Raw genomic sequence first — 112,290 nt, 5'->3', positions numbered from 1 at the left:
GCGCAATGTTCTCCGCCACCCGCTCCAGCAGCGGCCCCGCCTCCGCCATGCAGCGGGCCGGGTCCGGTTCCAGTGCCGTGAGGGCGTAAGCACGGCGAATGCCCGCGCTGCCCAGCGCCTCCGGTGGCAGGGCCAGGCGGCCGCAGACCGCCACGACCTCGATACCCCGCGCGGCGGCCGCCGCCGCGACGCCCGCCGGGGCCTTGCCGTGGAGCGTCTGCTCGTCGAGGGAGCCCTCGCCCGTGATGACCAGGGTCGCCCGCTCGAGCGCCGGCGCGAAGCCGAGCACGTCGAGCATGACCTCGATGCCCGGCCGGAAGCTCGCGCCGAGGGCGACCAGCGCGCCGTAGCCGATACCGCCCGCCGCACCCGCGCCGGGCAGTTCGGCCTGCTCCGGGCCGAGGACGGACGCGTAGTGCGCCAGCGCCGCGTCCAGCGTGGCGACGTCCCCAGGCGTCGCGCCCTTCTGCGGGCCGTACACCGCCGACGCCCCCTTCGGGCCGGTCAGGGGGTTGTCGACGTCGCTCGCCAGGACCAGCTCCACGTCCTTGAAGCGGGGGTCCAGGCCGGACAGGTCGGCGGACGCAAGGTCGCGCAGACCGCCGCCGCCGGGTCCCACCGACGCGCCGTCCGCGTCCAGGAAGCGCCCGCCGAGCGCCGCGAGCATGCCCGCGCCGCCGTCCGTGGTCGCGCTGCCGCCGACGCCGAAGACGATCGTCCGCGCTCCCGCGTCGAGCGCCGCGCGCAGCAGTTCGCCGGAGCCGTATGTCGTCGAGGTGAGTGGCGCGAACACGCCATCCGGGAGGCGCTGGAGGCCCGAGGCCTCCGCCATCTCCACCACCGCGGTGCCATCCCGCAGGGCATACGCCGCTGTCAGGGACTCACCGAGCGGCCCGGTCACCCGGACCTCTCGGCGCTCGAACCCCGCTGCCACCGCGGCGGCGACCGTGCCGTCACCGCCGTCCGCGACGGGCAGGGTCTCGACCGCCAGACCGGGCACCACCCGCTGGAGGCCCGCCGTCACCCGCTCAGCGACCTGTGCGGCCGTGAGAGAGCCCTTGAACTTGTCAGCCGCGACGAGCACACGCGCGGGCTGAATAACTGCTCCGTCCGTCACCTTGCTATCCCTTGCTTTCGAACAGGCAGTCGCGCCTCCCCGACCCTATCCGCCAGGTCAGAGGGCAGGCCACCCCACCATGGCGCGACATTCCGCAACATAGTGGGGTGCTGCCCGGTGGCCGGCGTCCGCGAGCCTGGCAACGGGCGCACCGCCCGGCCGCCGTCGCCGACCGGCAGCCGAGACCTTCATGCCCCCACCACCGCGCGGTTCGGGCTCCGATTCGGTAAACCGGACGTATGGGCCTTCAGCGCGCCGACCTCGCCGACCGGATCCTCGGCGGCTGGCTGGGCAGAGTCGCCGGCAACATGCTCGGCAAACCCGTCGAGCGCGGCGACCACTGGACCCGCGACCGCATCGACCGCTATCTGCGCCGCACCGACGCCCTTCCGCTCACCGACTACCTCCCCGAGCCGCCGCCCGACGCGGACGCCGGCGAGTTCGAGCTACGTCCCGAGTGGCGCCAGTGCGTACGGGGCCGGATCCACGGCAGTTGCAGGGACGACGACGTGGACTACACGATCCTCGGCCTGCATCTCCTTCAGTCCCACGGCTTCGGCTTCACGACCGAGCAGGTGGGCGAGGCATGGCTGCTGCATCTCCCGTTCCTGCAGACGTTCACCGCCGAGCGGGCCGCCTACCGCAATCTCGCGAACGGCCTCAAACCCCCGCTCACCGCCACTCACGACAATCCCTACCAGGACTGGATCGGCGCCCTCATCCGCGCCGACATCTTCGGCTGGACCTCCCCCGGCGATCCGCGCCGCGCCGCCTCGCTCGCCCGCCGCGACGCGGTCCTCTCCCACACCGGCAACGGCGTGTACGGCGCGATGTGGGCGGCCGCCCTGATCGCCGCCGCGTTCACCGCGAACACCCCGCGCGAGGCGATCGAAGCGGCGCTGGAACACATCCCCGCGAGCTGCCGCCTCGCCCGCGCGGTACGCCATACCGCAGCCCTGCACACCACCGGGACGTCCTGGTCCGACACGCTCACCGAGCTGGCCGCGGAGACGGGCGGCCTCGGCTGGATCCACACCGTTCCGAACGCCGCAGTCATCACGGCCGGACTGCTGTACGGCGCAGGGGACTTCACCGCGACCATCGGCCTCACGGTCCGCGGAGGTCTGGACACCGACTCCAACGGGGCGACGGCCGGCTCGGTGGCGGGTGTGCTGTGCGGAGCGTCCGCCATCCCGCCGCAGTGGACGGACCCGCTGGAGGACCGGGTGCGCAGCGCGGTTTTCGGGTTCGACGGGGTACGGATCAGCGAACTGGCGGAGCGCACGGTGCGGTTGGCGGCGGACTCCGCCGGGCCGGAGCGTTCGTCGCCGACCGCACCGACATCCTGGTGACCCGCAAACGCCCTCCGGGCGTCAGGGGCCGCCCTTCTGCATCGCGTTACGCTTCCCCGAGTGACTACTCCTGACTACGGCACGTACATCGCCTCCTTGCCCCGCATCCTCGCCGGCGCCGCCGCTCTCATCCGTGACGGCCAGGGGCGTGTGCTGATCGTCGAGCCCAACTACCGTGCCGGCTGGGCGCTGCCGGGCGGAACCATCGAGTCGGACCGGGGCGAGACCCCGCGACGGGCGGCGCGGCGGGAGACGCTCGAGGAGATCGGGCTCGATGTGGAGCCGGGCGCACTGCTGGCGGTCGACTGGGTGCCCGGCGAGGCGAGGCCGCCCATCGCCGCGTATGTGTACGACGGCGGGGTGCTGACCGAGGCGCAGTTCACGGCGATCCGGCTGCAGGAGGAGGAGCTGATTTCCTGGCGGCTGGTGCCCCGTGACGAGATCCGCGAGTACCTTCTGGGGTCGCTGGGCCACCGGGTGCTGGCCGCTCTCGACGCTCTGGAGACGGGCAGCGGGACGGTGGAGCTGGAGAACGGGCAGCCGCCCGCCTGACCGCGCGGACCGTCGGGCTGCTCCAGGGCGGGCAAAATCGGCTCGCCGCCGCGAGGGACCGCTGCGTAGGCTCGCCACATGACTCTCGTCGCGATCCTCAGCGGCGCCGGCATCTCCACGGAGTCCGGCATCCCCGACTACCGCGGGCCGGGCGGCCTGTGGCGGCGCGATCCGGAGGCCGAGAAGCTCGTCACGTACGAGTACTACATGGCCGATCCGGAGATCCGCCGCCGCTCCTGGGTGATGCGGCGCGAAAGCACGACCTGGCGCGCCGAGCCGAACCCCGCACACCGTGCTGTCGCCGAGCTGGACCGGCAGTCCGGGTTCGCCGTCCGGGTGATCACCCAGAACGTCGACGGACTGCACCAGCTGGCGGGCATGCCCGCCCGCAAGGTGCTCGAACTGCACGGCACGGCGCGGACGGTGGTCTGCACGCGCTGCCAGGTCCGCTCCTCGATGAAGGAGGCGCTGGCACGGGTCGAGGCGGGCGAGGAGGACCCGCCGTGCCTGGCGTGCGGTGGGATCCTGAAGTCCGCGACGGTGATGTTCGGGCAGCGGCTCGACCCGGAGGTGCTGGCCGAGGCGATGGGGATCGCGAAGGCGTGCGAGGTCTTCATCGCGGTCGGTACGAGCCTGCAGGTCCAGCCGGCCGCCTCGCTGGCGGGCATCGCGGCGGAGCACGGGGCGCGGCTCGCCATCGTGAACGCGGAGCCGACGCCGTACGACGAACTGGCGGACGAGCTCGTGCGCGAGCCGATCGGCACGAGCCTGCCGGCGCTGCTGAATCGGCTTGCGTAGTCCGGCCCGTCCGGATTCTCGTTGATCAGCGGGCCCGCCCGGCAGCCGGTCGTCCTCAATCGCCGGACGCGCTTGGACATCAGAACAGCACGTCGTCCGGCGTGCCGGACTCGAGCGCCAGCAGCCGCTGCTTGCGGTCGAGTCCGCCGCCGTAGCCGACCAGGCTGCCCGTCGAACCGATGACCCGGTGGCACGGCACGATGATCCCGATCGGGTTCTTGCCATTGGCCAGTCCCACCGCACGGGAGGCGCCGGGGCTGCCGAGCGCCTCCGCCAGCTCGCCGTACGTCCGTGTCTCGCCGTACGGGATCTGCCGCAACTGCTCCCAGACCGCTCGCTGGAAGGGCGTACCGGCCAGCCGCATCGGCAGGTCGAACTCCGTCAGCTCGCGGGCGAAGTACGCATCGAGCTGCGAGATCGTCCCGGTGAACGGCGCGGGATCGGGTTCGCCGAAGGTCTCCTCGTCCGGGCGGTGGCGCTGCTGGACCATATAGAGGCCGCTCAGCACCCCGTCGGTGGCCACGAGGGTCAGCGGACCGTAAGGGCTGTCGACGACCGTGTGCTGCTTGGTCATGGGTGAACTTCCTTACGCGGGGAGGTGGTTGATGGCATGGCCGTCGGTGGCCCAGAGGTACTGGACGGCGTACGCCCGCCAGGGCCGCCAGGCCGCGGCGCGCTCGGTGAGCGCGGCCGGGGTCGAGGGAAGACCGAGTTCGGCCGCCGCGCGCCGCATCCCGAGGTCACCGGGCAGGAAGGCGTCGGGGTCGCCGAGGGCGCGCATCGCGATCACCTCGACCGTCCAGGGGCCGAATCCGGGCAGCTCGGTCAGCTGGGCGCGCGCCTGCTCCCAGTCGCTGTCCGGGCCGAGCCGCAGCGAGCCGCCGGCGAGCGCCCCGACCAGGGTCGTCAGCGTGGTGCGGCGGCTGCGCGGCAGCGCCAGGGTTTCCGGGTCCAGCGCAGCCAGTGCCTCGGAGGACGGGAAGAGATGGGTGAGGCCGCCCTCGGGGTCGTCGACCGCCCGGCCGTGCGCGGTGACCAGCCGGCCGGCGTGTGTGCGGGCGGCGGCCGTCGAGACCTGCTGGCCGAGCACCGCCCGTACCGCGAACTCCGCGGCGTCCACGGTCCGCGGCACCCGCCGGCCGGGCGCCTTGTCGACCAGCGGGGCGAGCAGCCCGTCCGTACGAAGCTGCTCGTCGACGGCGACCGGGTCGGCATCGAGGTCGAGCATCCAGCGGCAGCGGCTGATCGCGATGGTGAGGTCGCGCAGATCGGTGAGGGAGAGCCGGCAGGCGATGTGGTCGGGCTGCGGGGTGAGGGCGACGATGCCGTGGCCGTACGGGAGGGTCAGGGTGCGGCGGTACGCACCGTCGCGCCACTCCTCGACGCCGGGGACACCGGTCGCGGCGAGATGCCCGAAGAGGTTGCTCGGGTTGAGCGGCGCGCGGTACGGCAGGCGCAGTGCGATCACGCCGGGAGTCCGCGGTGGAGCGGACCTGCTGCGCGCGGCGCGGGTACGCAGTTCGCTCGGGGCCAGCGCGAACACCTCGCGAACGGTGTCGTTGAAAGTGCGGATGGAGGAGAAACCGGCCGCGAAGGCGACCTGGGCCATGGGGAGGCCGGTGGTCTCGATGAGGAGGCGGGCGGTCTGGGCGCGCTGTGCGCGGGCCAGGGCGAGCGGGCCCGCGCCCAGCTCGGCGAGGAGCTGGCGCTCGATCTGCCGGGTGGAGTAGCCGAGGCGGGCGGCGAGGCCAGGTACGCCTTCGCGGTCGACGACGCCGTCACCGATGAGCCGCATGGCGCGGGCGACGGCGTCGGCGCGGGCGTTCCACTCCGGCGAGCCCGGGCTGGTGTCCGGGCGGCAGCGCTTGCAGGCCCGGAATCCGGCCTGCTGGCAGGCGGCGGCGCTCGGGTAGAAGGTCATGTTCTCGACCTTCGGCGGCACCACCGGGCAGCTGGGGCGGCAGTAGATCCGGGTCGTCAGTACGGCCGTGAAGAACCAGCCGTCGAATCGGGCGTCCTTCGACTGGACGGCGCGTACGCAGCGCTCGGTGTCGGTGTGCATGGGTCAAGCATCGGGGATGCCGAACGGCTGGAGCTAGCGAGAAAACGACATCATCCTTGCGCTGTCAGGGCCGTCGCGAACTCCTTGTACGCATGTTCGTCGAAGAGCACGAACCGCACCTCGGTGATCGTCGTCGGGGCCGCCGCGCGGACAGTGCGGATGGCGATTCGCGCCCCGTCGTCCATCGGCCAGCCGTAGATGCCGGTCGAGATGGCGGGGAAGGCGACGGTCTCGGCTCCCAACTCGGCCGCCACGCGCAACGATTCGCGGTAGCAGGAGGTGAGGAGGGCGGACCGGTCCTCCTCGCGGGACCAGACGGGGCCCACCGTATGGATCACATGGCCGGCGTCGAGGTTGCCCGCGGTGGTGGCGACGGCCTGGCCGGTGGGCAGCCCCTTGCCGTAAAGCGAGGCGCGCAGGGCGCGGCACTCGGCCAGGATCTCCGGGCCGCCGCGCCGGTGGATCGCCCCGTCGACGCCACCGCCGCCGAGCAGCGAGGAATTGGCGGCGTTGACGATGGCGTCGACCCGCTGCTGGGTGATGTCGCCGCGTACAAGGGTGATGGCCGGGTGGTGCTGTGTCATACGGCCATGATGCGCCGGTTCAGCGGGCTGCGCGGAGGCGGCGCCACACCGCCTTCGCCGCGTGGTGGCCGGACATGCCGTGCACACCTGGCCCCGGCGGGGTCGCGGAGGAGCAGAGGAATACGGCGGGGTGAGTGGTGGCGTACGGGACACGGGCGAGCTTGGGCCGGATCAGCGTCTGGAGTCCGGCATAGGCACCGCAGGCGATGTCGCCGCCGACGTAATTGGCGTTGCGCCGGGCGATCCGGGGCGGGCCGGCGATGGCGCGGGCCAGCACGAGATCGCGGAAACCGGGCGCGAAGCGCTCCAGCTGCCGCTCGATGACCTCGGTGGCGTCGCCTTCCCACCCGGCCGGCACATGGCCGTACGCCCACAGGACATGCTTGCCGGCCGGGGCCCTGGACGGGTCGATCATGCTCGGCTGGGCGGTGATCAGGAAGGGGACCTCGGGGTCGCGGCCGCCGACGGCGGCGGCCAGGGCCGCCTCGATCTCACCGGCCGTGGGGCCGAGGTGGACGGTGCCCGCCGCGCGGGCCTCCTCTGCGGTCCAGGGCACCGGCCCCGACAGCGCATAGTCGATCTTGAAAGCCGAGGGGCCGTACCGGTAGTGGTTGTACGCCTGGCCGAGGTCGGCGATCCGGGCGAGCGCGGTCGGCGAGGTGTCGAAGACGTACGCGCGGGCCGGAGGCAGCTCGTCCAGCCGCTTCACCTCCGTGCCGGTGTGGATCACGCCGCCCTGTTCGCGCAGATACGAGGCGAGCGCGTCGGAGATCGCCTGCGAACCGCCACGCGGCACCGGCCACCCCACCTCATGGGCGGCGAGCGCGAACATCAGGGCGACGCCGCCGGTGGCGAGCCCGCTGGTCGGGGCGATGGCGTGGGCGGCGAGCCCGGCGAACAGGCCGCGAGCCCGCTCGCCCTCGAAGCGGCGCGACAGCCAACTGGCGGGCTGCAGCGCGGTCAGCCCGAAACGGGCGAAGCGGTACGGATCCCGGGGCAGCCCATCCCAGGGCGTGCGCAGCAGGTCGGCGGCGAGGGTTTCCCAGTGGCCGACGTAGGGGGCGACGAGGCGTCGGTACGCTCCGGCGTCGCCGGCACCGAAGGACATGGCGGTCTCCCCGACCGAGCGGCTCAGCACGGCGGCCGTGCCGTCGGGGAAGGGGTGGGCCAAAGGCAGTTCGGGATGCAACCACTCGAGGCCGTGCCGCGCCAGGGGCATGGCGGCGAAGGCGGGCGAGCCTGCGCCGAGCGGGTGGACGGCTGAGCACGGGTCGTGGCGGAAGCCGGGGAGAGTGAGCTCTTCGGTCCTCGCGCCCCCGCCGACCGTCTCCATGGTCTCGTACACCGCCACGGAGAAGCCCCGGCGGGCCAGTTCCACGGCGGCGGTCAGTCCGTTGGGTCCCGCCCCCACGACGACGGCATCGAGCATCGACGGCACCTTCGGACTCCTTTGTCAGCCGATGGCCAAGGTCCCCAGGATATTCCCGGGCACCGACAGTGGGGGCGGCGGTAGCCATACGGGCGTCGGCTCAAGGTCGACCGCCCCCTCACCCCAGCAGCAGGCTCCGTACCCGGCGTGCCGTGTCCGCGTCCCGCGCCGCCGTGAACGGGAGCGCATTGCCGCCCACGATGCGGAAGGGGTCGCCCGCCACCGTCGTCTGCGCTCCGCCCGCCTCCGTCACCAGAAGGAGCCCCGCCGCGTGGTCCCATGCGTTCTCCCAGGAGAAGGCCACAGCGTCCAGCTCGCCCCGGGCAACAGCCAGATACTCCAGGCCCGCCGAACCGCAGGGACGACCGTGCACTCCGGGCACGTCCAGGCCCAGAAGTGCGCTCTTCTGGTCCGGGCTCGTGTAGTCCGGGTGGGACATGGCCACCTCGATCACCGCTCCCGGGGCGGGCGAGCCCGAGCGTATGGGCGCGCCGTTGAGCCGGGCGCCGCCGCCCCGCAGGGCGATCGCCATCTCCTCCAGCACCGGGGCATATGTCCAGGAGGCGAGCACCTCGCCGTGCTGGGCGAGGGCGACCAGCGTGCAGAAACCCGCCTCGCCGCGGACGAACTGCCGGGTGCCGTCGACCGGGTCGACGATCCACACGGGCGCGTCACCGCGCAGCGCCTCGTACACGGAAGGATCCGCGTGCACCGCTTCCTCGCCGACCACCACGGAGCCGGGGAGCAGCGCGGTCAGTGACGCGGCGAGGTGCTCCTCGGCGAGCCGGTCTGCGGTCGTCACCAGGTCGTGCGGACCGCTCTTCTCGACGATCTCGTGCGCGGCAAGCTGCCGGAATCGCGGCGTGATCTCGGTGGCGGCCGCCTTGCGGACCGCCTCCTCGACGTCGGACAGATCACCGTTCAAAAAGTCATCGATCATGTTTCCAGCTAAGCACGGCCCGCTGACATCGCGCTGTCCGCTCAGCGCCCCACCGCGTAACCCTGCATTCCCCTCGGGTTCGCCGCGGCCGACAGCACGCCCGTACGCGGGTCCCGGGCGACCGCGCACAGCCTGCCCTCCGACCAGTCGTCACCGACCGTCACGTCGTGACCACGGAGCCGCAGCTCCGTGATCACATCCGGGTCCGTCCGGGATTCGACGGTCACGCTGCCCGGCCGCGTACCACGTGGGTAGAAGGAGCTGGGGAAACTGTCGTTGTGCCAGCCCGGCGCGTCGATCGCGCCCTGCAGGTCGAGCCCGCCGCGTACCGGCGGACGGAGCGCCACAGCCAGGAAGAAGTGCAGCTGCCACTGGTCCTGCTGGTCGCCGCCGGGCGTTCCGAAGGCCATCACCGGCACGCCGTCGCGCAGCGCGAGCGAGGGCGTGAGGGTGGTGCGGGGCCGGCGGCCCGGGGTGAGGGTGTTGGGCAGGCCGGGGTCGAGCCAGGCCATCTGGAGGCGCGTGCCGAGCGGGAAGCCCAGCTCGGGGACGACGGGGTTGGACTGCAGCCAGCCGCCGCTCGGTGTGGCGGCGATCATGTTGCCCCAGCGGTCGACGATGTCGAGGTGACAGGTGTCTCCGCGGGTCCCGCCGTCCTTGGCGACGGTGGGCTCACCGACTCCCATGGGGCTGAATCCGGGCTCGCCGCCGGCCGCGTCCCCGGCGTGCGCGCTCAGTACGGGTGTGCGGCCGCCGGGGCTGCCGGGCCGCAGTTCGTACGAGGCCTTGTAACCGATGAGCGCGCGGCGACCCGCGTTGTACGGCTCCGACAGGAGCGCCTCGAGGGGCACTTCGGCCGCGTCCCCGTACCAGGCCTCCCGGTCCGCCATGGCCAGCTTGCAGCCCTCGACGAGCAGATGGACGTAGGCGGCCGAGCCGTACTCCGGCAGTTCTTCCGGAAGCAGCGCCAACTGCTGCAGGAATGCGGGACCTTGGCTCCAGCCACCCGCCTTGCACAGGGTCCAGCCGTTCCAGTCGTACGTCGCCGGGGCTTCGTAGGATGCGGACCAGCCGGCCAGGTCGGCCGCCGTCAGCGTGCCCGCGTGGCGTTGGCCGCTGGTGTCCAGGGTGGGGCGGGCGGACTGGCGTACCAGCGCCTCGGCGATGAACCCCTCGCTCCACACCTTCCGCGCGGCCTCGATCCCGGCGACGCGCCCGCCGCCGGACGTCTCGGCGATCAGCCGCCGCCAGGTCGCGGCAAGCGCCGGATTGCGCAACAGCTCACCGGGGGCAGGGGCCCTGCCGCCCGGCAGGTACACCTCGGCGGACGAGGGCCACTCCGTCTCGAAGAGCTCGCGGACACTCTCCACGGTCTCGCCGACCCGCTCGACGGGCGCGTGCCCGTCCTCCGCGTATCCGATCGCGTAACGCAGCACGTCGGAGAGGGACTTGGTGCCGTGGTCGCGCAGCAGGACCATCCATGCGTCGAACGCCCCGGGCACGGCGGCGGCCAGCGGCCCTGTGCCGGGCACGAGTTCGAGGCCCAGGGAGCGGTAGTGGCCGACGGTCGCTCCGGCGGGTGCGGGCCCCTGCCCGCAGAGCACGCGCACCTCGCCGTCAGCCGGCGCGAGGATGATCGGCACCTCGCCGGCGGGGCCGCACAGATGCGGCTCGACGACATGCAGGACGAATCCCGCGGCGACGGCGGCGTCGTAGGCGTTGCCGCCGTCCTCGAGGACAGCCATGGCGCACTGCGAGGCGAGCCAGTGGGTGGAGGACACCATGCCGAAAGTGCCCTGGAGGGTGGGCCGGGTCGTGAACAACGCGCGTCACCTCGCCGCTTGGAGCTGTCAAGCGGCCCAGGTTATCGATCGCCCGAGGTAGGAGAAGAAGAGGTCCTCGGGGTCGTAGCGCGCCTTCAGCCGGCCCAGGCGGTCCCAGTCGGACGGGCTGAAGGAACGGCGGGCCCGGGAGGGGTCGGCCGTGAGGTCGGCTTCCGCGATGTAGTGGCCCGTACCGAGGGGTTCGACGGTTCGCATGGCATGGCGCAGCCACTCGATGTTGGCCTCGTCGTGCACCGGGGAGTCCCAGATCGCGTACGGAACGACATAGCTGTCGCCGAGCACCGAGAAGGCCATCTCCTGCTGAAGGGTCTTCTCCTGTGAGACCGGTGACACGGGGGCGAGTACCAGGGACTTCTCCGAAGGGGCCGTGGCGACCACAGGGGCGAGCCTGGACAGCAGGATCTCGTAGTCCGCGCCCGACCACAGGGTGTCGGCGCTGCAGCGGTGACCCGTCGGCCACAGAGACCCGGAGGTGTCGTAGAGGGCCTCGAAGGTGGTCGGTTCGTCGGCCTGGCTGAAGATGGCACGGTCGGCGAGCGGGCAGACCCGCAGCGGCCCGAGGGAGCGGGTCGCCTCGTCCTGGCTGTCCGCGAAGGAGGTGGCCGCGACGACGATCACCTTGGGCCTCGGTGTGGCCGCCGACATGGCCGGGTCGGCGGTGCCGAGCACGAAGGACAGCTCGACGGTCGGCGGAAGTTCGGTGGCGGCCGCGGTGACCCATCGGGTCACGGGTACGACGTCCGCCAGTGGAAAGGCGTACGTGGTCGTGACGATGGCCGCCGGGCGTGGGTACAGGGCGAGGCGGAAGCCGGTGACAATCGCGAACAGGCCGGGGCCGGCTCCGCGCGCCGCCCAGAACAGGTCGGAGTTCTCGTTCGCGTCGCAGGTGACGACCTCGCCGGCAGCGGTCACGGCCTCGATCTGCCGCACCCTCGCGCACGCCGGTCCCAGCGCGCCGGAATTCCAGCCGAGCCCGCCGCTGAGGAGATATCCACCGACGGCGACGGATCCGCAGTGCCCGGTGGGGAAGGCCAGGCCGTACCGGGAGAGTTCGGCTGCGAGTGTGCCGCCGGTGGCGGCGGGCTGGACGGTCGCTGTCGCGGAGTCCGGGTCGATATGGGTCCGGCCGAGCGCGGAGAGGTCGATGAGCATGCCGCCGTCGCGCAGTGGCGAGCCGCACCAGCTGTGCCCGCCCGACCGTACGGCGATGCGCAGACCCTCGGAGCGGGCCAGTGCGACGGCTTCCGGGACATCGCGTTCCGAGGCGACCCGGACGATCACATCCGGGAAGCGCGGGGGCTTGATCCCGTTCCACAGGATGCCCTGCCAGGCGCTCTCGTATCCGGGATCGCCCCGCCGGACGATGTCTCCCTCGATAGCCCGCGCCGGCGTCCGTCCGCCCATGATGACCCCATTGGTCGACTAGTCGTCAGTCCGTGGTCAGGCCGTGTCAGGCCGTGGTCAGGCCGAAAATCAAGAGGAAGACAGCCCAGCACAGCATCACGACCAGGGCGCCCGCCACATGCGTACGCGCGGAACGTGCCCGGTCGGGCAGCAGCCAGAACGCGAGGGCGCTGTTGACAAGCGGCATCAGCACCCAGGTCAGGATGGAGACGCTCAGCACATTGGAGATGAACAGGCTCAGATATCCGGGAATGCCCCAGTCGTCGAATACCTTTCCCACCGTCAGATTCAGGACCATCACGGTCGGATAGAGCGCCAGGACGACGGACATGGCCTGTTTCCAGTTGGACGGAATCCCTGCCTCGTCGCCCTCCCCGAAGCGGAACCAGCCGCTGAACGCCGACCCGATCTTGCGTACGTGGTACGCGGAGAAGTACTGGTTCCCCTCTTCCAGCAGCCTTTCGCGGTCGGCGGATGCGAGCCAGTCGTCGAGGTGGTCGCGGGTGTCGAAACGAAAAGCAACCACCCACTTGTCCTGGATACCCTCCACCGGCTCGAACAACTCGGTCCCCCTGAAACCGGGATGCTTTTCCTGCACCTTCAGGACTTTGTCCTGCCACCGCACGAAGTCGCGTTCTTTTCCCGGCAGCACGGAATGGGAGATGACCGCCGTGACAACTTCCTGCTCCTGAGGGGCGGGCGCTCCGCCGGCCAGTACTTCTTGCGTCGGGGCACCCTCGAACAGCAGGCGCGCCTCGTCCAGGAGGTCGCGGCGCGCACCGGAGTCCAGCCATGCGGTCAGCTGCTCGACATGGGCGAACCGGAAGACCACCACCCACTCGTTCTCCTCGGCGGAGTCCGGTGGATACAGTTCCGCGCCCTCAAAGCCGTCAAAGCCCTCGGCTACGTGGTTGGTCTTCTCCTGCCAGCGCTTATAGGCGTCAACCCGGCCCTCCCGGATTTTCTGGGAGGTCACCACGGTCGCCCCGTTGCCGCCCGGGACACGGCTTGCAGTAACACCCATACGGAGTAGCCTACTACGTAGGGGAGTTATCGGACAATTGGGGGATTCCACCTCAGTGAGCGATGAAGCGGAGGTTTGCCATGGGGCACAAGGAGTTTCTGACCGAGGCGGTACGACTGGCCACCGAATCCGTGGAAGAGGGATGGGGCGGCCCCTTTGGTGCGGTCATCACCCGTGACGGCGAGATCCTGGCCCGCGGGCAGAATCGCGTACTCCTCACCGGTGACCCCACCGCGCACGCCGAAGTGGAGACCATTCGCAAAGCGGTTCAGCGGCTCAACCCCGAGGCACCCTCCATAGCCCCGGAGCACCAGAACGAGAGCACGCTGGAATACGTGGACCGCCCGGAGGGATCCCCCGACCCGATACCGGAGCGGGCCCGGATGCTCAAAGGGTGCTCGATCTACATCAGCGGCGCCCCGTGCCCGATGTGCATGAGCGCCATCTACTGGTCGCGGATCGACAACGTCTATTTCAGCTGCGACTTGAAGGCCACGCGCGAGATCGGATTCGACGACGCCTTCCAGTACGAGGACTTCATGAAGCCCCTCGACGAGCGCAGGATCCAAATCGAGCAGATCCACCCCGAGTTGGGCGCGGCGGCGTACGAGGCGTGGAGCTCGAAGCCCGACCGGCACCCGTACTGAACCGCGGCACCGAACCTCAGCGGTAGCGGATCCCGGCGAACGGCCAGTCGGCGGTGAGCCAGGCGCTGACGCCTCGTGGAGCGGCTGGTCGAGACTCCCACGGTCGGCCCGTACCCACGAACGTACTGCTCGATACTCGACGTCCACGCGGCAAGGCCGGCCTCGTTGCGCTCGGGCCGCAGCGGTTCGAGACGGCACGGCCCGCAGTCGAGTTCGCGCGCCACCACGAATTCATCGGGCACGAGGCGAGTGTTCGGCATCTGTGCAGGCTGCCCGCCTACGCTCCCCGTCCATGAGCCGATCCCCCGCCTCGCCTGCCCCGCCTTCCGTTGTGCTCACGGCGTTCGGCGCAGCCGAAGCGCCTGCCCTTCTCCCCGGCGGCCAGGGTTCGGCCTGGCGCTCCGGCACGCTGGTGCTCAAGCCTGTTGCGACGGCGCCGGAGACCGCGTGGCGCGCGGGTGTGCTGCACCATCTGCCGGAGACCCCCGGCTTCCGGGTGGCCCGGCCGGTCCCGGCGGCCGACGGGTCCTGGGCGGCGCACGGCTGGGAGGCCTGGCGGCTGATCGGCGGATCCAGCGATCCACACCGCGCGGACGACGTCATCCGGACGGGCGAGGCATTCCACGCGGCACTGGCGGACCTGCCCCGGCCGCGGTTCCTCGGCGTACGCGACAACCCCTGGTCGCACGCCGACCGGCTGGCCTGGCAGGAGACCCGACAGGCCCCGGACTTCCCGCTGCTCGAACCACTGCTCGCCGCGCTGCGCCCCGTCTCGGCTCCTGCCCAGATCATCCACGGTGATCTGCTGGGCAATGTGGTCTTCGAGCCCGGCCTGCCGCCCGCGATCATCGACTGGCCGCCCTACTGGCGGCCCGCGGCCTGGGCTTCGGCGGTCGTCGCCGTCGACGCGCTGTGCTGGTACGAGGCCGGGCCCGGGCTGCTCGACCGGTGGGCGCATCTGCCCGACTGGCGTCAACTGCTCGTTCGCGCCCTGATCTTCCGTATCGCCGCCCACGCGACACTCGGCGGCGCGGAGGAGGACGCGTACCGCCCGGTCGTGGATCTCGTGCTCAACCGCGACTGACCGGTCGGGTCCGGGGACCGATCAACTTCCGGCGCGGTAGGGCCCGTTCGAACCCCCGGCGGCCGGGAGGTCCTGGTGATGCGGGCCACGGTCCATGTCCGGGGCAGCGGGCGATCGTCGCCGTCAGCCGTCGCGGCGACCGCAATGCCCCCGTGTGGGCCCGCTCGAGGAGTTCGCGCAGAGGCCGGCCGCAGGGTCGTGCCGCGCGCCGGGATGCGGCCGGTCACCGCCCGACGTCGTGGCTGACCGCGCCCCGCGCGAGCAGCAGCAGCGCGTCGACGAGGTCCTCGGCCGGCCCGCCCGTCGCCAGTCTGCGCAGTTGCAGGCCCATCACCAGCGCCACCGTGGTCGCGGCGAGACGCTCGGCGTCCGGGACCCCGAGGCCGGTGAGAATCTGCGCCGCCAGCCGGTCGTAGGCCGCGAACGCCTCGGCGGCCGCTTCCCGCAGCCGCTCGTCCCGGCCGGCCTCGACGTACAGCTCGAAGGGCGCGATGTGCTCGCTGTCGAAGGACGTGCCGCCCGCCACCTGCCCGGCCAGGGCGGCGGCACCCTCGATATCGACGCCGTCGCTCTGGCACTGGTCGGCGAGCTCGGTGAAGCGGCGGGTCTCCTCGCGCACGAAGTGCAGCAGGCTCTCGCGCAACAGCTCGTGCTGGGTCTCGAAGTGGTACGTGACCGAGCCGAGCGAGACGCCCGCCTCCTTGGCGATCCGCCGGTTGGTGACCGCCGCGACGCCGTCCTTGCCGATGATGTGCAGGACGGCGGTGATGATGCGCTGCCGGGTCGGGGCGGAGCGGGCGGGGTTGGACATGACGGTCATTGTTCCACCGGCACGCTCCCCCTGGTCACCGGGGCGGGCGGCCGCTTCTCGTGCCACCGCTGGTCCGCCTCGAGTTGGGCGGCGAGCGAGATCAGTCGCTCCTCGCTGTCGGCCGGCCCGAGCAACTGGGCGCCGACGGGCAGCCCGTCTGCGGTGAGGCCGGCCGGCACATTGACGCCGGGCCAGCCCAGTACGTTCCATGGCCAGGCGTACGGACACGCGGCCGCCATCGTCGAGTCGGTGCGCCAGGCGCCCATGTGGTCGAAGGTGCCGATGCGCGGCGGTGGCGCCGCGGTGGTCGGGGTGATCACGACGTCGTAGGTGTCGAAGATCGCGCCGATCCTCTGGTGCTGACGGGCCTCACGGGCGCGGGCGGCCCGCACCACACGGCCGCCGAGCCGCCGGCCGTTGCGCATGGCGCTGCGCGTGCGCGGGTCGAGGAGAGCGGGATCGGGGTGCAGGGCCGCGACTTCGGCGATCCCGGCGGTGGCGCGCGGCACGAAGGCGAGGCCGATCAGCCCGTAGCGCGGCCTGGCCTCCTCCACCTCGTGGCCGAGGCGGGCGAGGGCCTCGGCGAGTGCGGTGACGGCGCGGCGCACTTCGGGGTGGGGCATGGCGCGGGTGAGGGTCAGCGGTGGGCGCCAGGCGAGCGCGATGCGCAGCCGGCCCGGATCGCGGCGGGCGGCGGCGGAGGCGTCGATCGCGTCCGGCCGGTGGAGATCCTCGGGGTGCGGGCCCTGCACCACATCGAGGAGCAGGGCGGCGTCGGTGACGGTGCGGGCGAGCGGGCCGTTCACCGCGAGGCCCTGGAAGGCGTCGGCGTAGGGGTACAGGGAGACGCGACCGCGCTGTGGCTTGATGCCGACGAGATGGGACCAGGCCGCGGGGATGCGGACCGATCCGGCGCCGTCCGAGCCGAGCGCCGCGGGCACGAGCCCTGCGGCGACGGCGGCCGCGGAACCGCCGGAGGAGCCGCCCGGGGTGTGGTCGGTCGACCAGGGGTTCCGGGTCGCTCCGAAGGCGGGGCCCTCGGTGAACGGCCACTGGCCGAGTTCGCAGGAGTTGGTCTTGCCGACGATCACGGCGCCGGCCGCGCGGAGGCGCCGTACCGCTTCACCGTCCGTGGCGGCCGGGGCGAGTTCACCGTCGCAGCCGAAGAGCGTCGGCAATCCGGCCACGTCGGTGTCGTCCTTGACGGCGAGCGGCACGCCGAGGAGCGGCAGCCGCTCCCCCGCCGCCAGCCGCCGGTCGGCGTCACGGGCTTCGGCGAGCGCCTGTTCTCCGCGCACCCAGCGGAAGGCGTTGATGGTGCTCTGGCTGGCCTGGATGCGCTCGATCGCGCTGGTCACCAGCTCTTCGGACGTGGTCCGACCGTCCCTCAACATCCGTACGTGTTCTGCCAGTCCGGCGAATTCATCTGTGGACACGACCGCCCCGCCTCCCTATTGTTCGTTCGAACGAACAGAACTGGAGGGTAACCAGATGCGCATCACCGGAGCAACCGTTCTGCTGACCGGGGTCACCGGCGGTATCGGCGGCGCACTCGCCGCCGAACTCGCTGAAAAGGGTGCGAAGTTGGTGCTGACCGGGCGCCGGCCCGACGCGCTCGAACCGCTCGCTGACCGGTACGGGGCCCGCACGATCGTCGCCGACCTCGCGGACCCGGCGGATGTGGAACGGCTCGCCGCCGAGGCCGCCGGTACGGACATCCTGATCGCCAACGCCGCGCTCCCCTCCAGCGGCGACCTGCTGGACTACACACCCGAGCAGATCGACCGTGCCCTGGCGGTGAACCTCCGCGCCCCCGCGATGCTGGCCCGGCTGCTCGCCCCCGCCATGGTCGAGGCGCGACGGGGACATCTGGCGTTCGTCGGCTCGATGTCGGGCAAGACGGCGACGAAGTACTCCGCGCTGTACGACGCCACCAAGTTCGGCCTGCGCGGCTTCGCACTCTCGCTGCGCCAGGATCTGCACGACCATGGGGTCGGCGTATCGATCGTCCAGCCCGGGTTCGTGAGGGACGCGGGCATGTTCGCGGCGACCGGCGCGGAGGCCCCTGCGGGCCTGCGCACGGTCTCACCCCGGCAGGTCGTGGCGGGCGTCTTCCGCGCCATCGAACAGGACCGGGCCGAAGTGAACGTCGCCCCGGTCGAGATGAAGGTGCTCACCGCGATCGGCGGTCAGTTCCCTGGCTTCTCCGAGCGCGTCCAACGCCGCGCGAGCGGCGCGGACCGCACGGTCCGGGACATCGTTGCGGCGCAGCGCGGCAGCCGCTGAGGGGAAGCGAGAATCAGCCCCGCCGGCGATTGAGGCGCGGGGCTCGGGGCGGAGCCCCGACAAGGCCGCCCGGCCGCCGGGTTCGTCCTCAAACGCCAGACACGCCCGAATTCGCCGCGCGGCCCCGCTCCGGCAGCATCAGCGCCACATAGAGCACCAGCGACGCCGCCAGCCCCACCGCCCAGCCGTAGTTCGCGAGCGGCTTCAGGAAGGGGATCAGCCCGTCCTCGGGAAACGGCCCCTTGCCCTGCTCCGAGTGTGAACCGCCCACCGCCAGCAGCCCGCCGACCACGAACGCCGCGACTGCGCGCGGATTCCAGCCGGAGGTGTACCAGTAGCGGCTTCCCGGGGTGTAGAGGCCGGCAAGGTCGAGGACGGTGCGGCGGATCAGCCAGTAGTCGGCGATGAGGATGCCCGCGACCGTGCCGAGCAGTCCGCCCACCAGGCCGAGCCAGGTGAAGATATAGAGCTCGGGAGTCTCGGTCAGCTTCCATGGCATGATCAGTACGCCGACAACGCCCGTGATCAGCGCTCCCCTGCGGAAGTTGATCAGCTTCGGCGCCAGATTCGCCAGGTCGTAGGCGGGCGACACGACATTCGCCGCGATGTTCACCGAGATCGTCGCGATCAGCACCGTCACGAGCGCGAAGAGCAGTCCGAAGACATTGTCCGTCTTGGCTGCGAGTTCGACCGGATCCCAGATCGCCACCCCGTACACCGCCTGGGAGCCGGAGGTGACGAAGACCGACAGCAGGGCGAAGAGCGTCATCGTCGTCGGCAGACCCAGCGACTGCCCCCAGATCTGGGCGCGTTGGCCGGCTCCGAAGCGGGTGAAGTCGGGGATGTTCAGCGACAGCGTCGACCAGAAGGCGATCATCCCCATCAGCGACGGGAAGAAGACCGGCCAGAAGTCCGCGCCCCAGCCGAGCTTGGAGGGCTGGTCGAGCAGCGGCCCGAGGCCGCCCGCCTTCAGGGTGATCCACACCAGCAGCGCCAGCGCGCCGACGATGACGAAGGGCGCGGCCCAGTTCTCGAACCGTCGCAGCGTCTCCATCCCCCGGTAGATGATGGCGAGTTCGAGCACCCAGAAGAGCAGGAAGCAGACCCAGAGCGTCCACGGCTGCCCGCCGACTTCCGAGGCCTTGGCCCAGCCGCCGAAGATCTTGCCGAGCAGAATGAAGATGCCCTGCCCGCCGATCCAGGTCTGGATGCCGAACCAGGCGCAGGCCACCCCGGCCCGGATCAGCGCCGGCAGATTCGCGCCGCGCAGTCCGAAGGACGCCCGCGCGAGCACGGGAAAGGGAATGCCGTACTTGGGTCCCGCGTGCCCGGTGAGCAGCATCGGCCCCAGCACGATCAGATTGGCGAGGCTGATGGTGAACACCGCCTGCTTCCAGTCCATCCCCAGTGTGACCAGGCCCGAAGCAAGCAGCCAGGACGGGATGTTGTGGGCCATGCCGACCCACAGCGCGGCGAAGTTGTACGTCGTCCAGCGGCGCTTCGCGACCGGGACGGGCAGCAGATCGTCGTTGACGAAGCGATTGTCGGCGGGGACCTCGCCGGGCGCGAGTTCGACGCGTCCCGACATGTCCTGTATCGATTCCCCGGACGGGGAGGGCGGGACGGTCGCGGTCATGGCTGCTGGACCTTTCAGCGGTTGAGTGCCGGGATGATCTCGGAGCCGTACGCGTCGATGGTCGCTTCCTTCGCGTCGTGCATGTTGTAGACCGCGAACTGGTCGACGCCCAGCTCGCGCAGCGCCTTCAGCTTCTCGATATGCGCCTCTGCGGGTCCCAGCAGACAGAAGCGGTCGACGATCTCGTCCGGGACGAAGTCCGTGGACGGGTTCCCGGCGCGCCCGTGGTGGCTGTAGTCGTACCCCTCGCGTGCCTTGATGTACGCGGTGAGAGCCTCGGGCACCAGGTCGGAGTGCTCGCCGTAGCGGGAGACCAGGTCGGCGACGTGGTTGCCGACCATTCCGCCGAACCAGCGGCACTGTTCACGGGCGTGCGCGAGGTCGTCGCCGACGTACGCGGGCGCGGCGACGCAGATGGTGATGGAGTCGGGGTCACGTCCGGCGTCGGAGGCGGCGGTGCGTACGGCCGTGACCATCGACGCGGTCAGATACGGGTCGGCGAGCTGGAGGATGAACCCGTCGGCCTGCTGGCCCGCGAGGGCCAGCGCCTTGGGGCCGTACGCCGCCATCCACACCGGCAGCTTTCCGTCCCGCACCCATGGCAGCTGCAGTGGCTGGCCCTCGACGACGGCTTCCCGGCCCTCGGCCAGGTCGCGGATGACGCCGATCGCCTCGCCGAGCCTGGCCAGGGTGTTGGGTTTGCGTCCTGCGACACGCATCGCGGAGTCGCCGCGTCCGATACCGCACACGGTGCGGTTGCCGTACATGTCGTTCAGCGTCGCGAACGTGGAGGCGGTGACCTCCCAGGTCCTGGTGCCCGGATTGGTCACCATCGGTCCTACGGTGAGCGTCTCCGTGTGTTCGAGAATCTGGCTGTAGATGACGAAGGGCTCCTGCCAGAGCACCGCCGAGTCGAAGGTCCAGCCGTAGCGGAATCCGTTGCGTTCCGCGCGTCGCATCAGTCCGACGACGGCCGAGGCCGGCGGGTCGGTCTGCAGGACAAGTCCGAAGTCCATGGCCTGGCCGCTCCTAGATGAGTTCCTGGACAAGGTGCCTGGGTGCCTGGGTGAGTGAGGTGGCTACATGAGGTACTGGCAGGTGCCGCGCGGGGTGTACTGGCCGTGTCCCGCCCGTCCGGTGAACTCCCGCCCGTCGATGACCACTTCGCCGCGCGACAGCACGGTCTCCACCTGGCCGGTGATCCGCTTGCCCTCGTACGCGGAGTAGTCGACGTTCATGTGGTGGGTCTCGGCCGAGAGGGTCTGTTCGGCGTGCGGGTCGTAGATGACGACGTCGGCGTCGGCACCGGGGGCGATGGTGCCCTTCTTCGGATAGATGCCGAACATCCGGGCCGGCGTCGCGCAGGCGATCTCGATCCAGCGGCGACGGGTGAGGTGTCCGTCGACGACCGCCTGGTGGAGCAGATCCATCCGGTTCTCCACGCCGGGCAGCCCGTTGGGAATCTTGGAGAAATCGCCGCGGCCCAGTTCCTTCTGGCCCACGAAGCAGAAGGGGCAGTGGTCGGTGGAGACGACCTGGAGGTCATTGGTCCGCAGCCCGCGCCAGAGCGCGGCCTGGTGCTCGCGCGGCCGCAGCGGCGTGGAGCAGACGTACTTCGCGCCCTCGAAGTCGGGCTCGGCAAGGTTGTCCGTGGACAGGAAGAGGTACTGCGGACAGGTCTCGCCGAAGACGTTGAGTCCCTTGTCGCGGGCGGCCACCAGCTCGGCGACGGCTTCCTCGGCCGACACGTGGACGACGTACAGCGGAGCTCCGGCGACCCGCGCCAGCTGGATGGCGCGGTGCGTGGCCTCGGCCTCCAGCAGGGCCTTGCGCACCTCGCCGTGGTAGCGCGGATCGGTGCGGCCCTCGGCCAGCGCCTGCTCCACCAGGACGTCGATGGCGATGCCGTTCTCGGCGTGCATCATGATCAGCCCGCCGTTGGTGGCGGAGCGCTGCATGGCGCGCAGGATCTGGCCGTCGTCGCTGTAGAAGACGCCGGGGTAGGCCATGAAGAGCTTGAAGGAGGTGATGCCCTCCTCCACCAGCTTGTCCATCTCCTTCAGCGACGACTCATTGACGTCGGAGAGGATCATGTGGAAGCCGTAGTCGACGGCGCACTTGCCGTCGGCCTTGGCGTACCAGGCGTCCAGGCCTTCGCGGAGGGCGTGCCCGACCGACTGGACGGCGAAGTCGATGATGGTGGTGGTGCCACCCCAGGCGGCGGCCCGCGTCCCGGTCTCGAAGGAGTCGGAGGCGAAGGTCCCGCCGAAGGGCAGTTCCATATGGGTGTGGGCGTCGACGCCGCCCGGGATGACGTACTTGTTCGTCGCGTCGATGGTGCGATCGGCGGTCCATGCCTCGGACACCGCTGAGCCGTGGGCGGCAAGCGCCGCGATTCGGCCGTCGTCGATCAGTACGTCCGCATGGATCTCGTCCGCTGCGGTGATGACCAGACCGCCGCGGATCAGGGTGCGGGTGCTGCTCATGCTGGTGCGCTCCCTCTCGTACGCTGAACTGGAGGCTGAAGTGAAGGCCGAGGTGGGCAGAACTAGACGCTGTGCAGGGCCCGTTCAAGGATCGAGGCGCCCTCTTCCGCCTCCGCGACGGTCAGCGACAGCGGTGGGGCGATCCGCAGGACGCTGGTGTTGTGGCCGCCGCCCTTGCCGATCAGCAGCCCGCCCTCGCGGGCGGCCTCCAGGACGGCCGAAGCCGCCTCGGGGTTCGCCTCGTCCGTGCCGGGCTTGACCAGCTCGATGCCGATCATCAGGCCGCGGCCGCGCACTTCCCGTACGGCCGGAGCACTCGCTCCGATGGCCCGCAGCCGCTCGATCAGCAGACCGCCGACACGGCGGGCGTTGCCCTGGAGATCGTGCTCCAGCAGATACGAGAGGTTGGCGGCGCCCGCCGCCATGGTGATCGGGGAGCCGCCGAAGGTCGAAATCGAGTTGGCGTCCACGGAGTTCATGATCTCGGCGCGGGCTACGACACCGCCGATGGACATGCCGTTCCCGATGCCCTTGGCGAAAGTGAGCATGTCGGGCGGGCCGTTCTCGGCGTGCGCCTGCCAGCCCCAGAAGTGTTCGCCCGTGCGACCCCAGCCGGTCTGCACCTCGTCGGAGATCCACAGGATGCCGTGCCGGTCGAGGACCTCGCGGAAAGCCGCGTAGAGACCGTCGGGCGGCGAGGTGAAACCGCCGACGCCCTGGATGGGCTCGGCGATCAGCGCGGCGACATCGCGGGTTTGCCCGAGCAGATCCTCGAGGTCGGCGACGCATTCCTCGATGAACTGCGCGTCGGACAACCTGGCGTAGGGGCCGCGGGTGCGGACGCCGCCGTGCACGTACAGCGTCTGCAGCGGGGAGAGGCTGGTGGGCGACCAGCTGCGGTTGCCGGTGATGGAGACCGCGGAGAAGGACCGGCCGTGGTAGCTGTTGCGCATGGCCAGAATCTGGTTGGAGCGGCGGTATCCGGTCGCGAGCAACAGGGCTGTGTCATTGGCCTCGGTGCCCGAGGTGGTGAAGAAGACCCGCGCGTCGGGGATGCCGGAGAGGGTCGCGACCCGCTCGGCGAGCTCGACCATCGGACGGTTGAGGTAGAGCGTGGAGGAGTGGATGATCCGCCCGGCCTGCTCGCTCACCGCCTTGGTGACCTCGGGGAGAGCGTGCGCGGTCATGGTGGTGAGGATGCCGCCGAAGAAGTCGAGGTAGCGCTTGCCGTTCGCGTCCCAGACATGGCGGCCCTCGCCGTGCGAGATCTCGATCGGCTGCTGGTAGTAGAGAGCGACCCAGTCGGGGATGACGGCCTTGTGGCGGTCGTGCAGGCTGGTCACGGCTGCACCAGTCCTTCGTACGCGTCGGGGCGGCGGTCCCGGTAGAACGCCCACTGCTGTCGTACGACGTCGATCAGGTCGAAGTCGAGGTCCCGGACGAGCAGCTCCTCCTCCTTGTCGCTGGCGGCCTCACCGACGAACTGGCCGCGCGGGTCGACGAAGTAGCTGGTGCCGTAGAAGTCGTTGTCGCCGTACTCTTCCTGGCCGACGCGGTTGATGGCGGCGATGTAGTACTCGTTGGCGACGGCGGACGCGGGTTGCTCCAGCTGCCAGAGGTATGCGGAGAGCCCGCGTGAGGTGGCGGATGGGTTGTAGACCAACTGGGCGCCGTTCAGCCCCAGTTGACGCCAGCCCTCCGGGAAGTGCCGGTCGTAGCAGATGTACACCCCGACCCTGCCGACCGCCGTGTCGAAGACCGGCCAGCCCAGATTCCCCGGCTTGAAGTAGTACTTCTCCCAGAAGCCCTTGACCTGCGGAATGTGGTGCTTGCGGTACTTGCCGAGGTAGGAGCCGTCGGCGTCGATCACGGCGGCGGTGTTGTAGTAGAAGCCGGCGCCCTCGATCTCGAAGACCGGGACCACGATCACCATGCCGGTCTCGCGGGCGAGTTCCTGCATCCGGCGGACGGTCGGGCCGTCCGGGACGGGCTCGGCCCACCGGTAGTGCTCCGGCTCCTGGACCTGACAGAAGTACGGCGCGTTGAACACCTCTTGGAAACCGATGACCTTGGCGCCCCGGCGGGCCGCCTCGCGGGCGTGTTCCTCATGTTTCGCAATCATGGATTCGGTGTCGCCGGTCCAGGTCGCCTGGACCAGTGCGGCGCGTACGACATTGGCCATGAGTTGCTCCTTCGACGGCGCGTCAGAGAGCTTCTACGCACGTAGATGCGGTGCGTAGGAGGAGAACGTAAGCCCCGTCACACGGCGGGGCAAGACCATCGTCGTTAACCCGCAGAGTCGATCTTGTTTCACACCCGAGCGGTCCACACCGAACCGCTTCAGCCGCCGAGATGCCCCGCTACGCGCAGCGCGTGGACGAGATCGCGCTCGTGCGCCGCGGACTGGGCACGTGCGACGTCGAGCAGCCGCGGCACAAGACGGCGCGGATCCCGTTCGGCGATTCTGGCCGTGTCCTCGGCGGTGTGCACCTGTACGTAGGCGGTCAGTAAAGCCCTCGCCTCCGGATTCCGGCTCTCCTCCTCGAGGGCGAGTACGGCGGCTGCTATGTCGTCCGCGGGGCGGGCCACGCCCTGGCGCAGCAGTTGCCGGCTGTCCTCGGTCCGGCCGGCGGCGGCGAGCGCTCCGGCTGCGGAGGCGAGCCGCAGGGCGGGCTGCGAGGCGACCTCCCACAGCAGGGTGGCCCAGTCGGCGTCGAGGCCGGCGCGGTGCAGTTCGGCCGCGAGAGAGGGCAGCCAGGGGGCGGGCCGGGCGGCAGCCTCGCAGATCATGACGTGCGCCTCACCGCTGCGCCCCTCCGCCCGGAGCCGGCCGAGCGCGGCGACGGTCTCCCGCGCGGCCCTGCTCGCGCCCTCCGGGGCGGCGGGGGCGGCGGGCGTTTCCTGACCGGGTGCGGCGCCGCCGTATCTGGCACCGCGCGGGACGTCGCCGGTCGCGGGCAGCACGGGCACGGCGGCGATCTCCTCCCCGCTGCCTTCGACGCCGGCGAACCGGGCGCCGCCACGGGGCCGCCGCTTTTTGGCGGCACGGGCCTCGGAGCGGGCGGGTGGGGCGACCGGCGGGACGGGCTGTGCCACGGGGCGGGCGGGGCCGGTGCCGCCGGAGGCGGTGGGACCGGGCTCCGCCGGGTGTCCGGGCCCGGCCGCAGCGGGTTCCGGCCGGAACCAGTCCGCGGTGGGACCGGGCAGCGACGGTCTGCCCGGCGGGCGGCGAGTGGCGTCGCTGTCCGGACGGGGGTACGCGTCGTACGCCGGTTCCGCGCCCGGCCGTTCCCGGAGGGCGTCCCAGCCGTCGGCGACGGCTGCCTGCGCCTGGCCCGCAGTGGGCTCGTACCGCTGGGTGAAGCCGGACCAGTCGTCCGCCTCCCGGCCGTGCTCCGGTCTGTCGCCCTGACCGTACGGCCCGCTCGGTCCGTCCGCCGGGCGCGCGTGTCCACCGAACACCGAGGAGGATCCGGGACCCTCGGCGGCCTCGGAGCCCCACCGGGGCGGGCCGTCCGCGGATGCGGTGTGCGCGTACCCCTCCGGCGCGGGAGGTCCTGCCCCGTCCGCACCGGGCCCGTCGGGTACCACCGCGAGCCGGCCCCGCAGCTCGCTCAACCGGGCGGTCGCCCTCGCATGGTCGTCACGTGTCCAGGCCAGCTCGTTGGCGAGTTGCTCCGACGCCGGTGTGCCCTCCGGTTCCCCGGCCAGACGGCTCAGCAGCTCATCCGCCCGGCCGGTCGCGTACACCTGCTCGCGGCGCATCAGGTCCAGCCGTTCCTCCAACGCCTCGCGCCCGCCCGGCAGCCGGTCGTGCGCCGCCGCCGAGGCCGTATGGAGCCGTCTCGCACGTACGGATTCGGCCTCGGCGAACTGCGCCCCGCGTCCCGTCGCGAGGTCCTGGAGCAGCGACTCCACCACGTCCCAGGGCGGGATCTCGCTGCCGTCCAGGCAGGCTCGCATCCCATCCGGATCACGCTGGCAGAAAATCCCGTACCAGCCGTCACCCGGGTCGAGCAGCGCGGTCAGATCTCTCAAATACCGCGCGAACATCCCGGCCGCTACCGGAAGTTGATGCACCGTCATCGCCGCCCCTGCGCCACCGCCCGGAAACATCCGGTCCGGAGGCATTCGACCGCAGGCGTGTTACGGGGCTGCTACGGACAGTTTTCAGATAGTTACAGCGATGCCGGTGTGCGGCCGCTTCCCTCGTCGCACGATCGTCGCGGGCCAGTCGACCAGCCAGAACTGCCAGGTGTACTTGCGGGCGAGGAGTTTGCGGACTGCACCCATCCCGACCTCGTCCAACAGCCGCGCCGTGCCTTCCGCGCCGGGTGCGCCGTCCACGATCCGGCCGCGTACGTCGCAGACCGTGACGACGACGCGACTGTTGTTGCGCAGGCGCTTGACCTTCCAGGAGTCGGAGCGGGTCCAGAAAAAGATCTCACCGCCGTCCACCGCGAACCACACGGGCGTGGCGACGCCCGTCCCGTCCTTGCGGAACGTGGTCACACTGATGTACTTGGCGTCGGCGAAGTCCTCAGGAGTCACAGCGCGAGACTACGCCGTGCCGGGTCCGAGGCGTGGGTCGGAGTAGCCGGAGGCCTCGGGGAGATCACCGGTCCCGGCCGGACGAACAACGCCCGTCCGTCTCGTCCGCTCCGCCCATCGGGCCGTTCCCCCTCAGCGCCGCTCGGACACGTCCGTCCGTCTCGACCAGGGCAATTGTCCGGCGTGGGGTGGGCGACCCGGCGGCAGGCGCGAGCGGATGCGGGCCACTTTGCCGCCGACGGCCCGCAGGACCGGCTCGGGCGGCGACTTGAGCGGCATCGAGAGTTTCAGGCGGCGGGCGCCGGCGCGCAGCTCACGACCAGCTCGTCCATGGACAGGCCGAGAACCGCGGCGAGCGCGGCAACGGTGAAGAAGGCGGGGGTCGGGGCGCGGCCCGTCTCGATCTTGCGCAGAGTCTCGGCGGAGAGCCTGGCGGCCGCGGCCACTTCCACCATGCTGCGGTCACCGCGCGCCGTGCGCAGCAACCGGCCGAGGCGTTCGCCGCGTTCACGCTCTTCGGGAGTGAGAGGAGTGCGCACCATGCCGTTATTCTAATGCCGGTATTAAAATACCGGAAGGGCCGGTATAGTAATTGGTATGGTGGAGATCAAAACCGATACTTCGATCGAAGCGATGCGCGAGGCGGGCCGCATCGTGGCGCAGGCACTCACGGCGGTCCGGGAGGCGGCGGGGGTCGGCGTCAGCCTCCGCGACCTCGACCGGGCCGCCCGTGCGGTCCTCAGCGAGACCGGCGCAGGATCGCCCTTCCTCGACTACCGCCCGGAGTGGGCACCCACGCCCTTCCCCGCCGTCATCTGCGCCTCCGTCAACGACGCGATCGTGCACGGCATCCCCGACGACTACCGGCTGCGCGACGGCGACCTGGTGAGCATCGACTGCGGGGCGATCCGGGGCGGATGGGTGGGCGACGCGGCCGTCAGCTTCACCGTCGGCCGCGCCCGCGCCGAGGACACCAAACTGATCCGTACCGCCGAGAAGGCGCTGAAGGCGGGCATTGCGGCGGCCGTCGTAGGCAACCGCATCGGCGACATCGCCCATGCCGTCGGCCGGGTATGCCGGAAGGCGGGATACGGAATCCCGGACGGCTTCGGCGGCCACGGTGTGGGCCGCCATATGCACGAGGACCCTGGCGTCCCCAACGAGGGGCGCCCGGGCCGGGGAATGCCCCTGCGGCACGGCATGGTGCTGGCGATCGAACCGATGGTGATCGGCGGCGGCACCGACGACCACTACACGGCACACGACGGCTGGACGGTGCGTACCGCCGACGGCAGCCGCGCCTCCCACGCGGAGCACACGGTGGCGATCACGGACGACGGCCCGCGCATCCTGACCGCCCTCTAGCTGTATTGCCCATGACGTTGTCGGCAGCGGCCGGTCGAGTCACCTGGGCTACGGGTGCGTTCGGCTGGTCGTGTCGACAGTGTGTGCTGGCAGCGACCGTCAGCGTCGGGTGTGTTCGGTGTTTCCGTCGCTGCGGCGTGGTGTCGCTGCCCAGGATGGGAGCCAGGCTGTCTCGGGGAGCGGTGCCAGGCTTCCGAAGTGGTTGATGACTGCCCGGAGTCCTGGGTGTGGATTCGCTCGGGGGAAGATGAGCGAGAGCGGGTACGCGAGCGTCGGATTCACGATCGGGATGCGGCGTAGGTCGTGGTTCGTCGGCCAGATGTACCGGTCGCGCGAGCCTACGAGGGTTGCCACGTCTGCGGAGTCCGCGAGGATGTCGAGGAGTACCTCGTTGCCGAAGTTCGGGCCCGCGGCGTCAATGCGGAGGTCGAAGTCGGTGGCGAGCTGATCGTAGAACTCTGCCCATTCGCTTCGCGGCGCGATACCCGGCACCCAGATCCGGTGCCGGCGCAGCTGGGACGGTGTCAGTGTTCGTGCGGAGGCGAGCGGGTGCCTCGGGCCGACGAGGAGTTCCAGCGGGGAGTCGAACGCGTGGATCATCTGCACGTCGCGCGGCAGTGTGGCCGGGTCGGTGACCGAGCGGAACGAGGCGTCGATATCGCCTGCTTGGACGGCGGTGACCGCCACGCGCGGGTCGTTGACCCTGAGGGTCACCACGTCGAGGTCGGTTTCGGGATGCGACCGCCAGTAGTCGTGCAGGACGACGGCCTGCGCGGAGCGCAGGCCGAGAACGTCGATCCGAAGGGCCCGTGAGCCCGGTCTGATCGCGGTGATGGCGCGATCGACACCCGTGATGATGTTCCGGGCGTGCGGGAGGAAAGCCTGGCCGTCGAGTGTCAGCTCGACCCCTCGGGCGGTGCGGGTGAACAACCGGACGTCGAGTGCGCGCTCGAGGGTTGCGATCCGCTTCGACACGGCCTGTTGCGTTACGCCGAGCTCGTCGGCCGCGTGTTGCAGCTGTCCGAGCTCGGCCGCGCGAACGAACGATCGCACCGCCTCGGTATCCATTGATCCAGCTTACGTGTGCCCAACTGATGGTTGTGGCTCGCCCGGGAGTCGGTTGTTTGATCCCGCGACGGTGCGGCCGGTGTGATTCAGAGACCCGAACATCGGTTGTCGCGAGGGAGTCGCATGCGCGTGCAGTTGGGGCGCAGTTTCGGCTGGCTGTGGTCGGCCTGCGCCGTCAGTACATACGGTACGTGGATTGCCTTCGGCGCGTTCCCGCTGATCGCGGTTCGAGTGCTGCACTCGTCGGCATTCGCCGTGTCGCTCCTGGAGGCGGCCGGGCTTGCCGTCGCGGCGATTGTTGCCTTCTCGCTCGGGCCGTGGGTTGAGCACCGGGCCAAGCGTCCGGTGATGATCGCGATGGATCTGATCCGGTTCGTCGCGATGGCAAGTGTCCCGCTCGCGTACGTCCTCGGCTTGCTTTCATACGGCCAACTGCTGGTCGTCTCGGTCATCTCCGGGACCGCGAGCATCGCCTTCACTGCCGCATCCGGCGCGTATCTGAAGTATCTCGTCCGTAGCGATCACCTCCTTGTGGCGAACGGGAGATTCGAGGGCACGAGCTGGGTGGCGACCGCGGCGGGCCCGCCCCTCGGTGGTGCACTCATAGGGTTGCTCGGCCCGGTCATCACTGTCATGGCCGACGCCCTCAGCTACCTGCTGTCCGCGTTCGGGGTCCTCCGCATCCGCGGAGGCGACGTCGCGGCACCCCGCGACCGGGCCACCAGGTTGCGCGGAGCCGGCCTTCTCGGCGGTTGGCGGTTCATCCTCCGCGACCGCGCACTAAGGCGCCTGTTCCTCAACTCAATCCTGGTCGGCGGCCTCATCATGGCCACCGTCCCGCTCCTGTCCGTCCTCCTGCTGGGCCAGTACCACTTCCCGGCCTGGCAATACGGTCTTGCCTTCGGCATCCCGGCACTCGGCGGCTTCGTGGGCGCCCGCCTCTCCGCGCGCCTCGTGACCCGCTACGGCCGGCACCGCGTCATGATCGTCTCCGGCCGGCTGCGATCGCTCTTCCCAGTCGGTCTCACGTTCGTCCATCCTGGCATCCCCGGACTCCTCACCGTGATCATCGTCGAGGGCCTGCTGATCACCTGCATGGGCATCTTCAATCCGATCTGCGCAACAGAACGCCTGCAACGGACTCCCGCGGATCACACCGCCCAAATCCTCAGTACATGGAGTGCCATCAGCAAACTCCTACAAGCTGCCCTGATGGTGATCTGGGGCATTCTCGCCACACTCACCAGCCCGCTCGCCGCGATCACCATGTCCGGCGCTCTCCTGCTCGCCACCCCGCTCTTGCTGCCCAAACGGATACATCTGTCCGCCCCTGAGCCCGCCGCGCCGGCCGAAGACGTCCGGGTCGCATGACTCACCGCAACGCCCCGCTCACCCCCGAAGGTCGCCACCGGCTCATCGAGCGCTGTCGCACCGCCCGTCCGCGCGAGGATCACGCGGCGGACGGCCACCGGCTTCCACAAGGAGCGGTACGGGAAACGCAGCGCCTAGTTGTCCTGCAGGAACTTCTTGGCGAGCGAGTCACCGAGGCTCACCGCGGCACCGTGACTCTCGATCGGAGAGACCTTGGAGTTCTTGAACAGGATGTACGTGACACCGGACTCGGCGCCGCCCGTCTCCGGGTCCGGGTCGATGCCCAGCGCCTTCGCGGTGGCGTAGGAGGCCTCGCCGATTATCTTGTTGGGGCCGGTGTCCCCGACGACGGCGTACTCCACTTTGTTGCCGTAGATGACGGCGACGACGCCGCCGCCCTTGATCCCGGCGCTCGAGTAGTTCCAGATGCCGCTGCTGCTCGGCACGACGACATACGGCAGCTTCTCGGCGTTCAGCGGTTTGCCGTCGGACTGATGGAAGGCCGTGTCGTCCTGGAACCAGGGGTCGGTGTCGGCATTGCACTTGCTGGTGACCTGGCCGTCGCAGTCGACGTCCATGTCGGCCTTCCAGAAGACGGCTCCGTTCTTCCCGCAGACCGGAATGCTCGCCGAAGTCTCGCTGTCCGACCGGTACTTGCCGTTGGAGATCTGCGAACAGTCCTTCACCTTGGCCAGCAGGTCGGCCGCGCTGACCGAACCTTCCTTGACGCCGGCAGCCTTCGGAGCGGCGGCATGGTGCGCCGGGTCGGCCGTGGCAGGCAGCGTCGCGCTCGCGAGCAGGGCTACGCCGGAGACAGCGGCCAGCGCGAGAGTACGTGTGCGCATGGGGGGTGGCCTTTCTGTTAGGAAAGTTTCCTTACCTGTTCGCGACCAAATGTGATCCCTTTGCATGACCGCGTCAACCCCTGGGGCGCCTCGCCGAACAAACAGCACAACGCCCGCGACCCGACCGGCTGTTGAGTCCGGGGGTCGCGGGCGTTCGCCTTTCGGTCAGCCGTTCAGTCAGCCGCCGGACTGAGTACCGCTCGGGTGGACGACCATCGCGGAGCCACCGCCCCGCCGCACCTTCTCGGCAGCCGCGAGCCACCGCCCGTCGGGCAGCCGCTCGATGCCCGTCGCCGCGCCGATCTCCGGGTTCTGCCGGAAGGCATGGCCGATCGCCTCCAGCTCGGCGCGGAGCGGGCTGTTCCACAACGCCGGTTCGAGCTCCGTGGTCGCCTGGTTGCGCTGGCTGGCGCGTGGCGCCGCGATCGCGTCGACCAGCGGCAGCCCCCGGTCCAGACGGCCCGTGAGCGTCTGCAGCACCGTGGTGATGATCGTCGCGCCGCCCGGCGAGCCCACCGCAAGCACCGGACGGCCGTGGTCGAGCACGATCGTCGGGGAGATGGACGACCGCGGACGCTTGCCCGGGCCTGGCAGATTCGGGTCGTGGACGGCCGGATCGGCAGGAGCGAAGGAGAAGTCGGTGAGCTCGTTGTTGAGCAGGAAGCCGCGCCCGGGCACGGTGATTCCGCTGCCACCGGTCGACTCGATCGTCAGGGTGTACGCGACGACATTGCCCCACTTGTCGGCGGCGGTCAGATGGGTGGTGTTCTCGCCCTCGTACGTGGTGGGGGCTGCCGTCCCCGACGTCCCGCACGCCGCGGGCCTGCGGGGGTCACCGGGAGCCAGCGGACTGGTGAGCACCGCGTTGTCCTTGATCAGGCATCCGCGCGAGTCCGCGAAACGCTGCGACAGCAGCTCCTTCGTCGGCACGTCCTCGAAGGCCGGGTCGCCGACCCATCGCCCGCGATCCGCGAACGCGATCCGGCTCGCCTCGATGAAGCGGTGCAGATACTGCGCCTGCGTGGCCTTCGAAAGGTCGGTCCGCTCCAGGATGTTGAGCGCCTCGCCGACGCTCGTACCGCCCGACGAGGCCGGCGCCATGCCGTACACATCAAGACCCCGGTAGCCGACCTTGGTCGGGGTCCGCCGCTCCGTCTCGTACGACCGCAGGTCCTCCGTCGTCAGATCGCCGGACCGCACGACCCGCGCCGCGCCCGCGGCCACCGGAGGCTTGCGCACCGTACGGACGATGTCCTTGGCCAGCTCACCGCGGTAGAGCGTACTGACGCCCTTGCGCCCCAGCTCCTCGTACGTACGCGCAAGATCCGGGTTCTTGAAGACCGAGCCGACCACCGGCAGTTGCCCGCCCGGCAGGAAGAGCTTCGCCGTGTCCGGGAAGTCCGCGAAGCGCGCCTGGTTGGCCTCGGTCTGCGAGCGGAAGGTGGCGTCGACGGTGAAGCCGTCCTTCGCCAGCCGCTCGGCGGGCCGCAGCAGTTGCCGCAGCGGCCTGCTGCCCCAGGCGTCCAGCGCGGTGTCCCAGGTCGCCGGGGTGCCCGGCGTGCCGACGCCGCGACCGCTCGTCATGCCCTCCTCGAACGGGATCGGCTTGCCGTTCTCGAGGAAGAGAGAGGCATCCGCGGACCGGGGCGCGGTCTCGCGGCCGTCGACAGTGTGGACCGTACGGGTTTTGGCGTCGTAGTAGACGAAGAATCCGCCTCCCCCGATGCCCGCGGAGTACGGCTCCGTGACGCCGAGGGCGGCCGCGGTGGCCACTGCGGCGTCCACGGCGTTGCCGCCGCGCCGCAGCACCTCTATGCCGGCGGCCGAGGCGTCCGCGTCGACGCTCGCGACGGCCCCGCCGTAGCCGGCCGCCACGGGTGTCTTGACCGGTGGCGTGACCGGCGGGGAGTGGCTCGGCGGTGCCGCGGCACCGATCGAGACCACGGCCGCGGCAACGGCGAGAATCGACACATTCCGTGCGGCAGAGCGACGCATCCGTACCTCCAGTCAATGCAACTCCGCGCAGCGTAACTTCACCGTGACCGCCCCGTCAGGCCCGCCTCGAACATTGGTCCGCAAGACCGCTAACATGCCCGCCCATGAATGACGACGTACGCAACATCGTGCTGGGCGTGGTGGCCGCCGGGGTCAGCGCCACACTCGGCTGGCTCGCCCGCACGTACCTCTGGCGGCGAAGACTCCACCGCAAGCAGTCCTTCTTCGGGCTGCCGGGGAACTCCGAATCCCTTCTCGTCGTCAACCGCGAGGCCGGCCGCGACGGCTCCGTGCACCGCTTCGACGTCTTCGCGCTGCTCGAGCTCTCCGCGCTGATCAAGGACTGCGGTTCACACGCCCAGATCGTCTGGCACGACACAGCCCAGCAGGGCTTCGGCGAGCGTACGGAATTCTGTGTGGGCGGCCCGTTCTCCAATCGCCGGATGGCCGCGCATCTGCAGTCGCTGCTCCCCGGCGTGAAGATCAACACGGACCCTGAGCCGGGCCCCGACCAGGGCGCCTTCCAGATCGGTTCGGAGCGCTACCGCATGGAGCCGGGCGTCGCCGAGTACGTCATGCTGGCGCGCCTCACGGCGGGGCAGGACGCGCGGCCGGTCTTTCTCTTCTGCGGCCAGCGCGCCATCACCAACCAGGCGGCCACCCGCTATCTGGCCCGCAACCACGAGAAACTCGCCCGCAAGCACGGCGGCAACTCCTTCTGCCTCCTGCTCAAGGTCGTCAACTCGCAGGCGTACGGCCCCGATGTGGTGGAGCTGGTCGCCGATGTGACCCGGATGGCTCAGGCGCCCGCTCCGGCCACGCGCAGCTCCCACCGTGCCGCGAGCTAGGAGTAACACCCAGGCACTCCGTCGCCCTCGAGGCGGCAGTCCCCAAGGATCTTCCACCTCTTCAACCGGGCGACGGCGCCTGACCTGCCGGCCTCGAAGTCGCGCGCTCAGGCCTCGGTCAGCGGCAGCGACTTGATGCCATTGATGAAGTTGGACACCAGCCGGCGCGGCGGGCTCGCGGTCGTCAGCGGCGGCAGCACATCCAGTGCCTCCTCGTGCAGGACGCGCAGCTGGAGCCGGGCGAAGTGGGCGCCGAGACAGATGTGCGGGCCGTCGCCGAAAGACACGTGAGGATTAGGCGAGCGGGAGAGATCGAGGCCGTGCGGGGCCTCGAAGACACGCTCGTCGTAGTTGGCGGAGGCGTGGAAGACGACCACCTTGTCGCCCTTGCGAATCCGCTGCCCGGCGAGCCGGGTGTCCCGGTCGGCGGTGCGGCGGAAGCTGAGGACCGGCGGGTGGCGGCGCAGCAGTTCCTCAACGGCGCTGTCCGGAGCCACCTCTCCGGCCCGCAGCCTGCGCTGCTCGTCCGGGTGCTCGGCCAGCGTCAGGAAGCCACCGGGAGCGGCACTGCGAACGGTGTCGTTGCCCGCGATCGTGAGCAGGAAGAAGAACATCTCCAGCTCGGCGCCGGAGAGTTCCGACTGCGCGAGCGAGGTCATGACGTCGTCGGCGGGCCTGCGTCTTTTGTAGGCGGCGAGTTGCTGCGCGTAGGCGAACATCTCCTGGAGCATGGCGGGTGAGCGCGGATTGACGGGCCTGCCGTCGGGTCCGAGCACCGGCGGCTCGTCCGGGTCCTGGTAGGCGATGACGCGCTCGGTCCACTTCAGCAGCAGCCCCCGGTCGCTCTCCGGGACGCCCAGCAGATCGGAGAGGTTGAGCAGGGCGTAGTCGTCGGTGACGGCACTGACCAGGTCGAAGACCGGCCCCATGTCCCGTGCCGCGGCCAGCAGTTGGCGCGCGCGAGCCCTGGCCGCCGTGGTGAAGCGGTCGATGCGTCCCGGGGTGAAGGCGCGGCTCACCAGTCGCCGCAGCCTCCCGTGGTCCGACGGGGTCTCCCCCGCGAAGCGGGGCGAAGGGTCCTGGTTGAGCATCATGCGTCGGATGAACGGCAGATCGGCCGGGTCGGGGTCACGGATCTGGGTGGCGCCGAGGTGGGACGAGAAGGTCCCTGCGTCTTTGAGGACCCGCACGACGTCCGCGTGGCGGGTGACCGCCCAGAAGCCGGATCCCGCGGGCCAGCCGAGGACTTCGTACTCCTCCTGCCGGGCCACGGGGTGGTGGTCGCGCAGCTCGCGGAAGGCGTCGTGGGGCAGTCCGGTGGCGTAGATCCGCGGATCGAAGACATCCGGCACGCTCTGATCGGGCCTTGTCATGCAGGCATTGTCATACGCCCCGTACGCGGCCGTCCGCCCGAAGGAAGTCTCTGCGGTACGGATGAAATGGGACCACGGCTTCTCTCGATCGCACCGGAAGAGGCCCGCACCACCACGGTCGGTGTCAACTGCAGGGCCGGGCAAGGGCAGAGAGGGGCTTGTGGAAATCTACCGGCGCGAATCGTCCGTCACCCTGAGCCCCACCGGCGCATACCGCCTGATGGCGTCGAGCAGTTCGGCCGGATCCAGCTCGAATACCTGTGTCTCGAAGCAGAGCCCCTGGCCGCTCGCCGCACTGTCCGGGGCGGGAGCGAGCCTGCGGTACGCGGCCCGCAGCCGACAGGTCCGCGGCAGTTTCCCGACCGGTGCGCGACAGCCGACGATGACGTACTGCGGCAGTGCGGTCACCCGCGAAATACCGGACCAGGGCACGGTTCTGGCCGGCCAGACCGGCAGCCGCACGGTCAGCCCGGCCGCGTCGGCACTGACCCGCAGCGGCCGCACCAGATGGCCCACGCAGCTGACCGCGAGGACGGCGATCGGCACTCCGATCACCGCCATGGCGACGCCGCCTGCTGTGCCATTGGGGCCGTCGACGATGGCCCCGGCGGCGATGCCCCAGACGACTGCGAGCACGAGCGCCGCGACGGGCACCCACTCGACCTGCCGTCGCAGCCGGAGGGTCATCAGCACCGGCGGCGGAGTGCCGCCCTCTGGATTCTCCACACGGAGAGCTTGGGACGTCCGCCACGGGAACACCAGAGGTCGGCTGCATTCCGGTCCTGGCCGCCGCTGCCGGGCGGCCGGCGCGGCAGCCCGAGAGGACGATCACCGGGGTCGAGTCAGGAAGGTACCCCGGGTCCAGGTCGGCCTGTCGAGATCGCCGGCGACCACGCCGAGGGCACGCGGGCGCTCGACAACGGCCCACGGCGACGGGAGGGGCGCGTTCCGCCGCGGCCGGACCCACTCCCACTGACGGGACGTCAACAATCGTTACTCATGCGTAACTTACCGAGCAGTTACCTCAAGTAAGCCTCCACGGTTACCGTCGGGTCACTTTGCATTGACACGAGTGAGGAGTGACCCGTGGGACAGTCGCGCAAGGCTCTGCGCACGACCGCGATCGGTACGGTCTCCGTGGCGCTTCTCGCCGGACCGGCCGTAGGTGCGGCCGCCGGAGTGGCACCCGCCGCCCGGACGGCCGGTGTCCAGGCCCGATCCGCCGGCCCGGACGTACGGTTCGTCGACATCGCGGGGGATGGCGGCACCACGCTCAAGGCCAATGTTGTTACGCCCGCCGGCGCGGACGGCACACGGGAGTACCCCGTGATCGTGCTGCCCACGAGCTGGGGCCTGCCCCAGATCGAATACCTCGCCCAGGCCAGGCAGCTCGCCGACTCGGGCTATGTCGTGGTGACGTACAACGTCCGCGGCTTCTGGCAGTCCGGCGGCACGATCGAGGTGGCGGGGCCGTCCGACATCGCCGACGCCTCCAAGGTGATCGACTGGGCGCTCGCGAACACCCCCGCCGACCCCGGCAGGATCGGCATGGCCGGCGTCTCGTACGGCGCGGGCATCTGTCTGCTGGCCGCCGGCCACGACAAGCGGATCAAGGCGGTCGCGGCGCTCAGCGGCTGGGCCGACCTCGTCGAGTCCATCTACAGCAGCCGCACCCAGCATCAGCAGGCCACGGCGCTGCTCGCCGGGGCGGGGTATGTCACCGGCCGGCCGAGCGAGGAGTTCCGGCGGATCACGGCGGACTTCTTCTCCTCCGATCTCACCAAGGAGCAGGGGTTGATCGCCTGGGGGAAGAAGCGATCCCCCAGCACCTACGTGGACCGGATCAACGCCAATGGCGCCGCCATCATGCTCGGCAACGCCTGGGGCGACACGATCTTCCCGCCCAACCAGTACGCGGACTTCTACGAGAAGCTCACCGGCCCCAAGCGCCTTGAGTTCCGCCCCGGCGACCACGCCACGGCCGAGGGAACCGGACTGTTCGGGCTGCCCAACGACACCTGGACCAGCGCCCACCGGTGGATGGACCACTACCTCAAGGGCGTCGACAACGGCGTGGAGCGCGAGCAGCCGGTCCGCCTCAAGTCCCGTTCCACCGGCGCGTACGAGAGCTATCCGGACTGGAAGTCGGTGGCGGCGACGGAGCGGAAGATCAACCTGGACGGCACCAAGAAGATCTTCGCCAACATCGACTCGGGCGCCGACGGCGGGGTCATCTTCCTCTCCAGCATCCTGGACCAGTTCGCCAAGTTGCCCCCGATGGCGTGGATCCCGCTGCTGCCGCGCGCCTTCGCCGCCGTCTGGCAGTCGGAGCGGTACGGCTCCGAGCAGCAGGTGCGCGGCACAACGAAGCTGCACACCACGGTCACCAGTACCAAGGAGAGCGGCACCCTCGTCGCGTATCTCTACGACGTGGGCCCGCTCGGCCTCGGCAAGCTGGTCAGCAACGCGCCGTACACCTTCCACGGCGAGACACCCGGAAAGCCGTTCACCGTCGACCTGGAGTTGTTCTCCACCGCCTACGACGTACCGGCCGGCCATCGTCTCGCCGTGGTCGTCGACACCGTCGACCCGCTCTACATCGAGCACAACCCGTCCGGCGCGCAGCTGACCTTCTCCTCGTCCGCAGCCGACCCGTCATATCTGTCGGTCCCGCTGCACGAGAAGTGATCACCGGCTGCTGCCGGGCGGGCCATTGCCCCTGAGCTACTGCACTCCCGGCAGCAGCGTCCCTGGTTCGGCCGAGGCGACATCCGCGGCCTCCGTCTTCGGATTGCGCCGCTGCCACCCGGCCATCCAGTTGGCGAACCAGGAGAGCAGCATGCACATCCCGATGTAGATAGGCGAGATCACCATCACCACAGGGATGAACGGCAAATCGTAGTCGAGATTCGAGGCGATGAGCTTGCCCGCGTGAAGGAACTCCTCATAGGTGATCAAATAGCCGAGCGAGGTGTCCTTCAGTGCTACCACCAGTTGACTGATGATCGTCGGCAGCATCGCGCGAACCGCCTGGGGCACCAGGACGTATGACATGACCTGGGACTTGCGCATGCCGAGGGTGTAAGCGGCCTCCCGCTGTCCGCGCTCGACCGAGTTGACGCCCGCCCGGAACACCTCGGCGAGCACCGAGCCGTTGTAGAGCGTCAGTCCGGCCACCAGCGCGGGCAGCGGCTGCACCTTCAGCGCCACGAAGATGAAGAAGATCATCACCAGTACGGGCATGGCGCGGAAGAACTCCACCACCACAGTGGCGACCCAGCGCACCGGCCGGTGGTCGGAGAGCCGGCCGGCGGCGAGGAGCCCGCCCAGGGCGAGCGAGAACACCGCGGCATAGGCGAAGGCTTTGAGGGTGTTGCCGAGGCCCCGCAGCAGCAGCTCCTGAATGCCCTTGTACTCGAACGGAGTCCACTTGGTGGCGGTGAACTGTCCCGTGTCGAACAGCAGATAGAGGATCCAGCCGAACAGGGCCATGATCACGGCGGTCGAGATGATGCCGTAAGTGAGGTGTCGCTTACGGGTGTTGGGACCCGGGATGTCATAGAGGGCGGTGGAATCGGTCATCGGGCGACTCCATAGCGCTTCTCCAGCACGTGGAACAGCGCACTGATGGTCAAGGTGATGATCAGGTAGCCGACGGCGATCCAGACGAAGGTCCAGATGATGTTGTAGCCGAGCTCGCTGAGGGGTTTGTAGGTGCCCAGCAGTTCGGTGACGCTGAACGCGCCGGCGATCGCGGAATTCTTGGCCAGCGCGATGAGTGTGGAGCCGATCGGCGGGATGACGCTCCGGAATGCCTGTGGCAGGACAACGTTGTTGAGGGTCTGGCCGAAGTTCATACCGAGGCTGCGCGCCGCCTCGCCCTGCCCTTTGTGCACGGTGTTGATCCCGGCGCGCAGCGCCTCGCAGATGAACGCGGAGGTGTAACAGCCCAGCGCGATCACCGCGAAGAGCTGGAAGGGCAGGACAAGTCCGAAGCGCGGCAGGCCGAGCAGGACGGCGAAGAAGAGCAGTGTCAGCGGGGTGTTGCGCAGCACGGTCACCCACACCGTGCCCAGCACCCGCAGGGAGCGCACGGGGGCCACCCGGAAGGAGGCCATGACGAAGCCGAGGACCAGGGCGAGCAGCGAGGCGTAGATCGTGAGCTGGACGGTGCCGAAGAAGCCCTCGGCGTACAGGGAGAAGTTGTCGATCAGTACGTACACGATGTCCTCAGCTCGCCGGGTAGCGGTCGATCGGTGGCGGCTGTGGGGCCGGCACCCCGGAGAGGCCGAGTGTCGCGTCGTAGGCCTTCTTCCAGTTCCCGTTCTTCTCGTTGGCCTCGAGGGCGTCGTCGATGGCGAAGCGCAGGGCGTTGTCGCTGCGCGGAACGCCGATTCCGTACGGCTCCTCCGAGAAGGGCTTGCCGACCACCTTGAGCTCGTCGGGCACCTTGGCCGCGTAGCCGGTGAGGATGGCGTCGTCGGTGGTGACGGCGTCGACCTGGTAGGTCAGCAGATTGTCCACGCAGACGGAGTAGGCGTCGTAGGCGACGAGGTCGGCCTTCGGGTAGTCGGCCTCGATCCGCTGGTACGGCGTCGATCCGGCGGCCGAGCAGACGCGCTTGCCGGCCAGGTCCTGGGGGCCTTTGATGTCGTTCTCGTCGGACCGTACGAGGAGCGACTGGCCGGCCAGGTAGTAGGGGCCTGCGAAGCCGACGAGCTTCTTGCGGTTGTCGTTGATGGTGTAGGTGCCGACGTAGTAGTCGATCTGCCCGTTCTGCAGCGCGGTTTCGCGGTTCGCCGAGGCGATCGTCTTGAACACGATGGCGTTCGGATCGAAACCGATCGAGGCGGCGACCATTTTGGCGATCTCGATGTCGAACCCGGTGTAGCGCCCGCTCGCCGGGTCCTTCTCACCCAGGTAGGGCTGGTCCTCCTTGGCGCCCACAACGAGATGGCCGCGCTTCTTGGCCTTGTTCCAGGTCGGCGAGCCGGGCAGCTTGAAGCCGGTGGCGACGGTGTACTGCGGCAGCCGGTCGGTCCGCGGGCCCTTGGCGGGCGGGCTGCCCTCCTTTCCGCAGGCCGCGGTGGCGGCGACGGCCAGTACGAGTGCCGTCGCCACGAGAGCACGTCTCATACGTCCGTTACGCGTCATGAGTCCTGCACCCCCGGTCAGTGCTTGAGGATCTTGGAGAGAAAGTCCTTGGCGCGGCCGCTCTCGGGGTTGGTGAAGAAGTCCTCCGGACTGCGGTCCTCGACGACGCGGCCGTCCGCCATGAAGACGACGCGATTCGCGGCGGAGCGGGCGAAGCCCATCTCGTGGGTGACGACGACCATGGTCATTCCCTCGCGGGCGAGCTGCTGCATGACCTCCAGCACCTCGTTGATCATTTCCGGGTCGAGGGCCGAGGTCGGCTCGTCGAAGAGCATGACCTTGGGGTCCATGGCGAGCGCGCGGGCGATGGCCACGCGCTGCTGCTGGCCTCCGGAGAGCTGAGCCGGGTACTTCTCGGCCTGGTCGGCGAGGCCTACGCGTTCCAGGAGTTCGCGGGAGCGCCTGTCCGCCTCGTCCTTCTTGCGGCGGCGGACCTTGACGGGCGCGAGCGAGACATTCTCCAGCACCGTCTTGTGGGCGAAGAGGTTGAAGGACTGGAAGACCATGCCGACGTCGGCGCGGAGCCTGGCGAGCGCGCGGCCCTCATCGGGCAGCGGCTGTCCGTCGATGGTGATGTGACCCGACTCGATCGTCTCGAGCCGGTTGACCGTACGGCAGAGCGTCGATTTGCCGGAACCGGAGGGGCCGATGACCACAACAACCTCACCGCGTCCGACGGTGAGACTGATGTCCTGGAGAACGTGCAACTGTCCGTAGTGCTTGTTGACGTTACGCAGCTCGATCAACGGATCGACGGCCATACGCAGCCCCACCCACTCTCAGCTGTGTCGAGGTCAGCGCAAACTATCCAGCCCGATAAGAGACTTCGCACTCGACACGCATAAATAGGGCATAAGCCGTATTAATCACGGCTGCGCATGATCGTCGCCGGATCGGCGAGCCCCGCGCGACGTCAGGCTTCGGCCGCTTCGGCGTAGACCTGGGAGAGCTCGGGCGCTCCGTTGACCGCCCAGTCAAGACCCGCTTCCACCACGCCGATCTCACGGCCGGAGACGAGCCGCACCACTGGATGGCCGGCCGGCCAGATGTGCCACGTCGCGCCGGGGACCGTACGGACGATCACGGTGCCGAGGTAGAGACCCGCGTCGTTACCCAGCCAGGGCAGTTCCTCCGGGTCGTCGCGCCAGCGTGGCGGCAACTGGTCGAGGGCGGTCAACGAGGCCGGGGAGTCGTCCAGTTCGAGCCCGGCCTGCCCTGCTCGGACACGCAGCAGCTCACACTCGGAGAGCAGCTCGGCGATGGCCGCCGCTCTCTCCGGGTCGTTCTCGGCTCCGGCGGTGAGCGCCTTCTCCTCCAGGTCACCGCCGTGCCGCTTGAGCCAGTTGTCCAAGAAAGGGATGTTCATACCACTCAGCCTCGCATCCCCGCCGCCGTACGCACCACAGGGCGCGCGTCAACCTCCGTCAGATGTCCAGATCGACAACAACAGGTGCGTGATCCGAGGCGCCCTTGCCCTTGCGCTCCTCGCGGTCGACATAGCTGTCCTTGACCGCTTTGGTGAAGGCTTCGTTGCCGTAGACCAGGTCGATGCGCATGCCCTTGTTCTTGGGGAAGCACAGCTGGCGGTAGTCCCAGTAGGTGTAGGGGCGGTCGTACTTCAGCGGGCGGGGCATCACATCGGACAGCCCCGCCTCGCGCAGCCCGGTGAGCGCCGCACGCTCGGCCGGGGTGACATGCGTGGCGCCCTCGAAGAGCGCCGGATCCCAGACGTCCTCGTCGGTCGGTGCGATATTGAAGTCGCCGAGGACGGCGAACGGGCGCCCGCCCGCCGCGTCCTCGGCGACCGAGGCCTTCAGCGCCTCCAGCCAGCGCAGCTTGTACGCGTAGTGATCGTGGGCGACCTCGCGGCCGTTGGGCACATAGACCGACTGGACGCGGACTCCGTCGCAGGTCGCGGAGATCGCCCGCGGCTCCTGCACGCCCTCGTAGTCCGGTCCGCCGGGCAGGCCCCTGACGACCTCGTCCAGGCCGGCCCGGGAGACCACCGCCACGCCGTTCCACCTGCCGTTGGCGTTGACCGCGGACTCGTAGCCGAGCTCTCGCAGCTCCTCGACGGGGAACTGCGCCTCGGTGCACTTGGTCTCCTGGATGCACAGCACGTCCGTGCCGCTGCTCTCCAGCCAGGCCAGCAGCCGGGGCAGCCGAGCGGTGATCGAGTTGACGTTCCAGGTGGCGATGCGCATGTCCGACAGCCTATCCGGGGGGTATGACAGCCGGCGGCGCGGCGTTCAGGGGTGACAGTCAGGGGGTTGCAGTCAGGGGTGCGGCCCTCACAGATCGGTCGCCTCGCCCGGGGTCAGCCGGCCGTGTTCCGCGCCGCCCAGGGAGCCGATCTGACTGTCGTAGATGGGCCGCGCCAGATCGGTGAGCAGGGCGTCGTGGATGTCGATGGCGCGTCGCGGCTTCACCTCACGTACGTAGTCGATGACCTCGGAGATCTTGTTCCACGGGGCCTGCACCGGGATCATCAGTGTCTCGACCGGATGGTCCGGGACGGTGAGGGCGTCACCGGGGTGGAAGACCGAACCGTCGACCAGATAGCCGACATTGGTGATCCTCGGAATGTCGGGGTGGATCACGGCGTGCAGCTCGCCGTGGACCTGTACGTCGAAGCCGGCCGCGCTGAAGGTGTCGCCGTGGCCGACCGTGTGGACGCGGCCCGGGAAGGCCGCCGAGATCTTCTCGGCGACGCTCCGCAAGGTCCAGATCCCGGCTGCCGGGTTCGCCTCGAGGGCGGCGCGCAGCCGGTCCTCGTTGAAGTGGTCGAGGTGCTCGTGGGTGACCAGGATGACGTCCGCGCCGACGGCCGCGTCCTGTTCGCTGAAGGTGCCCGGATCGATGACGAGCGTCTGCCCGTCCTTCTCGAGCCGGATGCAGGCATGCGTCTTCTTCGTGAGCCTCATGCACCCATCCTGCTACGCCTTGGGGGTGGTCTCCTCCTGGATGACGGCCTGCGCCACCTTGAAGGCGGAATTCGCCGCGGGGACGCCGCAGTACACGGCCGCGTGGATCAGGACTTCCCGGATCTCGGCCGGGGTCAGTCCGTTGCGCAGCGCGGCGCGGGTGTGGAAGGCCAGCTCGTCCAGGTGTCCGCCCGCGACCAGTGCGGTCAGCGTCACCACGCTGCGGGTGCGTCTGTCCAGGCCTTCGCGGGTCCAGACCTCGCCCCAGGCATAGCGGGTGATCAGCTCCTGGAAGTCGCCGGTGAAGTCGTCGGCCGCGGCCGTCGCCCGGTCCACATGCGCGTCGCCGAGAACCTCGCGGCGCACCTTCATCCCGGCGATGTACGGATCGGGGCGCCCCGTCCGCACGGCCTGGGGCTGCTCGGGCGAGGCCGCGGCGATCTCGGCGACGGGTGCCACGGGTGCGGAGACCGCGGGCACGACCGGCGGCACCGGAATGGCCGACAGCGTGTCCTGCCACGCCGTGGAGAAGTGGCGTTCGAGCAGATCGGTGACCGCGGCGGGCTGCTCGACGGGGGCGAGGTGGGAGGCTCCCGGGACCAGCGCGAGCCGGGCGTCCGGAATCCCGGCGACCAGCGTGCGGGCCTCGGCGGGCCCGGTGACCTGGTCCTCGGAGCCGACCAGGACCAGCGTGGGGACTCCGACCAGACCGAGTTCGCCGCGGACGTCGAAGGCCGCGAGCGCCTCGCAGGCGGCGATATAGCAGCCGGGGTCGGTGGTGCGGACCATCTGCACGGCCCACTCGACGATCGCGGGCTGGGCGGAGGCGAAGCCCTGGGTGAACCAGCGCTCGGGCGCGGTGCGCGCCACCGGGTCGAGGCCGTTGGTGCGGACGATCACGCCACGCTGGCGGAACTCGTCGGCGGTGCCGAACCGGGGCGACGCGGCGACCAGCGCGAGGGATGCCACCCGATGCGGGTGGCGCAGTGCCAGTTCGATGCCGATCGCGCCACCGACGGAGCAGCCCGCGTAACCGAAGCGCTGGATGCCCAGCTCGTCGAGCGTCGCGAGCAGCCGGTCGGCGAGCTCGGCGACGGAGGTGGCGGGATGGGCGGGCGCGCCGCCGTGGCCGGGCAGATCGAAGCGGAACACCCGCCACCGGCTGGAGAGGTCGGCTATCTGCCGGTCCCACATGTGCCAGGTGGTGCCCAGAGAGGGGCCGAGGATGAGCACGGGGGCGTCGTCGGGACCGTCGATCCGGTACTGCAGGGTCTTCGGGGGCGTCTGCGTCTCACTCACCCTCTCCACGCTATCCAGTAATGGTTCGTCGTGCGGTCAGGGGGTCGCTGTCGATACGACGTACACCTTGGGGCGGGCCGTATCGGTCAGGTCGACGGTGATGTCCTGGGTGGGCCGCGGGTCCTTCTGCGGGTGGCTGGTGCCCACCCAGTCGGCGTGCCCGGCGCTGAAGTCCCAACCGGCCGTCTCGGCGTCGCGCGCGCTGATGGTGACCGCGCCCGCGTGGAGCTTGGCGCGGCTCGTCCCGACGCCCTCCAGGAACAGGTCGAGCCCGGCGGAGGTGGTGCGGAACTGCGCGAACAGCCGGCTGGTCTTCCAGTTGCTCGTCTCGTAGTAGGCCACGTCCGTGGACTTCGGCGGGATCGGCACCTCGAAGACGCGGCGCTTCGTCTGGGAGGGCCAGGTCTCCCGCAGGCTGGTGGCCGAGGACTCGGCCTCCTTGTCCCGGCCGCTGTCGCGGCTCTGCTCGGCGGAGATCACCAGATAGCCGGCCGGGACGCCGACGAGCAGCACGATGATGATCGCCGTCAGCCAGCGGCGACGGAGCCTGTGGCGCCGGTCCTCGGGAGGGTGGGCGTTCTCGTCCGGAGACGTGGACTGTCGGGGCACGGTCATGGCTACGGTTCCTGGGTGGGGCGGGTGGTGCTGGAGTTACGGATGGCCTGCGCATAGCGCTCGTACCGCTCATGGCGCTCCACACGGCGCCGGTTGGCCCGGCGGAAGCGGCGCGCCACGAGCCGCGCGAGGTCGGCCGCGCCGACCATACCCGCCTCGGGGCCGAGCTGGGCTTTGGCGATTCGGGCCTCCGGGCGGTAGCCGCGGCCGGTGAGATTCCGGCGGAAGGCGTCGCGGGCGGGCCCGATGAGCAGGTCGTCGGCGGCGCTGACACCGCCTCCGATGACGAAGCAGGAGGGGTCGAGTGCGGCGGCGAGATTGGCGATGCCGACGCCGAGCCACTGCCCGATGTCCTGGAAGAGCTCGATGCACATGGCATCGCCCTCGCGGGCGAGTTCGGTGATGAGCGGGCCTGTGATCTCGTGAATGTTGCCGCCGACGCGCTCGATGAGACTGTGCGCGACCGGGGAGTCGGCGGCGGCCAGCTCGCGGGCCTCCCTCACCAGCGCGTTGCCGGAGCTGTACTGCTCCCAGCAGCCGCGGTTGCCGCAGGGGCAGCGGTGTCCGCCGGGCACGACCTGCATATGACCGAACTCACCCGCGACTCCGTACTTGCCGCGCTTGACCTGGCCGTCCTCGAGGATCGCGCCGCCGATGCCGGTACCGAGGGTGATCATCACCAGATGGTCCTCGCCACGGCCCGCGCCGAAGCGCCACTCCGCCCAGGCGGCGGTGTTGGCGTCGTTGTCGACCAGTACGGGCACGGCGAGCCGGGCCGCGACGGCGTCACGCAGGGGCTCGTTGCGCCAGGCCAGATGGGGCGCGAATAGGACTTTGGAGCGGTCGGCGTCGACCCAGCCGGCCGCGCCGATACCCACGGCGTGCACATCGTGACGGTCGGAGAGATCGAGTACCAGCTCGCAGATGGTGTCCTCGACAACCTTGGGGCTCTTGGACTTGTCCGGCGTCTCGGTGCGGATCTTCTCCAGGATGACCCCGTCGGCGTCGACGACACCCGCCATCACCTTCGTACCGCCGATGTCGATGCCGACCGTGGGAACGCGGGGCGCGGTGAGATGAGAGCGCCGCTCGCGGGTGCCGACGGTCTTCAGGACGGTGGCGCGGGCGGAGCCTCGGTGGGCGAAGTCGCGGTACGTGCTCATGTCCCTGCGGAGTGTCGGGGGCCGGGTGGTGTCACGGCCCGGGGTGGGCGGCGCCCACCGGGCCCGATTCTGCCATCCGGCGGGTCGGGGTGCGGCTCCGGTTAGGTGGCCGCGGAGCGGGGCGAGTCCCGCTACCCGCCCCTTCCCGAACCGGGGACAAGCCCGCGGACCTCCGGATACATCCTTCCAGCGTGTCCTCAATCGCCGGTCAGGGTCGATTTCTCGAGACCCCCGGCGATCGAGGAGCGGGGCCCGGGACGGAGCCCCGAAAACCAGCCTCGCCGGCGTTCGAGGCGCGGGACTCGCGGGCCGCGCCCCACGGACAGGGGTGAGATGGGGAGCGGGCCTGCCGCGGGCACTACGCGGTGGGGGGCTCGTCCTTCACCGGATGGCCGCCGAGGTGGGTGGGTGTCGGCGCCCGCTCCAGCTCATGGCGGAGGTCCTCGAGCTCGCTGCCGCCCGCCATCTGCCGGGTGAGCTCGTCGAGGGTGACCGAGTCCTTGGTGTGGGCTGCGGACATGGTGCCGCGCTTGAGCAGTACGAAGCGGTCGCCGACCAGATAGGCATGGTGCGGGTTGTGGGTGATCAGCACGACGCCCAGACCGGCGTCGCGTGCCGCCGCCACATACTTCAGTACGACGCCGGACTGCTTGACGCCGAGCGCGGCGGTCGGCTCGTCCAGGACCAGGACCTTCGCGCCGAAGTAGACAGCCCGGGCGATCGCCACGCACTGGCGCTCACCGCCGGAGAGCGTCCCGATGGGCTGGTCGACATCGCGCAGGTCGATGCCCATGCGCAGCAGCTCGGAGCGGGTCGTCTCACGCATCAGCTCGACGTCGAGACGCTTGAAGGGGCCCGCGCCCTTGGTCGGCTCGGAGCCGAGGAAGAAGTTCCGCCAGACCGGCATCAGCGGTACGACGGCGAGGTCCTGGTAGACCGTGGCGATGCCACGGTCGAGGGCTTCGCGCGGGCTGGCCAGGCTCGCCTGCTCCCCCTCGATCAGGAAGGTGCCCGCGTCGTGCCGGTGCAGACCCGCGATGATCTTGATCAGGGTGGACTTGCCGGCGCCGTTGTCGCCGAGCACACAGGAGATCTCCCCGGCGTGGACCTCGAGCGAGACGCCTTCCAGCGCACGGATATTGCCGTAGTACTTACTGACGTTGTCGAGCTCGACGAGGGCCGTCATTTGCTTGCCTCCGCACGCTTGCGGACCCATGCGTTGAGCAGGGTGGCCAGAAGGAGCATCGCTCCGAGGAAGAACTTGAACCAGTCCGGGTTCCACTCCGCGTACACGATGCCCTTGCTGGTCATGCCGAAGATGAACGCGCCGACCGCGGAGCCGATCGCCGAGCCGTAGCCGCCGGTGATCAGACAGCCTCCGATGACGGCCGCAATGATGTACGTCAGCTCATTGCCGACGCCCTCGCCGGACTGCACCACATCGAACGAGAAGAGGAGATGCTGGCCGGAGACCCAGGCGGCGAAGGCGACGCCCATATAGAGGCCGATCTTGGTCCGGTTGACCGGGACACCGACCGCGCGGGCCGCGTCGGCACCGCCGCCGACCGCGAAGACCCAGTTGCCGAAGCGGGTACGCAGCAGGATCCAGGTGGCCAGCGCCACCAGCACGAACCACCACAGGATGGTCACCTTCAGCGTGACGTCACCGAGGGTGAGCTGTGAGGCGAAGAGCTTCTTGGCCGACTCGAAGCCCTCCATGTCGGCGATGGACTTCGTCGAGACCGTGCCGCTGATCAGCTTGGTGAAGCCGAGGTTGAGGCCGGTCAGCATCAGGAACGTACCGAGCGTGATGATGAAGCTGGGCAGTTTCGTACGGGTCAGCATGAAGCCGTTGAAGACCCCGACGGCGAGCGTGACGAGCAGTGAGACGAATACGCCGACCCAGACGTTCGCCGTCATCTGGTAGCTGAACATCGAGGAGACCAGCGCGGAGCTGGTCACCAGGACGCCGGCCGAGAGATCGAACTCGCCGCCGATCATCAGCAGCGCGACCGGTACGGCCATGATGCCGAGGGTCGAGGCCGCGTACAGCACGGTGGAGAGGCTGGACGCCCGCAGGAACGAGTCGGCGACGAACGAGAAGAAGATGAAGACCGCCACGGCGCCGACGACCGAGCCCAGCTCGGGCCGGCCCAGCAGCTTGCGCAGCGGCGAGGTGCGCAGCAGCCGCTCGTCGGTCTTGTCCGGTGTCCTGTCCGGTGTGGCAGTTGGTGCGGTAGCGCTCATCGGGTCCCCCGCTCCGTGTATTCCTGAAGCTCGGCGGCGTCGTTCTTGGTGATGATCTGCGGTCCGGTGAGGACGGGCCGCCCGCCCCCCAGGACATCGGCGTTGTACTTGTAGAGCCACAGCAGATCCACGGCCTCGTACCCCTGGAGGTACGGCTGCTGGTCGACGGCGAAGCCGAGCGTGCCGGCCGTCAGAGCGGTGGCGACCTTGGCGTTGAGGTCGAAGGTGTCGACCTCGGCCTTGCTCTCCGCGGTCTTCCTGGCCTGGACGGCGGCATCCGCGAACGGCGCGCCGAGGGTGACGACGGAGTCGATGGAGGGGTCCGCCTGGAGCTTCGCCTCGATGGACGCCTGGACGTCGGGCATGTTGGTGCCGTCGACGTACAGGTTCTGGAGCCGGCCGCCGAAGGCCTTCTTCGCTCCGGCGCAGCGCTGCTCATGGCCGACATTGCCCTGTTCGTGCAGCACGCACAGGGCCTTCTTCTTGCCGCGCTTGTCGAGCTCGTCGCCGACGGCCTCGCCGGCGATCGTCTCGTCCTGGCCGATATGGGTGAGTGCGCCGTACGCCTTGGACTGTTCGGAGCCCGAGTTGACGGTGATCACCGGGATGCCGGCCTTCTCGGCCTTGACGATGACGTCCTTCATCGCGTCGGGCTTGGCGAGCGAGACGATCAGGCCGTCGACCTTCTTGTCGATGGCCGCCTGGACGAGCTGGGCCTGCTGCTGGCCCTCGTCGTTGTGCGAGTAGAGGAAGTTGATGTTGTCCTTGACGGCGGCCTGCTCGGCGCCGTTCTGGACGATGTCCCAGAAGGTGTCGCCGTCACCGGAGTGGGTCACCATGGCGAAGGTCCAGCGAGGGGTGGTCACCGCGGACTTGCCGGCGGCGGCCTGTGCCTTGCGGGCGTCCTCCGCACGCTTGCCGCCGGTGCTGCTGCATCCCGCGAGGGAGGCTCCGAGTACCGCCGCCAGCACCGCGCCGAGCGCGCGTACCCCTGTCCTTGCCCTAGCCACGACGCCGTGCCCTTCTTGCCGTACTCGCTGTGATTCTCGGTGCGGCCGGGCGGCGTGATGACGCGCCCCGGCCGCCCAAGTATGTGTCACAGCAGGTCGGAGGGTGGGCATCGGGTATGCCGGGTAGGTCATCGGGTGCCGTCGGCGGTCAGCTTCTCCAGGGCCGGCACGTCCTTCTCGGTGACGAGGGCGGGACCGGTGAGGATCGGCTTGCCGCCGCCGATCACATTGCCGTTGGTCTTGTTGAGCCACAGTTCGTCGATGGCGAGGTAGCCCTGGAGGTAGGGCTGCTGGTCGACGGCGAAGCCGATCTGCTTGGCCTTGAGCTGCTTGACCACTTCGGCGTTGAGGTCAAAGGTGTTGACCTCGGCGCTGGAGCCCGCGCCCTCCTTGGCCTTCACGGATGCGGCGGCGAACGGAGCGCCGAGCGTGACGACCGCGTCGATGCCCTTGGCACTCTGCAGCTTCGCCTCGATGGAGGAGGTGGAGGCGGGCATATTGGTGCCTTCGACGTTGAGGTTCTCGACGGTGCCCTTGAAGGTCTTCTTCACTCCTGCGCAGCGGGCCTCGAGCGAGACATTTCCCTGCTCGTGGATGACGCAGATCGCCTTCTTCTTGCCGCGCTTGTTGAGCTCCTCGCCGACGGCCTCGCCGGCCACGGACTCGTCCTGGCCGATGTGGCTGAGCGCGCCGATCTCCTTGGAGAACTCGGCGCCGGAGTTGATCGTGACGACGGGTATGCCTGCCGCGACGGCCTTCTTGACGACCTCCTTGACCGCCTCCGGCTTGGCGAGGGTGACGACGATGCCGTCGACCTTCTGGTCGATGTAGGTCTGGACGAGCTGGGCCTGCTCCTTGCCCTCCTTGTTGGCGGCGTAGAGGAACTCGACGTTGTCCTTGCGGGCCGCGACCTTGGCGCCGCTCTGGACGATGTCCCAGAAGGTGTCGCCCTCGCCGGAGTGGGTCACCATGGCGATCTTGAGCCGGCCGGTGGTGGCGGGCTCGCCGCCTCCGCCGCCCTTGGAGGGGCTGTCCTTCGCCTCTTTGCCGCCGGAGCTGCTGCATCCTGCGACGACGACCAGGGCACACGTGGCGAGCAGGGCTGCTGCCGTGCGGGTGGTACGCATGGTGGGTCCGCCTTATCTCCCGGCCGCCCGGTTGCGGCTGGGTGAGTTTTTACGGCGGTCCCGCGACCCCGTCAAGACTTTGTCCGAACATTCTTACGGGAATGACATTCTTACGTGACCGAATAGTGCGGGTGGGCCGGGTCACCGCCGGGCACGGAAACCGGTCGGCGGAGTCGCCGTCGGCGGGGTCACGGCAGGGACCGGGTCACGGCCGGACGAGCAGCTGGAACTCGAAGGCGTAGCGCGAGGCGCGGTAGATGTGCGAGCCGAACTCGACCGCGCGGCCGGTGTCGTCGAAGGTCGTCCGTTCCATGGTCAGCAGCGGAGCGCCGGTCTCCTCGGTCAACAGCTCAGCCTCCAGTTCGGTGGCGGCCCGCGCCCCGACCGACTGCCGGGCGCTGTGCAGGGTGATCCCCGCGGTCCGCATCATCCGGTACAGGCCGGTTGCCTCGAGCCGCTCCGTGTCGCATTCGAAGAGGCCGGCCGGCAGATGGTTGCGCAGCCGGGCCATGGGCTCGCCGTGGGCGAAGCGCAGTCGCTCGATCAGCTGGACGTCGCTGCCCTCCGGCACCCCGAGGGCGGCCGCGACCTCGGCACTCGCGGGCTCGAAGGCATTGCGCAGAACGATGGTGGCCGGGCGCTGACCGGCCGCCTCGAGGTCGTCGTAGAGGCTGCTGAGCTCCAGCGGGCGCTTGACCTGGCTGTGCACGACCTGGGTGCCGACGCCCCTGCGGCGCACCAGCAGGCCCTTGTCGACGAGGGACTGGATGGCCTGGCGGACGGTCGGGCGGGACAGCCCGAGCCGGTTGGCGAGCTCAATCTCGTTGCCGAGCAGGCTGCCAGGGGTGAGGGTCCCTCTCTCGATGGCTGCTTCCAGCTGCTGCGACAGCTGGAAGTAGAGCGGGACCGGACTGGTGCGGTCCACGCTCAGCTGGAGAGACAGGGACGGGTCCGTCACGTGTCTGGGCTGCTTGGGCACGGAGCGAGCGTAGTCGCAGTAAATGTTGACGGGAAGTCGTGAGGTTCGGTTGTCAGGACAAAGTCTTGACATGGCGGTCGGCCGGGCAGCACCTTTAGGCCATGCGCATCGGACTTATCGGTACGGGACGTATCGGCTCCTTCCACGCCAGCGTGCTCAGCCGCCATCGAGAGGTCGGTTCACTGGTCGTCGCTGATGCCGACGCGGCACGGGCGGCCGAGGTCGCCGAGCGCACCGGGTCCACCGCAGCGCCGAGTGCCGACGAGATCTTCACCTGGGGCGTGGACGCCGTGGTGATCGCTTCGGCGACCGCCGCCCACGCCGAACTCATCGCCCGCGCCGCCCGCGCCGGTCTCCCCACCTTCTGCGAGAAGCCGATCGCGCTGGACCTGCCTGGCACGCTCAGCGCGCTCCAGGAGGTCGAGCAGGCCGGCACCCTGCTTCAGCTGGGCTTCATGCGACGGTTCGACGCGGGCTACACGAAGGCACGCGAAGTCGTACGGTCGGGTGCGCTCGGCAGGCTGCACACCGTACGGGCCATCACCTCCGACCCCACGCCGCCGCCCGCCGCGTATCTGCCGCTCTCCGGCGGCCTGTTCCGCGACTGTCTGGTCCATGACTTCGACATCCTGCGCTGGGTGACGGGTCACGAGGTCGTGGAGGTGTACGCGACCGGTTCGGACGCCGGGCCCGCGATGTTCCGCGAGGCAGGCGACGTCGACACGGCGGCGGCGGTGCTCACTCTGGACGACGGGACGCTGGCCACCGCCACGGCCACCCGCTGCAACGGCGCGGGCTACGACGTACGGATGGAGCTGGCCGGCGAGCTCGACACGGTCGCGGTCGGACTGGACGACCGAACGCCGATCAGCTCGACCGAGCCCAAGGGCCCGCCCGCGGCGGACAAGCCGTGGCCCGGCTTCCTGGAGCGGTTCGCCCCGGCGTACGAGGCGGAGCTGGACGCGTTCGTACGGATGGTTCAGGGCGAGGCGGAGAACCCGTGCGACGGGTGGGAGGCGCTGACGGCGCTGCGGATCGCGGAAGCGTGCGAGCTGTCGCGCCGGGAGCGCCGTCCGGTGCGGCTCGAGGAGATCCCCTCCGGCTGACGACCGGCCCACCGGCTGACGGACCGAGTCGGCCGACCGACCGGCTGACGGACCAAGTCGGCCGACCGACCGGCCCACCGGCTTACCGACCGACCGGCCGCAACTGACTACACGTCGCTACCAGCTGACCGGCAGGCTCTCCGGCCCGCGGATCAGCATGCCGGTCCGCCAGGTCAGGGCCGCCGGATGCGCGTCCAGCACCAGGCCGGGGCAGCGCTCCAGCAGCGAACGGATCGCGATCCGCGCCTCCAGCCTGGCCAGCGGGGCGCCCAGGCAGTAGTGGATCCCGTGCCCGAAGGCGAGGTGGCCGCGGCTGTCGCGCCGGATGTCGAAGCGGTCCGGGTCGGGGAAGCGTGCCGGGTCACGATCGGCGTCCGCCAGGGCGATCAGCACCAGTTCGCCACCGCCCGGGATCGTCGTGCCGCCGATCTCCAGGGGCTCGGTGGTGAAGCGGTACGTCGGCGTCTCCAGCGGTCCTTCGTAGCGCAGCATCTCCTCGACCGCGCCGTCGAGCAGCGAGAAGTCGGCACGCAGAGCGGCCAGTTGGTCAGGGTGGGAGAGCAGGGCGAGCACCCCGTTGGAGATGAGGTTGACGGTGGTCTCGTGCCCGGCGACGAGCAGCAGCCAGGCCATGCCCAGCAGTTCCTCTCCGCCGAGCCGGTCGCCGTCCTCGTCCGCCGTATGGATCAGCGCGCTCATCAGGTCGTCGCCGCGCTGCCCGCGCTTGTCGGCGAGCAGCTGCGTCAGGTACTGCGTCATCTTCGCGGACGCATCCCTCCGCGCGTCGCGGTCAGCCGCGGAGAGCACCGTGTTGGACCAGGACCGGAAGGTGTCCCGGTCCAGGAACGGCACGCCGAGCAGCTCGCAGATGACGGCCATGGGCAGCGGGAAGGAGAGCGCTTCCACCAGGTCGGCGCGCCCGGTGGGCACCATCTCGTCCAGCAGCCGGTCGGTGATCTCCTGGACGCGTGGGGCGAGTTGCTCCACCCGCCGCGTCGTGAACTCGCGCACGACCAGCTTGCGCAGCCGGGTGTGCAGCGGCGCGTCGGAGCTGAGCATGGTGAGACCCGAGGAGATCTGGCGGATTCCGAGCTCCGGCGAGACATTGCGCCACTCCTTGGACAGCCGCGGATCGGCGAGCGCGGAACGCCCCGCTTCGTGTCCGACGATGAGCCAGGCCGCGTAGCCCTCGGGCATCTGTATCCGGTGGACCGGGCCCCGGGCCCGTAACCCGGCGTAGACGGGATAGGGGTCGCGGGTGAAGTCCTCGCCCAGCGCGGCAAGATCGACGACGGCGGCTTCGGTGGTCATGGTTTCCCCCTCAGGACTGCTGCGCGGACAGTACGGTGCCCTGCGCGACGGCGCAGAGCGTCTCTTCGCCGTCCGCGTTCACCGCGGACAGATCGCAGCGGACGACGGCCTGACGGCGGCCGGTATGCACGACGGCGGCGCGGGCCACCAGGGTGCGCCCGGTCGCCGGGCGGATGTACTGGACGGAGAAGCCGCCGGTCAGCACCGCGGGCCCGAGGGTCGTACCGGCGGCAAAGCTGATGGAGTTGTCGGCGGCGTACGCGAGCACTCCTCCGTGCAGATAGCCGTTCTGCTGGTGCAGCTCTTCGCGGATGTCCACCTCGAGCACGGCCTCGCCGCCGCCGAAAGCGGTGATCCGTGCCTGGAGCAGCCGGCTGAACGGCTGGCTTTCGAGAACCTTCCGGGCCGCTTCGAGGTCAAGTCCGGGCATCGTGCTCCTTGGGAGGTCGGGACGGATGAGTCCGGTCAAGCGCTCACTCGCCCATCGTGCGCTACCACCGCACCGGGAGCCTGCGCACCCCGCGCATCAGCATGCCGGGCACCCAGTCGAGCGGACCGGCAGCAGGGTCGAGGGCCAGGTCCGGGCAGCGTTCCAGCAGAGTACGGACGGCGATCCTGCCCTCCATACGGGCCAGCGGCGCGCCCAGGCAGTAATGGATGCCGTGGCCGAAAGCGAGATGTCCGCGGGTGTCGCGGCGGATGTCGAAGCGGTCGGGAGAGGGATAGCGGGCGGGGTCGTGGTCGCCTGCGGCGATGCCGACGAGCACCGCCTCGCCGGCCGGGATCACGGTGTCGCCGATCGGGACCGGGACGGCGGTGAAGCGAAGTGTGCCGGTCTCCACCGGGCCGTCATAGCGCAGCATCTCCTCGACCGCTCCGTCCAGGAGCGCGAAGTCGGCGCGCAGAGCGGCCAGCTGACGGGGGTGGTCGAGCAGAGCCCGTACGCCGTTGGAGATCAGATTGACGGTCGTCTCATGGCCGGCGATCAGCAAGAGATAGGCAAGAGCGCGCAGTTCGGCGACTGAGAACCGGTCGTCGTCCTCGGCGCGGGTGCGGATGAGTGCGGACAGCAGATCGTCGGTGGGGCGGCCGCAGCGTTTGTCCTCGATGAGTTCGTCGAGGTAGGCGGCCAGTTCATGGATGGCGTCCTGTTCGGCGGCGGGACCTGTCGGGGCCACGACCTCGTTGGACCACTTCCGGAACACGTCGCGATCGGCGGCCGGGACGCCCAGCAGCTCGCAGATGACGATGATGGGGAGAGGGAAGGCCAGCGCGTCGACCAGATCCCCTTGCCCGGCCGGCAGCATCGCGTCGAGCAGCCCGTCGGTGATCTGCTGAATGCGGGGGCGCAGGCTCTCCACCCGGCGCGCGGTGAATTCGCGGACGACGAGCTTGCGCAGCCTGGTGTGGTCCGGCGGATCGAGGACCAGCAGATGCGGGCCGATGACGCGTTCATCGAGCATCGTCGCGCCAATCGTGGCGGGCGACTTGGACAGCCGCGGATCGGCGAGCGCTGTCCGCGTCTCCTCATGGCCGACGATCAGCCAGATCTCCTCACCGTTCGGCAGACGCACCTCATGGACGGGTCCGGACTCGCGCAGTCGGGCGTAGTACGGATACGGATTCGCGATGAAGTCCGATCCGTGCTCGCCGAGATCGACGATTGTCATCGCGTCAGCCTACGTCGGCTCCTCCTCGTCGAGCAGACCGGCATCGTGGGCCAACAGAGCGATCTGGACACGGTTGTTGAGGCCCAGTTTGGCCAGGATGCGGGAGACATGCGTCTTGACCGTCGGCACGCTCATAAAGAGCGTCGCCGCGATCTCGGCGTTGGACCGGCCGCGGCCGACGGCGACCGCCACCTCCCGTTCGCGTTCCGCCAGCGAGGTGAGCCGCTCGGTCGCCGCGGCTCTGCGGGTCTCGTGCGTGCGCCCCGCCACGTGCGTCACCAACTGGCGGGTGACGGCCGGGGAGAGGACCGGATCGCCGGCGGCCACCCGTCGTACCGCCGCGACGATCTCGGTGGGCGGAGTGTCCTTCAGTACGAATCCGGCCGCGCCCGCCCGCAGCGCGCGCAGCACCTGTTCATCGGCGTGGAAGGTGGTCAGGACGATGATCTCGGGCGCCTCGGGGCGGCGGCGGAGCGTCTCGGTGGCGGTGAGGCCGTCCACGACCGGCATCCGAATGTCCATCAGCACCACATCGGGCGAGAGCCGGTCGACGAGCGCCCCGACCTCGGAGCCGTCGGCCCCCTCCCCCACGATCTCGAGGTCGTCCGCACCCCCGAGCATGAAGGCCAGTCCTGCCCGTACGAGCGGGTCGTCATCCACGACGATCAACCGAGTTGTCATGAGGCCACGGGAGCGGTGCGCGCCGCCCGCGCCCAGAGGATTCTCGAAGGCGTCGGCACGGTGCTGCTGGTCGTGGGTGTCTGTGGAGTGCTCCGCGAGCTGACGGGCTGGTTCCGCTTCCTCGGGTTCACGCGTTTCGTCACCGAGTACTTCGGCTTTCTGCACGGCCGGGAGATCTTCGCGAACGTTGTGATCGCCGTGGTCGGCTTCGCGGTGCTGATGATCGCGGACCAGCGCCGGAAGGCTTAGGCGGCAGCGGCTTCGTTCAGTCGGGTCACTTCGGCGAGGTGCTCGCTCATGCGGTTGCTGACGCTGCCGCTGGTGTGGAGCACGGCGCCGACGAGGGACAGCGGGACGGACAGGCCGAGGACGCCGAGAAGTTCGGGCCAGTCGCGCTCGGCCGCACACCTGGTGCCGTTCGCCGCCCCTTCGTTGGCGGTGGAACGCTCCGTGAAGAACCGCGACTCACAGTCCGACGAGCCGTACCTGCCATCGACGTCGTACGGCGTGAGCAGCAGGACGCCGAACCACACCCACAGCAGTGCCGCAGCGGAGAGCAGCCCGAAGCCCCAGGCCTGGACTCGCTTGGCACGCGCCCGGAACTCTATGTCGTACACAAGTGATCGCATGGCGCCAGAACTTAGCAATCCGCACGGTCGGCCGCGCGCCTGCCCCAGGTGGTGCCCGCCAGGACCAGGCCGGCGCCCACCAGTCCGAGCGCGCCGAGGTGTTCGCCCGCGATCGCTGTACCGGCGGCGGCCGCCCACAGCGGCTCGGTACCGAGCAGCAGGCTGACGCGGGACGGCGACGTACGGCGTACCGCCCACATCTGCACGAAGAAGGCGAACAGCGTGCAGAAGAGGGAGAGAAACAGCAGCCCGGCCCATTCGCGCGGTCCGAAGCCGGCAGCCACCGACCAGGGCGAGGCGCCGGTACCGGGGACGGCGGCCAGTAGCGCGAACACGGCGACCGCGCTGCCCAGTTGGACCGTCGTCAGCGAGAGCGAGTCCGCGCCCCGCACCGCCTTTATCCTCGCCATCGCCAGCACATGGACGGTACGGGCGAGCGCGGCCAGCAGCATCAGCAGATCGCCGGGCGAAGGTGTGGTGAGGCCGCCGCCCTGGGTCAGCAGCACCACGCCGACGACGGAGAGGCCGGCCGCGGCCACAAAGGCCCGAGGCGGCCGGGTCCTGCTCACCGCGGCCTCGGCGAGCGGCGTGAAAATCATGGTGAGGCTGATGATGAGCCCGGCGTTGGTGGCGGAGGTGTGCACGACTCCGTACGTCTCGAGCAGGAAGATCCCGCTCAGTACGAGCCCGAGGAGAGCGGCGCCGCGCCACTGCGCGCCGGTCAGCGCCCGCAGCTTGCGGTGGCCTGCCACGGCCAGCGCCGGCAGGACGAGCGCGAAGCGGAGCACCAGCACGGCGACGACCGTGTGTGTGGTGGTGATGCCTTTCGCCGCGAGATAGCTGGCGCCCCACACCACGGCCACAAGCAGCACGGGCAGGTCGGTGAGCCAGGCGCGTCGGGGCGCGAGGGCGGCAGCGGGTACGGCGATCGACGACACCTGGGTCTCCAGCGGTTCCGACAGGGTGGAGACTTCGGCGGCTCGCACGCGGAGCGATCACCGTACCCGGGTGGACCCGTGAGTGCTACACGCTTTATTCGTCCTCGTATGTGCCGTACTCGGGGCGGCCCGCCAGCTCGTACGTGTGGATGGCCACACCCGTGCCCGTGACACGCGCCCCGACGTGCCGGAACGCGGTCGGTACCGCGCCGTTGGCGAACAGACGGCGGCCAGTGCCCAGGACGACGGGGAAGAGGAGCAGATGAAATGTGTCGATCAGGTCGTGTGCCATGAGGAAGTGGGCAAGGCTGCCGCTGCCGTGGACCTGAAGCTCACCGTCCGTGCGCTCCTTGAGCGCCGCGACCTCCTTGGCGAGGTCACCGTCGATGACGGTGGAGCCGGCCCAGTCGGCCTTTTCGAGGGTGCGCGAGGCGACGTACTTCGGCAGGGAGTTGAGCCGCGATGCGATCGGGTTGCCGGGGTCGGTCACCTTGGGCCAGTAGCTCGCGAAGATCTCGTACGTACGGCGGCCGAGCAGGAAGGCGCCCGCCCGTTCGAAGACCTCCGTCACGAACCGGCCGAAGTCGTCGTCGCCGTACGGCACGGACCAGCCGCCGAGCTCGAAGCCGCCGCTGGGGTCCTCGTTCGGTCCGCCGGGGGCCTGCATGACGCCGTCGAGGGTGACAAAGGTGGTGATGGAGAGCTGTCCCATGGCAAGTGCCTGCTTCCTGTGTGCGGTGTTCCGTTCATAGGCTCAGACCCTGCCCGCGCCGGGAATTCATCGGTCGGCCGGCGGGGCCGGGGAGCCCAACCGGCGTTGGTGGAGAAGAGCCCGCCGGTCGGGCCCTGCTTGTCACCGCCCTGGGCCTTCTTCAGGTCGGTGACAAGGCCCTCGAGGGAGACGACAGCCATCTGCCCGGAGCCGACGGTCTCTTCTGAAGGGTCACACCGGGATTCAACGTCCGTTTGCCGCCAGCACCGAGGAAGCAGGGCCGCTTTCCTTGAGGTCGTAACCACCACTGACAAAAGGGGTACGGGATGTCCAGGACGGCTCTGGTGACCGGTGGCAGTCGCGGCATGGGGGCGGCGATCGCCCTGCGGCTCGCGCGGGAGGGAGTCGATGTGGCAATCACGTACGTGCGCGGCGAGGACGCCGCCCAGGCGGTGGTCCGCAAGATCGAGGCGACGGGGCAGCGGGGTCTCGCGCTGCGGGCGGACGCGGCGGACGCCGAGGCACCCGGCGCGGCCGTCGCCCGGGCCGCGGACCGGCTCGGGCGGCTCGACATCCTGGTCAACAACGCGGGCGTCGGCGTACTCGGCCCCATCGGGCAACTGTCCGCAGGCGATGTGGACCAGGTGCTCGATGTGAACGTACGAGCGGTGTTCCTCGCCGCGCAGGCGGCGGCTGCCCGGATGGAACGCGGCGGGCGGATCGTCTCCATCGGCAGTTGCATGGCACAGCACGTGCCGGGTCCCGGCGGCACGCTCTACGCGATGAGCAAGTCCGCGCTGACCGGCCTGACCAAGGCGCTGGCCCGGGAGCTGGGCGGGCGCGGCATCACGGCGAACCTGGTCCACCCGGGCCCGATCGACACGGACATGAACCCGGCCGACGGCCCGTACGCCGAGCCGCAGAAGGCGGACACGGCGCTGGGCCGTTTCGGCAGCGCGGAGGAAGTGGCGTCCCTGGTTGCGTACTTGGCGAGCGACGAGGCGGCGTACATCACGGGCACGGAACTGTCGGTGGACGGCGGCCACGCGGCGTGACGGGGGCTCGGCCCCAGGCCCGCGTAGGCCCTGCGGGTGTGTCCTCGATCGCCGGACGGGCTGACTCTCCCGCCCGTCCGGCCGGAACTTCAAGCTCACCCGGGCGGAAATCAAGCCCCGCCGGATACGAGGCTCGGGCTCCGGGCGGAAATCAAGCCTCGCCGGATACGAGGCTCGGGCTCCGGGGCAGAAATCGAGCCCCGCCGGATACGAGGCTCGGGCTCCGGGGCGGAAATCAAGCCCCGCCGGATACGAGGCTCGGGCTCCGGGGCAGAAATCGAGCCCCGCCGGATACGAGGCTCGGGCTCCGGGGCGGAAATCAAGCCCCGCCGGATACGAGGCTCGGGCTCCGGGGCGGAAATCAAGCCCCGCCGGCGATTGAGGCGCGGGCTGCGGGGCGGAAATCAAGCCCCGCCGGCGATTGAGGCGCGGGCTCCGGGGCAGAGCCCCGGCTCAGGGAAGGACCCGGCTCAGCCGCCCAGTTCCTGGTGGCGCGCCGCCAGGCTGGTGGCGCCCGTCTCGGTGAGCGAACCGAAGAGACGCAGGCGCGATATGCCGCCGTCGGGGTAGATGTCCACCCGGACGTGGGTGCCCACCGCAGGCGCACCCAAGACAAAGCGGTGATTCGTGTCCGGCTGGAGACGCGTACGCGGGAGGATCTCCGCCCACTCCCCCGCATCGCCGTCGCGGAGCGAAACCGCCGCCCACCCTGCGCTGTTGCCCTTCAGATACGCCGTGTCGATCTCCACCGCGCGGATCTCGGCCTGCGCCACCAGCTGGTAGCGGATCCAGTCGTTGCCCTTGTCCCGGCGGCGGCGGGTCTCCCAGCCGTCGTCCATCTTGCGGGAGCGGCCCGGCTGGATGGTGTTGGTGGCCGGGGAGTAGAAGCGGTCGGAGGCGTCCTCGACGCGGCCGCCGTTCTCCAGCGCCACGAGGTCGAAGGTGCCCAGCACGCCGAGCCACGCCGGGTCGGGCGCGACCTCGCCGTAGACCCGCAGACGGGCGATGCCGCCGTCGGGGTGCTGGTTGACTCGCAGGTGTGTGAAGCGTTGCTCCACGTCGACCGCGAACCCGTTCGCCGCGTGGCCGCCGACGGCGGTACGGGGGACGAGCACCGTCCACTTCACGTCGTCGGCCAGGAGGTCCTCGGGCGAGAGCGAACCGGAGACAGCCACGGCCTCGACCGACACCGCCTGCGGGTAGTTGCCGCGGAAGTGGGCGGTGTCGATGACGATGCCGCGTACGACGCCTGGCGCACCGAGCCGTACCAGCGCCCAGTCGTGATCCTCGTCGGTCGGGTGCGGCTGCGCGGCGCTCACACCGCGGCGACGGCGGGTCTCCCAGCCGTCCATGATCTTGCCCTTGTGGCCGAAGTGCTCCGGGTCGAACTCCGCGGCCCCGGGCTTCAGCATGTTCTCGCGCTCGGCGAAGAACTCGTCATTGGCGGCGATGACGCCCGCGCCGAGCCGCCGGTCGGCGAGGTCGGCGTGGTGCGCGAAGGGAAAGTCGGCCGTGCGGTAGTCGGCGTACGGGTCGCCGCCTGCGAACGGGTCGGCGTCACCGGTGAAAGAAGGAATGGACACGATCAGATATTCCTTTCGAGCAGCCGGCCGGTCGGCTCGGCCAGGGTGCCGTTCTCCACGATGCGTTCGCCGCGCAGCCACGTCGACCTGACGACTCCTTGCAGGGTCTTGCCGGCGTACGCCGTGACCTGATTGCGGTGGTGGAGCTCGGCCGGGTCGACGGTGAAGGTCTCGTCGGGCGCGAGGACCGCGAAGTCCGCGTCACGGCCCGCCTCGATGGCGCCCTTCCGGCTCAGGCCTGCGAGCTCTGCCGGAGCCGCCGACATCCAGCGGACGACGTCCTCGAGCGTGCGGCCGCGTTTGCGGGCCTCGGTCCAGATCGCCGGGAGGCCCAGCTGGAGCGAGGAGATGCCGCCCCAGGCGGACGCGAAGTCCTGGGTCTTCAGATCGGTGGTGCAGGGCGAGTGGTCGGAGACGATGCAGTCGATCGTCCCGTCCGCCAGGCCCTCCCACAGCGCGTCCTGGTTCGCCGCCTCGCGGATGGGCGGACAGCATTTGAACTCCGTTGCCCCGTCCGGGACTTCCTCCGCCGTGAGGGTGAGGAAGTGCGGGCAGGACTCGACCGAGATCCTCACGCCCCGCCGTTTGGCGGCCGCGATCATCGGCAGCGCGTCGGAGGAGGACAGGTGCAGTACATGCACCTGGGCGCCCCGCCGCTCGGCCTGCGCGATCAGGCCTTCGATCGCGGTGTTCTCGGCGTCGCGCGGCCGGGAGGCGAGGAAGTCGGCGTACTTCGGCCCGGACTCCTGCGGCGCGGCGGCGAGGTGGTGCGGGTCCTCGGCATGCACGATCAGCAGGCCGCCGAAGCCGGCGATCTCGGCCATGGAACGGGCGAGCTGCTCCTGGTCGAGCTCGGGGAACTCCTCCACGCCCGACGGCGACAGAAAGCTCTTGAAGCCGAAGACTCCGGCGTCGTGCAGCGGCCGCAGGTCCTTCACATTGGACGGGATCGCGCCGCCCCAGAAGCCGACGTCGATATGCGCCTTGCTGCGGGCCACCTCCCGCTTGGCGGCGAGGTTCTCGACCGTGGTGGTCGGCGGGAGGGAGTTCAGGGGCATGTCCAGCAGGGTGGTGATACCGCCGGCCGCTGCCGCGCGGGTGGCGGTCCAGAAGCCCTCCCACTCGGTGCGGCCGGGGTCGTTCACATGGACATGGGTGTCGACGAGGCCGGGGAGCACGACATCGTCCCCGAAGTCCTCCAGCCGGGCCCCGTACGGCACCTCGGCGTCGTACGGCAGTACCGCCGCGATCTTTCCGGCGGCGACGGTGACCGATGCGGCCCGGGTCCCCTCCGGGGTGATGACGCGCGTCGAGCGCAGTACCAGGTTCACGTCCCTGTCGGACACCCGTACCCTCACGTCCCTTCCGTACAGCGAATCCACACCGTGAAATTCAACGAACTGTTGAAGAAGTCTTCACTCCGGAGCCCGGTCCGTCAAGACCCACCCGGTCCGCGCCGGGGACTTGACAGTTTCCACAACGCGAAACCGGGATTTCGCGAAGCAGAAGGTAGATTTGACGGAAGAGACCGGCGGAAGACCTCCGGAGGTGACCGCCGACGCAGGGACAAACCGGCCCTGACCGGCGAAGACGCCTTGACGAGAGCGATGTGCCGGGCAGAGGCGCCCGGTAGGCTGCTGACTTGCCCGCCTGCCCGAAAGGACCGTTGACGTGCCGACGTCCAGCGCCAGCACCACCGACGCCGCCAAGACCGCTTCCAGCGGTGGCGTGCAGTCCCTGGAGCGCGCCTTCGACCTGCTCGAGAGAATGGCCGACGCCGGCGGCGAGGTCGGGCTGAGCGAGCTCTCCGCCAGCAGCGGCCTGCCGCTGCCCACGATCCACCGTCTCATGCGGACACTGGTGGACTGCGGTTATGTACGCCAGCAGCCCAATCGCCGCTACGCGCTCGGCCCCCGGCTGATCCGCCTGGGCGAGTCCGCCTCCCGGCTGCTCGGCACCTGGGCCCGCCCCTACCTCGCCCGTCTGGTCGAGGAGACCGGCGAGACGGCGAACATGGCACTGCTCGACGGCGACGAGATCGTGTATGTCGCACAGGTGCCGTCCAAGCACTCCATGCGCATGTTCACCGAGGTCGGCCGCCGCGTTCTGCCGCACTCGACGGGCGTGGGCAAGGCGCTGCTCGCGCACACCCCGCCGGAGGAGGTACGGGCCCTGCTCGCCCGGACCGGCATGCCGGCCGCCACCGAGAAGACGATCACGACGCCCGACGCCTTCCTCGACGCGCTCGAGCAGGTACGGCGCACGGGCTACGCGGTGGACGACAACGAGCAGGAGATCGGGGTCCGCTGCCTCGCCGTCCCGGTGCCCAACTCTCCGACGGCGGCGGCGGTCTCGATCTCGGGCCCGGCGGGCAGGGTCACCGAGGCGGCCACGGAGAAGATCGTCCCGATCCTTCAGGAGGTCGCCCAGGATCTCTCGGCGGCGCTCGCGAGCACGGCGGCACAGGGCTAGGACCCTCGACGACCCACACAGAAGAACGCGACTGCGCCGGCGACCACGAGTCACCGGCGCAGTCGCCTTCACGGTGCCGGGACCTGCGAGCGATCCGCATCCAGCAGAAGGCGCGCCGCCTCCCGGGCCCGACCTGCCGTCGCGCCGCCTCCGGAGATCGCGGCTGTCGTGATCGCACCCTCCACGAGCAGCAGAAGGGGCTCCGACAACCAGGCGGGGCGGCCCGCGGCGGCCACCAGCTCCGCCAGATACCGCCGCAGCGCGTCGATGTGATCGCGGGCCGCGCTCTGAGGGTCGGGCTCAGGGGGCATCGCGGACGAACGGCCGCCGGACGGACCCTGCCCTCAGGCGCGCCACCGCGGCGGTACCTCGCCGAAGAGGTCGACCGCGTTCCGTACCTCCATCAGCGCCGGCGCCAGCGCGCTGACCGAGCCGATCGCGCCCGCGATCAGCAGAAGCGAGCGGCGCATACGCGGGATTTCCGGGGCGCCGCCGGCCACCATCGCTGCCAGCACGGCCAGTTCGTCCTCGGCGATGCCCCGGTCGGGGAACTCCGCGGGATGACCGGCGAGTTCACGGCGGAGCCGGGAGACCGCAAGACGCAACTCCGTCGCCCTCGGGTCCTCGCCGCTCCCGGTCACCCGCGTCTGCCCCACGCTCCGCAACAAAGTCTTCCCCCTCACACGTCGTTGTGCCACCGGTGACCCAGGGGCGTCGGTCAGCCACCCTGGGTCGCGGGCCAGTTAACGCCATGCGATGCGGTGCGCGCCACTCCGCGGACGTAATTCAGGACGACGGCTGTACGGGGTAGAGGGCGCCGCGCCAGACGGTCACGTCGAGGGTGACGAACCTGCTGGGATCCGATGCGGGCGACTGCCCCTGGTAGGTCACCAGGCCCACGTTCCCGGAGTTGGTCAGTACGCAGAACTTTGCGCCCTTGGAAAGGTTCTGGAGCTCGAGCCGGGCCGCGTACCGGGTCTCGGTCCGGCAGGTGTTCAGATCGGCGCTCTGACCGGTGCGCAGCAGAATCAGCTTCGCGTTCTCGACGTCCATCCAGCCGAGGTCCCAGTTGTACGAGAGATCGGCGTTGGAGGAGTCCTCCCCGACCGGCTTGACCGGCTCGTCGCCGAGCGTGATGTGGTAGTCGTCCACCACGTTGAGGCCCGTGTAGGTCTTCGGCGTCGGGTCGGCCACCGGCTCCGCGGGCGGCGTGGACCGATCCTGCCCCGGCGCCTCTGACGATGTGGCGTCCGCCTGCGGGGTCGCGTCCGGCGAGGCCTGGCCCTTGTCCTGGCCCTGCGACTGATTGTCCTTGCCCTTGTCCTTGGACAGGGCCAAGTACACACCGCCGCCTGCCAGCGCGCCGAGAACCAGCGTGGCGACGACGGCGATGGCCAGATTGCGGGCGGTCTTCTTCTTGGGCGCGGCGGGCGCGGCGACGGTCCCGTACGGCTGCACCGGCTGGTGGTGGTACTGCGGAGGCGCCGACTGGGTTTGCGGAGGGGCAGCCTGCGCGTGCGGGTAGCCGTACATCGGCGTCTGCGGCGGAGGGCCGAAGCCGGGCGGCGGAGTGGCCGGGGCGGAGGCCTCGGTGGGCGTGGGGACCGGCGGCGGGGTCACCGGTGCGGCGCCGGGGGCCGGCGCGTGCATCGGTGCGGCTGCCTGGCCCGCAACCGGAGCGGCGGCGGGCGGAGCGGCGGCCTGCGGCTGTCCGGCCGACGGGGTCGCGGGCGGCGGGGTCGCGGGCGGCGCGGGGGCCGCCTTGCGCGTGGTGATCTCGGCGGCGACCGCACCCGGCAGCCACTCCTCCGGACGGCGCAGCACCGTTTCCGCGTTGGCGGTCTGGCAGATGGCGAGGAGGTCGGCGACCGACGGACGTGCCTCCGGGTCCTTGGCGAGGCAGCGGGTCACCAACTCGCGCAGTTGATCGGGCAGTTCGGAGAGGTCCGGCTCCTCGTGCACGATCCGGTAGAGCACGCCGTGCGAGGTGCCCTCGCCGAAGGCCGGGCTGCCCGTCGCCGCGTACGCCGCGACCTGGCCGAGCGCGAAGATGTCGGTGGCCGGGGTGACATGGCTGCCGGCCGCCTGCTCCGGGGCCATGAAGGACGGAGTGCCGATGGTGACGCCGCTGCTGGTGAGCGAGGTCGCGTCGGCGGCCCGGGCGATGCCGAAGTCGATGACGCGCGGCCCGTCCGAGGCGAGCAGGACGTTCGCCGGCTTGAGGTCGCGATGGACGATGCCCGCGCCGTGGATGATGTGCAGCGCCTCGGCGATCCCGGCGACCAGCAGCAGCACGGTCTCCACCGGCAGCTTGCCGTGCTCGCTGACCGCGTCGGCGAGAGAGGGTCCTGGGACGTAGGCCGTGGCGAGCCAGGGCTGCTTGGCGTCGGCGTCGGCGTCGATGACCGGCGCGGTGTACAGCCCCTGCACGCGCTGCGCGGCCTGCACCTCCTGAGCGAAGCGGCGGCGGAATTCGGGGTCCTGACCGAAATCCGGCCTGATCACCTTGATGGCGATGGGGCGGCCGCCCGGCGTGTACGAGAGGTAGACCTTGCCCATGCCGCCTGCGCCGAGGCGAGCGGCGATCCTGTACCCGGCGACGTTGTGCGGGTCCTCTTCGCCCAACGGCTGGAAGACCGTTCTTCCGTGTGCGCGCCCACTCATCAACTCTCGTCCCCCATGGCGAATTTCGGTGTCGGAGGTGCACCTTATCCAAGGTCACCCCGCGCTCCCAACGTCAGACGACCCGAGCGGTACGGGCGGTTCCTGACCCGTGCGCGGACCCGGGGACCGCGCGGCGCTTCGCCCGCAAATGAGGTAAGGAGTCCTTATGGCACAACCACCGAAGGAACCGGCCGTCGCCGGATTGCTGCTCGCGGCGGGCGGCGGGCGGCGGCTGGGCGGACGCCCGAAGGCACTGCTCGAGCACCGCGGCAGGCCGCTGGTCGAGCATGCGGTACGCGTGCTGCGCGAGGGCGGCTGCGGTCCGGTGCATGTGGTGCTCGGGGCGGCCGCCGACCGGGTACGGAAGGAGGCCGACCTCTCCGGCTGCGTACTGGTCGACAACCCCGAGTGGGAGGAGGGCATGGGCTCCTCGCTGCGAGCGGGACTGGAGTCGCTCGAGACCACGGCGGCGGACGCGGCGCTCGTCTCTCTCGTGGACCAGCCGGGGATCGGCGCGGCGGCGGTGGCCCGCGTCCGCGCCGCGCACCGCTCCAGGGATTCGCTCGCGGCGGCGGCGTACGGGGGTGAGCGGGGGCATCCGGTCCTCTTCGGCGCGCACCGCTGGAAGGACATCGCGGCGAGCGCGGTCGGCGACCGCGGCGCTCGCGCGTATCTGAAGGCGCACGAGTCCTCGCTCGCGCTGATCGAGTGCGGCGACATCGCCGAGGCGTACGACATCGACACGGCGGAGGATCTGGCACACCTTGAGTGAACGGCGTGGCACTCAGCGCCATGGTCTGTCGACTCGGAGAATCTCGATATCAACAAACCATTGAACTTCCACCATGAGGAAACTACTATCCACTGGTCAGAAGCGCCCGACCCCAGGACGGCGCCCGCGACCGTACCTCGGCTCTTGCGGCACCGAGTGCCGTACCTGTACGCCCGGCGGCCGCCAGGCACCGCCCGCTGAAGGAAGTGACAGCTCATGTCCGCACCAGCGCCGTCCCCGCTGGCCATCGTCGAAGCCGAGACCCTGCCCCGGCAGGAAGAGGTCCTGACCGACGAGGCCCTCGCCTTTGTGGCCGAGCTGCACCGGCGGTTCACACCGCGGCGTGATGAGCTGCTCGCCCGCCGCGGTGAGCGCCGTGCCGAGATCGCCCGCACTTCCACACTGGACTTCCTCCCGGAGACCGCCGCGATCCGCGCGGACGACTCCTGGAAGGTGGCCCCGGCCCCGGCGGCGCTCAACGACCGCCGCGTGGAGATCACCGGACCGACCGACCGCAAGATGACCATCAACGCCCTGAACTCGGGCGCGAAGGTCTGGCTCGCGGACTTCGAGGACGCCTCGGCTCCCACCTGGGAGAACGTTGTCCTCGGCCAGCTCAATCTGATCGACGCCTACGAGCGCCGGATCGACTTCACCGACCCGCGCTCCGGCAAGTCGTACGCCCTCAAGGCCGCCGACGAGCTCGCGACGGTCGTCATGCGCCCGCGCGGCTGGCACCTGGAGGAGCGTCACCTGCAGCTCGACGGCAGCCCGGTCCCGGGGGCGCTGGTCGACTTCGGCCTCTACTTCTTCCACAACGCCAAGCGCCTGATCGAGCTCGGCAAGGGTCCGTACTTCTACCTGCCGAAGACGGAGTCGCACCTGGAGGCCCGTCTCTGGAACGACATCTTCGTCTTCTCGCAGGAGTACGTCGGCATCCCGCAGGGCACCGTCCGCGCGACCGTCCTGATCGAGACGATCACCGCGGCGTACGAGATGGAGGAGATCCTCTACGAGCTCCGCGACCACGCGGCCGGCCTGAACGCGGGCCGCTGGGACTATCTGTTCTCGATCGTCAAGAACTTCCGTGACGGCGGTGCCAAGTTCGTGCTCCCGGACCGCAACGCGGTAACGATGACCGCGCCGTTCATGCGCGCGTACACCGAACTGCTGGTCCGCACCTGCCACAAGCGCGGTGCCCACGCCATCGGCGGCATGGCGGCCTTCATCCCGTCCCGCCGCGACGCCGAGGTCAACAAGGTCGCCTTCGAGAAGGTCAAGGCGGACAAGGACCGCGAGGCGGGCGACGGCTTCGACGGCTCCTGGGTCGCGCACCCGGACCTGGTCCCGATCGCGATGGCGTCGTTCGACGCGGTGCTGGGTTCCAGGCCCAACCAGAAGGACCGCCTCCGTGAGGATGTCTCGGTGGCGCCCGGCGACCTGATCGCCATCGACTCGCTGGACGCCAAGCCCACGTACGACGGTCTGCGCAACGCCGTCCAGGTCGGCACCCGCTACATCGAGGCGTGGCTGCGCGGCCTCGGCGCGGTCGCGATCTTCAACCTGATGGAGGACGCGGCCACCGCGGAGATTTCCCGCTCCCAGATCTGGCAGTGGATCAACGCGGGCGTCGTGTTCGAGAACGGCGAGCTCGCCACCGCGGACCTGGTACGCAAGGTCGCGGCGGAGGAACTGGCCGCGATCCGCGAGGAGATCGGCGAGGAGGCGTTCACGGCGGGCAACTGGCAGCAGGCGCACGATCTGCTGCTGAAGGTGGCGCTGGACGAGAACTACGAGGACTTCCTGACGCTGTCGGCGTACGAGCAGCTGGTCGGCTGACTTCGCGCTGGCCGTGGCACGGCGCCCCCCGGGTACCGCACAGCACCGGGGGCGCCGCGCTGTCGCGAACTGCGCACGCCGCGCCTCTCGCGCGGACGGCGGGGACGGCGGGGACGTCCTCAATAAGCAGTGCCCCTCCGTGGGTCCGGCGGTGGTCTGCTGCTGGAAGTCGGCGGGGAACGGCGTCGGGGAACGGCCTCTGCCGCCAGGTCACCCAGGACGGCAATGTCGACAGCGGGTTCACGGAGCGGGCCTGTTGACGCGGATCAGTGTCTGCTGCCCGTTGGCGACGAGCTTCCGCTCGCCGTCGTTCTGCACGCCGAACACCTCCAACTGGCACACGGTCAGCGTGCGTCCGGCCTTCAGGACTGTCCCGACCGCCTCGATGCGGTCGCCGACGGCGGGCGCGAGGAGGTTGATCTTGTACTCGACGGTGAGCACATCGGCGTCCTCGGGGAACAGCGTGTACGCGGCATAGCCGCCGGCGCTGTCCGCGATGGCGCCGGTGGCACCGGCGTGGAAGTAGCCGTGTTGTTGGGTCACCTCGGGGCGGCTCGCGAGCTCGATGTGTACACGCCCGGGTCCGATGTGGGTTATCCGCGCACCGAGGTGGCTCATCAGCCCCTGGCGGTCGAAGCTGTCCTGGATGCGCTTTTGCACCTCGGGGCTCGCCTCTTCCTGCTGCGTCTGGTCTTCCACATGCTCTCCTTCGACGGACATCACGGTCTGCTAAGGGGGTGAGGCGGGCTCGTCAGCCGGCCAGGCGTTCCACCAGCCGGAACCCGCCGATGACGATCATCATGGCACCGGAGGCGCGGGTGAAGGCCCGGGCCGTGCAGTGGCATGGACGCCCGATGCCCCACGACGACCCGGCCGCCACTTCGGCGCTCAGGAGTAGCAGCACGCTGTGGTCCGCAACTGGCGGACAGGCGCGTGACGTCGCTGGACTGAACGTCCGAGCTGGTGGCAAGAAGTGCGGCTGGTCCGACCGCGCGTACTGGGCCGTGCCGTGCATGGGCACGCGCGGACAGACAGAACCGGCGACCGGCTGAAACACCGATCGCCTTGTGGTGGCCGAAGGGTCACGGCCCGGACCGCAAGGCGGCGCAAGGCGGCGCAGGCCGCGACGCGGCGTCGCAAGTCCCTCGTGGGAACGTGCGCCATGGGTGCCACGGCGCCCAGGCCTTGGGCAATCGGATATGGCTGAGCACGCCCCTGGAGCAGCGTGGGGCGCGATGGACCGGACCGGACCGGAGGCGTGATGGCACGTCGACGGTGCGGGGGTGTTCGGGGGCCGGGCACTGAAGCGCCGACCCCGGCGAATACCGTTCGCCCCGGCGAACGGCCAGACCTAGCATGCGTAGCCGTGACGAGTACCGATGAGAGCATCCACGCGTTCCGCATCGACATTCCCCAGGGCGACCTGGACGATCTGCACGCGCGCCTCGATCGCACCCGGTGGCCTGACGAACTGCCCGGAGTTGGGTGGGCGTACGGCATCCCGCGCGACTATCTGAAGGAGCTCGCGCGGTACTGGCGGCACGAGTACGACTGGCGCGCCACCGAAGCCAGGCTGAACACATGGCCGCAGTTCACCACCACGATCGACGGGGCGAACCTCCACTTCGCCCACATCCGTTCTCCGGAACCCGACGCGACCCCGCTGATCATGACGCACGGCTGGCCGGGCTCAATCGTCGAATTCGCCGAGGTCGCCGGCCCGCTGTCGGACCCACGGGCTCATGGCGGCGATCCGTCCGACGCCTTCCACCTGGTCCTGCCGAGTATCCCGGGGTTCGGCCTGTCCGGCCCGACACGAGAGACCGGGTGGGAGTTCCGCCGGGTGGCCGCCGCGTTCGCGGAGCTGATGCGGCGTCTCGGCTACGACCGGTACGGCGCCCAGGGCGGCGACTGGGGCGCGGCCATCTCCCGCGAACTCGGCCGCACCCAGACCGACCGGATCATCGGCGTACACCTGAACCTGCTGCCCGGCTCCTCCGCGACCGAGGAGCCACGCGCCGACGAACTGGCCGCGCTGAGCCCGGCGGAGCGGGACCGCACGCTGGCCTCCTGGAAGCGCGGCCAGGAGTGGAGCCGCGACAAACAGGGCTACGCCGACATCCAGTCCACCCGGCCCCAGACACTGGCCTACGCCCTGACCGACTCACCGGTCGGCCAACTGGCCTGGGTCGCCGAGAAGTTCAAGGAGTGGACGGACTCACGCGACCGGCCCGAGGATGCCGTCGACCGCGACCAGCTGCTCACCAACGTGATGCTCTACTGGCTGACGGGCACCGCCGGCTCGTCCGCCCGTATCTACTACGAGAGGGCGCACGCCGCCTACTGGGGATCGGCACCCGAGACGTCGACCGCGCCGACGGCCCTGGCCGACTTCCCGCAGGAGAACTTCATCCCGCTGCGGCACATCGCGGAGCGGACGAACAACATCGTGCAGTGGTCGGAGTTCGACCGGGGCGGGCACTTCGCGGCGATGGAGGTGCCGGAGGCATTGGTCGCCGACGTACGGGCGTTCTTCCGGACGTTTCGCCGACTGCGGCAACCGTCCGGCGGATGACGACCGTGCACCGCCCTGCGTCTCAGCGAGCCATGTCGTCCCGACGTCCGGGCAGCAGTCGCAGCTCCGCCCAGACGCATTTTCCGGGGGCACCGGGGCGGGGTGCGACGCCCCAGCGGTCGGCGAGCTGGGAGACGAGGTACAGCCCGCGGCCCGATTCCTCGTCGGGGGGCGGGGTGCCGGGGGCTTCGGATACGGGACACCGCTCGCTGCGGGTGTCGGCGACCTCGATGCGGAGGACGGCGCGGTCGGCGCTCTCGGTGAGCCGGAGGTGAAAGTCCCGGCCGGGAACGTGGCCGTGGCGTACGGCGTTGGCGGTGAGTTCTGCGGCGATGAGGGTCACGGCCTCGTTGGTGGACGAGCTGTAGGGGTAGCCCCATTCGTCGAGTCTGTGCGAGACGAGACGGCGAGCGAGGCGCGCACCGCGTGGGGTGGAGGTGAACTGCATGGCGAACTCGTGGGTGGGGGCGGTGAGTGCGGGGGTGGCCCCGGAGGAGGGAGCTGCGCTGTTCATGGGTCCACGGTTGTGCTCTCGGCGTAGCCTTGACCAGGAGTAATTCGCTGACCACTGTGCGGTGTACGAGTCGAGGCGGTGCTTGTACGCGGTGGGCGGCGTGTCCCGGGACGGTACCGGGGGTGTTGGCCCGGGGAGGTGGTGCGGCATGGAAGACCATGACGGTCGGATGGAGCGGAGCGAGTACGAGCCGGGGTCAGGCGTACTGCACGTGTTCGGGCGGCAGTTGAAGCGGTTCCGGGTGCGGGCGGGACTGGAACGGCCCGAGTTCGGATCGCGTACGGGGTACTCGGGAGCGACGATCGCGTCGTTCGAACAGGGGCGGCGGATTCCGCCGCCGAGGTTCATCGACAAGGCGGATGAGGTACTGGAGGCGGGCGGCGTCCTCCAGGAGATGAAGGAGGAGGTGGAGCGGGCGCAGTACCCGGCCTTCTTCCGGGATGCGGCGCGGTTGGAGGCCGACGCGGTTGAGTTGCACGTATACGCGACCCAGGCCGTCCCCGGCCTGCTCCAATCGGAGGAGTACGCACGTGCGGTGTTCGCGATGCGCCGACCCCTGCTGGATGAGAACACCGTTGCTCAGCGGGTGGCGGCTCGGCTGGCTCGTCAGGAGATCCTTTCACGCAAGCCGTTGCCCACTGTCAGTTTCGTCATCGAGGAGACGGTGCTGCGCCGCCCTCTTGGCGGACCGTCCGTGATGCGGGGGCAGTTGGAGCAGCTCCTGCTTTCTGGACAACAGCGCAACGTGGAGGTCCAGGTGATGCCGACCGAGCGCGAGGAGCACGCCGGTCTGGCTGGACCGTTCACCTTGATCGAGACGAAGGAAGGGCGGAGGATCGCCTACGTGGAGGCGCACAAGGACAGCCGCCTCTATACGGAGCGGAAGTCTGTCCGGGAGATCGAGGAGCAATATGGAATCCTGCGAGCTCAGGCACTCACTCCGCGTGAATCGCTGATCCTCGTCGAGAAGTTGCTGGGAGAGAGATGAGCATCCAAGAGCCTGAGCGGGCTGTGCCCGAATCGGCCTGGTTCAAGAGCAGTTACAGCAGCGGTGAGGGCGGCGAATGCGTCGAGGTCGCCGTCTGCCCCGGCACCATCCGCGTGCGGGACTCGAAGGCCAAGACGGGACCCGTCCTGTCGGTCGCACCTCAAGGATGGGCCGCGTTCGTGGAGTTCGCCGCGAGGAGCTGAGCGTACGTGGGGGCGGGACCGGGTGTTCCCGGGCCGCCCCCACGCGTTTGCTCTGTCAACCGATGCCAAGACCCGGGCGTCAGCGCCCTAACGGACCTCGACCGTGCGCTGCGCGGAGAAGTCACCCCACTTGCCGTCGGGCAGCTTGGCCCGGAGCTTGATGCTGTAGCGGGTGCCGGGCTTGTCCGTGACCATGATCGTGTACGTCGCCTTCCCGGCGGGCGGCGCGGCGCCCCAGACGATGGTCGTCGCCGGCTTCCCGTTGAGGAACAGCTGATGTTCCTTGACCGGCCCGCCGGTCTGCGGCGGTGTCCAGGTCAGCTCGACAGTGCCCTTCCTGACCGTCGCCTTCACGTCACTGGGCGCGGTGCTGGGACCCTTGCCCGGCGCGGCCTCAGTGGTGAGATCCAGAGCGTTGCTGTCCGGCGAGGAGTTCTCGGCGGCGTCACGCGCCCGAACGGTGAAGGTGTACACGGTGCCGGGCCGCAGGCCGGTGACGCGGGCGCTGGTCTCGCTGCCGGACACGGTGTGGATGCGGGAGTCCTCCTGGTAGATGTCGTACGACGTCACTTCGATGTTGTCGACGGCCCGCCCCCAAGTGAGCGTGACGGCCCGCTCGCCGTCGACATTGCCCCGCAGCTTGGGCGGCTGGGTGGGTGCCTTCTTGTCCTCGGGAGTGGGGGCTGGAGTGGTGACGGATATGGCCGGACTCGGCTTCGACAGGTTCCCGGCGGCGTCCCGGGCCCGCACGGTGAAGCTGTAGGCGGTCTTGGGACTCAGCCGGTCGATGTCCACCATCTGTTTGGTGGCCGGCAGCGTCTTGACGCGGGCACCCCTCTGGAAGACCTCGTATCCGGCGACCGCCTTGTCGTCGGTGGCCTGCCCCCACATGACATGCACGGACGTGGCACTGCCCGCCTGCACGGTCACGCCGGGGGGCGTACTGGGGCTCGTTGTGTCCTTTTCCTCCCCGCCACAGGCGGTGAGGAGGAAAGCGGCCGCGCAGGCCAACGCGGCGAGTGTGGGGGGACGTTGCACGGTCGGACCTCCGCAGGGGGACGGAAATGGTCCAGACCTATATGCCACAGGCTGTGCCCTCCCACAAGGGGTGCGTCCGCCTCGCTCTCCGTTCGTGACGAACGAACGGCTTGCCTCAGGTCGGGCATCGCATCGATCCCCCGGTAATGCGTCCGGTGGACGGACTCGGCGCCATTGAGGTCGTGGGGCGGGGGTGCTCGAGGCGCGCGCTACTGGCGACGACGACGCGGTCAGCCGGCGGCCAGGGCGTAGAGAAGGTAGCCGCCGCGTCGGCGGAACGTGCGGGCGGCGGTGTGTCTCTCCGGGGGTGGCGCAAGGGGACTGCCTGCATGCACCGTTGAGCTTCTTGCCGATGGCCGAGTAGCGGCACGATCAACGGAGACGCAATGATCAAGCGAGTGGGGTTCTTTGGCGAGTTCGAGCCTCAGGACGCGGACCTCTCCGCACCGTCGATTCATGATGCTGTTCGACCGCATGGGGTGGACGACGAGTCCAGAATCCTGGCGTATCTCTCATCGGGGACCGAGATCTTCAGTGCCATGGGGGCGGAACGGGATGTCATTACGGGCGACGAGTGGCTTCCTGGAGCCGGATCCCTCGTCACCGACGGCACTTGGATGTGGCCGGTCGAACTACACCATTACGTGAAGCGGCACCACGCAGAATTGCCGGAAGATTTCCTGGCGACCGTGCGCTCCACGCACTACACCGCTCCGGCAGTGTCACGCGATCGCGTCGAGGAGATCTTTCGGGAAGTTTTCGGCGGACTTCCCTCCGCCACTGGGGCGAGCGGCTAGAAGGGCGCGGACGGTCTCTTCTCCTGGTATCCGTCCGACCCGACCCGCAGAGCCGCAGCAGGCCGCTGAAGAGTCTGGATACCTCGGGGCTGACGGCAACGCGCGGTGGACGGCCACGCGCGGTTGACGGCCACGCGCGGTTGACGGCCACGTCGTGCACGGCAGGCCTCGCCTCCTCTCCGCCTGAGCACGCGGAGCATGTGACTGATCGCCGTCAATGCGGCCGGGGTGTATCCGGGCGTAGCCGAACGGAGTCTTAGGGCTTTCTTAGGGCTTCTTGAAGAAGACCCGGCAAGAGGCCTTCTCGCACCAGATCGCGCCTACGCTCTCGTCAACCCCCCACAATCCCGGCGGGCGCGATCGCGCCTGCCGGGGTTTCTTCCCTGCTTCACTCGACTCCTCCCGAGGTGCCGTACGCATGAGTTCCCGCCGAGCCGATCGACCCCAGCCCCGCTCCCACGCCCGCCCCAAGGGCGGTTTCCGAGCGCGCAATGTCGTCCTGGCAGTGGGTGCACTCACCGTGACGGCCGGCGTCGCCGTCACCCTCGCCACCGGCGGTTCAGATCCGAGCGGCGGCACGGCGGACCGGGTCACGACCAACGCTGCCGGGGATCTCCCCGGAGGCGCTGATGCCAGCACGGACAGCACTGATCCCCTCGCGCTGCCCTCCGTGAGCCCGAGCGTGTCCGCCTCTCCCACCCCGAGCGTGAAGGCCTCCGCCAAGCCCAAGCAGCCGGCGAAACCGGCCGCGTCGCCGAAGGTGGAGGCGAAGAGCGGCAGCGGCACGGGTGGTTCGGGTAGCGGCGGGCGGTCGGCCGCCACGCCCCGCAGCGGCTCGGGCTCCGGGTCCGGCAGCTCGGGCGGGTCATCCAACGGCGCCGAAGCCCAGGTTCTCGCGCTCGTCAACAAGGAGCGGGCATCGGCCGGTTGCTCGCCGCTGACGTCGAACGCGAAGCTCGTCAAGGCAGCGGACGACTACAGCGATGTCATGGCCGACGCCGGCGTGATGTCCCATACGGGGCCCGACGGCTCCACCATGACCAGCCGGGTCGAGGCCGCAGGCTACGCCTGGTCCACGCTGGGCGAGAACATAGCCCAGGGGCAGTCCGACGCGGCGGCCGTCATGGACGCGTGGATGCACAGCCCCGGCCACCGGGCGAACATACTCAACTGCTCCTTCAAGGAGATAGGCGTCGGCGTGCACTTCGGCGACGGCGGTCCGTGGTGGACGCAGGACTTCGGGGCGGGCCGCTAGGTCCCGTCAGCGGTTGGCTCCCGCCAGTCCGAACGCCACCTGCACCCGCGCCCCGCCCATCGGAGCGCGAGTGATCTGCATCTCTCCGTCGGCGGTGCGGGCGGCACGGGCCACGATGTCCAGGCCGAGGCCGGTGGAGCCACCGACGCTGACTCCGCGGGTGAGCGCGGCGTCCGGGTCGGCGACGCCGGGACCCGCGTCGTCCACCGTCAGCAGCACATGCCGGTCGGTGCGCTCGACCCGTACGGCGAAGGCCGTGCCCTGCGGGGTGTGCCGGAAGACATTGCCGATCAGGGCGTCGACGACGGCGGCGAGATCGTCCTCCGGGAACCGGACGGGCGTCGGCCGCGGCGTGAAGGAGCGTTCGTAGGGCCGATCCTGCTGGGTGGCGAGCACCGACCAGAAGTCGAGCCGCATCGCTACCACTTCGGTCACCTCGCACGGCCTCGCCGGTACTCCCCCGCTCGGGCCCGCGGCCAGCGGGGTGCGGGCGGCGGTGATGATCGAATCGAGTTCGCTCTCCAGCTGTGCCACGGCGTCGGCGACCCGCCGGGCACTGTGTGAGCCGCCCATCAGGTCCGCCTCCAGGTAGAGCGCGGTCAGCGGGGTTCTGAGCCGGTGCGAGAGATCCGCGACCATTTCCCGTTCGACGGCCAGCAGTTCCGCGACCCGGTCGGCCATCGTGTTGAACGCGACACCGGCCTCCATCAGCTCCGGTGGCCCGTCGGGTTCCACTCGTACGTCGAGGTCACCCGAACCCAGTGCCAGCGAGGCTCGCGACAGGCTGCGGGAGGAACGGACCACCCGGGCGCCCAGCCGGTCGGCGACCAGTACCGAGCCGCCCACGAGGCCCAGCGCGAGCAGCGACATGACGCCCCACGAGGCCCCCACGCCCCGGGTCAGATCGACGCCGGGCACATACGCCTCGACGACCGCCACCCGGTCCTGGGCGAGCACGACAGGCTGGAGATAGACCCATCCCTCGGCAGTGTCCATGGCCAGCGTCTCGCGCTTCTCGACCGCGCGTTCCAGTGCCTGACGCGGCGCGCGCAGCGTGCCGACGAGTTCTCCCTCCGGGAGCCGTACGGCGAGCTGGTCCCGCGAGCCGAGCCCCGCGACCGCCTGCTGCACATCCGCCGGTTTCGTGGTCAGGGCGAGGACCGGTGAGAGAGCGGCCGCTCGCTGCTCGGCGGCGGTGGTCACGCGGTCCCGGGCCTGTTCGCGGACCAGGAGGGCGAGCGGGATGAGGAAGGACAGCGCGACCATCAGCGTCGCGGCCAGTGCGATCCCCGCGAGTGCGCGTCTCATAGGGAGGTGACCAGTTTAATCCCGATACCACGCACGGTATGCAGATAGCGGGGATCCGAGGCCTTTTCTCCCAGTTTCCTGCGCAGTGCCGAGAGATGGACGTCGACCGTCTGGTCCTCGAGATAGGGCTGCTGCCACACCTCGGCGAGTATGCGTTTGCGGGATATGACCTCGTCGGCGTTTGCCGCGAGGTAGGCGAGCAGGTCGAACTCCCGCCGGGTCAGCGTCAGCTCTCGGTCGGCGAGGTGCGCGGTACGGGCCGTCGTATCGATCCTGAGCTCGGCGACCTGGACGACCGGCTGCCGGTCCCCGTCATGGGCGGCGGGTACGGACCGCCGGAGTACGGCGGTGAGCCGGGCGGCGAGCTGGCCGCCCGAGAAGGGCTTGACCATGTAGTCGTCGGCTCCCGCGTTGAGCAGCCTGATGATCTCCGTGTCGTCGTCGCGGGCCGTGGCGACGAGCACGGGAACGCGTGAAATGCCCCGGATCATCCGTAGCACGTCGAGACCGTCCAGATCGGGCAGCCCGAGGTCGAGCACGACGATGTCGGGCGGGCACTGGGTGATCTCGCGCAGCGCCTCGAAACCCTGGTGGACGGTCTTCACCGCATACCCGTGCGCGGTAAGGACTTCGATCAGCGCGGCCCGGATCACAGGGTCGTCCTCGACGACAAGTACGGAGGCCATGAGCAGGCACGTTAGCGGGTCCGCCACTATGGTGTCGTGTCCCGGTTCTTGCGCTACCTGCTCATCTGGCTGTCGTGCACGGCGGCCAGTGTCACGGCCGTCATCATCACGGTCCACTTCGTGGTGGGATCGACCAGGCCGACCGCGCCGGTGGCGCAGTCGGCTCCGACGGACTTCGCCGCCTCGGCGCGGGCCTCGGCGACCCCCATCCCGACCCCGAGTGCCTCCGCGAGCACCAGCCCGGACCCGACGCCTTCCAAGAGAGCCGAGAAGCCCCGCACCGCGACGCCGACTCCCGCGGCCCGCCCAAGCTCCCGCCCGCCGGACAAGCCGTCCGCGCCTTCGAGCCAGGGCTGCGAGGAGGGCGGCTCGGGGGTGCACACCATCTCGTCCCAGGGCGGGTCGGTCACCGTGCGCTACGGAAGTGGCGGGGTGTGCCTCATCTCGGCGGTGCCGAGCCAGGGATTCACGGCAAGCACCGCACAGAGCGCGCCGGACACCTTGACGGTGACCTTCGCGGGCAGCCGGCACCGCTCGGAGATCACGGCGACAACAGTCCCCGTGGACCGGGCGAGCGTGCGCGAAACGTCTTTCTAGGGCGTCCGGTCCCGTTTCCAGGGCGTCCGGTCCCGGGCCCGGCCGGAGGGCTCCCCACCCCGCCGTGAATGACCCGGTCGAAGAAGCGATGACTTTCGCCGTGCCGACACGTCTGCACTGTATGGACACCACTTCGCAGATCTCCTCCCCCGACCTTCACCCAGCCGCCCGCGCCGTGGCCCAGCTGATCGACGGCGTCGAAGACGCCCGGCTCGACGACCCGACACCCTGTCCCAACTACGCCGTACGGGAGCTGCTGGGCCACCTCGCCGGGCTGTCCACCGCCTTCCGGGACGCCGCACGGAAGGACCTCGGGCCGTCGACGGACACCGCCCCCGGATCCGTGCGGCCGGTCCTCGGCGACGACTGGCGCACCGTCCTTCCACAGCGGCTGGACGAGCTGGCGGAAGCCTGGACGACGCCGGGGGCGTGGGACGGCGACACCCAGGCAGGCGGCGTCACCTTCCCGGCCGCGATCGCCGGACGGGTCGCCATCAACGAGCTCGTCATCCACGGCTGGGACCTGGCCCGCGCCACCGGCCAGGACTACGCCCCCCGTGACGCGAGTCTGCAGGTGTCGTACGAGCTGATGAAGCCGACGGGGGACGACCCGAGCGGGGACGGGATGTTCGGCCCGGTCGTCGAGGTCGCCTCGAACGCGCCGCTGCTCGACCGGGTTGTCGGGTTCAGCGGCCGCCGTCCCGACTGGCAGCCGGGGGACTGACCGCGCGAGGGGGCGGCGTCGGGGGCGCGCGCCCGCCGCCTCAGGCGCCCAGCATCGCCCGGGCCCGTTCGCGGAGGCGTTCGTCCGCGGGGACTATTTCGGGCTCCGGGCCCGAGGTCACCACCCGAAGGTCGCGTTCGGCGAGCGCCGTCAGCCGGGCCCTGAACTCCGGGGTCAGGGCCTCAGGGCCGAGCGCGAGCAGGGCGTCGGGTGCCGTTTCCGGGTCGGCGATGCGTTCGGCCGAGTCCAGGAGGAGGCCGGCCGCGCGGGCGCGGTCGAGATCGTGGCCGAGCGCGAGGAGGGCGAGGACCGCGGCCGGGGACTGGTCCGGGTCGTCGAGGAGGCCTTCCAGCGCGGGGGGCTCGGGCCACGCCGCGCCTCCCCTCGTACGCCGCGCGCGACTCCGCGGTCCTGACGCGGTTCCGGTCCGCCCACTCGGTCAGCGTCAACCCGGTCCTGAGCCGGATAGCGTGTGATCATCCGCGACAAGGTCGAGATCCCGGCACCCGGCGTCTTCTCCACCTACTCGGCCAACTTCGGTGTCGGCTACGGCAGTAACGCCTCGCTGGGCAGGGAGAGCAGGGCGAGCACAACCGCCCGTACAAGGGGTCGTTCGTCGTCGCCAAAGCCGGCCTGGTCGGCCGGGAAGAGGCGGGAGCTTCACGTCCGGTTCGCCGAAGGAAGCGACCCCCGACCACTGGTGCCGACCGCCTGACCCCCTCACCGCCACGCCGACCGGCCTCCTGACCGGCACGCCGTCCGTGCGAAAAATCCGGATGTGCCGGGAGCAGCGCCGATGCGATGCTCCCGGCATGGCACGTCATGCAAGACCCAGCCTCTACATCTCCGTCGACATCGAGGCGGACGGCCCGATCCCCGGCCCGTACTCGATGATCAGCTTCGGCGCGGCGGTGGCCGGCCGCCAGGACGCCGCGAGCTACACGCCGACCGACCCCGAGGCGCACACCTTCTACCGCGAACTGGCACCCATCAGCGAAGACTTCGTGCCCGAGGCCCTCGCCGTCAGCGGCCTCGACAGAGACCGGCTGATTGCCGAGGGCAGTGAACCGGCCACCGCCATGGCCGAGTTCAGCACCTGGGTGCGTGAGGTGAGCAGCAAGGCGGGCCAGGGCGCGCAGCCGGTGATGTGCGGTTACCCGGCTTCGTACGACTGGACTTTTCTGTACTGGTATCTGATGCGCTTCACCGGGGCGAGCCCCTTCGGGCACTCCGGATGTCTGGACATGAAGACCTTGTACGCGACCAAGGCCCGGCTTCCGCTCCGTGCCGTCGCCAAAGGCACCATGCCGCGGCAACTGCTCTCCAAGCGGCGGCACACCCACCACGCTCTGGACGACGCGATCGAGCAGGCGGAGCTGTTCAGTAACCTCATGGTGTGGCCGGGGCGCTGACCCCGAGAGGGGGGAACCGCTGTGAAGTCCGTGCTCAGACCGTTGCTCGCGCTGGTGCTGCTGATGCTCGCCGGGTGCGCGGGGTCCGATGAGAAGCAGGTCGCCGCCGGGCTGGACGATCCCGCGAAGAAGGAGATCGCGATGCGGCTGGTCTCCAGCGCCGAGAACTCCTCGCTGGACTGGAAGGCGCAGTACCAGTACATCGAGGACATCGGCGACGGCCGCGGCTACACCGCCGGCATCATCGGCTTCTGTTCCGGCACCGGCGATCTGCTCGCGGTCGTCGAGCGCTTCACGAAGGCACGGCCGGGCAATGCGCTGGCGCCGTTTCTGCCCGCCCTGCGCGCGGTCAGGGGCGGCGATTCGCACGAGGGCCTCGGCCGCCCGTTCACCGACGCGTGGGCGCGCGCCGCCGCCTCCGACCCGGCTCTCCGGGCCGCGCAGGACGCGGAGCGGGACCGGGCGTACTTCAAGCCTGCCGTCCAGCAGGCCGAGCGCGACGGTCTCGGCGCGCTGGGGCAGTTCATCTACTTCGACGCCTATGTGATGCACGGGTCCGGCGACACCAAGGGCTCGGTCGGCTTCCGCACGCTGCGGGAGAAGGCCCTGAGCACCGCGAAGCCGCCGGCGCGGGGCGGTGACGAGAAGGCGTATCTGAACGCCTTCCTGGACGCGCGGGTCGAGGCGATCCGCCGCGAGCCCTCGCATACGGACACCAGCCGCATCGAGACGGCTCAGCGCGTCTTCGTACGGGAGGGCAGGCTCGGTCTGGAGCCGCCGCTGCGCTGGAAGGTGTACGGCGACAGCTACCGCATCGACGCAGAATAGGGCCATGGGTGCGAACCGGACAGGCTCAACCGTGCTCGACGACCAGCTGTGCTTCGCGCTGTACTCCGCCTCCCGGGCGGTGACGGCGGCGTACCGGCCGGTCCTTGCGGAGCTGGAGCTCACCTATCCGCAGTATCTGGTGATGCTGGCCGTCTGGGAGCGCGGCGAGGTCCCGATGAAGGAGCTCGGCGCGGCGCTCGGCCTCGACTACGGCACGCTGTCGCCGCTGCTGAAACGGCTGGAGTCGGCCGGGCTGCTGCGGCGGGAACGGCAGCCGGAGGACGAGCGGCTGGTCATGGTGGCGGCGACGGAGCGGGGCGAGGCGCTGCGGGAGCGGGCCGAGCAGGTGCCGACGGCGATGGGCCGTAGATACGGCCTGACCGCGGATGAGGCCGGCCGGCTGCGGGACCAGCTGCGGGACCTGGTCGACCGCCTGAGCTGAGCCCCTGACAGATCACACGCCGATTCGACGTGGCGACTGTCACAACCAGTTACATCGTGCACAATTTAATTGCAGGCTATCTTTCTCTTAGGACACACCAGCAGAGGAGAGGCCCGCCATGGAATTCGTCCGGTACGAGACGTACACCCCCGTCGAGCGACCCACCTACCAGCAGGAGCTGGACGAGGTCGTCAGCAACGTCGCCCGCCGCACCCGGCAGTCCGTCGAGCGGCAGGGCGTGGGCCGCGCGGTCAGGACGGCGCACGGCAAGACGTACGGCCTGGTGAAAGCAACGGTCACGGTGGGTGAGGCGCCGGGGGCGTATGCGCAGGGGATCTTCGCGCAGCCCGGGACGTACGACGCCGTCGTCCGCTACTCCAACGGGCTCGGACATCTGCGTGCCGACTCGCTGCTCGGCGCGGCCTGCGGCATGGGAATCAAGATGTTCGGGGTGCCCGGCGACTCGCTGCTCACCGACGAGGCCGAGGCGACGACCTTCGACCTCAACCTGATCAACAACCGCGTCTTCTTCGCCAATACGGCGTACGACTACATGGTCATCGAGGAACTGTTCGCCGAGCTGCCGGACGCGCTGGTGAACCCGGCTCGACGGAAGTCGTGGATGGGCGAATTCCTCACCCGGCGGGGGACCTTGGAGACCTCGGACGAGTGGCTGTGGGACGAGCTGTTCGCGATGCTGTCCTTCACCCAGGTCCCGCGGCAGAACCTCCTCTCGTACACGTACAACAGCATGGGCGCCTTCCGGCACGGCGACCACATCGCGAAGGTGCGGACCGTCCCCGTCTCGCCCGTCACACATCTCACCGTCGACGTGCTGGCGGACGGCGAGGCGTTCCGCAACACGCTGGTGGCGGAGGCCGGTGAGCGCGACCACGAGTTCGAGCTGCAGGTGCAGCTCAACACCGATCTGACGCGGATGCCGGTGGACAACACCTCGGTGGAGTGGCCCGAGCAGCTTTCGCCGTGGGTGACCGTCGCCCGGGTCGCGATCCCGCGGCAGGACATCGGCGGCGAGGAGAACCTGACCGCCGCGGACGGTACGTCGATCACCCCCTGGCGCACCCGTGAGGACCACCGGCCGATCGGTGAGATCCAGCGGGTGCGCGAGGAGGTCTACCGCCGGTCCTCCATCGAGCGGCACCGCCTCAACGGGCAGCCGCGCGTGGAGCCGGCGGGCAGCGCGGAACTTCTGGGCCGGAACAACTGAACCGGGGGATCGAATCGGGGGAACCGAACCGGCGCGGCTGAGGCGCAGGTCGGCGCGGCGGGCCCGAACTCCCCCGCGCAGAAGGGGTGTACGACGTCTCCGCACTCTGATAGGAAAGCTTCCTAACAGAACACCGGAACGACGAACTCCCTATGGAGGCAAGGTGCCCACCCCCCACGTACGCGCCCCACGTCCGCTCAGGTTCCTCCCCCGCATCGCGCTCGGCGTCGCTCTCCTCGCCGTGCCGGCCACCGCCGTCGCGGCCACCTCCGACGAGCCCGCGCAGCACGGCAGCGCTACCGCGGCCACGGCCGCCATCGGGCTCGACGACCCGGCGAAGAAGGAGATCGCCATGCAGATCGTGTCCAGCGCGGAGAACTCCTCGCTGGACTGGAAGGCCCAGTACAAGTACATCGAGGACATCGGCGACGGCCGCGGCTACACCGCCGGCATCATCGGCTTCTGTTCCGGCACCGGCGACATGCTGGATCTGGTCGAGCTCTACACCGACCGCAAGCCCGGGAACGTTCTGGCCAAGTACCTGCCCGCGCTGCGCGAGGTCGACGGGAGCGACTCACACGCCGGTCTCGACCCGAACTTCACCAAGGACTGGAAGAAGGCGGCCCAGGACTCGGAGTTCAAGAAGGCCCAGAACGACGAGCGCGACCGGGTCTACTTCAACCCCTCGGTCAACCGCGGCAAGGCGGACGGCATCGGCGTACTCGGCCAGTTCATCTACTACGACGCCATCGTGATGCACGGCGACGGCGGCGACAGCACCGGCTTCAGCAACATCCGCAAGAAGGCTCTCGCCAAGGCCAAGACCCCTGCCCAGGGCGGCGACGAGAAGACCTATCTCAACGCCTTCCTCGACGCCCGGGTCTGGGCGATGAAGCAGGAGGAGGCGCACGAGGACACCAGCCGGGTCGACACGGCCCAGCGGGTATTCGTCAAGAAGAACAACTTCAACCTGAACACGCCGCTGGACTGGAAGGTCTACGGCGAGAGCTTCCACATCGACTGAGCACCGACACAGATCAGTACCGCTGAGCAGCCGTTGAGCAGTAGCTGAGCAAGACCCGGAGGGCCGGGTGCCCGTGCACACGCGCGGACACCCGGCCCTTGGGCCCTTTTCGGTTCAGTGTGCGCCGGCCGGAGCCGGGACCTTCGTGGCTTCCTGCTGTTCCTCCCGCGAACTGTCCTTCTTCCCGAGGTGGTTGAAGGCCAGGTTGAGGACGATCGCCACGATGCATCCGGTGGAGATGCCCGAGTCGAGAACGACAAGCGCGTCCTTCGGGAAGGCGTGGTAGAAGTCCGGCGCGGCGATCGGGATCAGGCCGATACCGACGGAGGCCGCGACGATCAGAGCGTTCTCGCCCTTCTCCAGGGCGGCCGAGGCCAGCGTCTGGATGCCGCTGGCGGCGACCGAGCCGAAGAGCACGATGCCCGCGCCGCCGAGGACCGGCAGCGGGACGAGCGCGATCACGGAGGCGGCGACCGGGCAGAGGCCCAGCAGGATCAGGATGCCGCCGCCCGCGGCGACGACGAACCGGCTGCGCACCTTCGTCATCGCGACCAGGCCGATGTTCTGGGCGAAAGCGCTGCACATGAAGCCGTTGAAGAGCGGGCTGATGGCGCTGCCGAGGGTGTCGGCGCGCAGCCCGCCCTCGATGATCCGCTCGTCCGCCGGCCGTTCGACGATCTTGCCGAGTGCGAGCATATCGGCGGTGGATTCGGTCATACAGACCAGCATCACAATGCACATCGAGACGATCGCGGCGATCTCGAACTGCGGTGCGCCGAAGTGGAACGGCGTCGGGAAGCCGACCGGATCGGCGTTCTTGATGGCGTCGAAGCTGGTCATCCCCAGCGGAATGGCGAGGAGTGTGCCGGCGACGAGTCCGAGCAGGATGGCGATCTGCTGCAGGAAGCCGCGCAGCAGTTTGCGCAGCGCGAGCACGATGACGAGGGTGAGGGCCGCCATGCCGATGTTCTTCATCGAGCCGTAACTGTCGGCGGTGGGGTTGCCGCCCTGCGACCAGTTGAAGGCGACCGGGAGCAGTGAGACACCTATCAGAGTGATGACGGTGCCGGTGACGACGGGCGGGAAGAAGCGGACCAGCTTCGAGAAGTACGGCGTGAGGACGAACCCCAGGACGCTGGCGACGATGATCGCGCCGAAGACGACGGTGATGCCGTCGGCTCCGCGGTCCTTTCCAATGGCGATCATCGGGGTCACACCGGCGAACGAGACCCCGTTGACGAACGGGAGCCGCGCGCCGACCTTCCAGAAGCCGAGCGTCTGCAGAAGGGTGGCTATGCCCGCGGTGAAGAGGCTCGCCCCCATCAGGAAGGCGGTCTCCTTGGCGCTGAGGCCCACGGCGGGTCCCACGATCATGGGAGGGGCCACCACGCCCGCGTACATCGCGGCCACATGCTGCAGCCCGCTGGTGAACATTTTCAGAGGAGGCAGCGTCCGGTCGACCGGATGCTTCCGCTCCGGTACTGCGACGGCATCTACCTCTGGGACTGCATCTGCTGCGACTGCATCTGCTGCGACTGCATCTTTCGGAAACCTGGGCTGTGCGGCCACGGGTGGTTCCTCCGGTCGGGTACACGTCGGCGGTGACGCGGGTGTCAGGGAGGTGGTGCGAATGGTGCAGCGGTGAGCGCGGGCTTCTGGGGTGTGAAGACACGAGTCACCGTCCCGGGGGGTGCGGCACCGTTCGGCGGTGCCGCACCCCCCGGTCACGGCTGCCGTGGACCCCGCTCGGGCCCACGGCCGCCGGTCGAGGGCCGTCCCCCTCGACCGGACTTCCTTTGGGTCAGCCCCGCGCGGCGATCCGCGCCAGGCGCTGTGCCTCGTCCCGCGCGGAGCGGGCGATGGCGTCCTCGTCCACCGTGGTCAGGTGGTTGTCCTCGACGACGGTCTTGCCATTGACGAGGGAGAGCGAGACGGGAGCGGCCGCGCCGAAGACCAGCGCGATCACCGGGTCGGCGATGGAGGAGTGGGCAAGTGTGTCCAGCTTCCACAGCACCAGGTCGGCGAGCTTGCCGGCCTCGATCGAGCCGATCTGGTCGGCGCGGCCGAGGACCTGGGCTCCGCCGTACGTCCCGAGGCGCAGCGCCTGGCGGGCGCCCAGCGCCGCCTCGCGGTGAGCTCCGAGGCGGCTGATGAGGAGCGCGTTGCGCAGCTCGGTGTGCAGCTCACCCGACTCGTTGGAGGCGGTGCCGTCGACGCCGAGACCGACCGGGACACCGGCCTTCAGCATGTCGGGGACCCGGGCGATACCGGCGCCCAGGCGGGCGTTGGACGACGGGCAGTGCGCGACGCCGGTGCCCGTACGGGCGAACGCCGCGATGTCCGAGTCGTTCATATGGACGCAGTGCGCCATCCACACATCCGAGCCGAGCCAGCCGGTCGACTCGAAGTAGTCGGTCGGGCCCATCCCGAAGAGCTCCTTGCAGAACTCCTCCTCCTCGACGGTCTCCGAGCCGTGGGTGTGCAGCCGGACGCCCTTGCGGCGGGCCAGCTCGGCGCCCTGCCCGAGCAGTTCGGTGGAGACGGAGAACGGGGAGCACGGCGCGACGGCGATCTGCGTCATCGCGTCGAAGGAGGCGTCGTGGTGCTTGTCGATGGTGGCTTCGGTGGCGGCCAGTGCGCCCTCGAGCGACTCGACGGCGAAGTCCGGCGGCAGGCCGCCGTCCGAGGTGCCGCGGTCCATGGAGCCGCGGGCGAGGGTGAACCGCACACCCATCTCGCTCGCGGCGCCGATGATCGCGCCGGACAGATCTCCCGAGCCATGCGGGTAGACGTAGTGGTGGTCCATCGCGGTGGTGACACCGCCGCGGGCCATCATGGCCAGGGAGCCCTGCGCGGCCGCGCGGACCATCGGCTCGTCGATCCGCGCCCACGTCGGGTAGAGCGCGACCAGCCAGTTGAAGAGGTTGTGGTCGGTGGCCAGACCTCGGGTGATCCACTGGTAGAAGTGGTGGTGCGTGTTGATCAGGCCGGGGGTGGCGAGATGGCCGGTGCCGTCGATGCGGCGGACCACGTTCTCCAGGCCGGCGGGGGCTTTGCCCGCTCCGACCGACTCGATCCGGTTGTCCGATACGACGATGTAGCCGGAGGCGTACTCGGTGTCGTTCGCGTCCACGGTCGCGACGGAACAGTTCTCGATGACGATGCGCGAAGCCGCCATGGCGGGTCCTCGTTCTTCCCAGTTGATTGAACGGACCCGGGGGCGAGCGGGGTGACGACCGGGTCCGGGGCTGAAGTTGTTGCGCAGATGCCCCCGCTCTCCCCCTGGGACTGACGCCGGCGCACACGTCGGGGGTGGAGCAGAGCTACAGATTGGTCATGTCGACCGGGATCCGCGGCTCGATGCCGTCCCGCAGGACGGTGGCCTCGATCAGGCCGTACGGGCGGTCGGCCGCGAAGTAGACCTCATTGTCGTTCTTGAGCCCGAAGGGCTCCAGGTCGACCAGGAAGTGGTGGTTGTTCGGCAGGGAGAAGCGGATCTCGTCGATCTCGCTGCGGCTGTTGATGACCCGCGAACCCATTTGGTACAGGGTCTGCTGGAGCGAGAGGGAGTACGTCTCGGCGAAGGCCTGCAGGATGTGCTTCCTGGCCTGCTCGTACGACTTCTCCCAGTTGGGCATCCGGTCTTCGTCGCTGGTCCAGTTGTAGCGCCAGGCGGCGGAGACATCGGTGCACAGGATGCGGTCGTACGCCTCCTTGAGCGTTGTGTACTTGTCCTTGACGTAGCCCCAGAACTCCGAGCCGGTGGAGTTCATGACCGTGAGGTCCTTGAGACCGGAGATGATCTCCCAGCTCTCACCGTCGAAGGTGATCTGGGTGGTGCGCAGCTCCTGGCCCTTGCGGACGAAGGAGTGCTTGACCTCGTCCGAGCCGATGAACTTGGAGTTGGCGTCGGAGGTGGCGATCCGCTCCCAGGAGTACTCCTCGATGCGGATGCGTGCCCGGCGGATCGGCTCCTGGCTGGTCACGAAGTGACGGGCCAGGTGGATGCCGAACTGCTCGGCCGACTCGATGCCGTGCTCCTTGGCGAACGCGTACACCGTGTTCTTGGTGGTGTCCGTCGGCAGGACGTTGGCGTTGGAGCCGGAGTGGTGGACGTCGTCCATGTCGCCGGAGAGAGCGACGGAGACGTTCAGGTCCTTGATGTGGTGGGTGTCGCCGTCCCGCGTGATCCTGACGACGCGGTTCTCTGCTTTGCCGTACTGGTTCTGGCCGAGAATCGTGGGCATGTCTGCTAGCTCCCTCGGTAAACGGAGTAGCCGAACGGGTTGAGCAGCAGCGGTACGTGGTAGTGCTCGCCCGGCGTGACGGCGAACGTGATCGCCACCTCCGGGAAGAACGCACCGCTGTCCCTTACGCGGGGGGCGTCCTGCTGCGCCTCGGCTTGCTGGTTGGCACCGTGCTTGTCTGAGAAGTACGCCTCGGTCTCGAAGTCGAGACGTACATGGGTCGTTCCTTCCGGCAGCGCCGGCAGGTCCTTGCAGCGCCCGTCCGCATCGGTCTTCGAGCCGCCGAGCGCGACCCACTCCGCGTCGAAGCCGCCGCGGGCCGCGAGCGAGATGGCGACACCCTCGGCGGGGCGTCCGATGCTGGTGTCCAGGATGTGCGTGGACACCGACGCGGTGGTCTCCGTGCTCAAGACGTCATTCTCCTTCTTCGGCGAGGCGGGTCAGCCGGATACGGTTGATCTTGCCCAGCTCGGTGCGGATAATTTCCCGCTCCTGCTCGGGCGAGTTGCCGATCCGGGCCTTGAGCGCCTCGAGCATCTGCTCACCGGTCGCGCCGGTGGCGCAGATCAGAAAGACATGACCGAACCTGTCCTGGTAGGCCAGGTTCCGCTCGAGCATTTCGGCCTTGAGTTCCTCGGAGGCGCCTGCCATCCCGCGCTGCTCGAGGGAGGAGGTCGGGTCCCCGGGCTTCGGCCGGCCGATCGGCGGATGCCCCGCCATCGCCTCGGCCAGATCCTCTGCGGTCAGCTCGGCCATGGCGGCGTCACTGGCGTCGAAGAGAGTCTCCACAGTGGCGTACGGACGCCGGGCGAGCAGCTTGCTCCCCCACGCCGAACTGGCGCACACCTCGTGCAGTGCGGCCAGGGCCGCGCTGTCCTGCGAGGTGTTGAACCGGGTGAGACCCGCCGGGGGTTCGGGGGCCGCCCCCGACAAGCGCTGTGGACTCGAAGTCACGGGAGCCTCCGTGGCTGTTTTCCGCTGTGCGTTGGACGGGCTGCGGACAGCTAACGCCCTCCGGCAACGCAACGTCAACACTTTGTTGAAAACTCGGCAACGCAGAAGCTGCCGTCCGGACATCCGGACGGCGGGACGCGCCGGTGCGTCCTCAGTCCTTCTTCGCGGCGTTTTCCCTGTTCACGGCGTTGTGGACAAGCAGCTTACTCGCGTGCGATCGCGTGAGCGGGGCTCAGTGAGCCCGCCCCCCTGGTGAACCGCGCTCACTGAGGGCGGCTCCCGCGGCGCGGGGCTGCTGATTCTGGGTGACAGGCCCCCGGCACCCGCGCCGCACTCCGGGAGGGGTCGTTTCGCAGCTGAGTCGCGCTGCGCTACGTCAGTCGTCCTGCCGTGACTGCTCGTCGCCCGCACGCGCCTTGGCCCGCTGCTCGTCGGCGTAATTGATGTAGTTGTAGACGGTGAAGCGGCTGACCCCCAGGGCCGCCGCCACCGTCTCCACACCGTGTCGTACGGTGAACGCGCCGCGCGCTTCCAGGGTCCGTACAACCTGCTGTTTGGTCTTGCGGTCCAGCTCGGACAGCGGCATGCCGTGTCTGCGCTCCATCGCGGCCAGGATGTGGTCGAGGGAGTCCGCGAGCTGGGGAAGGCGCACGGCGAAAACCTCCTCACCCTCCCAGCTGAGTACGACGTCGTCCTCGCGGGCTTCACCGGGTGCGAGCAGCTCTCCGCCCATGGCGTCCACCAGCGGCTTGACCGCCTGCGCGAGTGCGTGGTCGGCGGGCCCGGTCATTCCTCGCCCTCCACCACATTGACCTGCAGCGAGACCCGGGTGGCCCCGGCGTCCAGGGCCGTGCGCAGCAGCGCGTCGACCGCGCTCAGCACCTCGTCGGCGCCGCCTTCGGCCGTATTGCCGAACGGGCCGACGTCCACCTTGTCCAGGTCCGCGCCCTGGACGACCTCGCGGACGGCCAGGGCGTGCGCCGGCGGCTCGTCCAGGTCGAACGGCTCGGTCGTGAACTCCACTCTCAGTCGCACCATGCCCCCACGTTAGCCGCGCGCTCCCGCGCCGTCGTCGGCCCTCCCGGCACGGAAAAGCTCCGGAAATACTCCTGGAAAGGTCCGGCTCCGTGCGACGGACCTGCGCCCGTGCCGCGTAGAGCAGGTGAAGGAACGCCGCGCTGCAGCGGCACTGGGAGGGGTCTGCATCATGACAGGGCGCAAGCACAGAGGTGTCAGGACGACAGTTGTCGTTACGGCGGCCATGGCGGCACTGACCGCCTCACAGGCCCCGGGACCGGCGGCACACGCCTCGGCCCCGGTGAAGATCCACCCGGCCTCGTCGGGGCCGAGTGTCTCCGGCGACACCCCGTACCGGACCCAGCTTCCGCCGCTGCGTACGCGCGGCGCCGCAGGCGGCACCGAAAGTGCGGAGAGCTCCGGCGCACCGGCCGGCGGCCCGCTGCCGGCCACCGTACTGGCCGCGTACCGGCAGGCCGAGGAGGAGCTCGCGGACAGCAGGCCCGGTTGCCGGCTGCGCTGGCAGCTGCTTGCCGCGATCGGCCAGGTCGAATCCGGGCAGGCACGCGGTGGCCGGGTGACCGCGGACGGCACCACACTCAGCCCGATCCTCGGCCCGAGGCTGGACGGCAACGGGTTCGCCGCCATCAAGGACACCGACGGCGGGGTGTACGACGGGGACACCGCGTACGACCGTGCCGTCGGTCCCATGCAGTTCATCCCGTCGACCTGGGCCTTCTGGGGCTCCGACGGCAACGGCGACGGACACCGCGATCCGGGCAACATCTACGACGCGTCCCTCGCGGCGGGGCGCTATCTGTGCGCGGGCGGGCGGAATCTGTCCGATGCGGCTGACCTGGACCGCGCGGTCCTCGGCTACAACCACTCCACCGCGTATCTGCGCACGGTCAGAGCGTGGCTCACCTACTACCTCGAAGGTCACCGGGTCGTGCCGGACAACGGCTCCGCACCGGCCGGCCGTCCGGAGCCGAAGCCGTCGGACACGCCTCGGCAGCCGGTCCGGTCCGCCGTTCCTGCCCGCCCCGGCGACCGGGACAGCGGGGCCAAGTCCTCCCCCACGCCCTCGAATTCGCCCTCGCCTTCCAGGAGTGCGGGCGGCGGCCCGGAGCCGGAAGCGCCGCTGCTTCCGGTCCCGAGCCCCATTGCGGGGCTGCCCGGCGTGGATGCGTTGACCAGCAACGGAACGGAATCGATGCGCGCCTCCCCCTCCACAACCCCCGCTACCGGACGGTAATCTCCCCCGCGCCGGGCAAGCACCGTGTCCGGCCGGGGTGAGAGCGAAGGGGCCCTCATGACGACGGACACGCAAGCGGCTCACGAGCGGTGGCAGCGCGCGTGGGCCCACCGCGAGCAACTGCTCAAGGTGGCCCGCCGCAGGTCCATGAGCGTGGAGGACGCCGAGGACGCCGTGCACGAGGCGATGCTGCGTGCTGCCGAGAACCCTCATCTGGACGAGGAACGGCTGGGTGCCTGGCTGACTACGGTGACGATGCGGCTGTGCGTGGACCGCTACCGGCAGGTCAACCGTGAGACCGAGGTGCGCAGCAGCCCCAGGCTGCTCGCACCCGCCCCGGTGCCGGTGGAGGAGGCGGTCTGCGACCAGGCCGAGGCGAGATGGCTGGCGCGCCGGAGCGGGGAGCTCCCTGCCCGCCAGGCCGAGGCCCTGTGGCTCAAGGCCGAGGATCTGGACGTCGGCCAGGTCGCCACAAAGATGGGTCTGAGCTACCGGACGGTCGAGTCACTGCTGGCGCGGGCCCGCCGGACGCTGCGCAATTCGCTGGCCGCCACGCTCGCTCTGGGGCTGTGGCTGATCGGGCGCGGCCGCACGCAGGGCAGCCATGCCCAGGTGGTGGCTTTGGCCTCGACCGCGGCGACGCTGGCGGTCGCGGGTCTGATCCTGCCGTACGTCCACGACGCGGACGGGCCGCAACGGTCGCGTCCGGCGGTCCCCGCAGTCTCGGAGTTCGCTGACGTGCAGTCGCCGACGGCGAGTGGCGCGGCACCGTCCCCCGGCAGCTCGAATGCCGGGCAGAGCGCGGCCGGGACGCAGCAGTACAGCGCCCCCGGGCTCACCGTGCCCCCGCTGCCCGCGCTGCCGGAACTGCCACTGCCCACGCCCGGCATACCGAACATTCCAGATGTATCAGCCGTGCCGGCGGTCCCTGTCCCGGACCTGACCGCCGTGCCCGACCTCACGTCCGCACCGGACCTGCCCGCCGTACCGGACGTGCCCGACCTGCCCGCGGCGTCGGACGTGCCGTCGCAGCCGCTCCCCACCAAGGTGCCGGAGGCGAACACGTCCGTGGCGCCGGTGCTCCCGAACCGCTAGCACACAGGCGTACATCCCATGTTCCACCCTGATTCCGCCCTGATTCCCGGCCCGTAAAAAAATCCTCGCCTCGTCGCGACGGACGGGCCCGCCCTCCCCGTAGAGCAGATGTCGGACCGCTCCACGGCTGAAGGGTGAACCGGATGGGTGTCGAGATCTGTGTGGAGGGGCTGACCAAGTCCTTCGGCCACCAGGTCATCTGGCAGGACGTTTCACTGACGCTGCCCGCCGGAGAAATCTCGGTGATGCTCGGCCCCTCGGGTACGGGCAAATCGGTGTTCCTGAAGACGCTCGTCGGGCTGCTGCGGCCCGAACGCGGGTCGATCCGGATCGCGGGCACGGACATCACCGCCCTGCGCGAGCACGACCTGTACGAGGTGCGGAAGCTGTTCGGCGTGCTGTTCCAGGACGGTGCGCTGTTCGGCTCGATGAATCTCTACGACAACATCGCCTTCCCGCTGCGTGAGCACACCCGCAAGCCGGAGAGCGAGATCAGACGGATCGTGCTCGAGAAGATGGACATGGTCGGACTGATCGGCGCCGAGGAGAAGCTGCCCGGCGAGATATCCGGCGGTATGCGCAAACGGGCCGGTCTCGCACGCGCCCTCGTACTCGATCCGGAGATCATCCTTTTCGACGAGCCGGACTCGGGGCTCGACCCGGTGCGGGTGGCCTATCTCAACCAGCTGATCGTCGACCTCAACGCGCAGATCGACGCGACCTTTCTGATCGTCACCCACGACATCGCGTCGGCGCGGCAGATTCCGGACAACATCGGGCTCCTGTTCCGGCGTGAGCTGGTGATGTTCGGCCCCCGGGAAAAGCTGCTGACCAGTGATGAGCCGGTCGTACGGCAGTTCCTCAACGGTCGTATGCAGGGTCCGATCGGGATGGCGGAGGAGAAGGACGCGGCCCAGGTCGAGCAGGAGCTCGCGCAGCTCGGCGCGGGCGGGGATGCCGCTCCGCCGGGCATACCGGAGCTGACTCCGCGTCTGCTGCCCACCGCGGGGATAGCCCGGCCGCCTCGCTGGGAGGCCATCGCCGAACGGGAGGCGCTGCGGCAGGTGCGGGCCGCGGTGCGCGTGAAGGAGGCCGGCGCATGAGCCTGTCCCCCACCGGAGCCCTCAGGCATACGGGCAGTCTGTTCGCGATGGGCCTGGATGTCGTACGGACCCTGCCCAGGCGCCCGTTCCAGGTACGCGAGTTCATCCAGCAGGCCTGGTTCATCGCGAGCGTCACGATCCTGCCCACGGCGCTGGTCTCCATCCCCTTCGGTGCGGTCATCGCCCTGCAGATCGGCAGCCTGACGCGGCAGCTCGGCGCCCAGTCGTTCTCGGGCGCGGCTTCGGTGCTCGCGGTGCTGCGGGAGGCCTCCCCGATCGTCACCGCCCTGCTGATCGCGGGTGCGGGAGGCACGGCGATCTGCGCGGATCTCGGGGCGCGCAAGATCCGCGAGGAGATCGACGCCATGCAGGTGCTCGGCATCGACCCGATCCACCGGCTGGTCGTGCCGAGAGTGCTGGCCACGATGGTGGTGGCGGTGCTGCTCAACGGACTGGTGTCGGTCGTCGGTGTGGCCGGCGGCTACTTCTTCAACGTCATCCTGCAGAACGGCACTCCGGGCGCGTATCTCGCCTCCTTCACCACCCTCGCCCAGCTGTCGGATCTGTGGGCGGCCGAGCTGAAGGCGCTGGTGTTCGGCGCCATCGCCGCCATCGTGGCCTCGTACAAGGGACTGACCGCCAAGGGCGGCCCGAAGGGCGTCGGCGACGCGGTGAACCAGTCGGTGGTGATCACCTTCATGTTGCTCTTCGTGACGAACTTCGTGATGACCGCGGTGTACTTCCAAATCGTTCCGCAGAGGGGCTGACCGTGGCGCTCATCAGTCGATTCGTGGGGCTTCCGCTCCGCTCCCTGGAGGAGCTCGGCACCCAACTGTCCTTCTACGGGCGCTCGCTGGCCTGGACCGGCCGTACCCTACGCCGCTACAAGAAGGAGATCCTGCGGCTGCTGGCCGAGGTGAGCTTCGGCCGCGGCGCGCTGGCGGTGGTCGGCGGCACCGTCGGCGTCATCGCCTTCCTGTCCTTCTTCACCGGCACCGAGGTCGGCCTGCAGGGGTACGCGGCGCTCAACCAGCTGGGCACATCCAACTTCGTGGCGTTCCTGTCGGCGTACTTCAACACCCGTGAGATCGCCCCGCTGGTGGCCGGCCTCGCCCTGTCCGCGACGGTCGGGGCAGGGTTCACCGCCCAGCTCGGCGCGATGCGGATCAGCGAGGAGACCGATGCCCTCGAGGTGATGGGCGTTCCCTCGCTGCCGTTCCTGGTGACCACCCGGATGATCGCCGGTTTCGTCGCCGTCATCCCGCTGTACGTGATCGGGCTGTTGTCCTCGTACTTCGCGGCACGCACCATCACCACCGGCTACTACGGGCAGTCCGCGGGCACCTACGACCACTACTTCCAGCAGTATCTGCCGCCGGTCGACGTGTTGTGGTCGTTCGGCAAGGTGATCGTCTTCGCCGTCGTGATCATCCTGGTGCACTGCTACTACGGCTACTACGCGAGCGGCGGCCCGGCAGGCGTCGGGGTCGCGGTCGGGCGCGCCGTGCGGACGTCCATCGTCGCCATCAACCTTCTGGACTTCTTCCTCAGTCTGGCGATCTGGGGCGCCAACACGACCGTACGGATTGCGGGGTAGCGCCGATGCGAATTCCAGGACTCGTCCCGACGCGCGGCGCACGACTGCGCCTGTACGGCATCGTCTTCATCGCCGTCATCGCCCTTCTGCTGTCGCTGTCCGTCGCCGTCTATCAACAGGCGTTCACCTCCGTCGTACGGATCACGCTGGAGGCCGACACCCTGGGCAACCAGCTGGATCCACGGGCAGACGTCAAACTGCGCGGGCTGCTGGTCGGCGAGGTGCGCGAAGTGCGGGCCGACGGCGAGAAGGCGACTCTCGACATCGCCCTCAAGCCGGAGCACGTCTCCCGTATCCCGGCCGATGTGCGGGCCCGGCTGCTGCCCAAGACGCTGTTCGGCGAGAAGTTCGTCGATCTGACACCTCCCCGCGGGTCCTTTGCCCGGCACATCCGGGCGGGTGACGTGATCACCCAGGACCGCACCAAGGCCGGTATGGAGGTGCAGCAGCTGCTGAACGATCTGCTGCCGCTGCTGCGGACCGTGCGACCGGCGGATCTCAACGCCACGCTGTCCGCGTTCTCCACCGCTCTCGAAGGGCGGGGCGACCGGATCGGTGCCAACCTCACCCGTCTGGAGCGCTATCTGAAGAAGCTCAATCCGCATATGCCTTCCCTGAAGGAAGACATTTCACGGTTCGCCGACGTGGCCGAGGTGTACGGCGACGCGGCACCCGATCTGATGCGCGTCCTGCGGAACTCCGTCACCACGAGCCGCACCCTCGTCGAGCGGCAGGACCAGCTGGCCTCCGCGCTCACGGCGACCGCCACCACCGCCGGTACCGCCGACGCCTTCCTCGACGAGAACGGCGACCGGCTGATCACTCTTGGGCGCGTCTCCCGTCCCACGCTGGCGCTGTTCGCCCGCTACGCGCCGGAGTACCCCTGTCTCCTGGACGGCCTGGTGAAACAGGAGGCGGCATCCGAAAAGGCCTTCAGAGGCGGGGAGATGCGCATCACGCTCGAATTCGTCCGCCCACGATCCGCGTACCGACCCGGCGAGGAACCGCGCTATGCAGAGCGCTCAGGACCTGATTGCAGAGGTCTGCCCCACCCCCAAGTGCCCGCACCGGACGTCAAGCTCAATGACGGTACGTCGGGGACGCACTCGGGCGGTGCGCTGCCCGGCGGGGCCAATGTGTCCGCCACGGAGGCCGAGCAGCGGGCCATCGGCTCACTGGTGGCCCCGGTCATGGGAGTTCCCGCCGACCGGGTACCGGCGGTCGCCACGCTGCTGTTCGGTCCGATGGCACGCGGAACGGCGGTGAGTGTCGCATGAAGGTGAGCCGAGCCACAGAAACCGCGGCGCCGCTGGTCAAGTTCATTCTCTTCGCCGTGGTGACAGTGCTGGCGACGACGCTGCTCGCGGCGACGATCGTCAATATCTCCTTCGCCCCCGAGCACACGTACCGCGCGGTGTTCAGCGATGTCACCAGCCTGGAGGAGGGCGACGACATCAGGGTGGCCGGCGTGCGGGTCGGAGAAGTCCAGCAGGTGGCGATCAAGGACCGGACGCTGGCCGAGGTCACCTTCAGCGTCACCGACGACCGCCCGCTGCTCACCACCACCGGCGCCGTCATCCGCTACCGGAGCCTGGTGGGGCAGCGGTACATAGCGCTGACGGAAGGCGCCGGCAGCGGTACGCGGCTGAAGCCCGGTGGCCGGATCCCGCTGTCCAGGACCCAGCCCGCGCTCGATCTCAATGCGCTGCTCGGCGGTTTCAAGCCGCTGTTCGCGGCGCTGAGCCCGAAGGACGTCAACCAGCTCGCCACCGAGATCATCAAGACGCTGCAGGGCGAGGGCGGGACGGTCAACAGCCTGCTCGCCCACACGGCGTCGCTGACCAGCACACTCGCCGGCCGCGACAAGTTGATCGGGTCCGTGATCGACAACCTCAACGAGGTGCTGAAGACCGTGGACAAGCGCGGCGCCCGCTTCTCCGCCCTGCTCAAGCAGTTGCAGCGGGTGATCTCCGGGCTGTCCGCCGACCGCAAGCCCATCGGCGAATCGCTGGTGAACATCGGCGCCCTGACCGACGCCACCTCGGGTCTGCTCGAGGACGCCCGTCCGCCGTTGCGGGACGACATCGCCGGGCTGAGAGACCTCACCGGAACGCTGAACGACAACGAGAAGACCGTGGAGGGCGTGCTGAAGCGGCTGCCGAGCAAGCTCAACAAGCTGACCGGGACGGCCTCGTACGGCTCCTGGTTCAACTTCTACCTGTGTGACTTCGACGGCCGGATCGTGCTGCCGAAGACCCGGCAGGTCGTCACTCCCGAGCTTCACGTCGCCCGGGCGAGGTGCGCATGATTCCCTTCCGTGAACGCAATCCGGTGGTGATCGGGGCTGTCGGCGTCTCCACGCTCGCGCTGCTGGCAGCGGCCGCGTTCAATGCCGACAGCCTCCCGGTGATCGGCAACGGTGACACGTACAGCGCGGCGTTCTCCGAAGCGGGCGGCCTCAAGCCCGGCGACGAGGTGCGGATCGCCGGGGTCAAGGTCGGCAAGGTCGATGAGGTCGATCTGGACGGCGACCATGTGAAGGTGACCTTCCGGGTCAAGGGCGACCCGGAGTTCGGCACCAGGACCGGAGCGGCCATCCGGATCAAGACGATCCTGGGCTCGAAGTACCTCGCACTGCAGCCGAAGGGAACGGGCCAACTGCGGCCGGGCAGCGAGATCCCGCTGAACCGGACAGTACCGGCGTACGACGTCGTGGCGGCATTCAGCGAACTGACCACGACCACGGAGAAGGTCGACACGGCCCGGCTGGCGACCGCCCTGGACACCATCTCCACCACCTTCGAGGACTCACCCTCCGAGGTCCGGGCGTCCATCAAGGGTCTCTCGAAGATCTCCCGGACGGTGGCCTCGCGCGACGAGGCCCTGCGTGAACTGCTCGACCACGCCAACGGAGTCACCGGAGTGCTCTCCGACCGCTCCGGCGACCTCGGCGTTCTGATCAAGGACGGCGACAAGCTGTTCAAGGAGATCTCCAGGCGGCGCGAAGCCATCCACACGCTGCTCAAGAGCTCAGCCGCACTCGGCATCCAGCTCTCCGGCCTGGTCGCGGACAACCGCAAGGAGATCGGCCCGGCGCTCAAGGGCCTGAACTCGGTGGTCACCATGCTCGAACGCAATCAGGCGAGCCTCGACCGGAGCGTGAAGCTGCTCGCTCCCTATGTGCGCGTCTTCACGAACACCCTCGGCAACGGCCGTTGGTTCGACAGCTACATCCAGAACCTGGTCGCACCCACTCCGGTGGCTCCGCGGACTGGAGGCTCACAATGAACGGCCGCTTCCTGCCGAAGGGGCGCTTCCTGCCGAACAGGCTGGTGCCGAAGGGACGTCTCGCGCGCTGCCTGGCACTCGTCGTCGCGCTGGCACTCGTCGCCGGCACGGCCCTCGTGCTCTGGCCACGAACCTCGCCGGTCCGCGTCACGGCGTACTTCCCGCGCACCGTCGGCATCTATCCCGGCTCGGACGTACGGGTTCTCGGTGTCCGTATCGGCGAGGTCAAGAAGATCACGCCGCAGGGCAAGCGGGTGCGGGTGGAGCTGGAGTACGAGTCCGGCCGCAGAATCCCGGCCGATGCCCAGGCGGCCATCATCAACTCCTCGGTCGTCAGCGACCGTTACGTCCAGCTGCTGCCGGTGTACCGGAAGGGGCCGGCGATGCGGGACGGCGCTGTCATCCCCGAGAGCCGCACGGCCGTACCGGTCGAACTGGACCGGATCTTCGACAGTCTGCATACGACGGCCGAAGCGTTCGGCCCGCGCGGCGCGAACGCGGACGGTTCGCTGTCCCGGCTGCTCGGCGTGAGCGCGGACAACCTCCAGGGCCAGGGTCAGCAGCTGAACCAGACGGTCGAGGACCTGTCGCTGGCGGTCACCACCCTCTCCGACGGCCGGAAGGACCTGTTCGGCACCATCCGGAATCTGCAGGTGTTCACCGCCGCGCTGGCGTCCGACGACACCAGTGTCCGGTCGTTCAACGACAGCCTCGCCAAGGTGGCCGACCAGCTCGCCGGGGAACGCAAGGACCTCGCCGCGGCACTGCGGCATCTGGGGCCGGCGCTCGCGGACGTGGCCGATTTCGTGAAGAAGAACAAGAAGGCGCTGACAGCGGATGTGAAGGGCCTCAGCAAGGTCACCAAGGTGCTGGTCACCCAGCGCGCCGCGCTCGCGGAGCTGATGGAGGTCACCCCCACCGGCCTTTCGAATCTGCAGAACGCCTACAACCCGTCCTCCGGCACCCTGGACACCCGCAACAACCCGGACACCCCGCAGGACCCGGCCGCGCTGCTGTGTTCCCTGCTCAAGACGACCGGGGACGCCGGAGGAAAGAACCCCGACTGCGGTGAACTGACGAAGCTGTTCGAATCCCTGCCGAAACTGCCGTCGGCCAAGCCGGTGTCGGGCACGGGTTCGGTCGACAGGACGCTCGGCGGAATCCTGGAGGCCCGGGCATGAGCGTACGGCGCAAGGCCGGGGCGGTGGCCGCATGGGCGGCTGTCGGTTCGGTACTTCTCACCGGCTGCGAGTTCAACGGCCTGTACGACGTCCAGCTGCCGGGAGGCGCGGCCGCCGACGGCGACGCCTACCGGGTCACGGTCGAATTCAGGGACGTCCTCGATCTGGTGCCCCAGTCGGCAGTGAAGGTCAACAACGTCACGGTGGGCTCCGTCGAGAAGGTGCAGCTGGTCGGCTGGCACGCCCGGGTCCGGCTGCGGGTCGCCGATTCGGTGAAGCTGCCCGGGAACGCGATAGCCGAACTGCGGCAGACCAGCATGCTGGGCGAGAAGTACGTGGCGCTGTCCGCCCCGACCGGCATCTCACCGGTCGGCAGGCTGTCCGACGGCGACCGGATCCCGCTGTCCCGCAGCGGCCGCAACCCGGAGATCGAAGAGGTGCTGTCGGCGCTCTCGGCGCTGCTCAACGGCGGCGGGGTGGCCCAGCTCAAGACGATCACCGTGGAGTTGAACAAGGCCTTGGAGGGCCGGGAGAACCGGGTCAAGTCCCTGCTCACCGAGCTGGACACCTTCCTCGGCGGCCTGGACGGCCAGCGTGCGGAGATCATCCGCGCGCTCAAGGGCATCGACCGGCTGGCCGCACGACTCGGCGGTGAGAAGAAGACGATCGCCCTGGCCGTCGACACCCTGCCGCCGGCTCTGAAGGTGCTGGACGGCCAGCGCCGCAATCTGACCCGGATGCTCACCTCGCTGTCGAAACTCGGAGCGACGGGCACCAAGGTGGTCAACGCCTCGCGGGACGACATGGTCGCCAACCTGCGGAGTCTGCGGCCGATTCTGCAACAGCTGAACAAGGCGGGCAGCGATCTGCCCAACGCCCTGGAGATGCTGACGACGTATCCGTTCCCTCGCAATGTCACGGATGCCATCAAGGGCGACTACGTCAATCTCAAGATCACCGCCGATCTCGATCTGGCCAGTGTGTACGGCAACCTCGCCGACAAGCCCAAGAAGCCGGGCGCCCCGGCGAAGCCCGGACTCCCGGAGCTCCCGGGGGTCCCCGATCTCCCCCTGCCCACCTCCGTGCCGGACACGCCGGGGCTGCCCAAGCAGCCGGGCGCCCCCTCGGCACCCTCCGCGCCCTCGGGCGGCGGCGGGCCGCTGTGCCCGCCGGTGTGCGGCAGCAGTTACGCCGCGTACGGAAGCGGGGACGGCGAACGCTTTGGGGCCGGGGTCGATCTCGCCCTAGCCGAGCTCATGCTGAAGGGGATGCAACTGTGATCACACCTACGGTCAAGGCCCAGTTGCTCGCCTTCGCCGCCCTCACAGCCGTCGGCGTCTCGTATGTCGGCGCCGAGTACACCGGGCTGGGCGACAGTCTTCTCGACCGCGCCTACACCGTGCGTGCCGACTTCGCCGATTCCGGGGGCGTCTTCCCGGGCGCCGAAGTCACCTATCGCGGGGTGCCGGTGGGCCGCGTCGGCGAACTGCGGCTGACCGGCTCCGGCGGAGTGTCCGTGGCACTGGACATCAAGGACGCGTCGCGGATTCCGGCGGACAGCCTGGCCGTCGTGGCGAACCGCTCGGCAGTCGGCGAGCAGTACGTCGATCTGCAACCCCGGGCCTCCGGCGGACCCTTTCTGCAGGACGGCAGCACCATCGCCCGCCGCGATACGCGGGTACCGCTGCCCACTTCGGATCTGGTCCTCAGCCTGGACCGACTGGTCAACTCGGTGGGCAAGAAGGATCTGCAGATCACCGTCGACGAGCTGGGCAAGGCCTTCGCCGGAACGGGCCCGCACCTGAGCCGGCTCGTGGACTCGGGCAACGAGCTCGTCGAGTCGGCATCCGGCTCACTGCCGCAGACGATCGCGCTGATCGAGGACTCGCGGAAAGTCCTCAAGACACAGGCGGATCAGGGCTCGGCCATCAAGTCGTTCTCGCGCGACCTGGCCGACCTGACCGCTGAGCTGAAGTCGAGTGACGGCGATCTCCGCAGAGTGATCGGCTCCGGCGCCCCCGCCGCGCAGGAAGTGAACTCGCTGCTGCAGGCCAACCGGCCCCATCTGCCGGTCCTGCTGGGCAATCTGATCAGCGGTGGCCAGATCACGGTGGCACGGCTGCCCGGCCTCGAGCAGGCCCTGGTCACCTTCCCGGTGGTGGTCGCCGGCAGCTCCACCGTGATACCCGGCGACGGCACCACCCACTTCGGCATGGTCGTGGGCGCCGACGATCCACCGCCGTGCCGACAGGGCTACGCGACGCAGCGGCGCGACCCCTCGGACACCGGGGAGCGTCCCGCGAACACCGCCGCGCGCTGCACCGCGCGCGGCGGCACATCGGTCCGCGGTGCCCAGAACGCCCCCGGCGCCTCGGGACACGGCAGCGCGGGCGGAGCGGACCCGGCCGCGTACATCACCCCGTACGACCCGGAGACCGGCACCGCCGTCGGCCCGGACGGAACACCCGTCGAGATCGGCTCGACGGGTGGCGAACAGAACGTGTTCGGAAAGGACTCGTGGCAATGGCTGCTCGTCGGACCGATGGCATGAGCAAGGGCCCAGTCGCGCGCGCGATCCGGCCGATCCGCCGCCTTGGCGACAGACTGATGAGTGCCGCGCACCGCGGCAGGGCGCTGCCCGCGGCCCTCGCCGTGGCGACGGTCGTGACAACCGCCCTCAGCGGCTGGTTGTGCGTCCAGGTGTACGAGCAGCGGGTGCAGCACCAGCGGCACCAGGACATCCTGGCCGCCGCCCGCCAGTCGGCGCTGAACTTCACCTCGCTCGACTACCGGCACTACGCGCGGGACAGCAAGAACGTACTGAAGGGTGCCACCGGCGAGTTCAAGGAGCAGTTCGCGGCGCAGACCGGGGAACTGACGAAGCTGGTCGCCGCGAACAAGTCGGTGTCCGAGGGACAGGTGCTCGAGGCGGGCATCACCCGGGCCGACGAACGCAAGGCCCGCGTCCTGGTGGTGGCCGACAGCAAGGTGACCAACACCGCCGCTCCCGAGGGACAGGCCCGCACCTACCGGCTGCAGCTCGATCTCGTCTACCAGGGCGGTCGCTGGCTGACGTCCTCTGTCGAGTTCGTCGGCTGACCGCGCGCCCGAGCACACACCCGTATCACCAGGAGCAGAGGAGCAAGACCGTGGCGAACCTGACTGGACGAGGCTCCGGCGTCGCATCCCCCGGCCGCCGCTCGATGGCCGCGGCCGCCCGCGCGGCGGCCAGGCGCACGGAACGGGTCGGGACGGGACCGGACGCACCGGTCCGCGTGGCGGCGCGCAGTGCCGCGACGAGTACGAGGACGGGTGCGGCAACGGACCCGGTGGAGCCGGACGGGACACGGCTGGAGGCACCGGACGACGCGAGCCAGGCGCGGCAACCGGACGATCAGTACGCCGGACCTGTCCTGCGCGCCGACGACCCGGTGGCCGACGCGGCGCGCGGTCGTCGGCGTGTGCTGGGAAGTGCCGTGCTCGCCGTGCTGGTCGTGGCCGGGCTGATCGCGGCCGCGGTGTTCGGGTCGGCGTACCGGGACGGCCGGCAGTCGGATACGGCGAGGGTGCAGGCGCTCGCCGCCGCCCAGAAGGCGGCACCTGTCGTCCTGTCGTACGACTACCGGCGTCTCGACAAGGACTTCGCCACGGCGCTGGGTCATCTGACCGGTGCCTTCCGCGACGAGTACCGCAAGACGACCACGACGGTGGTCGCGCCGACCGCGACGAAGTACCACGGAGTGGTCAAGGCGTCCGTGGTGAAGCCGGCGGGTGGCGGCGCCCCCGCGGCCTCGGTGGTGTCGGCCTCTGGGGACAAGGCCGTCGTTCTGCTCTTCGTCAACCAGGTCACCAGGAGCACCCAGGTCACGGGAGACCGTGTCGACCTCAACCGGGTGCGGATGACACTCACCCTCACCTCGCACGGCTGGAAGGTGAGCGGCGTCGACGCCCTGTAGCCCGGTACGGGCCACGCCCAGCCCGTAGTTACCGCCCCCGCCCGGACACTCCTGAGTGCCTCCCGAGCCGGGACGACAGAAGTCTGGAGAGTGCTTCTGTCGTCCCTGCTCGGGGGGCACTTTTTCGTGTCCGCTCTTGACAGTGCTCCCCCGTCCCGGGCAGTCTTCCATCAGGCAGAAATTAACTTCCGCAATACGGAAGGAGCGCAAGCCCCTCATGGCCCCTCTTTTTCGGGACAAGCGCGGCACGGACCAGCGCTTCGATGTGAACCTCTCGATCCTCTTCACGGAACTCCCGCTCCTGGAGCGTCCCGCGGCCGCGGCCGCGGCGGGCTTCACGGCGGTCGAGCTGTGGTGGCCCTGGATCGAGACCCCGACCCCGCCGCGGGCCGAGCTCGACGCCCTCAAGAAGGCGCTCGACGACGCCGGCACCCGGCTGGTGGGGCTGAACTTCTACGCCGGACAGCTGCCGGGCCCCGACCGCGGTGCGCTCTCCGTGCCCGGCGACGAGTCCGACCGCTTCCGCGCCAACATCGAGGTGGCCGCGGACTTCGCCGCCTCGGTGGGCTGCGAGGCGCTCAACGCGCTGTACGGAAACCGTGTCGACGGCGTCGACCCGCTGATCCAGGACACCCTGGCCCTGGAGAACCTGGCGCTGGCCGCCCGCGCGGCCGACCGGGTCGGGGCGATCCTGCTCGTCGAGACCCTCAACAAGCCGGAGTCCCCGCGCTACCCGCTGGTGAGCGCCCCGGCCGCGATCGAGGTCGTCGACAAGGTGAACGCGGCGACGGGACTCGGCAACGCCAAGTTCCTGCTCGACATCTACCACCTGTCCATGAACGGCGAAGACGTCAGCCAGGTCATCGCGGCCTACGCCGACAAGACCGGCCATGTACAGATCGCGGACAACCCGGGCCGTGGCGCGCCGGGCACCGGCTCGCTTCCGCTGGAGCAGCTCCTCGACGAGCTGGCGAAGGCCGGTTACGACGGCTGGGTCGGCCTGGAGTACAAGGCCGGCGACCGCCCGAGCGCCGAGTCCTTCGCCTGGCTGCCGGCCGAGCACCGCGCCGCCAACTGACTTTACGTACAAAGGTTTTGAGAGAGGCACCCTCATGAACACCCTCGATTCTTCCCGGCCGGCCCGCCCGGCGATCGCCTGGATAGGCCTCGGCATCATGGGCTCGCCCATGTCCGAGAACCTGCTGAAGGCGGGTTACGACGTCACCGGTTTCACGCTGGAGCAGGACAAGCTGGACCGTCTTGCCGCAGCGGGCGGCACCGCCGCCACCTCGATCGCCGAAGCCGTGAAGGATGCCGATGTCGTCATCACGATGGTGCCCGCATCCCCGCAGGTCGAGGCGATCGCGTACGGCCCCGACGGCATCCTGGAGAACGTGCGGCCCGGCGCCCTGCTGATCGACATGTCCTCGATCACCCCGCAGACCTCGGTCGACCTGGGCAAGGCGGGCGCCGAGAAGGGCGTCCGCGTGCTGGACGCCCCGGTCTCCGGCGGTGAGGCAGGCGCGATCGAAGCCGTACTGTCGATCATGGTCGGTGGCGAGCAGGCCGACTTCGACGCCGCGCTGCCGATCCTCGAGGCTCTCGGCAAGACCATCGTCCTGTGCGGCCCGCACGGCTCCGGCCAGACGGTGAAGGCCGCCAACCAGCTGATTGTCGCGGTCAACATCCAGGCCTGCGCCGAGGCCGTCGTCTTCCTCGAGAAGTCCGGCGTGGACCTCCGGGCCGCCCTGGACGTCCTGGGCGGCGGTCTGGCCGGTTCCACGGTCCTGACCCGCAAGAAGGACAACTTCCTGAACCGGGACTTCAAGCCCGGCTTCCGGATCGATCTGCACCACAAGGACATGGGCATCGTCACCGACGCCGCCCGCAATGTCGGGGCCGCGCTGCCCGTAGGCGCGGTCGTCGCCCAGCTGGTCGCCTCCCTGCGTTCGCAGGGCGACGGCGGCCTGGACCACTCCGCCCTGCTGCGCTCCGTCGAGCGCCTCTCCGGTCAGCAGGTCGCCCGAGTGTGACCGAGGCTCATCGCCTCACCCCTGATCTCCGGGCCGCGGCAGCGCTGACAACTGTCCTGTCGCGCCCAAGCGCTGCCGCTGCCCGGAACCACATACTTCCATTTCAACAAACTGTTGACGCTTGGTTCTCCGCGAATCTACGCTCCAGGGGCCGTCAGCAGCTCCAGCACGGAAGGTCACATCCCGCCACCATGACGCAGCGTGTGCTTACGACCGAGTCAGGCGCCCCGGTCGCCGACAACCAGAACTCCGCCACCGCCGGCGTCGGTGGCCCGATCCTTCTCCAGGACCAGCACCTGCTGGAGAAGCTCGCCCGCTTCAACCGGGAGCGCATCCCGGAGCGCGTCGTGCACGCCCGCGGCAGCGGCGCCTACGGCTACTTCGAAGTCACCGACGATGTCACCGGCTTCACCAAGGCCGACTTCCTCGGTGAGGTCGGCAGGCGCACGGAGACATTCATCCGCTTCTCCACCGTCGCCGACTCGCTCGGCGGCGCGGACGCGGTCCGTGACCCGCGCGGGTTCGCGCTGAAGTTCTACACCGAAGAGGGAAACTACGACCTCGTCGGCAACAACACCCCCGTGTTCTTCATCAAGGACCCGGTCAAGTTCCCCGACTTCATCCACTCCCAGAAGCGCGACCCCTTCACGGGCAGGCAGGAGCCGGACAACGTCTGGGACTTCTGGGCGCACGCCCCCGAGGCGACACACCAGGTGACCTGGCTGATGGGCGACCGCGGCATCCCCGCCTCGTACCGCCACATGAACGGCTACGGCTCGCACACCTACCAGTGGACGAACGCCGCCGGCGAGGCCTTCTTCGTCAAGTACCACTTCAAGACGAACCAGGGCATCCGCTCCCTGTCGAGCGAGCAGGCCGCCGAGCTCGCGGGCAAGGACGGCAACAGCCACCAGACGGACCTGCTGCAGGCCATCGAGCGCGGCGTGAACCCGTCCTGGACGCTGTACGTCCAGGTGATGCCGGCCGCCGAGGCAGCCGACTACCGCTTCAACCCGTTCGACCTCACCAAGGTGTGGCCGCACAGCGACTACCCCCTGCAGCGTGTCGGCCGTCTGGTCCTGAACCGGAACCCCGACAACGTCTTCGCCGAGGTCGAGCAGGCCGCGTTCTCGCCGAACAACTTCGTTGCGGGTATCGGTCCTTCGCCGGACAAGATGCTCCAGGGCCGGCTGTTCGCCTACGCGGACGCGCACCGCTACCGTCTGGGCGTCAACCACACGCAGCTCGCGGTGAACGCGCCGAAGGCCGTGCCTGGGGGGTCTGCCGAGAACTACGGCCGCGACGGCCTGATGGCGACCCGCAACGGCCGCCGCACCGACAAGAACTACGAGCCCAACTCGTACGCCGGTCCCGCGCAGACGGACACCGCGCTGTCGGCTCCGCTGGCGGTCCAGGGCTGGACCGGCACCCACGCGGCGCCCTCCCACGTCAAGGACGACGACTTCTTCCAGGCGGGCGAGCTCTACCGCCTGATGTCGGACGACGAGAAGGCCCGCCTGATCGCCAACATCGCCGGCGGCCTCTCACAGGTCACCCGCGACGACGTGATCGACAAGAACCTGGCCCACTTCCACGCCGCCGACGCCGACTACGGCAAGCATGTCGAGGAAGCGGTCCGCGCCCTGCGCGAGGACTAGGAACTCCTGGGCTGCGCCCGGACTCTGACGTGAGATCAGACCTCCGGGCGCCGAGCCCGCACCGCGGACCCGGATGAGGGGTGGTCATGCGGTACGGGAAGGCGAGGACCGCGGCGGGCGGGCGTGCGATGCCAGTGCGGTGGTGAAGGTTCCGGAACCGCTTCTCGACCTGAGGGAGGCGACCACTCCGGACGCCGATCGCCGACGCCGCGGTCCCCGCCACACCAGACTCCGCCCGGCGGTGCGAACGACCTGTCGCGCCGGCCTCGTTCCGTCGGGCGGTACCAACTTCAAGACCCGAGCGCCGAGTTACGGACCGTCCCGTAACTCGGCGCTTGCTGTGTGCGGCCATCGATCGTGTTGGCACCCGGTATGGCAACCACGTCCCGGAGGGAGCAAGGAGCGTCCGCCGGCGGCGGATCAGCCCTTCTCGGCGTACACCTCCCGCAGGAAGTCCCGCAGGATCCGGGTGAAGGCCTCCGGGGCCTCCATGGTCGTGTAGTGGGCGACGCCGTCGATCGTGGCCGTACGGCTGTTGGGGACCGCGCGGATCAGGGCGTCGGCGGTCGCCACCGTGCCGGGCGCGTCGAGGGCGCCGTTGATGGCCAGGACCGGGACGGTGATCTCCTTCACGCGCTCCGCCACGTCGGCCACCGGGACGCAATGGTTCGGCTCGTCCGGGCCGTGCTTCATCAGCGTGCGCAGCGCCATCTCCTGGACGTGGCACACGATCTCGGGATCGACGTCGGCGAGGGTGCGGCTCGGGCCGGGCATCCACTGGACGAAGGCGTCGAGCCAGCCGGGGATGTCGCCGGCCGCGAGCGCGTTCTGCTGGGCCTCGTGGCGCGCCGAGGACCAGGGGTCGCTGAGGTCCGGCTCTCCGAGCCCGCGACCGCTGACGACCAGCGTGCGCACCAGCTCCGGGTACTCCAGCGCGGTGTCGATCGCTATCAGCGCGCCCATCGAGATGCCGACCAGGACCGCCGGTCCGTCGATGTCGAGGTGGCGCAGCAGCGCGGCGAGGTCGTCGGCCTGGCGGAACGGCTTGCTCGCGTTCGCCGAGAACCCGTGGCCGCGGGCGTCCGGGGCGATCACCCGGTAGCGCTGGGCCAGGTCGGGGATCAGGTTGTCGAACTGGGTGTGGTCCACGAAGCCGGTGTGCAGCAGCACCAGCGGGCGGCCCTCGCGAGGGCCGGCGTCGCGGTAGGCGAGCGGGCCGTCTTCGGACTCAAAGGTTTCGAACACAGGCGTGCGGGCGGAGGTCGCGTCCTCAGTCATGACAACCAAGGTGCCATGTTCTTGGAATCATGGCAACCAAGGTGTCATCATGGCGTCGTGACCGAGACCGAGACCGAGACCGAGACCGAGACCGACCGCCCGCTCTCCCCCGACGACCTGCCCGAGCGACTGATGGAGGTGTTCGCCCTCATCGGGCCGCTCTACCGGCGCGTCCAGCGCAAGATCGAGCAGGACGCCCCGGCGCAGGGCCTCTCGGTCGGCGTCCGTGCCGTGCTCGACCTGCTGCGCGAGCAGGGCCCGATGACGGTCCCGCAGATGGGCCGGGCCCAGTCGCTGAGCCGTCAGTTCGTGCAGCGCATGGTCAACGACGCCACCGCGCGCGGCTTCGTCGAAACGATCCCCAACCCCGCGCACCAGCGCTCCTCACTGATCCGGCTCACCGACGACGGCCTCGCCGCCATCACCGCCGTGACCGCCCGCGAGCACGCCCTGCTGCGCCAGGTCGGCGACGACCTCACCGACGCCGACGTGGTGGCCTGCACCCGGGTGCTGAGCAGGATGCTGGAGCTCTTCGACGACGTCGAGGTGACCGGCACGCCACCGCGCTAGGCCTCCTCGCGCAGTCCGGAGAAGCCCGCATCCGCTGCCCGGTCCTGCAGGTCAACCCCGGGGTGCGCTGCGCGGGACGGGGGCTGCTGCGGTTCCGCAGGAAGAGCCGTGCGGATCAGACCAACTGGCGGATCGCCGTGGGGGCATGACCCGGCTCGGTGGCGAGCTCTTCCCACTCGTTCACGCTCGCGATGTCCGTACCGCTCATCGAGATGTTCGTGACCCGCTCGAGGATCGCCTCGACGACGACGGGGACCTGGAACTCGGCGGCCAGCTTCTTGGCCTCCTCGAAGGCCGGCAGCAGCCGGTCGGGCTCGGTGACGCGGATCGCCTTGCAGCCCAGGCCCTCCACCACCTTGACGTGGTCGACGCCGTAGACGCCCAGCTCCGGGGAGTTGATGTTCTCGAACTCCAGGTTGACCTGGAAGTTGATGTCGAGATTGCGCTGCGCCTGGCGGATCAGGCCCAGGTACGCGTTGTTCACCAGGACATGGACGTACGGGATCCTGTGCTGCGCCCCGACCGCCAGCTCCTCGAGCATGAACTGGAAGTCGTAGTCGCCCGACAGCGCGACGACCGGTGTCTCCGGGTCGGCGGTGGCGACACCGAGCGCGGCCGGGATGGTCCAGCCGAGCGGGCCTGCCTGGCCGCAGTTGATCCAGTGGCGCGGCCGGTAGACGTGCAGCATCTGCGCACCGGCGATCTGGGAGAGGCCGATGGTGGTGACGTAGCGCGTCTCCGGGCCGAAGGCCTTGTTCATCTCCTCGTACACACGCTGCGGCTTCATCGGCACGTTGTCGAAGTGCGTACGGCGTTGCAGCGTGGCCTTGCGCTCCTGCGCGGAGGCGGCCCACCCGGCGCGGTCCGGCAGCCGGCCGGCTGCCTTGTGCTCCCTCGCCACCTCGAGGAAGAGCTCCAGTGCGGCCTTGGCGTCGGAGGCGATGCCGTACTCCGGGGCGAAGATCTTGCCGATCTGGGTGGGCTCGATGTCGACGTGGACGAACATGCGGCCCTGGGTGTAGACGTCCAGTCCACCGGTGTGGCGGTTGGCCCAGCGGTTGCCGATACCGAGGACGAAGTCCGACTCCAGGAAGGTCGCGTTGCCATAGCGGTGCGAGGTCTGCAGACCGACCATACCCGCGTTCAGCTCGTGGTCGTCGGCGATGATGCCCCAGCCCATCAGGGTCGGAACGACCGGAATGCCGGTCAGCTCGGCGAACTCGACCAGCAGCTCGGAGGCGTCGGCGTTGATGATGCCGCCGCCGGCCACGATCAGCGGGCGCTCGGACGCGTTGAGCAGCTTGATGGCCTTCTCGGCCTGGGCGCGGGTGGCGGACGGCTTGTAGACCGCCAGCGGCTCGTACGTCGCCGGGTCGAACTCGATCTCGGTCAGCTGAACGTCGATCGGCAGGTCGATGAGGACCGGTCCGGGCCGTCCCGACCGCATCAGATGGAAGGCCTGCTGGAAGACGCCGGGGACCTGCGCGGCCTCCAGGACCGTGGTCGCCGCCTTGGTGACGGGCCTGGCGATCGAGGCGATGTCGACGGCCTGGAAGTCCTCCTTGTGGATTACCGCGGTGGGCGCCTGGCCGGTGATGCAAAGGATCGGGATCGAATCGCCGATGGCCGAGTAGAGCCCGGTGATCATGTCGGTGCCGGCCGGACCCGATGTTCCGATGCAGACACCGATGTTGCCGGGATTGGCACGGGTGTAGCCCTCCGCCATGTGGGAGGCGCCCTCGACATGGCGGGCGAGTGTGTGGTCGATGCCCCCGCCGGCCTGCAGTGCCTTGTAGAAGGGGTTGATCGCCGCGCCCGGCACACCGAACGCGTTCGTGACGCCTTCGCGCTTGAGGATCTCAACTGCCGCTCGGGCAGCGGTCATACGAGGCATGGGTGCTCCTGCTTCGGCCGGGCGGAGTCGGGCTCTCTGTCGCGTCGCTCGAGAGCATCGATTCCATATTGCGGAAGTTTAGTTCTGCTATACGGAAGTAATCTAAGACGCCCGCGGAGCGAC

Annotated in this window: 114 protein-coding genes and 1 pseudogene (1 of these 115 cut by a window edge); 46 read left to right on the top strand and 69 right to left on the bottom strand. The window is 69.6% G+C overall.

Translation table 11 applies throughout. The annotated features are described in order from the left end of the window. Window positions 1-1,099: the 5' portion of a glycerate kinase gene (locus tag OG966_RS32755; protein ID WP_326655465.1), read on the bottom strand. Its footprint begins 17 nt before the window's first position; 1,099 of the gene's 1,116 nt are visible here — the first part of the coding sequence; it begins with the start codon at window positions 1,097-1,099; its stop codon lies beyond the left edge, outside the window. 257 nt (window positions 1,100-1,356) lie between these two features. Between OG966_RS32755 and OG966_RS32750 the strand changes: the two genes are divergently transcribed. The 3 genes from OG966_RS32750 (at window position 1,357) to OG966_RS32740 (ending at window position 3,819) form a co-directional block, all read left to right on the top strand. Further along, a complete protein-coding gene (locus tag OG966_RS32750; protein WP_326653632.1) occupies window positions 1,357-2,469 on the top strand; it encodes an ADP-ribosylglycohydrolase family protein in 1,113 nt (370 codons plus the stop codon). Between the two features lie 60 nt (window positions 2,470-2,529). After that, window positions 2,530-3,021, top strand: coding sequence for an NUDIX hydrolase (locus OG966_RS32745; RefSeq protein WP_326653630.1), 492 nt, complete (start codon window positions 2,530-2,532; stop codon window positions 3,019-3,021). 78 nt (window positions 3,022-3,099) lie between these two features. After that, window positions 3,100-3,819 carry an SIR2 family NAD-dependent protein deacylase gene (locus OG966_RS32740; protein ID WP_326653628.1) on the top strand — a complete coding sequence of 240 codons (720 nt, stop codon included), beginning with the start codon at window positions 3,100-3,102 and terminating at the stop codon, window positions 3,817-3,819. Between the two features lie 79 nt (window positions 3,820-3,898). Here OG966_RS32740 and OG966_RS32735 read toward each other — a convergent pair whose 3' ends face one another. From OG966_RS32735 to OG966_RS32700, 8 genes are all read right to left on the bottom strand, one after another. Then, complete coding sequence (locus OG966_RS32735) at window positions 3,899-4,393, bottom strand: methylated-DNA--[protein]-cysteine S-methyltransferase (RefSeq protein ID WP_326653627.1); 495 nt, start codon at window positions 4,391-4,393, stop codon at window positions 3,899-3,901. Window positions 4,394-4,405: 12 nt separating this feature from the next. Continuing rightward, a complete protein-coding gene (locus OG966_RS32730; protein WP_326653625.1) occupies window positions 4,406-5,881 on the bottom strand; it encodes an AlkA N-terminal domain-containing protein in 1,476 nt (491 codons plus the stop codon). 50 nt (window positions 5,882-5,931) lie between these two features. Then, window positions 5,932-6,465 carry an O-acetyl-ADP-ribose deacetylase gene (locus tag OG966_RS32725; protein ID WP_326653623.1) on the bottom strand — a complete coding sequence of 178 codons (534 nt, stop codon included), beginning with the start codon at window positions 6,463-6,465 and terminating at the stop codon, window positions 5,932-5,934. Window positions 6,466-6,484: 19 nt separating this feature from the next. After that, on the bottom strand, window positions 6,485-7,903 hold the full coding sequence (locus OG966_RS32720) for a phytoene desaturase family protein (RefSeq protein ID WP_326653621.1): 1,419 nt from the start codon (window positions 7,901-7,903) through the stop codon (window positions 6,485-6,487). A 109-nt stretch (window positions 7,904-8,012) separates the two neighbouring features. Continuing rightward, the gene (locus tag OG966_RS32715) at window positions 8,013-8,834 is read right to left on the bottom strand and encodes an inositol monophosphatase family protein (protein ID WP_326653619.1); all 822 of its coding nucleotides are present in this window, start codon (window positions 8,832-8,834) and stop codon (window positions 8,013-8,015) included. A gap of 41 nt (window positions 8,835-8,875) precedes the next feature. Then, window positions 8,876-10,657 carry a gamma-glutamyltransferase family protein gene (locus OG966_RS32710; RefSeq protein ID WP_326653616.1) on the bottom strand — a complete coding sequence of 594 codons (1,782 nt, stop codon included), beginning with the start codon at window positions 10,655-10,657 and terminating at the stop codon, window positions 8,876-8,878. A 27-nt stretch (window positions 10,658-10,684) separates the two neighbouring features. Then, on the bottom strand, window positions 10,685-12,082 hold the full coding sequence (locus tag OG966_RS32705; protein WP_326653615.1) for an FAD-binding oxidoreductase: 1,398 nt from the start codon (window positions 12,080-12,082) through the stop codon (window positions 10,685-10,687). A gap of 46 nt (window positions 12,083-12,128) precedes the next feature. Next, a complete protein-coding gene (locus tag OG966_RS32700; protein ID WP_326653614.1) occupies window positions 12,129-13,106 on the bottom strand; it encodes an antibiotic biosynthesis monooxygenase in 978 nt (325 codons plus the stop codon). 80 nt (window positions 13,107-13,186) lie between these two features. On the opposite strand from OG966_RS32700, the gene OG966_RS32695 reads away from it, so the two are divergent. Both OG966_RS32695 and OG966_RS32690 read left to right on the top strand, forming a co-directional pair. Continuing rightward, window positions 13,187-13,753 (top strand): nucleoside deaminase, encoded by a 567-nt coding sequence (locus tag OG966_RS32695; protein WP_326653613.1) that lies wholly within the window; start codon window positions 13,187-13,189, stop codon window positions 13,751-13,753. Between the two features lie 292 nt (window positions 13,754-14,045). Then, window positions 14,046-14,837 (top strand): TIGR02569 family protein, encoded by a 792-nt coding sequence (locus OG966_RS32690; RefSeq protein ID WP_326653612.1) that lies wholly within the window; start codon window positions 14,046-14,048, stop codon window positions 14,835-14,837. 223 nt (window positions 14,838-15,060) lie between these two features. On the opposite strand, the gene OG966_RS32685 is transcribed toward OG966_RS32690, so the two are convergent. Both OG966_RS32685 and OG966_RS32680 read right to left on the bottom strand, forming a co-directional pair. After that, window positions 15,061-15,648: a TetR/AcrR family transcriptional regulator gene (locus OG966_RS32685; RefSeq protein ID WP_326653611.1), complete on the bottom strand. Its 588-nt coding sequence runs from the start codon at window positions 15,646-15,648 to the stop codon at window positions 15,061-15,063. A 5-nt stretch (window positions 15,649-15,653) separates the two neighbouring features. Then, window positions 15,654-17,042: an amidase gene (locus OG966_RS32680; protein WP_326655464.1), complete on the bottom strand. Its 1,389-nt coding sequence runs from the start codon at window positions 17,040-17,042 to the stop codon at window positions 15,654-15,656. 97 nt (window positions 17,043-17,139) lie between these two features. Between OG966_RS32680 and OG966_RS32675 the strand changes: the two genes are divergently transcribed. Continuing rightward, window positions 17,140-17,934, top strand: a complete 795-nt coding sequence (locus OG966_RS32675) for an SDR family NAD(P)-dependent oxidoreductase (RefSeq protein WP_326653610.1) — start codon at window positions 17,140-17,142, stop codon at window positions 17,932-17,934. An 88-nt stretch (window positions 17,935-18,022) separates the two neighbouring features. On the opposite strand, the gene OG966_RS32670 is transcribed toward OG966_RS32675, so the two are convergent. From OG966_RS32670 to OG966_RS32635, 8 genes are all read right to left on the bottom strand, one after another. After that, a complete protein-coding gene (locus OG966_RS32670; protein ID WP_326653609.1) occupies window positions 18,023-19,570 on the bottom strand; it encodes an NCS1 family nucleobase:cation symporter-1 in 1,548 nt (515 codons plus the stop codon). Window positions 19,571-19,584: 14 nt separating this feature from the next. Continuing rightward, the gene (locus OG966_RS32665; protein WP_326653608.1) at window positions 19,585-20,586 is read right to left on the bottom strand and encodes a TIGR03842 family LLM class F420-dependent oxidoreductase; all 1,002 of its coding nucleotides are present in this window, start codon (window positions 20,584-20,586) and stop codon (window positions 19,585-19,587) included. 63 nt (window positions 20,587-20,649) lie between these two features. Further along, entirely contained in the window at window positions 20,650-22,056 is a 1,407-nt protein-coding gene (gene hydA, locus OG966_RS32660) for a dihydropyrimidinase (RefSeq protein WP_326653607.1), read from the bottom strand. 62 nt (window positions 22,057-22,118) lie between these two features. Further along, a complete protein-coding gene (locus OG966_RS32655) occupies window positions 22,119-23,399 on the bottom strand; it encodes an aspartate aminotransferase family protein (protein WP_326653606.1) in 1,281 nt (426 codons plus the stop codon). Next, on the bottom strand, window positions 23,396-24,238 hold the full coding sequence (locus tag OG966_RS32650; protein WP_326653605.1) for a nitrilase-related carbon-nitrogen hydrolase: 843 nt from the start codon (window positions 24,236-24,238) through the stop codon (window positions 23,396-23,398). Before OG966_RS32650 ends, OG966_RS32655 begins: the two co-directional genes overlap by 4 nt. Before the next feature lie 158 nt (window positions 24,239-24,396). Further along, window positions 24,397-26,142 (bottom strand): hypothetical protein, encoded by a 1,746-nt coding sequence (locus OG966_RS32645; protein ID WP_326653604.1) that lies wholly within the window; start codon window positions 26,140-26,142, stop codon window positions 24,397-24,399. A gap of 84 nt (window positions 26,143-26,226) precedes the next feature. Continuing rightward, a complete protein-coding gene (locus OG966_RS32640; protein WP_326653603.1) occupies window positions 26,227-26,607 on the bottom strand; it encodes a PPOX class F420-dependent oxidoreductase in 381 nt (126 codons plus the stop codon). Window positions 26,608-26,894: 287 nt separating this feature from the next. Next, the gene (locus OG966_RS32635; RefSeq protein ID WP_326653602.1) at window positions 26,895-27,149 is read right to left on the bottom strand and encodes a helix-turn-helix domain-containing protein; all 255 of its coding nucleotides are present in this window, start codon (window positions 27,147-27,149) and stop codon (window positions 26,895-26,897) included. Between the two features lie 55 nt (window positions 27,150-27,204). On the opposite strand from OG966_RS32635, the gene map reads away from it, so the two are divergent. Continuing rightward, window positions 27,205-27,972 (top strand): type I methionyl aminopeptidase, encoded by a 768-nt coding sequence (gene map, locus OG966_RS32630; RefSeq protein ID WP_326653601.1) that lies wholly within the window; start codon window positions 27,205-27,207, stop codon window positions 27,970-27,972. 99 nt (window positions 27,973-28,071) lie between these two features. On the opposite strand, the gene OG966_RS32625 is transcribed toward map, so the two are convergent. Continuing rightward, entirely contained in the window at window positions 28,072-29,040 is a 969-nt protein-coding gene (locus OG966_RS32625; RefSeq protein WP_326653600.1) for a LysR family transcriptional regulator, read from the bottom strand. Window positions 29,041-29,163: 123 nt separating this feature from the next. Between OG966_RS32625 and OG966_RS32620 the strand changes: the two genes are divergently transcribed. Beyond that, window positions 29,164-30,411, top strand: a complete 1,248-nt coding sequence (locus OG966_RS32620; RefSeq protein WP_326653598.1) for an MFS transporter — start codon at window positions 29,164-29,166, stop codon at window positions 30,409-30,411. 134 nt (window positions 30,412-30,545) lie between these two features. Here OG966_RS32620 and OG966_RS32615 read toward each other — a convergent pair whose 3' ends face one another. Next, a complete protein-coding gene (locus tag OG966_RS32615) occupies window positions 30,546-31,256 on the bottom strand; it encodes a glycoside hydrolase family 75 protein (protein WP_326653597.1) in 711 nt (236 codons plus the stop codon). 177 nt (window positions 31,257-31,433) lie between these two features. Continuing rightward, window positions 31,434-33,251 (bottom strand): gamma-glutamyltransferase, encoded by a 1,818-nt coding sequence (gene ggt / locus OG966_RS32610; protein ID WP_326653596.1) that lies wholly within the window; start codon window positions 33,249-33,251, stop codon window positions 31,434-31,436. A gap of 104 nt (window positions 33,252-33,355) precedes the next feature. Between ggt and OG966_RS32605 the strand changes: the two genes are divergently transcribed. Further along, entirely contained in the window at window positions 33,356-34,099 is a 744-nt protein-coding gene (locus tag OG966_RS32605) for a hypothetical protein (protein ID WP_326653595.1), read from the top strand. A 107-nt stretch (window positions 34,100-34,206) separates the two neighbouring features. Here the strand turns inward: OG966_RS32605 and OG966_RS32600 are convergent, their stop codons facing one another. Then, window positions 34,207-35,472 carry a cytochrome P450 gene (locus OG966_RS32600; RefSeq protein ID WP_326653594.1) on the bottom strand — a complete coding sequence of 422 codons (1,266 nt, stop codon included), beginning with the start codon at window positions 35,470-35,472 and terminating at the stop codon, window positions 34,207-34,209. 168 nt (window positions 35,473-35,640) lie between these two features. Further along, a complete protein-coding gene (locus OG966_RS32595) occupies window positions 35,641-36,198 on the bottom strand; it encodes a hypothetical protein (RefSeq protein WP_326653593.1) in 558 nt (185 codons plus the stop codon). 360 nt (window positions 36,199-36,558) lie between these two features. On the opposite strand from OG966_RS32595, the gene OG966_RS32590 reads away from it, so the two are divergent. Beyond that, window positions 36,559-38,160, top strand: coding sequence for a CocE/NonD family hydrolase (locus OG966_RS32590; RefSeq protein WP_326653592.1), 1,602 nt, complete (start codon window positions 36,559-36,561; stop codon window positions 38,158-38,160). A 36-nt stretch (window positions 38,161-38,196) separates the two neighbouring features. Here the strand turns inward: OG966_RS32590 and OG966_RS32585 are convergent, their stop codons facing one another. The 15 genes from OG966_RS32585 to OG966_RS32515 form a co-directional block, all read right to left on the bottom strand. Beyond that, window positions 38,197-39,054 carry an amino acid ABC transporter permease gene (locus OG966_RS32585; RefSeq protein ID WP_326653591.1) on the bottom strand — a complete coding sequence of 286 codons (858 nt, stop codon included), beginning with the start codon at window positions 39,052-39,054 and terminating at the stop codon, window positions 38,197-38,199. Then, the gene (locus OG966_RS32580) at window positions 39,051-39,695 is read right to left on the bottom strand and encodes an amino acid ABC transporter permease (protein ID WP_326653590.1); all 645 of its coding nucleotides are present in this window, start codon (window positions 39,693-39,695) and stop codon (window positions 39,051-39,053) included. The genes OG966_RS32585 and OG966_RS32580 overlap by 4 nt, the downstream gene beginning before the upstream one ends. Before the next feature lie 7 nt (window positions 39,696-39,702). Then, window positions 39,703-40,608: a glutamate ABC transporter substrate-binding protein gene (locus OG966_RS32575; protein WP_326653589.1), complete on the bottom strand. Its 906-nt coding sequence runs from the start codon at window positions 40,606-40,608 to the stop codon at window positions 39,703-39,705. Between the two features lie 35 nt (window positions 40,609-40,643). Further along, window positions 40,644-41,387 carry an amino acid ABC transporter ATP-binding protein gene (locus OG966_RS32570; RefSeq protein WP_326653588.1) on the bottom strand — a complete coding sequence of 248 codons (744 nt, stop codon included), beginning with the start codon at window positions 41,385-41,387 and terminating at the stop codon, window positions 40,644-40,646. Between the two features lie 152 nt (window positions 41,388-41,539). Further along, window positions 41,540-41,992 (bottom strand): DUF6278 family protein, encoded by a 453-nt coding sequence (locus OG966_RS32565; protein WP_326653587.1) that lies wholly within the window; start codon window positions 41,990-41,992, stop codon window positions 41,540-41,542. A 58-nt stretch (window positions 41,993-42,050) separates the two neighbouring features. Next, complete coding sequence (locus OG966_RS32560) at window positions 42,051-42,830, bottom strand: exodeoxyribonuclease III (RefSeq protein ID WP_326653586.1); 780 nt, start codon at window positions 42,828-42,830, stop codon at window positions 42,051-42,053. Window positions 42,831-42,917: 87 nt separating this feature from the next. Next, a complete protein-coding gene (locus OG966_RS32555; protein WP_326653585.1) occupies window positions 42,918-43,550 on the bottom strand; it encodes an MBL fold metallo-hydrolase in 633 nt (210 codons plus the stop codon). A 12-nt stretch (window positions 43,551-43,562) separates the two neighbouring features. Continuing rightward, window positions 43,563-44,849, bottom strand: a complete 1,287-nt coding sequence (gene pcaDC / locus OG966_RS32550; RefSeq protein ID WP_406730595.1) for a bifunctional 3-oxoadipate enol-lactonase/4-carboxymuconolactone decarboxylase PcaDC — start codon at window positions 44,847-44,849, stop codon at window positions 43,563-43,565. 36 nt (window positions 44,850-44,885) lie between these two features. After that, entirely contained in the window at window positions 44,886-45,464 is a 579-nt protein-coding gene (locus tag OG966_RS32545) for a hypothetical protein (protein WP_326653583.1), read from the bottom strand. 2 nt (window positions 45,465-45,466) lie between these two features. Then, window positions 45,467-46,627 carry an ROK family glucokinase gene (locus OG966_RS32540; protein ID WP_326653581.1) on the bottom strand — a complete coding sequence of 387 codons (1,161 nt, stop codon included), beginning with the start codon at window positions 46,625-46,627 and terminating at the stop codon, window positions 45,467-45,469. 358 nt (window positions 46,628-46,985) lie between these two features. Further along, window positions 46,986-47,813: an ATP-binding cassette domain-containing protein gene (locus tag OG966_RS32535; protein WP_326653580.1), complete on the bottom strand. Its 828-nt coding sequence runs from the start codon at window positions 47,811-47,813 to the stop codon at window positions 46,986-46,988. After that, window positions 47,810-48,874 (bottom strand): ABC transporter permease, encoded by a 1,065-nt coding sequence (locus tag OG966_RS32530; protein ID WP_326653579.1) that lies wholly within the window; start codon window positions 48,872-48,874, stop codon window positions 47,810-47,812. Before OG966_RS32530 ends, OG966_RS32535 begins: the two co-directional genes overlap by 4 nt. Continuing rightward, window positions 48,871-49,884 carry a sugar ABC transporter substrate-binding protein gene (locus OG966_RS32525; protein WP_326653578.1) on the bottom strand — a complete coding sequence of 338 codons (1,014 nt, stop codon included), beginning with the start codon at window positions 49,882-49,884 and terminating at the stop codon, window positions 48,871-48,873. Before OG966_RS32525 ends, OG966_RS32530 begins: the two co-directional genes overlap by 4 nt. Before the next feature lie 128 nt (window positions 49,885-50,012). After that, on the bottom strand, window positions 50,013-51,011 hold the full coding sequence (locus OG966_RS32520; RefSeq protein WP_326653577.1) for a sugar ABC transporter substrate-binding protein: 999 nt from the start codon (window positions 51,009-51,011) through the stop codon (window positions 50,013-50,015). 205 nt (window positions 51,012-51,216) lie between these two features. Continuing rightward, the gene (locus OG966_RS32515; protein WP_326655463.1) at window positions 51,217-51,936 is read right to left on the bottom strand and encodes a GntR family transcriptional regulator; all 720 of its coding nucleotides are present in this window, start codon (window positions 51,934-51,936) and stop codon (window positions 51,217-51,219) included. 155 nt (window positions 51,937-52,091) lie between these two features. Here OG966_RS32515 and OG966_RS32510 point away from each other — a divergent pair, with 155 nt between their 5' ends. Beyond that, a complete protein-coding gene (locus OG966_RS32510) occupies window positions 52,092-53,096 on the top strand; it encodes a Gfo/Idh/MocA family protein (RefSeq protein ID WP_326653576.1) in 1,005 nt (334 codons plus the stop codon). A gap of 117 nt (window positions 53,097-53,213) precedes the next feature. On the opposite strand, the gene OG966_RS32505 is transcribed toward OG966_RS32510, so the two are convergent. The 4 genes from OG966_RS32505 to OG966_RS32490 form a co-directional block, all read right to left on the bottom strand. Further along, complete coding sequence (locus tag OG966_RS32505; RefSeq protein WP_326653575.1) at window positions 53,214-54,407, bottom strand: cytochrome P450 family protein; 1,194 nt, start codon at window positions 54,405-54,407, stop codon at window positions 53,214-53,216. A 10-nt stretch (window positions 54,408-54,417) separates the two neighbouring features. Beyond that, window positions 54,418-54,837 carry a PaaI family thioesterase gene (locus OG966_RS32500; protein ID WP_326653574.1) on the bottom strand — a complete coding sequence of 140 codons (420 nt, stop codon included), beginning with the start codon at window positions 54,835-54,837 and terminating at the stop codon, window positions 54,418-54,420. Window positions 54,838-54,898: 61 nt separating this feature from the next. After that, window positions 54,899-56,077, bottom strand: coding sequence for a cytochrome P450 family protein (locus OG966_RS32495; RefSeq protein WP_326653573.1), 1,179 nt, complete (start codon window positions 56,075-56,077; stop codon window positions 54,899-54,901). Between the two features lie 9 nt (window positions 56,078-56,086). Further along, window positions 56,087-56,758: a response regulator transcription factor gene (locus OG966_RS32490; protein WP_326653572.1), complete on the bottom strand. Its 672-nt coding sequence runs from the start codon at window positions 56,756-56,758 to the stop codon at window positions 56,087-56,089. Between the two features lie 15 nt (window positions 56,759-56,773). Here OG966_RS32490 and OG966_RS32485 point away from each other — a divergent pair, with 15 nt between their 5' ends. Then, a complete protein-coding gene (locus tag OG966_RS32485; RefSeq protein ID WP_326653571.1) occupies window positions 56,774-57,007 on the top strand; it encodes a hypothetical protein in 234 nt (77 codons plus the stop codon). Here OG966_RS32485 and OG966_RS32480 read toward each other — a convergent pair. The 4 genes and pseudogenes from OG966_RS32480 to OG966_RS32465 form a co-directional block, all read right to left on the bottom strand. After that, window positions 57,004-57,387, bottom strand: a complete 384-nt coding sequence (locus OG966_RS32480; protein WP_326653570.1) for a hypothetical protein — start codon at window positions 57,385-57,387, stop codon at window positions 57,004-57,006. The genes OG966_RS32485 and OG966_RS32480 overlap by 4 nt on opposite strands. 11 nt (window positions 57,388-57,398) lie before the next feature. Further along, window positions 57,399-58,325, bottom strand: coding sequence for a DMT family transporter (locus tag OG966_RS32475; protein WP_326655462.1), 927 nt, complete (start codon window positions 58,323-58,325; stop codon window positions 57,399-57,401). A 94-nt stretch (window positions 58,326-58,419) separates the two neighbouring features. Further along, window positions 58,420-59,037 carry a dihydrofolate reductase family protein gene (locus OG966_RS32470; RefSeq protein WP_326653569.1) on the bottom strand — a complete coding sequence of 206 codons (618 nt, stop codon included), beginning with the start codon at window positions 59,035-59,037 and terminating at the stop codon, window positions 58,420-58,422. 98 nt (window positions 59,038-59,135) lie between these two features. After that, window positions 59,136-59,249 (bottom strand): annotated as a pseudogene (locus OG966_RS32465) (AIM24 family protein); the annotation flags it as partial. Between the two features lie 114 nt (window positions 59,250-59,363). Here OG966_RS32465 and OG966_RS32460 point away from each other — a divergent pair. Then, window positions 59,364-60,092 carry an SDR family NAD(P)-dependent oxidoreductase gene (locus tag OG966_RS32460; protein ID WP_326653568.1) on the top strand — a complete coding sequence of 243 codons (729 nt, stop codon included), beginning with the start codon at window positions 59,364-59,366 and terminating at the stop codon, window positions 60,090-60,092. Window positions 60,093-60,562: 470 nt separating this feature from the next. On the opposite strand, the gene alc is transcribed toward OG966_RS32460, so the two are convergent. Next, entirely contained in the window at window positions 60,563-61,678 is a 1,116-nt protein-coding gene (gene alc, locus OG966_RS32455) for an allantoicase (RefSeq protein ID WP_326655461.1), read from the bottom strand. Further along, complete coding sequence (gene allB / locus OG966_RS32450; protein WP_326653567.1) at window positions 61,678-63,021, bottom strand: allantoinase AllB; 1,344 nt, start codon at window positions 63,019-63,021, stop codon at window positions 61,678-61,680. Before allB ends, alc begins: the two co-directional genes overlap by 1 nt. 325 nt (window positions 63,022-63,346) lie before the next feature. On the opposite strand from allB, the gene OG966_RS32445 reads away from it, so the two are divergent. Continuing rightward, window positions 63,347-64,147, top strand: coding sequence for an IclR family transcriptional regulator (locus OG966_RS32445; RefSeq protein WP_326653566.1), 801 nt, complete (start codon window positions 63,347-63,349; stop codon window positions 64,145-64,147). 68 nt (window positions 64,148-64,215) lie between these two features. On the opposite strand, the gene OG966_RS32440 is transcribed toward OG966_RS32445, so the two are convergent. From OG966_RS32440 to OG966_RS32430, 3 genes are all read right to left on the bottom strand, one after another. Next, a complete protein-coding gene (locus OG966_RS32440; RefSeq protein ID WP_326653565.1) occupies window positions 64,216-64,458 on the bottom strand; it encodes a hypothetical protein in 243 nt (80 codons plus the stop codon). Between the two features lie 33 nt (window positions 64,459-64,491). After that, entirely contained in the window at window positions 64,492-64,815 is a 324-nt protein-coding gene (locus OG966_RS32435) for a DUF5955 family protein (protein ID WP_326653564.1), read from the bottom strand. Window positions 64,816-64,933: 118 nt separating this feature from the next. Then, on the bottom strand, window positions 64,934-66,811 hold the full coding sequence (locus tag OG966_RS32430) for a serine/threonine-protein kinase (protein WP_326653563.1): 1,878 nt from the start codon (window positions 66,809-66,811) through the stop codon (window positions 64,934-64,936). 166 nt (window positions 66,812-66,977) lie between these two features. On the opposite strand from OG966_RS32430, the gene OG966_RS32425 reads away from it, so the two are divergent. Both OG966_RS32425 and aceB read left to right on the top strand, forming a co-directional pair. Continuing rightward, window positions 66,978-67,583 carry a nucleotidyltransferase family protein gene (locus tag OG966_RS32425; protein WP_326653562.1) on the top strand — a complete coding sequence of 202 codons (606 nt, stop codon included), beginning with the start codon at window positions 66,978-66,980 and terminating at the stop codon, window positions 67,581-67,583. Window positions 67,584-67,799: 216 nt separating this feature from the next. Beyond that, window positions 67,800-69,422, top strand: a complete 1,623-nt coding sequence (gene aceB, locus OG966_RS32420; RefSeq protein ID WP_326653561.1) for a malate synthase A — start codon at window positions 67,800-67,802, stop codon at window positions 69,420-69,422. A gap of 240 nt (window positions 69,423-69,662) precedes the next feature. Here the strand turns inward: aceB and OG966_RS32415 are convergent, their stop codons facing one another. Together OG966_RS32415 and OG966_RS32410 are read right to left on the bottom strand one after the other, a co-directional pair. Then, window positions 69,663-70,121, bottom strand: a complete 459-nt coding sequence (locus tag OG966_RS32415) for a PaaI family thioesterase (RefSeq protein WP_326653560.1) — start codon at window positions 70,119-70,121, stop codon at window positions 69,663-69,665. 52 nt (window positions 70,122-70,173) lie between these two features. Continuing rightward, window positions 70,174-70,326: a hypothetical protein gene (locus OG966_RS32410; protein WP_326653559.1), complete on the bottom strand. Its 153-nt coding sequence runs from the start codon at window positions 70,324-70,326 to the stop codon at window positions 70,174-70,176. A 462-nt stretch (window positions 70,327-70,788) separates the two neighbouring features. Between OG966_RS32410 and OG966_RS32405 the strand changes: the two genes are divergently transcribed. Beyond that, on the top strand, window positions 70,789-71,997 hold the full coding sequence (locus OG966_RS32405) for an epoxide hydrolase family protein (protein WP_326653558.1): 1,209 nt from the start codon (window positions 70,789-70,791) through the stop codon (window positions 71,995-71,997). A 22-nt stretch (window positions 71,998-72,019) separates the two neighbouring features. Here the strand turns inward: OG966_RS32405 and OG966_RS32400 are convergent, their stop codons facing one another. After that, on the bottom strand, window positions 72,020-72,511 hold the full coding sequence (locus OG966_RS32400; RefSeq protein WP_326653557.1) for an ATP-binding protein: 492 nt from the start codon (window positions 72,509-72,511) through the stop codon (window positions 72,020-72,022). A gap of 148 nt (window positions 72,512-72,659) precedes the next feature. Here OG966_RS32400 and OG966_RS32395 point away from each other — a divergent pair, with 148 nt between their 5' ends. Then, window positions 72,660-73,499 (top strand): helix-turn-helix domain-containing protein, encoded by an 840-nt coding sequence (locus OG966_RS32395; RefSeq protein WP_326653556.1) that lies wholly within the window; start codon window positions 72,660-72,662, stop codon window positions 73,497-73,499. After that, window positions 73,496-73,702: a DUF397 domain-containing protein gene (locus tag OG966_RS32390; RefSeq protein ID WP_326653555.1), complete on the top strand. Its 207-nt coding sequence runs from the start codon at window positions 73,496-73,498 to the stop codon at window positions 73,700-73,702. The genes OG966_RS32395 and OG966_RS32390 overlap by 4 nt, the downstream gene beginning before the upstream one ends. Window positions 73,703-73,789: 87 nt before the next feature. Here the strand turns inward: OG966_RS32390 and OG966_RS32385 are convergent, their stop codons facing one another. After that, complete coding sequence (locus tag OG966_RS32385) at window positions 73,790-74,740, bottom strand: fibronectin type III domain-containing protein (protein ID WP_326653554.1); 951 nt, start codon at window positions 74,738-74,740, stop codon at window positions 73,790-73,792. 386 nt (window positions 74,741-75,126) lie between these two features. Between OG966_RS32385 and OG966_RS32380 the strand changes: the two genes are divergently transcribed. Together OG966_RS32380 and OG966_RS32375 are read left to right on the top strand one after the other, a co-directional pair. Then, a complete protein-coding gene (locus OG966_RS32380) occupies window positions 75,127-75,537 on the top strand; it encodes a hypothetical protein (RefSeq protein ID WP_326653553.1) in 411 nt (136 codons plus the stop codon). A 418-nt stretch (window positions 75,538-75,955) separates the two neighbouring features. Further along, on the top strand, window positions 75,956-76,792 hold the full coding sequence (locus OG966_RS32375) for a CAP domain-containing protein (protein WP_326653552.1): 837 nt from the start codon (window positions 75,956-75,958) through the stop codon (window positions 76,790-76,792). A 6-nt stretch (window positions 76,793-76,798) separates the two neighbouring features. Here the strand turns inward: OG966_RS32375 and OG966_RS32370 are convergent, their stop codons facing one another. The 4 genes from OG966_RS32370 to OG966_RS32355 are packed head-to-tail and all read right to left on the bottom strand — an operon-like array spanning window position 76,799 to window position 79,331. Then, window positions 76,799-78,100: a sensor histidine kinase gene (locus OG966_RS32370; protein WP_326653551.1), complete on the bottom strand. Its 1,302-nt coding sequence runs from the start codon at window positions 78,098-78,100 to the stop codon at window positions 76,799-76,801. Beyond that, on the bottom strand, window positions 78,097-78,786 hold the full coding sequence (locus tag OG966_RS32365; RefSeq protein WP_326653550.1) for a response regulator transcription factor: 690 nt from the start codon (window positions 78,784-78,786) through the stop codon (window positions 78,097-78,099). The genes OG966_RS32370 and OG966_RS32365 overlap by 4 nt, the downstream gene beginning before the upstream one ends. A gap of 53 nt (window positions 78,787-78,839) precedes the next feature. Continuing rightward, a complete protein-coding gene (locus OG966_RS32360; protein ID WP_326653549.1) occupies window positions 78,840-79,196 on the bottom strand; it encodes a hypothetical protein in 357 nt (118 codons plus the stop codon). Between the two features lie 6 nt (window positions 79,197-79,202). Beyond that, window positions 79,203-79,331 carry a hypothetical protein gene (locus OG966_RS32355; protein WP_326653548.1) on the bottom strand — a complete coding sequence of 43 codons (129 nt, stop codon included), beginning with the start codon at window positions 79,329-79,331 and terminating at the stop codon, window positions 79,203-79,205. 140 nt (window positions 79,332-79,471) lie between these two features. Here OG966_RS32355 and OG966_RS32350 point away from each other — a divergent pair, with 140 nt between their 5' ends. From OG966_RS32350 to OG966_RS32315, 8 genes are all read left to right on the top strand, one after another. Continuing rightward, entirely contained in the window at window positions 79,472-80,107 is a 636-nt protein-coding gene (locus tag OG966_RS32350) for a TIGR03086 family metal-binding protein (protein ID WP_326653547.1), read from the top strand. Between the two features lie 283 nt (window positions 80,108-80,390). Continuing rightward, a complete protein-coding gene (locus OG966_RS32345; protein WP_326653546.1) occupies window positions 80,391-80,522 on the top strand; it encodes a hypothetical protein in 132 nt (43 codons plus the stop codon). 57 nt (window positions 80,523-80,579) lie between these two features. Continuing rightward, entirely contained in the window at window positions 80,580-80,822 is a 243-nt protein-coding gene (locus OG966_RS32340) for a hypothetical protein (protein ID WP_326653545.1), read from the top strand. Between the two features lie 97 nt (window positions 80,823-80,919). Then, on the top strand, window positions 80,920-81,519 hold the full coding sequence (locus tag OG966_RS32335; RefSeq protein WP_326653544.1) for a 3'-5' exonuclease: 600 nt from the start codon (window positions 80,920-80,922) through the stop codon (window positions 81,517-81,519). Between the two features lie 63 nt (window positions 81,520-81,582). Beyond that, complete coding sequence (locus tag OG966_RS32330) at window positions 81,583-82,347, top strand: chitosanase (protein WP_326655459.1); 765 nt, start codon at window positions 81,583-81,585, stop codon at window positions 82,345-82,347. A 4-nt stretch (window positions 82,348-82,351) separates the two neighbouring features. Further along, entirely contained in the window at window positions 82,352-82,789 is a 438-nt protein-coding gene (locus OG966_RS32325) for a MarR family winged helix-turn-helix transcriptional regulator (RefSeq protein ID WP_326653543.1), read from the top strand. Between the two features lie 118 nt (window positions 82,790-82,907). Beyond that, window positions 82,908-84,017: a catalase family protein gene (locus OG966_RS32320; RefSeq protein ID WP_326653542.1), complete on the top strand. Its 1,110-nt coding sequence runs from the start codon at window positions 82,908-82,910 to the stop codon at window positions 84,015-84,017. Window positions 84,018-84,180: 163 nt separating this feature from the next. Next, window positions 84,181-85,041 (top strand): chitosanase, encoded by an 861-nt coding sequence (locus OG966_RS32315; protein WP_326653541.1) that lies wholly within the window; start codon window positions 84,181-84,183, stop codon window positions 85,039-85,041. 114 nt (window positions 85,042-85,155) lie between these two features. On the opposite strand, the gene OG966_RS32310 is transcribed toward OG966_RS32315, so the two are convergent. The 7 genes from OG966_RS32310 to OG966_RS32280 form a co-directional block, all read right to left on the bottom strand. Beyond that, window positions 85,156-86,610: a nucleobase:cation symporter-2 family protein gene (locus OG966_RS32310; RefSeq protein ID WP_326653540.1), complete on the bottom strand. Its 1,455-nt coding sequence runs from the start codon at window positions 86,608-86,610 to the stop codon at window positions 85,156-85,158. 232 nt (window positions 86,611-86,842) lie between these two features. Beyond that, the gene (locus tag OG966_RS32305) at window positions 86,843-88,219 is read right to left on the bottom strand and encodes an 8-oxoguanine deaminase (protein ID WP_326653539.1); all 1,377 of its coding nucleotides are present in this window, start codon (window positions 88,217-88,219) and stop codon (window positions 86,843-86,845) included. 145 nt (window positions 88,220-88,364) lie between these two features. Further along, window positions 88,365-89,288, bottom strand: coding sequence for a factor-independent urate hydroxylase (gene pucL / locus OG966_RS32300; RefSeq protein ID WP_326653538.1), 924 nt, complete (start codon window positions 89,286-89,288; stop codon window positions 88,365-88,367). Between the two features lie 5 nt (window positions 89,289-89,293). Next, window positions 89,294-89,698 (bottom strand): hydroxyisourate hydrolase, encoded by a 405-nt coding sequence (uraH, locus tag OG966_RS32295; protein ID WP_326653537.1) that lies wholly within the window; start codon window positions 89,696-89,698, stop codon window positions 89,294-89,296. A gap of 4 nt (window positions 89,699-89,702) precedes the next feature. Further along, window positions 89,703-90,242 (bottom strand): 2-oxo-4-hydroxy-4-carboxy-5-ureidoimidazoline decarboxylase, encoded by a 540-nt coding sequence (uraD, locus tag OG966_RS32290; RefSeq protein WP_326653536.1) that lies wholly within the window; start codon window positions 90,240-90,242, stop codon window positions 89,703-89,705. A 376-nt stretch (window positions 90,243-90,618) separates the two neighbouring features. After that, complete coding sequence (locus OG966_RS32285; protein ID WP_326653535.1) at window positions 90,619-91,032, bottom strand: helix-turn-helix domain-containing protein; 414 nt, start codon at window positions 91,030-91,032, stop codon at window positions 90,619-90,621. Next, window positions 91,029-91,277, bottom strand: a complete 249-nt coding sequence (locus OG966_RS32280; RefSeq protein ID WP_326655457.1) for a hypothetical protein — start codon at window positions 91,275-91,277, stop codon at window positions 91,029-91,031. The genes OG966_RS32285 and OG966_RS32280 overlap by 4 nt, the downstream gene beginning before the upstream one ends. 172 nt (window positions 91,278-91,449) lie before the next feature. Here OG966_RS32280 and OG966_RS32275 point away from each other — a divergent pair, with 172 nt between their 5' ends. From OG966_RS32275 to OG966_RS32200, 16 genes are all read left to right on the top strand, one after another. Further along, the gene (locus OG966_RS32275; RefSeq protein ID WP_326653534.1) at window positions 91,450-92,514 is read left to right on the top strand and encodes a lytic transglycosylase domain-containing protein; all 1,065 of its coding nucleotides are present in this window, start codon (window positions 91,450-91,452) and stop codon (window positions 92,512-92,514) included. Between the two features lie 57 nt (window positions 92,515-92,571). Then, a complete protein-coding gene (locus OG966_RS32270; protein WP_326653533.1) occupies window positions 92,572-93,609 on the top strand; it encodes a sigma-70 family RNA polymerase sigma factor in 1,038 nt (345 codons plus the stop codon). Window positions 93,610-93,752: 143 nt separating this feature from the next. Beyond that, on the top strand, window positions 93,753-94,712 hold the full coding sequence (locus OG966_RS32265; protein ID WP_326653532.1) for an ABC transporter ATP-binding protein: 960 nt from the start codon (window positions 93,753-93,755) through the stop codon (window positions 94,710-94,712). Continuing rightward, window positions 94,709-95,479: an MlaE family ABC transporter permease gene (locus tag OG966_RS32260; RefSeq protein WP_326653531.1), complete on the top strand. Its 771-nt coding sequence runs from the start codon at window positions 94,709-94,711 to the stop codon at window positions 95,477-95,479. The genes OG966_RS32265 and OG966_RS32260 overlap by 4 nt, the downstream gene beginning before the upstream one ends. A 2-nt stretch (window positions 95,480-95,481) precedes the next feature. After that, window positions 95,482-96,309, top strand: a complete 828-nt coding sequence (locus OG966_RS32255; protein WP_326653530.1) for an MlaE family ABC transporter permease — start codon at window positions 95,482-95,484, stop codon at window positions 96,307-96,309. 5 nt (window positions 96,310-96,314) lie between these two features. Further along, complete coding sequence (locus OG966_RS32250; protein WP_326653529.1) at window positions 96,315-97,586, top strand: MCE family protein; 1,272 nt, start codon at window positions 96,315-96,317, stop codon at window positions 97,584-97,586. After that, a complete protein-coding gene (locus OG966_RS32245; protein ID WP_326653528.1) occupies window positions 97,583-98,617 on the top strand; it encodes an MlaD family protein in 1,035 nt (344 codons plus the stop codon). The genes OG966_RS32250 and OG966_RS32245 overlap by 4 nt, the downstream gene beginning before the upstream one ends. Then, complete coding sequence (locus tag OG966_RS32240; RefSeq protein WP_326653527.1) at window positions 98,614-99,597, top strand: MCE family protein; 984 nt, start codon at window positions 98,614-98,616, stop codon at window positions 99,595-99,597. Before OG966_RS32245 ends, OG966_RS32240 begins: the two co-directional genes overlap by 4 nt. A 71-nt stretch (window positions 99,598-99,668) precedes the next feature. Next, the gene (locus OG966_RS32235) at window positions 99,669-100,778 is read left to right on the top strand and encodes an MCE family protein (RefSeq protein WP_326655456.1); all 1,110 of its coding nucleotides are present in this window, start codon (window positions 99,669-99,671) and stop codon (window positions 100,776-100,778) included. Further along, on the top strand, window positions 100,775-102,058 hold the full coding sequence (locus OG966_RS32230) for an MCE family protein (protein WP_326653526.1): 1,284 nt from the start codon (window positions 100,775-100,777) through the stop codon (window positions 102,056-102,058). The genes OG966_RS32235 and OG966_RS32230 overlap by 4 nt, the downstream gene beginning before the upstream one ends. Then, the gene (locus OG966_RS32225; protein WP_326653525.1) at window positions 102,055-103,329 is read left to right on the top strand and encodes an MlaD family protein; all 1,275 of its coding nucleotides are present in this window, start codon (window positions 102,055-102,057) and stop codon (window positions 103,327-103,329) included. Before OG966_RS32230 ends, OG966_RS32225 begins: the two co-directional genes overlap by 4 nt. Further along, window positions 103,326-103,877 (top strand): hypothetical protein, encoded by a 552-nt coding sequence (locus OG966_RS32220; RefSeq protein WP_442806774.1) that lies wholly within the window; start codon window positions 103,326-103,328, stop codon window positions 103,875-103,877. The genes OG966_RS32225 and OG966_RS32220 overlap by 4 nt, the downstream gene beginning before the upstream one ends. 50 nt (window positions 103,878-103,927) lie before the next feature. Continuing rightward, window positions 103,928-104,734, top strand: a complete 807-nt coding sequence (locus tag OG966_RS32215; RefSeq protein WP_326653524.1) for a hypothetical protein — start codon at window positions 103,928-103,930, stop codon at window positions 104,732-104,734. Between the two features lie 217 nt (window positions 104,735-104,951). Continuing rightward, a complete protein-coding gene (locus tag OG966_RS32210; protein ID WP_326653523.1) occupies window positions 104,952-105,812 on the top strand; it encodes a TIM barrel protein in 861 nt (286 codons plus the stop codon). A gap of 34 nt (window positions 105,813-105,846) precedes the next feature. Then, window positions 105,847-106,767 carry a 2-hydroxy-3-oxopropionate reductase gene (locus OG966_RS32205; protein WP_326653522.1) on the top strand — a complete coding sequence of 307 codons (921 nt, stop codon included), beginning with the start codon at window positions 105,847-105,849 and terminating at the stop codon, window positions 106,765-106,767. 191 nt (window positions 106,768-106,958) lie between these two features. Beyond that, the gene (locus OG966_RS32200; protein ID WP_326653521.1) at window positions 106,959-108,425 is read left to right on the top strand and encodes a catalase; all 1,467 of its coding nucleotides are present in this window, start codon (window positions 106,959-106,961) and stop codon (window positions 108,423-108,425) included. Between the two features lie 420 nt (window positions 108,426-108,845). On the opposite strand, the gene OG966_RS32195 is transcribed toward OG966_RS32200, so the two are convergent. Further along, window positions 108,846-109,703, bottom strand: coding sequence for an alpha/beta fold hydrolase (locus OG966_RS32195; protein WP_326653520.1), 858 nt, complete (start codon window positions 109,701-109,703; stop codon window positions 108,846-108,848). A 132-nt stretch (window positions 109,704-109,835) separates the two neighbouring features. Here OG966_RS32195 and OG966_RS32190 point away from each other — a divergent pair, with 132 nt between their 5' ends. Beyond that, a complete protein-coding gene (locus tag OG966_RS32190; RefSeq protein WP_326655454.1) occupies window positions 109,836-110,273 on the top strand; it encodes a MarR family winged helix-turn-helix transcriptional regulator in 438 nt (145 codons plus the stop codon). A 115-nt stretch (window positions 110,274-110,388) separates the two neighbouring features. On the opposite strand, the gene gcl is transcribed toward OG966_RS32190, so the two are convergent. Then, window positions 110,389-112,167: a glyoxylate carboligase gene (gcl, locus tag OG966_RS32185; RefSeq protein WP_326653519.1), complete on the bottom strand. Its 1,779-nt coding sequence runs from the start codon at window positions 112,165-112,167 to the stop codon at window positions 110,389-110,391. Between the last annotated feature and the right edge of the window lie 123 nt (window positions 112,168-112,290).

Origin of the sequence: Streptomyces sp. NBC_01750 (genome assembly GCF_035918095.1) — a bacterium.
In the GTDB taxonomy this organism is placed as follows: Bacteria; Actinomycetota; Actinomycetes; order Streptomycetales; family Streptomycetaceae; genus Streptomyces.
Note: the sequence above shows the minus strand (reverse complement) of the source record. Positions and strands in the feature narration are given on the sequence as shown.

Coding starts and splice junctions, on each gene's coding strand:
- OG966_RS32750 (WP_326653632.1), top strand. CDS start 1,357: ATGGGCCTTCAGCGCGCCGACCTCGCCGACCGGATCCTCGGCGGCTGG.
- OG966_RS32740 (WP_326653628.1), top strand. CDS start 3,100: ATGACTCTCGTCGCGATCCTCAGCGGCGCCGGCATCTCCACGGAGTCC.
- OG966_RS32735 (WP_326653627.1), bottom strand. CDS start 4,393: ATGACCAAGCAGCACACGGTCGTCGACAGCCCTTACGGTCCGCTGACC.
- OG966_RS32730 (WP_326653625.1), bottom strand. CDS start 5,881: ATGCACACCGACACCGAGCGCTGCGTACGCGCCGTCCAGTCGAAGGAC.
- OG966_RS32725 (WP_326653623.1), bottom strand. CDS start 6,465: ATGACACAGCACCACCCGGCCATCACCCTTGTACGCGGCGACATCACC.
- OG966_RS32715 (WP_326653619.1), bottom strand. CDS start 8,834: ATGATCGATGACTTTTTGAACGGTGATCTGTCCGACGTCGAGGAGGCG.
- OG966_RS32705 (WP_326653615.1), bottom strand. CDS start 12,082: ATGGGCGGACGGACGCCGGCGCGGGCTATCGAGGGAGACATCGTCCGG.
- OG966_RS32700 (WP_326653614.1), bottom strand. CDS start 13,106: ATGGGTGTTACTGCAAGCCGTGTCCCGGGCGGCAACGGGGCGACCGTG.
- OG966_RS32695 (WP_326653613.1), top strand. CDS start 13,187: ATGGGGCACAAGGAGTTTCTGACCGAGGCGGTACGACTGGCCACCGAA.
- OG966_RS32690 (WP_326653612.1), top strand. CDS start 14,046: ATGAGCCGATCCCCCGCCTCGCCTGCCCCGCCTTCCGTTGTGCTCACG.
- OG966_RS32685 (WP_326653611.1), bottom strand. CDS start 15,648: ATGTCCAACCCCGCCCGCTCCGCCCCGACCCGGCAGCGCATCATCACC.
- OG966_RS32680 (WP_326655464.1), bottom strand. CDS start 17,042: ATGTTGAGGGACGGTCGGACCACGTCCGAAGAGCTGGTGACCAGCGCG.
- OG966_RS32675 (WP_326653610.1), top strand. CDS start 17,140: ATGCGCATCACCGGAGCAACCGTTCTGCTGACCGGGGTCACCGGCGGT.
- OG966_RS32670 (WP_326653609.1), bottom strand. CDS start 19,570: ATGACCGCGACCGTCCCGCCCTCCCCGTCCGGGGAATCGATACAGGAC.
- OG966_RS32665 (WP_326653608.1), bottom strand. CDS start 20,586: ATGGACTTCGGACTTGTCCTGCAGACCGACCCGCCGGCCTCGGCCGTC.
- hydA (WP_326653607.1), bottom strand. CDS start 22,056: ATGAGCAGCACCCGCACCCTGATCCGCGGCGGTCTGGTCATCACCGCA.
- OG966_RS32650 (WP_326653605.1), bottom strand. CDS start 24,238: ATGGCCAATGTCGTACGCGCCGCACTGGTCCAGGCGACCTGGACCGGC.
- OG966_RS32645 (WP_326653604.1), bottom strand. CDS start 26,142: ATGACGGTGCATCAACTTCCGGTAGCGGCCGGGATGTTCGCGCGGTAT.
- OG966_RS32635 (WP_326653602.1), bottom strand. CDS start 27,149: ATGGTGCGCACTCCTCTCACTCCCGAAGAGCGTGAACGCGGCGAACGC.
- map (WP_326653601.1), top strand. CDS start 27,205: ATGGTGGAGATCAAAACCGATACTTCGATCGAAGCGATGCGCGAGGCG.
- OG966_RS32625 (WP_326653600.1), bottom strand. CDS start 29,040: ATGGATACCGAGGCGGTGCGATCGTTCGTTCGCGCGGCCGAGCTCGGA.
- OG966_RS32620 (WP_326653598.1), top strand. CDS start 29,164: ATGCGCGTGCAGTTGGGGCGCAGTTTCGGCTGGCTGTGGTCGGCCTGC.
- OG966_RS32615 (WP_326653597.1), bottom strand. CDS start 31,256: ATGCGCACACGTACTCTCGCGCTGGCCGCTGTCTCCGGCGTAGCCCTG.
- ggt (WP_326653596.1), bottom strand. CDS start 33,251: ATGCGTCGCTCTGCCGCACGGAATGTGTCGATTCTCGCCGTTGCCGCG.
- OG966_RS32605 (WP_326653595.1), top strand. CDS start 33,356: ATGAATGACGACGTACGCAACATCGTGCTGGGCGTGGTGGCCGCCGGG.
- OG966_RS32600 (WP_326653594.1), bottom strand. CDS start 35,472: ATGACAAGGCCCGATCAGAGCGTGCCGGATGTCTTCGATCCGCGGATC.
- OG966_RS32585 (WP_326653591.1), bottom strand. CDS start 39,054: ATGACCGATTCCACCGCCCTCTATGACATCCCGGGTCCCAACACCCGT.
- OG966_RS32575 (WP_326653589.1), bottom strand. CDS start 40,608: ATGAGACGTGCTCTCGTGGCGACGGCACTCGTACTGGCCGTCGCCGCC.
- OG966_RS32570 (WP_326653588.1), bottom strand. CDS start 41,387: ATGGCCGTCGATCCGTTGATCGAGCTGCGTAACGTCAACAAGCACTAC.
- OG966_RS32565 (WP_326653587.1), bottom strand. CDS start 41,992: ATGAACATCCCTTTCTTGGACAACTGGCTCAAGCGGCACGGCGGTGAC.
- OG966_RS32560 (WP_326653586.1), bottom strand. CDS start 42,830: ATGCGCATCGCCACCTGGAACGTCAACTCGATCACCGCTCGGCTGCCC.
- OG966_RS32555 (WP_326653585.1), bottom strand. CDS start 43,550: ATGAGGCTCACGAAGAAGACGCATGCCTGCATCCGGCTCGAGAAGGAC.
- OG966_RS32545 (WP_326653583.1), bottom strand. CDS start 45,464: ATGACCGTGCCCCGACAGTCCACGTCTCCGGACGAGAACGCCCACCCT.
- OG966_RS32540 (WP_326653581.1), bottom strand. CDS start 46,627: ATGAGCACGTACCGCGACTTCGCCCACCGAGGCTCCGCCCGCGCCACC.
- OG966_RS32535 (WP_326653580.1), bottom strand. CDS start 47,813: ATGACGGCCCTCGTCGAGCTCGACAACGTCAGTAAGTACTACGGCAAT.
- OG966_RS32530 (WP_326653579.1), bottom strand. CDS start 48,874: ATGAGCGCTACCGCACCAACTGCCACACCGGACAGGACACCGGACAAG.
- OG966_RS32520 (WP_326653577.1), bottom strand. CDS start 51,011: ATGCGTACCACCCGCACGGCAGCAGCCCTGCTCGCCACGTGTGCCCTG.
- OG966_RS32510 (WP_326653576.1), top strand. CDS start 52,092: ATGCGCATCGGACTTATCGGTACGGGACGTATCGGCTCCTTCCACGCC.
- OG966_RS32505 (WP_326653575.1), bottom strand. CDS start 54,407: ATGACCACCGAAGCCGCCGTCGTCGATCTTGCCGCGCTGGGCGAGGAC.
- OG966_RS32500 (WP_326653574.1), bottom strand. CDS start 54,837: ATGCCCGGACTTGACCTCGAAGCGGCCCGGAAGGTTCTCGAAAGCCAG.
- OG966_RS32495 (WP_326653573.1), bottom strand. CDS start 56,077: ATGACAATCGTCGATCTCGGCGAGCACGGATCGGACTTCATCGCGAAT.
- OG966_RS32490 (WP_326653572.1), bottom strand. CDS start 56,758: ATGACAACTCGGTTGATCGTCGTGGATGACGACCCGCTCGTACGGGCA.
- OG966_RS32480 (WP_326653570.1), bottom strand. CDS start 57,387: ATGCGATCACTTGTGTACGACATAGAGTTCCGGGCGCGTGCCAAGCGA.
- OG966_RS32470 (WP_326653569.1), bottom strand. CDS start 59,037: ATGGGACAGCTCTCCATCACCACCTTTGTCACCCTCGACGGCGTCATG.
- OG966_RS32460 (WP_326653568.1), top strand. CDS start 59,364: ATGTCCAGGACGGCTCTGGTGACCGGTGGCAGTCGCGGCATGGGGGCG.
- OG966_RS32440 (WP_326653565.1), bottom strand. CDS start 64,458: ATGCCCCCTGAGCCCGACCCTCAGAGCGCGGCCCGCGATCACATCGAC.
- OG966_RS32430 (WP_326653563.1), bottom strand. CDS start 66,811: ATGAGTGGGCGCGCACACGGAAGAACGGTCTTCCAGCCGTTGGGCGAA.
- OG966_RS32425 (WP_326653562.1), top strand. CDS start 66,978: ATGGCACAACCACCGAAGGAACCGGCCGTCGCCGGATTGCTGCTCGCG.
- aceB (WP_326653561.1), top strand. CDS start 67,800: ATGTCCGCACCAGCGCCGTCCCCGCTGGCCATCGTCGAAGCCGAGACC.
- OG966_RS32400 (WP_326653557.1), bottom strand. CDS start 72,511: ATGAACAGCGCAGCTCCCTCCTCCGGGGCCACCCCCGCACTCACCGCC.
- OG966_RS32395 (WP_326653556.1), top strand. CDS start 72,660: ATGGAAGACCATGACGGTCGGATGGAGCGGAGCGAGTACGAGCCGGGG.
- OG966_RS32390 (WP_326653555.1), top strand. CDS start 73,496: ATGAGCATCCAAGAGCCTGAGCGGGCTGTGCCCGAATCGGCCTGGTTC.
- OG966_RS32380 (WP_326653553.1), top strand. CDS start 75,127: ATGATCAAGCGAGTGGGGTTCTTTGGCGAGTTCGAGCCTCAGGACGCG.
- OG966_RS32375 (WP_326653552.1), top strand. CDS start 75,956: ATGAGTTCCCGCCGAGCCGATCGACCCCAGCCCCGCTCCCACGCCCGC.
- OG966_RS32370 (WP_326653551.1), bottom strand. CDS start 78,100: ATGAGACGCGCACTCGCGGGGATCGCACTGGCCGCGACGCTGATGGTC.
- OG966_RS32365 (WP_326653550.1), bottom strand. CDS start 78,786: ATGGCCTCCGTACTTGTCGTCGAGGACGACCCTGTGATCCGGGCCGCG.
- OG966_RS32350 (WP_326653547.1), top strand. CDS start 79,472: ATGACTTTCGCCGTGCCGACACGTCTGCACTGTATGGACACCACTTCG.
- OG966_RS32335 (WP_326653544.1), top strand. CDS start 80,920: ATGGCACGTCATGCAAGACCCAGCCTCTACATCTCCGTCGACATCGAG.
- OG966_RS32330 (WP_326655459.1), top strand. CDS start 81,583: ATGCTCGCCGGGTGCGCGGGGTCCGATGAGAAGCAGGTCGCCGCCGGG.
- OG966_RS32325 (WP_326653543.1), top strand. CDS start 82,352: ATGGGTGCGAACCGGACAGGCTCAACCGTGCTCGACGACCAGCTGTGC.
- OG966_RS32320 (WP_326653542.1), top strand. CDS start 82,908: ATGGAATTCGTCCGGTACGAGACGTACACCCCCGTCGAGCGACCCACC.
- OG966_RS32305 (WP_326653539.1), bottom strand. CDS start 88,219: ATGGCGGCTTCGCGCATCGTCATCGAGAACTGTTCCGTCGCGACCGTG.
- pucL (WP_326653538.1), bottom strand. CDS start 89,288: ATGCCCACGATTCTCGGCCAGAACCAGTACGGCAAAGCAGAGAACCGC.
- OG966_RS32285 (WP_326653535.1), bottom strand. CDS start 91,032: ATGACCGGGCCCGCCGACCACGCACTCGCGCAGGCGGTCAAGCCGCTG.
- OG966_RS32275 (WP_326653534.1), top strand. CDS start 91,450: ATGACAGGGCGCAAGCACAGAGGTGTCAGGACGACAGTTGTCGTTACG.
- OG966_RS32270 (WP_326653533.1), top strand. CDS start 92,572: ATGACGACGGACACGCAAGCGGCTCACGAGCGGTGGCAGCGCGCGTGG.
- OG966_RS32265 (WP_326653532.1), top strand. CDS start 93,753: ATGGGTGTCGAGATCTGTGTGGAGGGGCTGACCAAGTCCTTCGGCCAC.
- OG966_RS32260 (WP_326653531.1), top strand. CDS start 94,709: ATGAGCCTGTCCCCCACCGGAGCCCTCAGGCATACGGGCAGTCTGTTC.
- OG966_RS32250 (WP_326653529.1), top strand. CDS start 96,315: ATGCGAATTCCAGGACTCGTCCCGACGCGCGGCGCACGACTGCGCCTG.
- OG966_RS32245 (WP_326653528.1), top strand. CDS start 97,583: ATGAAGGTGAGCCGAGCCACAGAAACCGCGGCGCCGCTGGTCAAGTTC.
- OG966_RS32240 (WP_326653527.1), top strand. CDS start 98,614: ATGATTCCCTTCCGTGAACGCAATCCGGTGGTGATCGGGGCTGTCGGC.
- OG966_RS32230 (WP_326653526.1), top strand. CDS start 100,775: ATGAGCGTACGGCGCAAGGCCGGGGCGGTGGCCGCATGGGCGGCTGTC.
- OG966_RS32220 (WP_442806774.1), top strand. CDS start 103,326: ATGAGCAAGGGCCCAGTCGCGCGCGCGATCCGGCCGATCCGCCGCCTT.
- OG966_RS32210 (WP_326653523.1), top strand. CDS start 104,952: ATGGCCCCTCTTTTTCGGGACAAGCGCGGCACGGACCAGCGCTTCGAT.
- OG966_RS32205 (WP_326653522.1), top strand. CDS start 105,847: ATGAACACCCTCGATTCTTCCCGGCCGGCCCGCCCGGCGATCGCCTGG.
- OG966_RS32200 (WP_326653521.1), top strand. CDS start 106,959: ATGACGCAGCGTGTGCTTACGACCGAGTCAGGCGCCCCGGTCGCCGAC.
- OG966_RS32195 (WP_326653520.1), bottom strand. CDS start 109,703: ATGACTGAGGACGCGACCTCCGCCCGCACGCCTGTGTTCGAAACCTTT.
- OG966_RS32190 (WP_326655454.1), top strand. CDS start 109,836: ATGGAGGTGTTCGCCCTCATCGGGCCGCTCTACCGGCGCGTCCAGCGC.
- gcl (WP_326653519.1), bottom strand. CDS start 112,167: ATGCCTCGTATGACCGCTGCCCGAGCGGCAGTTGAGATCCTCAAGCGC.